Origin of the sequence: Paenibacillus sp. 1182 (genome assembly GCF_017833915.1) — a bacterium.
Classification (GTDB): domain Bacteria; phylum Bacillota; class Bacilli; order Paenibacillales; family Paenibacillaceae; genus Paenibacillus; species Paenibacillus polymyxa_D.
On record NZ_JAFICR010000012.1, the window covers coordinates 1 to 115,343 of the forward strand.

Annotated in this window: 91 protein-coding genes, 9 tRNA genes, 1 rRNA gene and 1 other RNA gene (1 of these 102 running past the window's edge); 74 read left to right on the forward strand and 28 right to left on the reverse strand. The window is 46.0% G+C overall.

Features of this window, described 5'->3' with window-relative positions; translation table 11 throughout:
• The 34 genes from JOD82_RS21700 to JOD82_RS21865 all read left to right on the forward strand — a co-directional run.
• Positions 1-94, forward strand: a 23S ribosomal RNA gene (locus tag JOD82_RS21700); the annotation flags it as partial.
• Positions 95-223: 129 nt separating this feature from the next.
• Positions 224-315: transfer RNA gene (locus JOD82_RS21705), tRNA-Ser, on the forward strand.
• 31 nt (positions 316-346) lie between these two features.
• A tRNA-Met gene (locus JOD82_RS21710) sits at positions 347-423 on the forward strand.
• A 10-nt stretch (positions 424-433) separates the two neighbouring features.
• Positions 434-509: transfer RNA gene (locus JOD82_RS21715), tRNA-Val, on the forward strand.
• A 4-nt stretch (positions 510-513) separates the two neighbouring features.
• Positions 514-589 (forward strand) — tRNA-Thr (locus JOD82_RS21720).
• 23 nt (positions 590-612) lie between these two features.
• Positions 613-689: transfer RNA gene (locus JOD82_RS21725), tRNA-Asp, on the forward strand.
• Between the two features lie 78 nt (positions 690-767).
• Positions 768-840 (forward strand) — tRNA-Phe (locus JOD82_RS21730).
• A 9-nt stretch (positions 841-849) separates the two neighbouring features.
• Positions 850-935 (forward strand) — tRNA-Tyr (locus JOD82_RS21735).
• Positions 936-942: 7 nt separating this feature from the next.
• A tRNA-Lys gene (locus tag JOD82_RS21740) sits at positions 943-1,015 on the forward strand.
• 160 nt (positions 1,016-1,175) lie between these two features.
• Positions 1,176-2,318: a PucR family transcriptional regulator gene (locus JOD82_RS21745; RefSeq protein WP_029519023.1), complete on the forward strand. Its 1,143-nt coding sequence runs from the start codon at positions 1,176-1,178 to the stop codon at positions 2,316-2,318.
• 103 nt (positions 2,319-2,421) lie between these two features.
• Positions 2,422-3,546 carry an ABC transporter ATP-binding protein gene (locus JOD82_RS21750; protein WP_029519022.1) on the forward strand — a complete coding sequence of 375 codons (1,125 nt, stop codon included), beginning with the start codon at positions 2,422-2,424 and terminating at the stop codon, positions 3,544-3,546.
• Positions 3,547-3,883: 337 nt separating this feature from the next.
• Complete coding sequence (gene hprK, locus JOD82_RS21755; protein WP_029519020.1) at positions 3,884-4,822, forward strand: HPr(Ser) kinase/phosphatase; 939 nt, start codon at positions 3,884-3,886, stop codon at positions 4,820-4,822.
• A gap of 47 nt (positions 4,823-4,869) precedes the next feature.
• Complete coding sequence (lgt, locus tag JOD82_RS21760) at positions 4,870-5,925, forward strand: prolipoprotein diacylglyceryl transferase (RefSeq protein ID WP_209949910.1); 1,056 nt, start codon at positions 4,870-4,872, stop codon at positions 5,923-5,925.
• The gene (ppaX, locus tag JOD82_RS21765; protein WP_061830201.1) at positions 5,922-6,575 is read left to right on the forward strand and encodes a pyrophosphatase PpaX; all 654 of its coding nucleotides are present in this window, start codon (positions 5,922-5,924) and stop codon (positions 6,573-6,575) included. Before lgt ends, ppaX begins: the two co-directional genes overlap by 4 nt.
• Positions 6,572-7,066, forward strand: coding sequence for an acyltransferase (locus JOD82_RS21770; protein WP_081330710.1), 495 nt, complete (start codon positions 6,572-6,574; stop codon positions 7,064-7,066). Before ppaX ends, JOD82_RS21770 begins: the two co-directional genes overlap by 4 nt.
• Positions 7,067-7,212: 146 nt before the next feature.
• Positions 7,213-8,364 carry an acyltransferase gene (locus JOD82_RS21775; RefSeq protein ID WP_069012131.1) on the forward strand — a complete coding sequence of 384 codons (1,152 nt, stop codon included), beginning with the start codon at positions 7,213-7,215 and terminating at the stop codon, positions 8,362-8,364.
• Between the two features lie 231 nt (positions 8,365-8,595).
• Entirely contained in the window at positions 8,596-9,843 is a 1,248-nt protein-coding gene (locus tag JOD82_RS21780) for an ATP phosphoribosyltransferase regulatory subunit (protein WP_069012130.1), read from the forward strand.
• Positions 9,797-10,441, forward strand: coding sequence for an ATP phosphoribosyltransferase (gene hisG, locus JOD82_RS21785; RefSeq protein WP_029519011.1), 645 nt, complete (start codon positions 9,797-9,799; stop codon positions 10,439-10,441). The genes JOD82_RS21780 and hisG overlap by 47 nt, the downstream gene beginning before the upstream one ends.
• 69 nt (positions 10,442-10,510) lie before the next feature.
• Positions 10,511-11,824 (forward strand): histidinol dehydrogenase, encoded by a 1,314-nt coding sequence (hisD, locus tag JOD82_RS21790; protein ID WP_069012128.1) that lies wholly within the window; start codon positions 10,511-10,513, stop codon positions 11,822-11,824.
• Positions 11,808-12,416: an imidazoleglycerol-phosphate dehydratase HisB gene (gene hisB / locus JOD82_RS21795; protein ID WP_029519009.1), complete on the forward strand. Its 609-nt coding sequence runs from the start codon at positions 11,808-11,810 to the stop codon at positions 12,414-12,416. Before hisD ends, hisB begins: the two co-directional genes overlap by 17 nt.
• 3 nt (positions 12,417-12,419) lie before the next feature.
• Positions 12,420-13,049, forward strand: a complete 630-nt coding sequence (gene hisH / locus JOD82_RS21800) for an imidazole glycerol phosphate synthase subunit HisH (RefSeq protein WP_029519007.1) — start codon at positions 12,420-12,422, stop codon at positions 13,047-13,049.
• Positions 13,050-13,144: 95 nt separating this feature from the next.
• Positions 13,145-13,876 (forward strand): 1-(5-phosphoribosyl)-5-[(5-phosphoribosylamino)methylideneamino]imidazole-4-carboxamide isomerase, encoded by a 732-nt coding sequence (hisA, locus tag JOD82_RS21805; protein WP_029519006.1) that lies wholly within the window; start codon positions 13,145-13,147, stop codon positions 13,874-13,876.
• 11 nt (positions 13,877-13,887) lie between these two features.
• The gene (hisF, locus tag JOD82_RS21810; RefSeq protein WP_039274196.1) at positions 13,888-14,646 is read left to right on the forward strand and encodes an imidazole glycerol phosphate synthase subunit HisF; all 759 of its coding nucleotides are present in this window, start codon (positions 13,888-13,890) and stop codon (positions 14,644-14,646) included.
• A complete protein-coding gene (hisIE, locus tag JOD82_RS21815) occupies positions 14,643-15,383 on the forward strand; it encodes a bifunctional phosphoribosyl-AMP cyclohydrolase/phosphoribosyl-ATP diphosphatase HisIE (RefSeq protein WP_069012126.1) in 741 nt (246 codons plus the stop codon). The genes hisF and hisIE overlap by 4 nt, the downstream gene beginning before the upstream one ends.
• Positions 15,384-15,419: 36 nt before the next feature.
• Positions 15,420-16,244, forward strand: coding sequence for a histidinol-phosphatase HisJ (hisJ, locus tag JOD82_RS21820; protein WP_069012124.1), 825 nt, complete (start codon positions 15,420-15,422; stop codon positions 16,242-16,244).
• 235 nt (positions 16,245-16,479) lie between these two features.
• Positions 16,480-18,249 carry a tetratricopeptide repeat protein gene (locus JOD82_RS21825; RefSeq protein ID WP_029518999.1) on the forward strand — a complete coding sequence of 590 codons (1,770 nt, stop codon included), beginning with the start codon at positions 16,480-16,482 and terminating at the stop codon, positions 18,247-18,249.
• Positions 18,250-18,288: 39 nt separating this feature from the next.
• Entirely contained in the window at positions 18,289-19,242 is a 954-nt protein-coding gene (trxB, locus tag JOD82_RS21830) for a thioredoxin-disulfide reductase (protein WP_029518998.1), read from the forward strand.
• Positions 19,243-19,534: 292 nt separating this feature from the next.
• Positions 19,535-20,485, forward strand: coding sequence for an ROK family glucokinase (locus tag JOD82_RS21835; RefSeq protein ID WP_069012123.1), 951 nt, complete (start codon positions 19,535-19,537; stop codon positions 20,483-20,485).
• Positions 20,486-20,550: 65 nt separating this feature from the next.
• On the forward strand, positions 20,551-21,450 hold the full coding sequence (gene rapZ, locus JOD82_RS21840; protein WP_013308254.1) for an RNase adapter RapZ: 900 nt from the start codon (positions 20,551-20,553) through the stop codon (positions 21,448-21,450).
• A 12-nt stretch (positions 21,451-21,462) separates the two neighbouring features.
• A complete protein-coding gene (locus JOD82_RS21845) occupies positions 21,463-22,449 on the forward strand; it encodes a gluconeogenesis factor YvcK family protein (protein ID WP_023986485.1) in 987 nt (328 codons plus the stop codon).
• 5 nt (positions 22,450-22,454) lie between these two features.
• Positions 22,455-23,399, forward strand: a complete 945-nt coding sequence (gene whiA / locus JOD82_RS21850) for a DNA-binding protein WhiA (RefSeq protein ID WP_029518996.1) — start codon at positions 22,455-22,457, stop codon at positions 23,397-23,399.
• A 136-nt stretch (positions 23,400-23,535) separates the two neighbouring features.
• On the forward strand, positions 23,536-23,805 hold the full coding sequence (locus JOD82_RS21855; RefSeq protein WP_013308257.1) for an HPr family phosphocarrier protein: 270 nt from the start codon (positions 23,536-23,538) through the stop codon (positions 23,803-23,805).
• Positions 23,806-24,076: 271 nt separating this feature from the next.
• A complete protein-coding gene (locus JOD82_RS21860) occupies positions 24,077-24,838 on the forward strand; it encodes an SIMPL domain-containing protein (RefSeq protein ID WP_069012121.1) in 762 nt (253 codons plus the stop codon).
• Between the two features lie 242 nt (positions 24,839-25,080).
• Positions 25,081-26,187 (forward strand): PdaC/SigV domain-containing protein, encoded by a 1,107-nt coding sequence (locus tag JOD82_RS21865; protein WP_069012119.1) that lies wholly within the window; start codon positions 25,081-25,083, stop codon positions 26,185-26,187.
• Between the two features lie 127 nt (positions 26,188-26,314).
• Here the strand turns inward: JOD82_RS21865 and clpP are convergent, their stop codons facing one another.
• Together clpP and JOD82_RS21875 are read right to left on the reverse strand one after the other, a co-directional pair.
• Complete coding sequence (clpP, locus tag JOD82_RS21870) at positions 26,315-26,911, reverse strand: ATP-dependent Clp endopeptidase proteolytic subunit ClpP (protein ID WP_013368815.1); 597 nt, start codon at positions 26,909-26,911, stop codon at positions 26,315-26,317.
• Positions 26,912-27,121: 210 nt separating this feature from the next.
• Positions 27,122-27,196, reverse strand: a tRNA-Arg gene (locus JOD82_RS21875).
• 255 nt (positions 27,197-27,451) lie between these two features.
• On the opposite strand from JOD82_RS21875, the gene JOD82_RS21880 reads away from it, so the two are divergent.
• From JOD82_RS21880 to JOD82_RS21940, 13 genes are all read left to right on the forward strand, one after another.
• Positions 27,452-28,489 (forward strand): sugar-binding transcriptional regulator, encoded by a 1,038-nt coding sequence (locus JOD82_RS21880; RefSeq protein ID WP_029518990.1) that lies wholly within the window; start codon positions 27,452-27,454, stop codon positions 28,487-28,489.
• Between the two features lie 94 nt (positions 28,490-28,583).
• Entirely contained in the window at positions 28,584-29,594 is a 1,011-nt protein-coding gene (gene gap / locus JOD82_RS21885) for a type I glyceraldehyde-3-phosphate dehydrogenase (protein ID WP_023986488.1), read from the forward strand.
• 123 nt (positions 29,595-29,717) lie between these two features.
• Complete coding sequence (locus JOD82_RS21890; RefSeq protein WP_029518988.1) at positions 29,718-30,899, forward strand: phosphoglycerate kinase; 1,182 nt, start codon at positions 29,718-29,720, stop codon at positions 30,897-30,899.
• Positions 30,900-30,958: 59 nt separating this feature from the next.
• A complete protein-coding gene (gene tpiA / locus JOD82_RS21895) occupies positions 30,959-31,711 on the forward strand; it encodes a triose-phosphate isomerase (protein WP_023986490.1) in 753 nt (250 codons plus the stop codon).
• 1 nt (position 31,712) lies between these two features.
• Positions 31,713-33,257 (forward strand): 2,3-bisphosphoglycerate-independent phosphoglycerate mutase, encoded by a 1,545-nt coding sequence (gene gpmI / locus JOD82_RS21900; protein WP_013308265.1) that lies wholly within the window; start codon positions 31,713-31,715, stop codon positions 33,255-33,257.
• 63 nt (positions 33,258-33,320) lie between these two features.
• Positions 33,321-34,607, forward strand: coding sequence for a phosphopyruvate hydratase (eno, locus tag JOD82_RS21905; RefSeq protein WP_013308266.1), 1,287 nt, complete (start codon positions 33,321-33,323; stop codon positions 34,605-34,607).
• A 341-nt stretch (positions 34,608-34,948) separates the two neighbouring features.
• Complete coding sequence (secG, locus tag JOD82_RS21910; RefSeq protein ID WP_013308268.1) at positions 34,949-35,182, forward strand: preprotein translocase subunit SecG; 234 nt, start codon at positions 34,949-34,951, stop codon at positions 35,180-35,182.
• A 196-nt stretch (positions 35,183-35,378) separates the two neighbouring features.
• On the forward strand, positions 35,379-37,994 hold the full coding sequence (rnr, locus tag JOD82_RS21915; protein ID WP_029518986.1) for a ribonuclease R: 2,616 nt from the start codon (positions 35,379-35,381) through the stop codon (positions 37,992-37,994).
• A gap of 283 nt (positions 37,995-38,277) precedes the next feature.
• Positions 38,278-38,757, forward strand: coding sequence for an SsrA-binding protein SmpB (gene smpB, locus JOD82_RS21920; RefSeq protein WP_013308270.1), 480 nt, complete (start codon positions 38,278-38,280; stop codon positions 38,755-38,757).
• Between the two features lie 250 nt (positions 38,758-39,007).
• Positions 39,008-39,372, forward strand: a transfer-messenger RNA (tmRNA) gene (gene ssrA / locus JOD82_RS21925).
• 236 nt (positions 39,373-39,608) lie between these two features.
• On the forward strand, positions 39,609-39,836 hold the full coding sequence (locus tag JOD82_RS21930; protein WP_069010180.1) for a DUF896 domain-containing protein: 228 nt from the start codon (positions 39,609-39,611) through the stop codon (positions 39,834-39,836).
• Positions 39,837-39,902: 66 nt separating this feature from the next.
• Positions 39,903-40,301, forward strand: coding sequence for a DoxX family protein (locus JOD82_RS21935; RefSeq protein WP_069010179.1), 399 nt, complete (start codon positions 39,903-39,905; stop codon positions 40,299-40,301).
• A gap of 74 nt (positions 40,302-40,375) precedes the next feature.
• Positions 40,376-41,326, forward strand: a complete 951-nt coding sequence (locus JOD82_RS21940) for a ring-cleaving dioxygenase (RefSeq protein WP_069010178.1) — start codon at positions 40,376-40,378, stop codon at positions 41,324-41,326.
• 118 nt (positions 41,327-41,444) lie between these two features.
• On the opposite strand, the gene JOD82_RS21945 is transcribed toward JOD82_RS21940, so the two are convergent.
• Complete coding sequence (locus JOD82_RS21945) at positions 41,445-42,596, reverse strand: glycosyltransferase (RefSeq protein ID WP_209949911.1); 1,152 nt, start codon at positions 42,594-42,596, stop codon at positions 41,445-41,447.
• A 352-nt stretch (positions 42,597-42,948) separates the two neighbouring features.
• Here JOD82_RS21945 and JOD82_RS21950 point away from each other — a divergent pair, with 352 nt between their 5' ends.
• The 8 genes from JOD82_RS21950 (at position 42,949) to JOD82_RS21985 (ending at position 55,213) form a co-directional block, all read left to right on the forward strand.
• The gene (locus JOD82_RS21950; protein WP_023986502.1) at positions 42,949-43,671 is read left to right on the forward strand and encodes a GntR family transcriptional regulator; all 723 of its coding nucleotides are present in this window, start codon (positions 42,949-42,951) and stop codon (positions 43,669-43,671) included.
• Between the two features lie 294 nt (positions 43,672-43,965).
• The gene (locus JOD82_RS21955) at positions 43,966-46,356 is read left to right on the forward strand and encodes a phosphoketolase family protein (protein WP_185156370.1); all 2,391 of its coding nucleotides are present in this window, start codon (positions 43,966-43,968) and stop codon (positions 46,354-46,356) included.
• 273 nt (positions 46,357-46,629) lie between these two features.
• On the forward strand, positions 46,630-47,472 hold the full coding sequence (locus tag JOD82_RS21960) for an aldo/keto reductase (protein WP_209949912.1): 843 nt from the start codon (positions 46,630-46,632) through the stop codon (positions 47,470-47,472).
• A 183-nt stretch (positions 47,473-47,655) separates the two neighbouring features.
• Positions 47,656-48,315 (forward strand): PspA/IM30 family protein, encoded by a 660-nt coding sequence (locus JOD82_RS21965; protein ID WP_209949913.1) that lies wholly within the window; start codon positions 47,656-47,658, stop codon positions 48,313-48,315.
• 26 nt (positions 48,316-48,341) lie between these two features.
• Positions 48,342-49,376 (forward strand): TFIIB-type zinc ribbon-containing protein, encoded by a 1,035-nt coding sequence (locus JOD82_RS21970; RefSeq protein ID WP_209949914.1) that lies wholly within the window; start codon positions 48,342-48,344, stop codon positions 49,374-49,376.
• A complete protein-coding gene (locus JOD82_RS21975) occupies positions 49,373-50,167 on the forward strand; it encodes a TPM domain-containing protein (RefSeq protein WP_209949915.1) in 795 nt (264 codons plus the stop codon). Before JOD82_RS21970 ends, JOD82_RS21975 begins: the two co-directional genes overlap by 4 nt.
• A 44-nt stretch (positions 50,168-50,211) precedes the next feature.
• Positions 50,212-51,204 carry an SPFH domain-containing protein gene (locus JOD82_RS21980; protein WP_209949916.1) on the forward strand — a complete coding sequence of 331 codons (993 nt, stop codon included), beginning with the start codon at positions 50,212-50,214 and terminating at the stop codon, positions 51,202-51,204.
• A 259-nt stretch (positions 51,205-51,463) separates the two neighbouring features.
• The gene (locus JOD82_RS21985; protein WP_209949917.1) at positions 51,464-55,213 is read left to right on the forward strand and encodes an alpha-L-arabinofuranosidase C-terminal domain-containing protein; all 3,750 of its coding nucleotides are present in this window, start codon (positions 51,464-51,466) and stop codon (positions 55,211-55,213) included.
• A gap of 102 nt (positions 55,214-55,315) precedes the next feature.
• Here the strand turns inward: JOD82_RS21985 and JOD82_RS21990 are convergent, their stop codons facing one another.
• Both JOD82_RS21990 and JOD82_RS21995 read right to left on the reverse strand, forming a co-directional pair.
• Positions 55,316-56,713 (reverse strand): phytase, encoded by a 1,398-nt coding sequence (locus JOD82_RS21990; protein WP_209949918.1) that lies wholly within the window; start codon positions 56,711-56,713, stop codon positions 55,316-55,318.
• A gap of 110 nt (positions 56,714-56,823) precedes the next feature.
• Complete coding sequence (locus JOD82_RS21995; protein ID WP_209949919.1) at positions 56,824-57,699, reverse strand: helix-turn-helix transcriptional regulator; 876 nt, start codon at positions 57,697-57,699, stop codon at positions 56,824-56,826.
• Positions 57,700-57,892: 193 nt separating this feature from the next.
• On the opposite strand from JOD82_RS21995, the gene JOD82_RS22000 reads away from it, so the two are divergent.
• The 3 genes from JOD82_RS22000 (at position 57,893) to JOD82_RS22010 (ending at position 62,901) form a co-directional block, all read left to right on the forward strand.
• A complete protein-coding gene (locus JOD82_RS22000; RefSeq protein WP_069010167.1) occupies positions 57,893-59,836 on the forward strand; it encodes a glycoside hydrolase family 127 protein in 1,944 nt (647 codons plus the stop codon).
• Between the two features lie 27 nt (positions 59,837-59,863).
• The gene (locus JOD82_RS22005; RefSeq protein WP_029516920.1) at positions 59,864-61,234 is read left to right on the forward strand and encodes a glycoside-pentoside-hexuronide (GPH):cation symporter; all 1,371 of its coding nucleotides are present in this window, start codon (positions 59,864-59,866) and stop codon (positions 61,232-61,234) included.
• 275 nt (positions 61,235-61,509) lie between these two features.
• The gene (locus JOD82_RS22010; RefSeq protein ID WP_069010166.1) at positions 61,510-62,901 is read left to right on the forward strand and encodes an MATE family efflux transporter; all 1,392 of its coding nucleotides are present in this window, start codon (positions 61,510-61,512) and stop codon (positions 62,899-62,901) included.
• An 88-nt stretch (positions 62,902-62,989) separates the two neighbouring features.
• On the opposite strand, the gene JOD82_RS22015 is transcribed toward JOD82_RS22010, so the two are convergent.
• Positions 62,990-63,979 (reverse strand): zinc-binding dehydrogenase, encoded by a 990-nt coding sequence (locus tag JOD82_RS22015; RefSeq protein ID WP_209949920.1) that lies wholly within the window; start codon positions 63,977-63,979, stop codon positions 62,990-62,992.
• 135 nt (positions 63,980-64,114) lie between these two features.
• On the opposite strand from JOD82_RS22015, the gene JOD82_RS22020 reads away from it, so the two are divergent.
• Entirely contained in the window at positions 64,115-64,981 is an 867-nt protein-coding gene (locus JOD82_RS22020) for a LysR family transcriptional regulator (RefSeq protein WP_049816966.1), read from the forward strand.
• Positions 64,965-66,113, forward strand: a complete 1,149-nt coding sequence (locus JOD82_RS22025; protein ID WP_049816965.1) for an RDD family protein — start codon at positions 64,965-64,967, stop codon at positions 66,111-66,113. The genes JOD82_RS22020 and JOD82_RS22025 overlap by 17 nt, the downstream gene beginning before the upstream one ends.
• A gap of 160 nt (positions 66,114-66,273) precedes the next feature.
• On the opposite strand, the gene JOD82_RS22030 is transcribed toward JOD82_RS22025, so the two are convergent.
• Positions 66,274-68,532, reverse strand: coding sequence for a glycoside hydrolase family 127 protein (locus JOD82_RS22030; RefSeq protein WP_029516916.1), 2,259 nt, complete (start codon positions 68,530-68,532; stop codon positions 66,274-66,276).
• A gap of 130 nt (positions 68,533-68,662) precedes the next feature.
• Between JOD82_RS22030 and JOD82_RS22035 the strand changes: the two genes are divergently transcribed.
• The 3 genes from JOD82_RS22035 (at position 68,663) to JOD82_RS22045 (ending at position 71,696) form a co-directional block, all read left to right on the forward strand.
• Positions 68,663-69,556, forward strand: a complete 894-nt coding sequence (locus JOD82_RS22035; RefSeq protein ID WP_029516915.1) for an AraC family transcriptional regulator — start codon at positions 68,663-68,665, stop codon at positions 69,554-69,556.
• Positions 69,557-69,709: 153 nt separating this feature from the next.
• Positions 69,710-70,648: a YwqG family protein gene (locus tag JOD82_RS22040; protein ID WP_209949921.1), complete on the forward strand. Its 939-nt coding sequence runs from the start codon at positions 69,710-69,712 to the stop codon at positions 70,646-70,648.
• 229 nt (positions 70,649-70,877) lie between these two features.
• Positions 70,878-71,696 (forward strand): alpha/beta fold hydrolase, encoded by an 819-nt coding sequence (locus tag JOD82_RS22045; RefSeq protein WP_209949922.1) that lies wholly within the window; start codon positions 70,878-70,880, stop codon positions 71,694-71,696.
• A gap of 188 nt (positions 71,697-71,884) precedes the next feature.
• Here JOD82_RS22045 and lacZ read toward each other — a convergent pair whose 3' ends face one another.
• The 8 genes from lacZ to JOD82_RS22085 form a co-directional block, all read right to left on the reverse strand.
• Positions 71,885-74,929: a beta-galactosidase, LacZ type gene (gene lacZ, locus JOD82_RS22050; protein ID WP_209949923.1), complete on the reverse strand. Its 3,045-nt coding sequence runs from the start codon at positions 74,927-74,929 to the stop codon at positions 71,885-71,887.
• Between the two features lie 53 nt (positions 74,930-74,982).
• Positions 74,983-75,807 (reverse strand): carbohydrate ABC transporter permease, encoded by an 825-nt coding sequence (locus JOD82_RS22055; RefSeq protein ID WP_013308300.1) that lies wholly within the window; start codon positions 75,805-75,807, stop codon positions 74,983-74,985.
• Complete coding sequence (locus tag JOD82_RS22060) at positions 75,804-76,700, reverse strand: carbohydrate ABC transporter permease (RefSeq protein WP_013308301.1); 897 nt, start codon at positions 76,698-76,700, stop codon at positions 75,804-75,806. The genes JOD82_RS22055 and JOD82_RS22060 overlap by 4 nt, the downstream gene beginning before the upstream one ends.
• A gap of 101 nt (positions 76,701-76,801) precedes the next feature.
• Positions 76,802-78,091 carry an ABC transporter substrate-binding protein gene (locus JOD82_RS22065; protein ID WP_029516911.1) on the reverse strand — a complete coding sequence of 430 codons (1,290 nt, stop codon included), beginning with the start codon at positions 78,089-78,091 and terminating at the stop codon, positions 76,802-76,804.
• Positions 78,092-78,431: 340 nt separating this feature from the next.
• A complete protein-coding gene (locus JOD82_RS22070; protein ID WP_209949924.1) occupies positions 78,432-80,246 on the reverse strand; it encodes a cache domain-containing sensor histidine kinase in 1,815 nt (604 codons plus the stop codon).
• Positions 80,247-80,284: 38 nt separating this feature from the next.
• Positions 80,285-81,844: a response regulator transcription factor gene (locus JOD82_RS22075; protein WP_209949925.1), complete on the reverse strand. Its 1,560-nt coding sequence runs from the start codon at positions 81,842-81,844 to the stop codon at positions 80,285-80,287.
• 259 nt (positions 81,845-82,103) lie between these two features.
• Positions 82,104-82,739 (reverse strand): uridine kinase, encoded by a 636-nt coding sequence (udk, locus tag JOD82_RS22080; protein WP_013308305.1) that lies wholly within the window; start codon positions 82,737-82,739, stop codon positions 82,104-82,106.
• A gap of 75 nt (positions 82,740-82,814) precedes the next feature.
• On the reverse strand, positions 82,815-83,336 hold the full coding sequence (locus tag JOD82_RS22085) for a ClbS/DfsB family four-helix bundle protein (protein ID WP_029516908.1): 522 nt from the start codon (positions 83,334-83,336) through the stop codon (positions 82,815-82,817).
• Between the two features lie 375 nt (positions 83,337-83,711).
• Between JOD82_RS22085 and JOD82_RS22090 the strand changes: the two genes are divergently transcribed.
• Complete coding sequence (locus JOD82_RS22090) at positions 83,712-85,805, forward strand: pectate lyase family protein (RefSeq protein ID WP_209949926.1); 2,094 nt, start codon at positions 83,712-83,714, stop codon at positions 85,803-85,805.
• A 90-nt stretch (positions 85,806-85,895) separates the two neighbouring features.
• Here the strand turns inward: JOD82_RS22090 and JOD82_RS22095 are convergent, their stop codons facing one another.
• From JOD82_RS22095 to JOD82_RS22135, 9 genes are all read right to left on the reverse strand, one after another.
• Complete coding sequence (locus JOD82_RS22095) at positions 85,896-86,240, reverse strand: hypothetical protein (protein WP_016820169.1); 345 nt, start codon at positions 86,238-86,240, stop codon at positions 85,896-85,898.
• Positions 86,241-86,353: 113 nt separating this feature from the next.
• A complete protein-coding gene (locus JOD82_RS22100) occupies positions 86,354-89,317 on the reverse strand; it encodes a DEAD/DEAH box helicase (RefSeq protein WP_209949927.1) in 2,964 nt (987 codons plus the stop codon).
• The gene (locus JOD82_RS22105) at positions 89,314-90,969 is read right to left on the reverse strand and encodes an SWIM zinc finger family protein (protein ID WP_069010153.1); all 1,656 of its coding nucleotides are present in this window, start codon (positions 90,967-90,969) and stop codon (positions 89,314-89,316) included. Before JOD82_RS22105 ends, JOD82_RS22100 begins: the two co-directional genes overlap by 4 nt.
• A 196-nt stretch (positions 90,970-91,165) precedes the next feature.
• A complete protein-coding gene (locus JOD82_RS22110) occupies positions 91,166-92,284 on the reverse strand; it encodes a GerAB/ArcD/ProY family transporter (RefSeq protein WP_069010152.1) in 1,119 nt (372 codons plus the stop codon).
• Positions 92,284-93,441 (reverse strand): Ger(x)C family spore germination protein, encoded by a 1,158-nt coding sequence (locus JOD82_RS22115; protein WP_069010151.1) that lies wholly within the window; start codon positions 93,439-93,441, stop codon positions 92,284-92,286. Before JOD82_RS22115 ends, JOD82_RS22110 begins: the two co-directional genes overlap by 1 nt.
• A gap of 4 nt (positions 93,442-93,445) precedes the next feature.
• Positions 93,446-94,924: a spore germination protein gene (locus tag JOD82_RS22120; RefSeq protein ID WP_029516902.1), complete on the reverse strand. Its 1,479-nt coding sequence runs from the start codon at positions 94,922-94,924 to the stop codon at positions 93,446-93,448.
• Positions 94,925-95,160: 236 nt separating this feature from the next.
• The gene (gene pgmB / locus JOD82_RS22125) at positions 95,161-95,826 is read right to left on the reverse strand and encodes a beta-phosphoglucomutase (protein WP_029516901.1); all 666 of its coding nucleotides are present in this window, start codon (positions 95,824-95,826) and stop codon (positions 95,161-95,163) included.
• Between the two features lie 25 nt (positions 95,827-95,851).
• Positions 95,852-98,134: a glycoside hydrolase family 65 protein gene (locus tag JOD82_RS22130; RefSeq protein ID WP_029516900.1), complete on the reverse strand. Its 2,283-nt coding sequence runs from the start codon at positions 98,132-98,134 to the stop codon at positions 95,852-95,854.
• Positions 98,135-98,288: 154 nt separating this feature from the next.
• Positions 98,289-99,296, reverse strand: coding sequence for a LacI family DNA-binding transcriptional regulator (locus tag JOD82_RS22135; protein ID WP_069010150.1), 1,008 nt, complete (start codon positions 99,294-99,296; stop codon positions 98,289-98,291).
• A gap of 242 nt (positions 99,297-99,538) precedes the next feature.
• On the opposite strand from JOD82_RS22135, the gene JOD82_RS22140 reads away from it, so the two are divergent.
• Together JOD82_RS22140 and JOD82_RS22145 are read left to right on the forward strand one after the other, a co-directional pair.
• Positions 99,539-101,203: a PTS transporter subunit IIBC gene (locus JOD82_RS22140; RefSeq protein WP_069010149.1), complete on the forward strand. Its 1,665-nt coding sequence runs from the start codon at positions 99,539-99,541 to the stop codon at positions 101,201-101,203.
• Between the two features lie 5 nt (positions 101,204-101,208).
• Positions 101,209-102,030, forward strand: coding sequence for an endonuclease/exonuclease/phosphatase family protein (locus JOD82_RS22145; protein WP_069010148.1), 822 nt, complete (start codon positions 101,209-101,211; stop codon positions 102,028-102,030).
• A 20-nt stretch (positions 102,031-102,050) separates the two neighbouring features.
• On the opposite strand, the gene JOD82_RS22150 is transcribed toward JOD82_RS22145, so the two are convergent.
• On the reverse strand, positions 102,051-103,250 hold the full coding sequence (locus JOD82_RS22150; protein WP_069010147.1) for an MFS transporter: 1,200 nt from the start codon (positions 103,248-103,250) through the stop codon (positions 102,051-102,053).
• Between the two features lie 205 nt (positions 103,251-103,455).
• Entirely contained in the window at positions 103,456-103,953 is a 498-nt protein-coding gene (locus JOD82_RS22155) for a DinB family protein (protein WP_039274097.1), read from the reverse strand.
• A 306-nt stretch (positions 103,954-104,259) separates the two neighbouring features.
• On the opposite strand from JOD82_RS22155, the gene JOD82_RS22160 reads away from it, so the two are divergent.
• Both JOD82_RS22160 and JOD82_RS22165 read left to right on the forward strand, forming a co-directional pair.
• Positions 104,260-105,759 carry a monooxygenase gene (locus JOD82_RS22160; protein WP_069010146.1) on the forward strand — a complete coding sequence of 500 codons (1,500 nt, stop codon included), beginning with the start codon at positions 104,260-104,262 and terminating at the stop codon, positions 105,757-105,759.
• A 103-nt stretch (positions 105,760-105,862) separates the two neighbouring features.
• Positions 105,863-106,366: a MarR family transcriptional regulator gene (locus tag JOD82_RS22165; RefSeq protein WP_049816963.1), complete on the forward strand. Its 504-nt coding sequence runs from the start codon at positions 105,863-105,865 to the stop codon at positions 106,364-106,366.
• 81 nt (positions 106,367-106,447) lie between these two features.
• Here the strand turns inward: JOD82_RS22165 and JOD82_RS22170 are convergent, their stop codons facing one another.
• Together JOD82_RS22170 and JOD82_RS22175 are read right to left on the reverse strand one after the other, a co-directional pair.
• Complete coding sequence (locus JOD82_RS22170; RefSeq protein WP_013308322.1) at positions 106,448-107,377, reverse strand: response regulator; 930 nt, start codon at positions 107,375-107,377, stop codon at positions 106,448-106,450.
• Positions 107,378-107,382: 5 nt separating this feature from the next.
• Complete coding sequence (locus JOD82_RS22175; RefSeq protein WP_029516894.1) at positions 107,383-108,687, reverse strand: sensor histidine kinase; 1,305 nt, start codon at positions 108,685-108,687, stop codon at positions 107,383-107,385.
• 212 nt (positions 108,688-108,899) lie between these two features.
• On the opposite strand from JOD82_RS22175, the gene JOD82_RS22180 reads away from it, so the two are divergent.
• The 6 genes from JOD82_RS22180 to JOD82_RS22205 all read left to right on the forward strand — a co-directional run.
• A complete protein-coding gene (locus JOD82_RS22180) occupies positions 108,900-110,153 on the forward strand; it encodes a cation:dicarboxylate symporter family transporter (protein WP_069010145.1) in 1,254 nt (417 codons plus the stop codon).
• 258 nt (positions 110,154-110,411) lie between these two features.
• Positions 110,412-111,923: a methyl-accepting chemotaxis protein gene (locus JOD82_RS29560; RefSeq protein ID WP_069010144.1), complete on the forward strand. Its 1,512-nt coding sequence runs from the start codon at positions 110,412-110,414 to the stop codon at positions 111,921-111,923.
• A 131-nt stretch (positions 111,924-112,054) separates the two neighbouring features.
• The gene (locus tag JOD82_RS22190) at positions 112,055-112,417 is read left to right on the forward strand and encodes a DUF1304 domain-containing protein (protein ID WP_029516891.1); all 363 of its coding nucleotides are present in this window, start codon (positions 112,055-112,057) and stop codon (positions 112,415-112,417) included.
• 157 nt (positions 112,418-112,574) lie between these two features.
• Positions 112,575-114,194 carry an ABC transporter substrate-binding protein gene (locus JOD82_RS22195; RefSeq protein WP_069010143.1) on the forward strand — a complete coding sequence of 540 codons (1,620 nt, stop codon included), beginning with the start codon at positions 112,575-112,577 and terminating at the stop codon, positions 114,192-114,194.
• 72 nt (positions 114,195-114,266) lie between these two features.
• Positions 114,267-115,217 (forward strand): ABC transporter permease, encoded by a 951-nt coding sequence (locus JOD82_RS22200; protein WP_029516889.1) that lies wholly within the window; start codon positions 114,267-114,269, stop codon positions 115,215-115,217.
• A gap of 4 nt (positions 115,218-115,221) precedes the next feature.
• A protein-coding gene (locus JOD82_RS22205; RefSeq protein ID WP_013308329.1) for an ABC transporter permease crosses the window boundary here: on the forward strand, positions 115,222-115,343 show its 5' end (the start). 724 nt of this gene lie beyond the right edge of the window; 122 of the gene's 846 nt are visible here — the first part of the coding sequence; it begins with the start codon at positions 115,222-115,224; the stop codon falls past the right edge of the window.

Consider the following 115,343-nt stretch of genomic DNA (forward strand, 5'->3'; position numbering starts at 1 on the left):
AGACCCCTTGAAGACGACGAGGTAGATAGGTTGGGGGTGGAAGTGCAGTAATGCATGGAGCTGACCAATACTAATCGGTCGAGGGCTTATCCTAAGATAAGACGCAAATGAGTTTCGGATCCAGTTTTCAGGGTGTAACCTTGAAATTGCGCTTGATATTCCAAATCACTTTGTTGAGATACAGAATAACTTGCGGAGTTTTGCTAAGTGAGTCCATTTATATGGAGAGATACCCAAGTGGCTATAAGGGGACCCTCTGCTAAGGGGTTAGACTGCGAAAGTGGTGCGAGGGTTCGAATCCCTCTCTCTCCGCCATTTAGGACAAGCTAGCGAAATATTATGTTATGGCGGTGTAGCTCAGCTGGCTAGAGCGTACGGTTCATACCCGTGAGGTCGGGGGTTCGATCCCCTCCGCCGCTACCATACATACCCAGGAGGCTTAGCTCAGCTGGGAGAGCATCTGCCTTACAAGCAGAGGGTCGGGGGTTCGATCCCCTCAGCCTCCACCATTGTGCCGGTGTAGCTCAACTGGTAGAGCAACTGACTTGTAATCAGTAGGTTGGGGGTTCAAGTCCTCTCGCCGGCACCATTTTTGAATTTTGAAAAATCCAGGGAACTGTGGTGTAGAGGCCTAACATGCCTGCCTGTCACGCAGGAGATCGCGGGTTCGAATCCCGTCAGTTCCGCCATTTTTCAATTCAATAGTTTTACCGTACTAAAGTGGGAAGGGGTATCCCTCCGCACTTTATTTTTTTGTTAATGGATATGGCTCGGTAGCTCAGTCGGTAGAGCAGAGGACTGAAAATCCTCGTGTCGGCGGTTCGATTCCGTCCCGAGCCACCTTTATATGGAGGATTAGCGAAGTGGCCAAACGCATCAGACTGTAAATCTGCTCCCTTACGGGTTCGGTGGTTCGAATCCATCATCCTCCACCAGTTTTACGAGCCATTAGCTCAGTTGGTAGAGCACCTGACTTTTAATCAGGGTGTCGAAGGTTCGAGTCCTTCATGGCTCATCAGAAGTCATCAACTATAGGTTGATGGCTTTTTTTGTATTGTTTTAAGTTATGTTTTTATATAGCTTTTTTATTTTACGGTATCGACAGGTTATAATGAGTTCATTATGTTCGCTTAGTGCTTATTCTATATTCTAAAAAAAAGTGAAGTGGTGATCGCGTGACTCTGGATACAGAATGGATTCAGCAACAGCTTCAGAATATTATTCAAGCGCCTTTTACCATAGTGCCTTGGTGCCCGGAAATGATGGCAGAGGGAGGGACAGCCGATTCAGTTATTCCGGATAGATCGTTTGTCCGTGACAACAAGTTATATTTTCCATTTCGTGCGTCGGCAGGTGAACTGGCTGCATTTGTGGTAGAGGCCAGATATTTGACGGATCGAGAACGGAAACTGGTAGAAGCGCTATTGGGGAACATGGAGCAGGTCTGGCAGAACGGTCCACAATTGTCGGATAACCCGGTTTATAGCGAGGAAGAGCGCATGAATCGTTATGGACAATGGCTTATACAGCAGGCTGCCAATCTAAACAAGGAAGAAGAGGTTCCAGATGAATTGCAGCTTCGTGATTCGCTATCAGCGTGTATGGTTCCGATTTTACTGAATGGCGAGGGAACACAGGAGGGGGCTATTACTTATACCCAGCTCCATCGATTGTTCGCGAGCTATTTTGGAGGGGATGTGCTGCTTACTCCATTGGACAAACAGTCTTGGCTGATTATGGCTAAAAAGGAGCTTTTATTAGGAGCGGACGATGAACGGGATAAAGACACTGAGTCCAGGGATGCAGATTTTACGGAATCGTTGGAGGAGGTTCTCACGGCTTTTAGCTTGGGTCTATATGAGCTTATTGCGAATGAGTGGGTGGGTGTATTCCATTTGGCGGTTTCTAAGCCTTCAATCCCTTTGCAAAGTCTTCCCCAAGAGCTGAATTTGTTATGGGAGACCATACATTTGGGCAAGATTTTTCATGTAACAGAGCACATCCACTTTTCATGGGAGCTTCATTTGGAAAGGCTGTTAAACCGCATTTCCAAGGAACAACGCGTATTATTTTTAGAGCAGGTAATGAAGTCATCTGTCATACTAGAAGACTCAGAAACGATGGCCACATTAGACATCTTTTTTCAACTGGATTGTAATGTGAGTGAGACAGCTAAGCGTCTATATGTGCATCGAAATACGTTGATTTACCGTTTGGACAAGATCAAACAGGAGACTGGATTGGACGTGCGGACGTTTAATGATGCGGTTTTAGTCAAGCTCTATCTTCTATTGTACAAAGTGACAAAAAGGAAATAGCATTTTTGTGCAGTTTGCGAATAGCCATGCTACGGGGACTAGGGTAAGATACAAGTAAGAAATGTATTCGATTTCATAACTTGATCTTAGGGAGGCAAAAGCTATGGCTGGTGTACGTTTAGAGCATATTTTCAAAAAATATCCGGGTGCAGATAAAGCTACGGTTGTTGATGTCAATTTGGACATTCAAGATAAAGAGTTTCTCGTGTTGGTTGGTCCTTCCGGTTGTGGTAAATCTACTACGCTCCGTATGATCGCTGGTCTAGAGGAAATTTCAGACGGTAAATTGTACATTGGAGATCGTGTTGTGAACGACGTGGCTCCAAAGGACCGCGATATCGCGATGGTATTCCAATCCTATGCCTTGTATCCGCATATGAATGTATATCAAAACATGGCTTTTGGTCTGAAACTCCGTAAGGTGAAGAAAGAAGAAATTGACAAACGTGTACGTGAAGCGGCTAAAATCCTTGATATTGAGCATCTGCTGGACCGCAAGCCGAAAGCGTTATCAGGTGGTCAACGCCAGCGTGTTGCCTTGGGACGTGCGATTGTGCGTGACCCGCAAGTGTTCTTGATGGATGAGCCACTGTCCAACTTGGATGCCAAGCTGCGTGGTCAGATGCGTGCGGAAATCACGAAGCTGGCTAAGCGTCTGGAAACGACTGTTATCTACGTAACCCATGACCAGGTCGAAGCCATGACGATGGGTGACCGGATTGTAGTTATGAAGGATGGTATTATCCAACAAGCTGCATCCCCAGATGAACTGTACAACCGTCCAGTGAATCTGTTCGTAGCTGGTTTTATCGGCTCTCCTACGATGAACTTTATCACAGGTAAGCTGGTTGAAAAAGAAGGTGCATTGCATTTTGCTGCGCCGGGTCTGGATCTGTTTGTACCAGAAGGTAAAGGACAGATTTTAAAAGCGAAGGGCTATATCGGGAAAGAAGTGATCTTGGGTATCCGTCCTGAGGATATTCATGAAGAGCCTGTATTCTTGGAGGCTTCTCCGAATACGATCTTTACATCCACTGTGGATGTAACGGAAAACCTCGGTCATGAAATGCTGTTGTACCTGAGCGGTGCTGGAAATGATACGATTATTGCCCGTGTAGACGGACGCTCCAATACTCGTGATGGTGTCAAAGCGAAGTTGGCTGTTGATATGAACAAGGTTCATATTTTTGATAAGGAATCGGAATTGAGTGTTCTGGTTGGCGAATAAAATTTGCCTCTGGAAGAGAGTCGCAGTTTTCCCCGAGCGGAGAACTGCGACTCTTTTTATATATCGCATACGGCTACTAGCTTCGGCATTGCATTCATTGGAAAATTCCGATACGATGGGTACAATGGACAGGTCTAGATGTAGGTTCGTTGGCAGGAGTCCTAGATGGGATCAACCCAGCTGGCGGAATGGAGCTAGCCTGGAACCATATGTTAAATCAAGTGGAGTGTGCATTGGCGCAGGATAGACTGGCGTTGGGGTGTATGGTTAATAGGGTAAAGCTACATAAATCAAGTGACGTATAGAATCTGGTTTTGCAGATGAAGGGGAGAATAAAATGGCTAAACAGGTAAAGGTATCCGAGCTTGTACAGCAGTTTCAAATGGAAGTTATTTCCGGTGAAAAAGGTCTGCGAAGACTGATCACAGTGGACGATTTAAATCGCCCAGGTCTGGAGATGGCCGGGTATTTTGAATATCATACACAAGAGCGGGTACAGCTTCTGGGAAGGTCTGAGTTGGCTTTTCTGGGAATGCTTCCTCCTGAGGAACGCCGGGATCGGATGGAGCGTCTGTGTACAGAGCTGACTCCATGCATTATCGTCACACGTGGTCTAGAGGTACCGGCTGAGTTAGTGGAGGCGAGCGCAGAGCGAGATATTCCTGTACTGCGCACTAATATGGCGACGACGATTTTATCAAGCCGCATCACAGGCTTTCTCGAAAGAAAGCTGGCTCCTACAGCAACTATTCATGGTGTACTGTGTGACGTGTATGGCGTGGGAATGCTTATCACAGGAAGTAGTGGAATTGGTAAAAGTGAAACAGCACTGGAACTGGTTAAACGTGGACATCGCTTGGTAGCAGATGATGCGGTAGAAATTCGGCAAACGTCCGATTTTCAGCTGCATGGTACAGCACCTGAGCTGATCCGTCACCTGTTGGAAATTCGTGGCGTGGGCATTATTAATGTGATGACGCTGTTTGGTGCTGGTGCAGTTCGTAACAACAAACGGATTACATTGGTTGTCCGTCTGGAGGCATGGCAGCAGGACAAGCAGTATGACCGTCTTGGTCTTGATGAGGAAACGACACGCATTATTGATACAGATGTTCCACTGGTTACGATCCCAGTTCGTCCGGGCCGAAACTTGGCTGTTATTATCGAGGTGGCGGCGATGAACTATCGTTTGAAACAAATGGGCGTTAATGCTGCCCTGCAATTTACAAACAAGCTGACTGCTACGATTTCTGAAGATATGGAAGAGATGGATTAAGGTTGATTTGTTCGTTTGCAAGGAAGAACGAGGAGTGAGAGAAACATATGTCAACGGCAACATTACTGCTGAATCCGATCGCTTTTTCAATCGGGGCAATCAAGGTCCACTGGTATGGACTTATTTTGGGGCTGGCGGCGCTTGTGGGTCTATATCTTGCCATCCGTGAAGGAAAAAGATTCGGTATTCCGCAGGACTTTTTTATGGATATGCTGCTTCTGGGTGTTCCATCAGCAATTATTGGAGCGCGTATTTATTATGTAGCCTTCAAATGGGAAGACTACCGAGATAATCTATGGGATGTTTTCAAAATTTGGAATGGCGGTATTGCGATATACGGTGCCTTGATCGGGGCCATTATATGTGCGGTCATTTATTTCCGGTATAAAGGGTATAATTTCTGGCGTATCGCTGATATTTGCGCACCAGGTCTACTAATCGGTCAAGCGATTGGACGCTGGGGTAATTTTGTCAATCAGGAAGCCTACGGTGGACCGACGGAAGAGACTTTTTTGCGAAATCAACTGCATCTGCCGGACTTCATTGTGAATCAGATGAACGTTAACGGGGTGTTCCATCACCCTACATTTTTATATGAATCACTGTGGAGTATTGTAGGTGTGATTTTGCTGCTCGTCATTCGTCGTATGAAATTTGTACGTGCAGGCGAAATGTTTGCTTTTTACTTCATTTGGTACTCGATTGGTCGTTTTTTCATCGAGCGTGTACGGACGGACAGTTTGGCTTTTCAGGGACCGGATTGGCTGGCTTCCTTTGTGAATGCATTGTGGTCTCCTATGGTGTGGTTAGGGTTTGAACCAGGGCATCTGGACCCGAGTTACGGTAATGTACGGATCTCGCAATTGCTGCCTATTTTCATTGTGGTAGCTGCCGTGATTTTCATTTTGGTTCGTCGCCGGAAGGGCACATCTGTTGCTCGGTATAGCGATCCGATTATCTCCAGTAAAGCGGGGATTGATCAGGTACCTGACGTGACGCCAGAACAGGTATCCCGTCCAGGACAGGACGTGGTTCCTCCAACAGCTACGGCGGATAAGCTACCTAAGGAAGACACGGACGAGGACAAGAAGGAGCATCTATGATAAATACGATTTTGTTTGATTTAGACGGCACCATCATGGATACGAATGAGTTGATTATCAGCACATTTCTACACATTTTGAATCATCCGGATGCTGATCCGCTGACGCGGGAGCATATTATTCCTCATATGGGTGGAACGCTGGACGATCAACTCCGTACTTTTTCGGGATTAACGGATGTATCTGGGTTAGTTAAGGACTACCGTGCTTATAATCAGATTCATCATGATCAAATGGTGAAGCCATTTCCATATGTCATTGAGGTTATTCAGGAGTTGCGTGCGAGAGGAATTAAGCTAGGGGTTGTGACCACTAAAATACGACCATCCACGATACGTGTACTTAATCTGTTCAATCTGACTTCCTCTATGGACTATATTGTGACGGTGGACGATGTAGAGCATCCTAAGCCACACGCTGAGCCAGTCCTTAAGGCCTTAGCAGGCTTGAATGCTGAAGCAAAGCATACATTGATGGTCGGAGACAGTTCTTTTGATATTTTGTCAGCTCAGGCAGCAGGTGTGAAATCGGCTGGTGTAGCTTGGTCGCTCAAGGGCGAGGAAACTCTACGCGGATATGGGCCTGACTACATGTTGCATGATATGCGGGATTTGCTGAAGCTGGAGCTTCAAGGTGTCAATGTATCGTGAGAAAGGTGAACCGCTATCCTGTAGAAGGTCCCAATGCGTTGTGGCAGATTTATCGGACGGTGAGCCGCTGGAAAGGCATTAAGAACTTTATTTTTATACAGATTGCCCGGTATTGTCCTGTGCTTTCTCTGAAAAACGTCATTTACCGCAGAATGCTGGGGATGAAGGTGGGGCAACATGCGGCCTTTGGCCTGATGGTGATGGTGGATGTTTTTTTTCCAGAGTATATTACGATAGGGAACAATTCGGTCATTGGATATAACACGACGATACTGGCTCACGAATACCTCATTGAGGAGTATCGTATCGGTAAAGTGGTGATTGGTGATCATGTGCTGATCGGCGCCAACACAACCATTCTGCCGGGTGTCACCATTGGTGACGGAGCTATCGTAGCGGCTGGAGCGGTCGTGCATAAAGACGTGCCCGCAGGTGCATTTGTGGGTGGCAATCCGTTGCGTGATTTAAGACGCTCTGGTGTGGATGAGTAGTAAATAGCACAATAAGGAAGGCCCCTTATGTATTAAGGGGTCTTTCTTGTGTTGTTTTTCTGTATAATAAGTGGGGTAATGCATGTTGATTATGTTTAAAAATTGATAAAAGACATATTTGCAAGGCGATATGGGAGCGTGTTGATTTGGTCAAAAAAGAACGTATACCAGAGCTTGATGTTTACCGGGGAATATTAATTGCAGCCGTTGTTACCATTCATGCGACTTCAATGGCTTTAATTGATGCGCGCCATTCTCTATTGTTTTACCCTTTTCTATTTTTAAATATGTTTAGTAGCTTTGCGGTGCCAGTATTTATTTTTGTGAGCGGGTTTGTTTTATTTTACAATTATGTCGATAGGCCGCTTCGTGGTAAGAATATGCTTATATTCTTCCGAAAAAGACTGATGTTTATTGTGTTGCCGTACGTTTTGTTTTCTCTTGTGTATTATTTGACCTTGGTAACACGCGGGTTGATGCCGCTCAGTGATCTTCCGCTCGTGCTGTTAACGGGAAAGGCGTACACGCATTTGTATTATGTCATCATCATCATCCAATTTTATTTGGTCTTCCCACTGTTGTTGTGGGGAGTGCAGCGCTTATGTCATTGGATATCGAGTCCACGGAGAGCAGCCTGTATCATTTTGGCAGTAGGGTTAGTCATTCAATGGGGGTTTGTATTGCTGAACAAATATGTTTGGCAAGAGGAAAGAGGAAGTCTCGCGATTACGTATATCAGTTATTTTGCCTTGGGCGCAGCTGTAGCGATTGGATATGAAGGGTTTAAAAAGTGGCTTTTTCCGGTGTCAGGTACAGTAATTAGACGCGGACAGTTGATCAGTTGGTGGGGCTTGTGGGTGGCTTGGCTACTCCTGGGTATAGCATATGTACAAATATGGTTTGTAGCATATCGCGAAGCCATCTATGCAGACTCGCTGATCTATGAACTGCTCCATAATGCATATGCCCTCGTCTCAGCGCTGGTGCTGTTTCAGTTCTCGGTTTTATTATATCGTCATGCTAACGATAGGCTGCGAATGTTAATCAGCTGGCTGGGCTCATGCTCATTCGGCATTTATTTACTTCACCCGGCGTTATTGAGAGTATATCGCAAGCTGGATTTGCACGGAACGCCAGTAGAATATATCTTCTCTGTTACGGGTGGATGGTTGTTGGCGTTGTTTGGCTCATGGTTGATTGTGACGTTGTGTTTTCGATATGTACCATTTGCATGGATCGGTTTGGGCACGGTTCCGAAGTTTCCTTCCCGGAGTAAAGATGAACAAATGAATAGCTAAATATTTTGATTGATTGGACTGTTGGCTTAGGGCTGGCAGTCTTTTTTTTAGGATTCGTGTATTTTGCATTGGATAAAATATAGAAAGGGGCAGCGGCTTGGCGAATCTGTAAAAAAGGGCTGCTCCGTTCGGTTGACGTTCACAAGTAGAGCATGATAATATATCGAATATACTTTAGTTTGTTAGCACTTTACCATGATAAAGATATTGTGAAATCATGAGGTGATAGAGATGTCTAAGCCAAAAGGATTCGAAATCCCTGTAGGGGTTCGAGATTATCTTCCACGTGCAGTGTCGAAGCTGCGGGCCATTGAACTGAATGTACTCGAATGCATGGAGCGCTGGGGTTACCGCCAGATTATGACGCCTACGATGGAATACTACGATACGGTGGGAGTGGCTAGTTCTACTTCCGATCGAAAGCTGTTTAAATTACTCAATAACCGGGGAACCACGTTGGTGCTGCGATCGGATATGACCGCTCCCATTGCGCGGGTGGTATCTTCGCTGCTAAAGGAAGAGGAAGTACCACTCCGACTTTCCTACCACGCAAATGTATTTCGGGCGATTGAGGAAGAGGCAGGAAGAGAAGCGGAGTTTTTTCAGACAGGTGTGGAGCTGGTAGGTGATGATTCGCCTGAGGCTGATGCAGAAGTTGTAGCATTGGCTATTGCATCATTACAGGCGGCAGGAGTGGCCTCTTTTAAAATTGCCATGGGACATGTGGGATTTCTGAACGGCTTATTTGAGGAAATCATTCCAGGCCGTCAGGCTGAACAACAAGCGCTAAAGGAACTGTTGCTCAGTCGTGATGTAGTGGGCTACCGAACAGCGATTGAAGCTTTGGGCTTGGCTCCCGAACATCGGGATAAGCTGGAAGCTATTCTTCGGTTGCGCGGTGGAAAAGAAATTTGTGACCAGGCTACCCGTCTTAGTGTGGAGCAGCAGACGATTCGATCCATTGCACATTTGTGCGAGGTGTGGGAAGTACTGGAGGCATACGGCGTATCTGAGCATGTGTTAATCGACCTTACCATGATCGGGGATTTTTCATATTATACAGGAATGACTTTTGAGGGCTATGCGGCGGAGATTGGGTTCCCGGTATGCAACGGGGGTCGCTATGACAATCTGCTTCAGCAGTTTGGTCGATCCGTACCTGCAACGGGATTTGCATTGAAGACAAACCGGATCGTCGATGGTGTGGATGGTATCCAAATGGAGACGAAGCTTCCTGTACTTATCCGTTATGACGAACAGGGACGCCAAGAGGCGTTATCTGCAGCGGCACAGCTACGCGCAACAGGTCTTACTGTAGTAACAGGGCTCACGGGCGGACCGGAAGATCGACGTCGTGAGCAGCAGGGGCTGTACGCAGAGGTATACAGCTATACAGCCGAAGGAAGAGAGCCAGTACAAGGGGGGAACTGCCATGACAGAAACATTGAAAGTAGCCATGCCCAAGGGAAGGATTTATAAGCAGGCTTCCGAGCTGTTTCGCCAGGCGGGGGTTCCAATTCCACTGGATGTGGACGAAACGCGCAAGCTGGTCATTCCACTGCCTGAGCTAGGCATGGAATTTATTATGGCGAAGCCCGTCGATGTTCCTACGTATGTGGAGTACGGGGCGGCGGACATCGGCATTGTGGGCAAGGATGTTTTGCTGGAAGAAAACAAGGATGTGTATGAACTGCTGGATCTGGGGATTGCCCGTTGTCGGATGTCAGTGATTGCTTTACCAGATTGGCAGCCAGGTATTCGTCAGCGGGTCGCTACAAAGTATCCGAATGTGGCTTCCCAGTATTTTCGGGAGCAAGGCCAACAGGTGGAGGTTATTAAGCTGAATGGCTCCATTGAGCTGGCGCCGTTAATTGGCCTGGCAGACCGCATTGTTGATATGGTAGAGACGGGGCAGACCTTGCGGGAGAATGGATTGGTCGAGCAGATCAGCATACTGGATATTACCAGTCGTCTGATTGCGAATCGGGTCAGCTACCGGATGAAAAACAGCTCGATTCAGGCTTTGTGTGATCGATTGCATCAGGTGATTCCCAATGCGGTGGCACCCCGGGAGTAAATCAACTAAAGGAATAAGCCAAGGGTTAAAGGAGCATTCTGCAAGCTGCAAGTAAGGGGGAATGGACAAATGAAGATTGTATCAGCCCGTGATTTCAGTCTCCAACGGGAGGTGGATTACGGCACACCTGAGCAAAATGAGGCTGTGCGTACCATTATTCAGTCGGTACGCCAAGAGGGGGATGAGGCTGTCCTGCGGTATACGCAATCGTTTGATGGTGTATCACTGATCGCAGAGCAACTTCGTGTGACGGAGGAAGAATTGAAGGCGGCATATGACAAGGTAGAGCCTTCTTTTTTACAGGCGATTCGAGAAGCGGCGGATAATATCCGTGCTTTTCACATGAAGCAAAAACGTAATTCGTGGATGGATTTACAGCCAGACGGTAGCTTGCTCGGCCAAATTATCCGACCGTTGAAACGTGTAGGCGTGTATGTTCCGGGCGGTAAAGCGGCCTATCCATCCTCTGTGCTGATGAATGTCATTCCCGCTCAGGTGGCTGGTGTACCTGAGATTGTCATGGTGACACCCCCGGCGACAGGCGGCAAGGCAGGGATAGATCCATATACACTGGTAGCTGCGGCAGAGGCTGGTGTAACGGAAATATATAGGGTTGGCGGAGCGCAAGCGATTGCTTCCCTCGCTTACGGAACACATAGCATTGAACCAGTCGATAAAATTTGCGGTCCCGGTAACATTTATGTAGCGCTGGCGAAGCGCGAGGTGTACGGCGCGGTGGATATCGACAGTATAGCTGGACCAAGTGAAATTGTCGTGTTGGCTGACGACACGGCGAATGCCTCATATGTAGCGGCTGACCTGCTTTCACAGGCGGAACATGACGAGATGGCCTCAGCCATACTGGTTACGCCCTCGCAACGCTTGGCCGAAGAAGTATCAGCTGAAGTACAGCGCCAATTGGCAGAGCTACCGCGCAGAGATATTGCTGCTGCATCGGTGGAGGCATACGGGGCTATCATTGTCGTCGACACTTTGGAAGAGGGCATCCATATTGTAAACCGACTGGCACCAGAACATTTGGAAATTATGACAGAGCAGCCGATGGAGCATGTAGGTCTGATCGAAAACGCGGGAGCTATTTTCCTGGGAGCGTACAGCTCGGAGCCAGTAGGCGATTATTTTGCCGGACCTAACCACATTATTCCGACGAATGGAACGGCACGTTTTTCCTCGCCAGTGGATGTTGATGATTTTATCAAGAAGTCGAGTATGATCTATTACAGCAAAGAAGCGCTACTGCGCAATGGTGAGACGATTATGCAGCTTGCCCGCCATGAAGGACTGGAAGGTCACGCACGGGCGATACAAGTTCGATTGGACAATGAAAAGAAGGCGGTGGATGGCGATGGGGAACGAAAATAACGTAGCAGGACGTACAGGCAGCGTCAGCCGAAAGACGAACGAAACGGACATTCAGCTATCTTTTGCAGTAGACGGCACAGGGCAAGCTGAGATTGAAACGGATGTTCCTTTTCTGAATCACATGCTGGACTTGTTCACCAAGCACGGACACTTTGATCTGAATGTGCAGGCCAGAGGGGATGTGGATATCGACGATCATCATACCGTAGAGGATATTGGTATTTGTCTGGGACAGACCTTGCTGGAAGCATTGGGTGATAAAAAAGGAATTAAGCGCTATGCCAGCGTCTTTGTACCAATGGATGAGGCGCTCGCACAGGTTGTCATTGATCTGAGTAACCGACCTCATTTTGAGTATCGTGCGGAGTATCCATCACAGCAGGTAGGGAGCTTTTCGACAGAGCTGGTGCATGAATTTCTGTGGAAATTTGCGTTGGAGGCTCGCATGACGCTACACGTCATCGTTCACTACGGGCAAAATACCCACCATATGATTGAGGCGGTGTTCAAAGCGCTGGGACGTGCACTGGATGAAGCGACATCCATTGATCCACGGGTGACGGGAGTGCCTTCAACGAAGGGAGTGCTGTAGCCCATGTCCATTGCCATTGTGGATTACGGCAGAGGCAATCTGCATAGTGTGAGCAAGGCAGTTGAGCGTCTTGGCTATGAGGCTGTAGTAACGGGAGATGCCCAAGTGATTCGTTCCTCCAGCGGTGTGATTTTGCCGGGTGTAGGGGCATTCGGGGATGCTATGGAGCATTTACGTTCCAGCGGATTGGATCGGGTGATTCAGGAGGTTGCAAGCGCTGGACAACCACTGCTCGGTGTTTGTCTAGGAATGCAACTGTTGTTCACTCGTGGTGAAGAATACGGCAGTCACGAAGGGCTTAATATCTTACCAGGTGAGGTCGTTCGGTTTGCTCCTGATCTGGGGGTTAAAGTGCCGCATATGGGCTGGAATCGTCTGCGTATGACTCAGCCGAACCACCCGTTGTTACAGGGCTTGGAGGAAGGACATGTGTATTTCGTACATTCCTATCATGCGAAGCCGGAGGCCGAAAGTGACCTACTGGCGGTGACTGACTACGGTGGGCCCGTAACGGCTATCGTGGGCAGAGGCCATGTATATGGCATGCAGTTCCACCCGGAGAAAAGCGGGGAAATGGGGATGCGGTTGCTTCGACAGTTTTTGGAACTGGCGGAAGCGGAAAAGCGAGCGTAACGATTCATGTGTCTATAGTTGAGGGTACGCCAACTTTGGTCGTTGATGGATGTAAAGGCATATAGATGTTGAATAGCTCACAAGGGGGTCATACTTTGTTCACGATATACCCAGCGATTGATATTCGCGATGGCAAATGTGTACGACTGGTACAAGGAGATTATAGCCAGGAGACGATATACAACGAAAACCCAGTGGAGGTTGCCCAAGAATGGGAGCGTATGGGCGGCTCCTACATTCACTTGGTTGATTTGGACGGTGCTAAAGCAGGCCAACCGGTGAACGATGAGCTCATTGGGCGCATCGCTTCTGCGGTGCAAGTGCCTGTACAAGTGGGTGGCGGCTTGCGTACGCGTGAACATGTGGAGCGGCTGTTGTCGTTGGGAGTGAGCCGTGTGATCTTGGGTACGGCAGCGATTGAGGACCGTGCTTTTACGGAAGCGGTATTGGGTACCTACGGTGATCGGATCGCCATTGGTCTGGATGCACGGAATGGCTATGTGGCCACGCGCGGATGGCTTGAAACCTCGGAGGTTCGAGCGGACGAATTGGCTGCTGAGTTGGCCTCCAAGGGAGCGGAAACGTTCATTTTCACAGACATTTCCCGCGACGGAATGATGCAAGGCCCGAATGTCGAGGCGGTCGTAGCGCTTGCGAAAAGCAGTGGACGAACCGTGATCGCTTCCGGCGGTGTCAGTAAGATGGAAGATCTAATCACGCTGAGCACCTATGCGAAGGAGGGTGTAGGTGGTGCTATTGTGGGTAAAGCATTGTATACAGGGAGCATTGATTTGCAGGTTGCCATACAAGCTGTAGCAAAGGCATAGGGGGAGTAGGCATGCTGGCTAAACGTATTATTCCCTGCTTGGATGTAAAGGATGGCAGGGTGGTTAAGGGCGTTAATTTTGTGAACCTACGCGATGCAGGTGATCCGGTGGAATTGGCGGCGCTTTATGACCGGGAAGGGGCAGATGAAATCGTATTTCTGGATATTTCTGCTTCAGTTGAAGGGCGTGCCACCATGGAAGAAGTAGTTCGTCAGACAGCCGGGGAAATTGCCATTCCTTTCACCGTAGGTGGCGGGATATCTCATGTCGATGATATGAAACGCATTTTGCGTGCAGGGGCTGATAAAATCGGCGTAAATACGGCGGCTGTCCGTAATCCTCAGCTGATTGCGGAGGGGGCGCGCAGCTTTGGCTCACAATGTATCGTTGTTGCCATTGATGCCAAGTATAACGAGGCGTGGGGCGAGTGGGAAGTATATACCCACGGAGGCCGCACGCCATCTGGTATTCGCGCCTTGGCCTGGGCCAAGGAAGCTGAACAGTTGGGAGCCGGTGAGATTCTGCTGACCAGCATGAATGCGGACGGAACCAAGGACGGCTTTGACCTGCCGCTGACTTCTGCGGTATCGGATACCGTCGGAATTCCAGTTATTGCTTCTGGCGGAGCAGGCAAACAGGAGCATTTCTATGACGTGTTTACGGCGGGCAGAGCGGATGCTGGATTAGCAGCAACGATTTTTCACTATAAAGAAATAGGAATCCCTGACCTAAAACGGGATTTGAAGCGCAGAGGAGTGGAGATACGATGAGCAACGAATTGAACCAACAGCTATCTCTGGAGCAGATACTGGATAATGTCCGCTGGAATGAGGTGGGTCTTGTCTCGGCGATTGTGCAGGATGATGCCACCCTTCAGGTGCTTACGCTGGCCTACATGAACCGCGAGTCGCTGAAACTGTCTTTGGAGTCGGGAGAGACCTGGTTCTGGTCTCGTTCCAGACAGGAGCTGTGGCACAAGGGGGCTACTTCAGGGAATACGCAAAAAATCACTTCCATCCAGTTGGATTGTGACGGTGATGCTCTGTTGATACGTGTCATTCCGAACGGTCCTGCCTGTCATACAGGAGCAACGAGCTGCTTTTTCCGTGATATTTCCGCGCCAGGGACGGCTGTAGCACCTGTTGCAGGAAATGCAGGAGACCACACGCTGGTAAATCAAACCGATGATATTTCCAATGCTTCAGCAGACCGCTTTGAGGTACTTGCCCAGCTGGAGGCGATTATTAAGGAGCGCGAAGAGACACGTCCTGAAGGGGCCTATACGACCTATCTTTTTGATAAAGGTGTAGACAAAATCTTGAAAAAGGTTGGCGAAGAAGCATCCGAGACGATCATTGCCGCCAAAAATAAAGATAATGATGAACTGCGCCTGGAGGTTAGCGACCTGATTTATCACCTGCTGGTGCTGTTGCAGGAGCGCAAGCTACCGCTAGATCACGTGCTGGCTGAGCTGAATCGCCGTCATGAACGACCTCGTCGTGATTAGTACGATTTGTTGTAGTGTTGAAAGAGGGAGGATCGCATGAAAATTGACTATCATACGCATCACGCCCGCTGTGGGCATGCCATAGGGAGTCTGGAAGAGTATGTACAGCAGGGAATTCGGCTGGGGCTGGATCAGCTCGGCTTGTCCGATCACATGCCACTACTGCATGTAAAACCGGCTGACTATTACCCGGAAATGGCGATGCCTATGGAGGAGCTGCCCCGATACGTGGAAGAATGTTTGGAACTGAAGGAACGTTTTAAAGAGCAAATTGATATTCGTGTTGGCTTGGAAGGCGACTACATTGAGGGCTGGGAACGAGAAATCGAAGATATCATCACCGCGTATCCCTGGGATTATGTGATTGGTTCCGTCCATTTTCTAGGTGAATGGGATATCACGGACTTCCGTCAGGTACACCATTGGGAAGGCAAAAATGTGCTTGAGGTGTACCGCACGTATTATAATGCAGTTTCTAAGGCGGCAGCTACCGGTTTGTATGACATCATGGGGCATTTGGATGTCATTAAGCGCTTCGGCTATCATCCGAAGCCGGAGGAAATGGAGGAGCTGCGTGAACTGGAGCGCTCCGCACTCTCAGCCGTTGCCCGCAGCGGTCGGGCGATGGAACTGAATGCATCAGGGCTTTCGAAGCCCTGTGCTGAGATGTTCCCGAGCCGCCGCATGCTGGACGAAGCTTTTTCGCTAGGCATCCCGCTGACCGTAGGATCGGATGCCCATGATCCGGCGAAGCTGTCCGAGCACTTGGAGAAGGCACGCGCGCTTCTATATGAAGTCGGCTATCGCGAGCTTGCCGTATTTCAGCATCGCGAGCGCTCGCCGGTGCCGCTGACGCTTTAATTATTACGTTTATTGGGTCTAAGTATCATATCCAGTGGCTAGCCGAACGCTCCCTATGTATACAGGGAAAAGCGCTCGGCTATTTAGCGTATTCTTGTATATATATCTATTGTATACGAGCATATATCCGTTTTTTGGAATGAGGTAGGATCGACTGTCAAGTCGTTTTGAAGTTGTGGTATACTGAAGGGTATGAACATGTCAGTTACTTTTAAAGGAGGTGCCTTGGTTATTTATGAAAGGGAAACATCTGCGAGTATCGGAACCTAGCCCTAAGATTATTGCTTTGCGTTTCGACGCATCTTTCTTTTTTGAGAAAGCTGTGCGCTCGCTTGATCGCAATCATTATGACAAGGCATTGAAATATTTTCGCAAAGCCGTTGAATATGAACCGGATAATCCGGTGAATCATTGCAATATGGCGGGTATATTATCAGAGATGGGGGATTATGCAGGTTCGAATGAGATCCTGTCCTCTGTTCTGAGTGACGTAGACTCGTCGATGACAGAGTGTTATTTCTATATGGCGAATAATTACGCTAATATGGAGCAGTTTGAAGAAGCGGAGAAAGCATTGGTCACGTACCTGGAGGAGGACGAAGAAGGCCAGTTTCTTGATGAAGCGGAGGAAATGATGGAGCTGCTCTATTATGAGCTGGACCGTCCAACGAAGCTGAACCGCATTAAGGCCCGGCAGGGAGTAGTAGAGCATGATCAGGCTCGTGTCCTGCTGGAGGAGGGGAAATTTGCTCAGGCAGCCCAGTTGCTCAAGCAAATTTCAGAGGAACAACCGGATATGTTCGCTGCGCGAAATAATCTGGCGTTAGCGTATTACTACATGGGATTGTTCCAAAATGCTAAGGCTACCATTATTCAAGTGTTGGAGGATGAGCCGGGGAATTTACACGCATTGTGCAACTTGGCGATCTTTTATCAGCACGAGGGCGGCGGCCCGGAATTGGATCGTCTGGTGCAGACTTTGGCGGTCACTATACCGTTTCAGGAGGAGCAGGTATTCAAGCTGGCGACCACTATGGGCATTCTCGGACGCCATGAGGAGGCCTACAGACATTTCCGCAGGTTGCTTCATGGCGATGGAGAGAACAATGCGGACGCTTCTTTGTACCATTACACGGCGGTAGCTGCCAGCAATACGGGAAGATATGCGGAAGCACGGCGGTTGTGGAGTCATTTGCAAAAGCAGGATGCTTCCTCGGAAGTTCCGCGGTTTTTCCTGTCCCGACTGGAGGAACTCCAGCAGGAGGGTACACCGCTGCAAGTGCTCAGCTATCATTATCATCTCCCGTTTGAGGAGCAATTCCGCATGTGGGAGAAGTTTGGTGCTGACCAGGTGCCTGACAGCATGAAGAAGGACCCGCTAATCCGGTCATCCTTCTTCTGGGCCTTGCGCCACGGGGACCGGGCGACTCAGCTTCAGGTCATTCAGGCGTTAAGCTTGATCGGTGATGATGAGGTGCGTCAGGCACTGGAGTCCTTCGTAGAAGACCCGGACCAGGAGGATGAGCTGAAACGCCGTGCCTTGCAAGTATTGCAAGAGCTGACGGAGCAGGGTGAGCAGAAAATGTACCCGGAAACGGAACGTTCTGATCAGTTGGAGGTTGAGAACGATCCTCATACAATTGAAGGTGATGTATCTGCCTCCCCGGTTGATCCACAATGGCAGGCAGTGCTGGATAAGGTACTGACCGTTATGAGCAAGCCATCCGATCCGGTCATGCAGCACGACTTGAGATCGCTGTGGCTGGAGTATTTGGATCGGCTTGCCCCGGAAGTTCCGATGGTTCAGCATACTGAGGGATGGGCAGCGGCGCTGGAATATTTGACTGCCAAAATGCATCATCATTCAGTCACCTATCAGGAAGTAGCCGATCGCTATGGTATTTCCGTATCGACCGTAAGCCGCTATGCACGCCAGATTGACAGCGTGTGTGGTATCAAACAGAAGCTGAAGCAGCCGCTCTCCACGTTTAAAAAGCAGGTCTGAGACCTGCTCCAAACATCACTTAAAGGAGGCAACAAACGTATGTATAAATCCATAATTATTGGTACAGGTCCTGCAGGCTACACAGCGGCTATTTATTTGGCACGTGCTAACATGAATCCGCTGATCATTGAAGGGATGCAGCCCGGTGGGCAGCTTACTACAACGACCGAAATTGAAAATTTTCCGGGTTTTGAGCAAGGTATCCTCGGGCCTGAACTGATGGATAATATGCGCAAGCAGGCTGAACGTTTTGGCGCTGAATTTACTTCCGGTTGGGTAGAGGAAGTGGATTTTAGCAAACGTCCTTTTAAAGTGAAGGTAGAGGGTAAAGGCATCATTGAGGCGGAGTCGGTCATTATTGCTACAGGTGCGTCCGCCAAATATCTTGGTATTCCGGGTGAGCAGGACAATGTAGGTCGCGGAGTCAGCACTTGCGCAACTTGCGATGGCTTCTTTTTCCGCGGGAAAAAGATTGTCGTGGTTGGCGGTGGCGATTCAGCCATGGAGGAAGCGAGCTTCTTGACCCGTTTTGCTTCCAGTGTAACCTTGGTCCATCGTCGCGATGAGTTGCGGGCATCCAAAATTATGCAAGATCGCGCGCGTGAGAACGAAAAAGTACATTGGGCATTAAACCGGACTCCTCTGGAAGTTGTGACGGGAGAATCTGGTTTAAAGGGTTTGAAGGTACACAATAATGAGACCAATCAGGATGAGCTGATTGAGGTAGATGGCGTGTTCGTAGCCATCGGGCATACACCGAATACAGGTTTCCTGAACGGACAAATCCATACGGATGAACACGGCTATATTGTAGTGAAGCCAGGCACAACGGAAACGAACATCCCCGGAGTTTTTGCCTGTGGGGACGTACAGGATAATCGTTACCGTCAAGCGATTACGGCTGCGGGAACGGGCTGTATGGCGGCTATGGACTGCGAGAAATATCTCGAAGGCAGTGCTGTTCACGACTGGAGCGAAACACTGGATCAATAAAAGCGTGTCTATAGTACACAAAAAGGCTAACGGGAGAGCGAAGGAAACCTCTGTTATGCCACATCTTTTGTTCAGGAAGAGAAAGCCTGCTGCGTTTGCACGGGCTTTCTCCTTTTTATGGGTGCATAAGGTTAAAAGTTCCTCTAATCGTACACTTTTCAACAAGGAAGTGTCCTTGACCGTAACGAGGGCTTCAATTATAGTTGGAACGTAGGATTACTATTATGAAGTAGGAATTATAAGCATATATTTCATACCAGGTTTTTAAGTAAACATAAAGGTGGCTTGGAACATGTCTGAAAGTATCTATGTGGGTGTCGATTTGGGCGGTACAGCGATTAAAGTAGGCATTTGTAATGAGAACGGACAGCTTTTGCACACATACGAGGGACCAACCGAAACCGATAAAGGTGTAGATGTTGTCATTGGTAATATCGAAAAATATGTGCGGCACATTGTTGAGGAATCTCCTTATGAGTGGGATCAACTCAAGGGTGTCGGTGCAGGCGTTGCAGGTTTTACGAATGTTCGTGATGGTATTATTGTCCTCGCTCCTAATATTGGCTTTCGTGACGTACCGATCCGTGCGCTCCTAGAGAACCGGATTGGCAAGCCTGTGAAAATAGACAATGATGCGAATGTTGCTGCGCTAGGTGAGGCTTGGGCTGGTGCAGGCAAAGGCATCGAAAACTGCGTATGCTATACCCTGGGAACAGGAGTAGGTGGCGGTATTATTATAAACGGTAGAATATACCAAGGTTCTTCAGGCATGGCCGGGGAAATTGGTCATATCAGCGTCGTACCTGATCTGGAGGCAATTCAGTGTGGATGCGGCAAAATGGGTTGCTTGGAAACTGTATCTTCTGCAACAGGCATCATTCGTATGGCCAAGGATGCTGTGGAACGTGGCGACCGGACCTCTCTGGCGCTGGAGGATCAAATTGCCGCCAAGGAAGTATTTGATGCTGCTAAAGCCGGGGATGAAGTCGCACTGCGTATCGTGAACCGGGCTGCCTTTTATTTGGGGAAATCCATGGCAGCGGTTGCCGCTGTGCTTAATCCAGAGTTGTTTATTATAGGCGGCGGTGTTTCTAAAGCAGGCGACTTTTTGTTTGAAGAGATGCGTCGCGTATACTCCAAGCTGGCACCTGAACCGCTTCAAAAAGGTGTATATATCGTACCAGCGGTGTTAGGCAATGACGCGGGTGTTGTAGGGGCTGCAGGGTTGCTGCTACGCTCCTGACCACAGGTTACTGATAATACGGGTACTGGCATAGAGCGAAGAAGCAAAAGGAGAGGGAAGTCCATATGACAGATAACCTAAAAAATGCTGCGCCGTGGGCAACGCTCATTATTATTACGGGGATGTCAGGCGCAGGGAAGACCATTGCGGTTCAGAGCCTGGAAGACTTGGGCTTCTTCTGTGTTGATAATTTGCCCCCTGTACTGATTCCCAAATTTGCAGAGTTGATTGAGCAGTCTAATGGTAAAATAGGCAAGGTTGCACTCGTCATTGATTTACGCGGACGAGAATTTTTCACTGCCTTGTCGGAATCGTTGAATTATATTAAAGATCATTTTACGATTCATTGTGAAATTTTATTCTTAAATGCGAATGATGGCGTTCTCGTACAGCGGTATAAGGAAAGTCGTAGACGTCATCCGCTGGCTCCAGACGGTATGCCTTTGGATGGGATTCGGTTGGAGCGCAAGATGTTGGAAGAACTAAAAAGCTCGGCTACACAGGTTATTGACACAAGTGTGATGAAGCCTGCAACTTTAAAGGCAAGGATTATTTCACGATTTTCTCATCTGGAGAGCAGTATGCTTTCCGTGAACATTACTTCTTTTGGCTTCAAGTATGGTATTCCCATTGATGCCGATCTTATATTCGATGTGCGCTTCCTGCCTAATCCCCACTATGTGGATCAACTACGTCCCCACACTGGACAGGATAGCGATGTATATGATTATGTCATGAAATGGCCCGAGACTCAGGCATTCTTGACCAAGTTGCTGGATATGTTACACTTTTTGATTCCGCAATATCGCAAAGAAGGCAAAAGCCAGGTCATTATCGGCATTGGCTGTACTGGCGGTAAGCATCGTTCTGTTGCAATATCGGAGTATTTAGGAAAAATGCTGGGTGCCAGCGAGACAGAATCTGTTTCTGTTTCGCATCGGGATGCTGATCGGGACCGGCATTAATGAGGTGAAATCATGAAAGAGACCGGATCACAACGGGAGCGCCCACGTATAGTTGTTATGGGCGGCGGAACCGGCTTGTCCGTCATGCTGCGGGGCTTAAAGCAAAAGCCGCTAGATATTACGGCTATTGTTACAGTCGCTGACGATGGCGGAAGTTCCGGGATTTTGCGCAGTGAGCTGCAGATGCCCCCCCCAGGGGATATTCGCAATGTGCTGACTGCCTTGGCTGACGTGGAACCAGTGATGTCAGATATGCTGAAATACCGTTTCGGTGCGGGATCAGGATTGTCAGGCCATAGTCTGGGCAATCTGATTTTAGCAGCGATGACCGATATATCGGGAGATTTTGTAACGGCGGTGCGTGAGCTTAGCCGTGTATTTGCTGTCCGGGGACGTGTGCTGCCAGCAGCCGAGGAAGGCGTTGTGCTAAGCGCCGAAATGGAGGATGGCACGGTGATTACCGGAGAGTCCAAGATCCCAGAAGCGGGCGGACGAATCAAACGCGTCTTTCTTGAACCGACTCACGTGGAGCCGTTGCCTGAGGCTGTAGAGGCCATTAATGAAGCTGATGCGATTTTGATTGGCCCCGGCAGTCTATATACCAGCATATTACCGAATTTGCTTGTACCTAAACTCGCTGAAGCTGTAGTGAAATCAGACGCTATCAAAATATTTGTCTGTAACGTTATGACCCAGCCTGGTGAAACCGATGGCTATACAGTAGGAGACCATCTGCAAGCTATTTTTGAGCATGTAGGGCATCATCTCTTCGACTATGTCATTGTAAATAACGGAGAAATTCCACCCCAAGTACAGGAAATGTATGCCGAGCAGGGAGCCAAGCCAGTTCAAGTAGACATGGGCGAGCTGACCGACCGGGGATATAAAGTGGTGGCAGATACATTAGTTCTGTTCCGCACGTATTTACGGCATGATGCAGACAAATTGAGCCAGCATATTTACCAATTGGTACAAAACTGGATATTAAGAAGGAGGTGAGTCCCTTGTCCTTTGCGGCACAAACGAAAAAAGAGCTTACGATGATTGAAAGCCAGTCCTGCTGTGAGAAAGCGGAACTATCTGCGCTCATACGTATGCTCGGATCCGTACAACTGTCGAATAAAAGGGTGATATTGGACGTGTCCACAGAAAATGCCGCGATTGCAAGGCGGATTTACTCCTTGATCAAGAAGCATTTTCAACTTCATATCGAACTGCTTGTACGGAAAAAAATGCGCTTGAAAAAAAATAATGTGTACATTGTCCGTATTCCTAATGATGTGCAACAACTGCTAAAGGATCTTTATATCGTCTCAGAAGGTTTCTTGTTCACTGACGGGATTAATCGGGATATTGTTCGGAAAAACTGTTGTAAGAGAGCTTATTTACGGGGCGCCTTTATGGCAGGTGGCTCTGTCAACAATCCTGAAGGATCATCTTACCACCTTGAAATTTCTTCGATGTATGAGGAGCATTGTCAGGCACTCGTTGATCTTGCGAATGAGTTTCATCTAAATGCTCGCTGTATTGAGCGAAAAAAGGGTTTTATTCTCTACATCAAGGAAGGCGAGAAGATCATTGAGCTGCTTAGCATCATTGGGGCGCATCAAGCCTTGTTCAAATTTGAAGATGTACGCATTATGCGCGATATGCGCAATTCCGTGAATCGTATTGTCAATTGTGAAACGGCTAATTTGAACAAGACAATTGGAGCTGCTGTCCGGCAAATTGAGAATATTAAGTTGCTGGAGAGAGAAGTTGGCTTGGAGACCTTGCCGGATAAACTGCGTGAAGTGGCAGAAGTTCGGCTCGCTCATCCCGATTTGAATTTGAAAGAAGTCGGGGAAATGCTCAAAGGGGTCGTGAGTAAATCGGGTGTAAATCATCGGCTTCGCAAAATTGATGAGATGGCTGACAAAATCAGGGGCGAAAATGGCCTGATTCCGTAAAAAGAATGTTGGTGGGGCTTTTAGCCCCAGTTTTTTTAGTTTTTTTTCTAGTGTCTGTCCCGGGTTAATGTTATAATGTGATAAATAAAATGGAGTAAGTAGTGTCCAGATTTATTTGATGAGGGGGTAAGCTGACATGTCAAAACATCCGGTAGTCGTACGTTTGAAAACAGGACTGCACGCCAGACCTGCTGCGTTGTTCGTACAGGAAGCGAATAAATATTCATCTGAGATTTTTGTGGAAAAAGATGACAAAAAGGTTAATGCCAAGAGCATCATGGGTATTATGAGTCTTGCCATCAGCACAGGTACTGAAATCAATATTAGTGCTGAAGGTGCGGATGCCGAACAGGCTGTAAACGCTTTAGTAAGTCTGGTTAGTAAGGTAGAGCTGGAAAATCAATAAACAAAGAATTGCTTGTAATATAGTGTATGATCTTAGTGAAAAGCCCCTTTGGGGCTTTTTTTATATCCAGAAAAAAATCCTTCGAACACTCCTCAGCTAACTGTTTTATTGTGGATTTATTGGATATAGAGGCCGTATTAAGTTCAAACTATAAATAATGAAAATCCTCGTGGTCATGCTCTGTTTCGGAAATTTGTACGCTTGGCTGCAACCTTTTTCCGTCTTTTCCGTCTGGAAGGTACAAACATTTACTAGAAAGAGGCTGAATTCAATGAGACTTTGGACAAAAACAGTAGCCACAGCAGTTCTCACAGGTGCATTAATAGCAGGGGGAGTAGCAGGAGGATTATGGACAGGGGCAGAGCGTGCTTATGCTGCGTCAACAGCTTCGACGGTAAACGGTGTAATTAATGTGATTGGAAGCGGGGAAGTATTGGCAAAGCCCAATATTGCTTATCTCTCTATCGGTGTACAATCGGAAGGGAATACGGCAGCCGCTGCTCAAAAAGCTAATGCTACAAAATTGAACAAGGTTACACAACTGCTGAAAGAAAAGTGGAGCATCAGCGGAGATGACATTCAGACCAGCCAGTTTTATGTACAGCCTAACTACACCTATAACGAAAAAGAAGGGCAGAAGCTCAAAGGCTACACTGCCAACCATACACTTTCCGTTAAATACCGCGATTTGGATAAAATAGGTCAGTTGTTGGATGAGGCGACCAAGTCCGGAGCCAATAACGTAGATAATGTTCGTTTTTCGGTGGAAGATCCTTCGACTTATGAGGAAGAAGCCATTACTAAAGCATTGGGAAGCGCACAATCTAAAGCCAGTGCTGTAGCTAAAGCGGCCAAACGCGGATTAGGTGCTCTTGTGAATGTGACGGTAGATGGCGGAGAAGCACAAGTCTTTACACAACGTGAAAATGCCATGTCAAAATCGCTCATGGATTTAGCAGGTAGCGGGACAGACATACAATCGGGGCAAGTAACAGTGAAAGTTCAGGTGTCGGCTCAATACGAAATGAACTAATATTAGATCATCAAACGAAGCCACAAGCGGCCTGCATCATGCGCAGGCTGGCTTGCTGGCTTTTTTTGTATACCGAAACCTTTTTGTAATGAGTCTGTCATAGCTAAGGGTTATTAGGTGTACAGATTGAAATCGGGGAGTGTACAGATTGTAAACTACATACAATGGGGTATAGATATAATAAGTAAAGTGATTATTTACACATAGACAATACAGAAATAATAACAGGAGGAATACTTAATATGAATAAGCATACGAAAAAATGGGGTTCAGCACTGCTGGCAGCAGGGATTTTAGCAGGAGTTGCAGCTGTTCCCGTTTCATATATCCAGGCAGCATCGATTAAACAGCAGCAAGCGGCAACACAGCAACCAGGAATCACTATCCAATGGAATGGTAAAACGTTGCCCGCTAAAGGTGTTCAAGTGAACGGGAGTACAATGATTCCGGTGGCCGCACTGCGTGACAGCTTGGGGATTCCAGTAAGCTATGATGCGAAAGCAACGACCTATACCGTAGGTAGCGGGTACAATAAACTTTACATTATGGCTTCTTCCTCGGATGCCTACGTCAACGTCAATGGAATCAATACACGTAGTATGGATGCCAAACAGATCGCTGGGAAGCTATACATTCCTATGAGTCTGTTGAAAGACTATCTAGGCATAGATGCTCAATGGAACGCAGCTCAGAAGACAGTAACGCTAAGTAAAAGTCAGCTAAACCCGATCACAATTGCGTCTCAAACACTTCCAGCTTCGAGTAATGCGAAGGTATCTTACAAAGTTAAGTATCCGCAAATCAGCGGCAGCCAGCTGAATCCTGAGGCAGAGCAGGCCATTAACCATGTGCTTAAAAAGCATGCAGAGGGTATATTGGCAGCAGGCAAAAAGATGGTGGCTGAGGGAGAGGCTACAACAGAAAGACCATATGATTTCGAAAATGATTTTGCAATTGCCTATAACAAGGACGGTATTCTAAGTGTGATTATGCAGGATTACTCGTATATGGGTGGCGCACATGGAATGACGGTACGTAAAGGATATACGTTCTCGCTCGCTGATGGTAAACTGCTGCAGTTGTCTGACGTATTGAAGGCGAATCCAAATTACAAAAAGTTCCTCAATGCTGATTTGAAGAAAAAAATCGATGCGCTTCAGGCTGGTGAAGGATTCGGTAAATTTAAAGAGTTGGCGGCAGATCAGAATTTTTATGTGACGAACAGTGGAGTAACAATCGTGTTTGATTTGTATGATTATGCGCCATACGCGTATGGAATTCCGGAGTTTACCTACTCGTTCGGTCAACTGCTGCCTCAAGGCGGAAAGCCTTTTGCGGGACAGATTTAATAGTAGAAATGAGTAAGTTGGACTGTCTATACTCTAAAAAACAATAAAGCAAAAAAGCTGCCTACCGGATAATAACATCCGGAGCAGCTTTTTCATTTACCAGCTATCGAGAGGCAAATTTTTTCTCTTATACACCTTCTGGAGAGGAGCTAGTTAGCACTTTATCAATAATACCGTATTCTTTGGCATCATCAGCAGACATGAAGTAGTCACGGTCTGTATCTTTTTCAATACGTTCCAGTGGTTGGCCTGTGCGATCTGCGAGAATGCGGTTCAGTTTATCACGCATTTTCAGAATGCGGCGTGCGCGGATTTCGATATCCGTTGCCTGGCCTTGTGCACCACCCAGAGGTTGGTGAATCATAATTTCACTGTTTGGCAAAGCGAAACGTTTACCTTTGGCGCCTGCATTCAGCAAGAACGCGCCCATGGAAGCCGCCATACCTACACAAATCGTAGATACATCAGGTTTAATGTATTGCATCGTATCGAAAATGGCCATACCAGCTGTAATGGAACCGCCAGGACTGTTAATATACAAGTGAATATCTTTTTCAGGATCTTCGGCAGCCAAAAACAGCATTTGCGCAATTATAGAGTTGGCTACAACGTCATTGACGTCCGAGCCTAACAAAATAATGCGATCCTTTAACAGTCTGGAATAAATGTCATAGGCGCGTTCGCCGCGGTTACTTTGTTCTACTACCATAGGAACATAGCTCACGTCAAAAAACCTCCCTTAAATATCGTTAGTGGATTTGGTGGACATGCCGAGTACACGTCCCTTATTTATAAACTGTTACCGTATTAACCACATGATAAACAATTTCAAACAAAAAGTCAAAGAAAGTCAAACTAATGATTAAAAAAAAGAGCCCTCAGCGCTCTTATTGGTTAAAACATTATATAGAAGCATTTAAGCGTTCATTTAAAATGGCGCGCCCGCGAGGAATCGAACCTCGATCTCAGGCTCCGGAGGCCTACGTCATATCCGTTGGACCACGGGCGCATAGTTGATTCAATGCAAACAACTAACTAATTAAACAGCTAATTGGAAACAAAGATGATTATATGATATACAGCAGTGAATTGCAAGCTTTTATTAAATGCGCATATTCAGACAAATGGTTGAGAAATATAGGTTCAGATAGACTTGCATATGGAGCAAATATTGGTTAAGATATACGTGGGACTTAAAAAGTTATCCCGGGACGTTTTAAGACCAGTTAGAGACAGAACTTAGAAGTGTGCGGGAGTGGAAAGCATGCGAAAGATATTAGAAATACAGAAGCAGCTTCTGCCCGACCTCATGGATGTTTTGAAAAAAAGGTACACGATCCTGCATCAGATTATGCTGTCCGATGTTGTTGGACGCAGAACACTGGCAGCTTCACTGAACATGACCGAGCGCGTGTTGCGCGCCGAAACCGATCTTCTTAAAGCTCAGGGGCTAATTGAGATTGAGAGTGTAGGCATGAAGGTGAGCAAAGCAGGACTGGATCTGCTGGAACAGCTGGAGCCGATTGCGAATAACTTGTTCGGCCTGTCCCAATTGGAGGACCAGATTCGTCAAGCCTATGGTTTGAGGAAGGTGGTTGTCGTTCCAGGGGATTCGGATGTTTCTCCGTTAACAAAGCAGGAGCTGGGGCGCGCTGGAGCAAAAGCGTTGCTAAGTGTTATGGACGACGAGGATGTGGTCGCTGTAACAGGTGGCACGACGATTGCAGACGTGGCGGAACAACTGGCATTGCCTTCTAATGGCCCCCTTAAGGGTGGGTGGTTTGTACCGGCACGCGGGGGTTTGGGAGAAAGCATGGAAATGCAGGCCAACACAATTGCTTCCACAATGGCTCGCAAGGTCGGCGCTCAATACCGTCTGCTCCATGTACCGGATTTGCTCAGCAATCATGCTTACAACTCCTTGCTTGAAGATACGAACATTCAGGATATATTGAGCCTGATTCGCGAGAGTCGTATCATCATTCACGGGATAGGCAACGCCATAGCGATGGCACATAGACGTAAACTTGATCCCGAAACCTTTGCCCAGATCAGCAGTGAAGGGGCGGTAGCCGAATCGTTTGGTTATTATTTTAACGAAGATGGCGTCGTTGTTCACAGAATGCTGACGCTTGGACTCCGATTGGAGGACATTAGGCGTACCGATACGGTTCTAGGTGTAGCTGGAGGCAAGAACAAGGCGGCCGCTATTCATGCGGTACTGCGTTTCGGGCAAGAAGACATTCTGGTCACCGACGAAGGCGCTGCTGTTGAGATTGTAAGTCGTTATTTAAATGATTAATATAGGATTTATGAATCGTGTTGTCTTGACAGGCTTTCGGGTCTGTCTTGAATATATAAAACTAAACTAAACGAACTTTGGGAGGAACTCACTCATGACAGTTAAAGTTGGTATTAATGGTTTCGGACGTATTGGACGCCTTGCTTTCCGTCGGATTCAAAACGTGGAAGGTATTGAAGTAGTAGCAATCAATGACTTGACAGATTCCAAAATGTTGGCACATTTGTTGAAATATGATACAACACAAGGTAATTTCCAAGGACAAGTAGAAGTACATGATGGCTTCTTCAAAGTAAACGGTAAAGAAGTTAAAGTTTTGGCTAACCGCAACCCTGAAGAACTGCCTTGGGGAGACCTGGGTGTAGACATCGTTCTGGAATGCACAGGTTTCTTCACAACTAAAGAAGCTGCTGAGAAACATTTGAAAGGCGGCGCTAAAAAAGTTGTTATCTCCGCTCCAGCTACTGGCGACATGAAAACTGTCGTTTACAACGTAAACCATGAAATTCTGGATGGAACTGAAACTGTAATCTCTGGTGCTTCTTGCACAACGAACTGCCTGGCTCCTATGGCTAAAACACTGCAAGATAAATTTGGTATCGTTGAAGGTTTGATGACTACAATTCATGCTTACACTGGCGACCAAAACACTTTGGATGCTCCACATGCTAAAGGTGACTTCCGTCGTGCTCGTGCAGCAGCTGAAAACATCATTCCTAACACAACTGGTGCTGCTAAAGCAATCGGTTTGGTTATCCCTGAGTTGAAAGGTAAATTGGATGGCGCGGCTCAACGTGTTCCAGTACCTACAGGTTCCCTGACTGAGTTGGTAACAGTTCTGGAGAAAAACGTAACTGCTGAAGAAATCAACGCAGCGATGAAAGAAGCTTCCGATCCTGAAACTTATGGATACACTGAAGATCAAATCGTTTCTTCCGACATCAAAGGCCTCACTTTCGGTTCTTTGTTCGATGCAACTCAAACTAAAGTTCTGACTGTCGGCGACAAACAACTGGTGAAAACTGTAGCTTGGTATGACAACGAAATGTCCTACACTGCACAATTGATCCGCACGTTGGAATACTTCGCTAAACTGGCTAAATAATAAGAACTTTCTTATTAGCAACATCATAGAGCGGAAACAGGTTATTGTTTCCGCTCTTTATATATCAAAATGTGCCTTAAATTCCTGTTTCGTAAAATTATAAGGGTGCGGAGGAATATGGAGATGAACAAAAAGAGCGTACGTGATATAGAACTGAATGGAAAACGGGTGTTTGTTCGTGTAGATTTTAACGTTCCGGTTGAAGACGGTAAAATTACAGATGACAAGCGTATTCGTGAAACCTTGCCAACCATTAACTACCTGATTGAAAAAGGTGCAAAAGTTATTTTGGCGAGTCACTTTGGACGTCCAAAAGGTCAGGTTGTTGAATCCATGCGTCTGACTCCTGTTGGCGTACGTTTGTCTGAACTGCTGAAAAAGCCAGTAGTTAAAGTGGACGAAGCGGTAGGCGAAGCTGTTAAAGCGAAAGTGGCTGAACTGCAAAACGGCGACGTGCTGTTGCTTGAAAATGTACGTTTCTATGCAGGAGAAGAAAAGAATGATCCTGAGTTGGCGAAGCAATTTGCTGAATTGGCTGACGTTTTCGTGAATGACGCATTCGGCGCAGCACACCGTGCTCATGCTTCCACTGAAGGTATCGCTCATATTCTTCCGGCTGTTTCCGGCCTGCTGATGGAAAAAGAATTGTCTGTTATTGGTAAAGCTCTGTCGAATCCAGATCGTCCTTTTACAGCCATTATCGGCGGTTCCAAAGTAAAAGACAAAATCGACGTGATCGACAACCTGCTGAACATTGCAGATAACGTAATCATTGGTGGCGGTTTGACTTATACATTCTTCAAAGCTCAAGGTTATGAAGTGGGTCAATCTTTGCTGGATGAATCCAAACTGGACGTAGCTCTTGGATTTATCGAAAAAGCGAAGAAACTCGGCAAAAACTTCTATCTTCCGGTAGATATTGTTGTGTCTGACGATTTCAGCGCTACGGCGAACACAGACATTGTGGATATCGACGGCATTCCTGCAGCTTGGGAAGGCGTGGACATTGGACCGAAAACACGTAAAATCTATGCAGATGTAATCAAAAACTCCAAACTGGTTGTATGGAACGGACCAATGGGCGTATTTGAAATCGAGCCTTTCGCTGGTGGTACTCGTGAAGTAGCGGAAGCTTGCGCAACAACTGAAGCATACACCATCATTGGTGGCGGTGATTCTGCGGCTGCGGCTGAAAAATTCCACTTGGCTGACAAGATGGATCATATTTCCACTGGCGGCGGCGCATCTCTGGAATTTATGGAAGGCAAAGCACTTCCGGGTGTTGTTGCACTGAACGATAAATAATCAAACGCACTATGCGTGAATAAAGCTTTAGGGCACCTAATAGTTAGGAGTTGAAACCATTGAGAACACCGATTATCGCGGGTAACTGGAAGATGTTTAAAACCGTACCAGAAGCTAAAACTTTCATCGAAGAGATCAAAGGCAAAGCAGAGGTTGCAGGAGTGGAAAGCGTGATTTGCGCACCATTTACGAATCTTCCTGCTCTGGTTGAAGCAGTAAAAGGCACGTCTATTAAAATTGGCGCACAAAACCTGCACTTTGCAGAAGATGGTGCATTTACAGGTGAAATTAGCGGCGGAATGCTGAAAGATCTGGGCGTAGACTACGTTGTGATCGGACACTCCGAACGTCGTGAATATTTTAATGAAACAGACGAAACGGTGAACAAAAAGGTTCATGCGGCATTCCGTCATGACCTGACTCCAATCGTATGTGTAGGCGAAAAGCTGGAAGATCGTGAAGCTGGACAAACCAAAGAAGTTGTAAAAGTGCAAACTGTAGCAGCTTTTGCTGGTTTGGCTAAGGATCAGGCTGCACAAGTAGTTGTTGCTTATGAGCCAATCTGGGCCATCGGAACAGGCAAATCCTCCACTTCGCAGGATGCGAATGAAGTGATTTCCTATATCCGCAGTCTGATTAAAGAGCTGTATGATGAAAATACAGCAAATGCTGTACGTATTCAGTATGGTGGTAGTGTAAAACCTGAAAATGTTACTGAGTACCTGGGTCAAAGCGATATCGACGGCGCGCTCGTGGGCGGTGCCAGTCTTCAACCGGCGTCGTACATCGCGCTTGTTGAGGGGGCGAAGTAAGATGACAGCACCAAAACCGGTAGCTTTAATTATTATGGACGGGTTCGGACTGCGTGACACCGTGGAAGGCAATGCGGTTGCACAGGCCAACAAACCGAATTACGACCGGTATTTACAACAGTATCCTCATACGACGCTGACGGCTTCTGGCGAAGCAGTAGGTTTGCCGGAAGGACAAATGGGTAACTCTGAAGTGGGTCACTTGAACATCGGCGCAGGCCGTATCGTATATCAAGACTTGACTCGTATTTCGAAGTCCATCCGTGAAGGTGAATTCTACGACAATGAAACACTGGTTAAAGCAGTGCAACATGCCAAGAAGAACAACACGAAACTTCACCTGTACGGACTTCTGTCCGACGGCGGCGTGCATAGCCATATCAGCCATCTGTTCGCTATGCTGGACTTGGCGAAAAAAGAAGGCCTAACAGAAGTGTACATTCATGCTTTCATGGATGGACGCGACGTTATGCCAGACAGCGGCGTAGGCTTCATGCAGCAGCTGATCGCTAAAATTCAAGAAGTGGGCGTAGGTAAAATTGCGACTGTACAAGGACGCTATTATGCTATGGACCGCGACAAACGTTGGGAACGTGTAGAGAAATCTTACCGTGCAATCGTATACGGAGAAGGACCTCAATACACAGATCCAATGGAAGCATTGAAAGAATCGTATGAAAAATCAGTGTTCGACGAATTTGTGGAGCCAACTGTTATTGTGAAGGCTGACGGAAGTCCTGTAGGGCTGGTCGAAAGCAATGACTCTGTTATCTTCCTCAACTTCCGTCCTGACCGTGCGATTCAACTGTCTCAGGTATTTACAAACGCGGACTTCCGTGGTTTTGACCGTGGCCCGAAATGGCCTAAAGATTTGCACTTTGTTTGCCTGACGTTGTTCAGCGAAACGGTTGAGGGCTTTGTAGCTTACGAACCGAAAAATCTGGATAACACGTTTGGTGAAGTGTTGGTTCAAAACAACAAGAAGCAATTGCGTATTGCTGAGACTGAAAAATATCCGCACGTTACTTTCTTTTTCAGTGGCGGACGTGATGTGGAGCTTCCTGGCGAAACTCGTATTTTGATCAACTCGCCTAAAGTGGCTACATATGACTTGCAGCCGGAAATGAGTGCGTATGAAGTAGCGGATGCTGCTGTTAAGGAAATCGAAGCCGACAAGCATGATGCGATTATCCTGAACTTTGCCAATCCGGATATGGTTGGACACTCCGGTATGCTGGAGCCAACGATTAAGGCGGTAGAGACGACGGATGAATGTGTTGGACGTGTTGTAGATGCGGTTAAAGCCAAAGGTGGCGTGGTTATTATCATTGCCGACCATGGTAACGCGGATATGGAAATTGATGAGCAGGGACGTCCGTTCACAGCTCACACAACGAATCCGGTTCCGTTCATTTTGACTGACGAAAATATCGTTTTGCGTGAGCATGGAATATTGGCTGACGTAGCTCCAACGCTTCTGGATTTGATGCAACTTCCGCAACCTGCGGAAATGACAGGAAAATCTATGATTGCATCCCGCAAGTAAGCTTGATTTAATAAGTATAGGCTTGACCAATAAATCATGATTCACAAAGGAGATTAAGTACAAATGACTATTATTTCTGACGTGTACGCTCGCGAAGTCCTCGACTCCCGTGGTAACCCTACGGTTGAAGTTGAAGTATATCTGGAATCCGGTGCTATCGGTAGTGCTATCGTTCCTTCCGGTGCCTCCACAGGCGCTCACGAAGCTGTAGAACTTCGTGATAACGACAAATCCCGTTACCTGGGTAAAGGCGTTCTGCAAGCTGTTAAAAACGTGAACGAAATTATTGCTCCTGAAGTAATCGGCTTGGATGCTGTGAACCAAGTAGAAATCGACACGCTGATGATCAAATTGGATGGTACACATAACAAAGGTAAATTGGGTGCAAACGCAATTCTGGCAGTATCCATGGCTGTAGCTCGCGCTGCTGCTGAAGCTCTGGGCTTGCCACTGTACACTTACCTAGGCGGATTCAATGCTAAACAATTGCCAGTACCAATGATGAACATCGTTAACGGTGGCGCTCATGCCGACAATAACGTTGACGTACAAGAGTTCATGGTTCTGCCTGTAGGCGCTCCTACATTTAAAGAAGCTCTGCGTGTAGGCGCAGAAATCTTCCACAACCTGAAATCCGTACTGAACTCCAAAGGTTTGAACACAGCTGTTGGTGATGAAGGTGGTTTTGCTCCTAACTTCAAATCTAACGAAGAAGCTCTGTCCACTATTATCGAAGCGATCGAAAAAGCTGGTTACAAACCAGGTGTTGACGTATTCCTCGGTATGGACGTTGCCTCCACTGAGTTCTTCAAAGATGGAAAATATACTTTGGAAGGCGAAGGCAAATCCTTCACTTCTGCTGAGTTCGTTGACCTGCTTGCTTCTTGGGTTGATAAATACCCAATCATCACTATTGAAGATGGTTGCTCCGAAGATGACTGGGAAGGTTGGAAATTGCTCACTGAAAAATTGGGCAACAAAATCCAATTGGTTGGTGACGACCTGTTCGTAACAAACACAGAGCGTCTGGCTAAAGGTATCGATGAAAACATCGGTAACTCCATCCTGATCAAAGTAAACCAAATCGGTACGCTGACTGAAACATTCGATGCTATCGAATTGGCTAAACGTGCAGGATACACAGCTGTTATCTCTCACCGTTCCGGTGAATCCGAAGACAGCACAATCGCTGATATCGCTGTTGCAACAAATGCAGGCCAAATTAAAACAGGTGCTCCTTCCCGTACTGACCGTATTGCGAAGTACAACCAATTGCTCCGCATTGAGGATCAACTGGGTGAACTGGCTCAATACCACGGCCTGAAATCTTTCTACAACCTGAAAAAATAATATTGCGCAAAAATGCTGATGGCGTCTCTTGACTCATGGTTTATGATCACGAAGTCTGAACGCTCAAAGCTTTTACGCATGAATAAAACAGGCCTACTCGCCACCGCGAGCAGGTCTGTTTTTTGTTATTATGGATGTGTATGAGAATTTATAACTTTGCAAAGGCTTAATGGCTGAGTGACTTGCTATAGCTGTTGTTATCTACTGGAAGCTGTGGTAGAATAAAAATAGTGTTTTGCGTTAATTTCCGGCTATTTATAACATGATATGTACATGTTTTCATAAAAGAGGCTGTGTTGTTTTGCAAAACAGATGTATAAGCTCAGGAGGTGGGATTTTTCATGGAAATCTTTTTGAAAGTGCTGCTCGTTGTGTTCTCGATTGCTGTTATTGCGGTTGTTTTACTGCAAAAGGGGAAAAGCGCAGGTTTGTCCGGTGCCATCTCTGGCGGTGCTGAGCATCTGTTCGGCAAGACAAAAGCTCGCGGTATGGATTTGATTTTACAACGCGCAACTGCTGTTTTGGGTGCGGGTTTCATGATCGTTTCTGTTTTAGTTGCATTTTTTGCAAAATAAGATAAATATGTACCTTAAGCCTTCGTTTCGCGGGAAACGGGGGCTTTTTTTAGATTTTGGACAGGCAGGGATGCCGTCGATTAAATTCGTGTATACTAGGGTATGAGTATATTAAGAGCCTTGTATCAGGAGCAAGGAACAAGGACATGCGGATTTTATTACTGAAAATTAAAGGTCACCCGAGGTGGACAATATTATGATAACAGAGCAACAACTACTCGATTTTATGCGCGAGACCGCATACAAACCCATGACTTACCAGGAGCTGGAGCAGCACTTTGATATTAAGGATGCCGAAGATTTCCGTGAATTTCTTAAGCTTTTGAATGCCTTGGAGGAAGAGGGGGAAATTCTGCTGACCCGCACAAACCGTTATGGCGTGCCGGAACGGATGGATTTGCAGCGTGGGCGTTTGCAGGCTCATGCCAAGGGATTTGCTTTTTTGATTCCAGAGGACCGGGAGCACCCGGATGTATATATTCATGCTAACGACTTAAAGAGTGCGATGAATGGAGATACGGTACTGGTAAGAGTGACGTCGAAGGGACCTGCGGGTGGCCGATTAGAAGGCGAAGTTGTGCGGATCGTGAAGCGCGCAGTACTTCAAGTAGTAGGCGTGTTTCAGAGCCACGAAGCATACGGTTTTGTTTTGCCGGATGATAAGCGCATTAACCGGGATATTTTCATTCCAAAGGATAGCTTCAACGGAGCTGTGAACGGGCAAAAGGTCGTTGTGCGCATTGTGAGCTATCCAGAAGGACGAGCTGCGGCAGAAGGCGAAGTGTTGGAGGTTTTGGGTCATAAGGATGATCCAGGCGTTGACATTTTGTCCGTTATTCGCAAGCATCAGCTTCCGGAAGCTTTTCCAGATGAAGTGACAGAGGAAGCCGAGAATGCTCCCGACGCGATTACGGAAGAAGAGATTGTACGTCAGGGGCGGCGCGATCTGCGTGATAAGATCATTGTTACCATTGATGGTGAGGATGCCAAAGACCTGGATGATGCTGTAAATGTAGAGCGCTTGCCGAACGGAAATTACCGTCTGGGCGTTCATATTGCCGACGTAGGGTATTATGTGCGTGAGAACTCCAAGCTGGATCAGGAGGCATATAACCGCGGTTGTAGCGTGTATTTGGTTGACCGTGTCATTCCTATGCTTCCACATCGACTTTCAAACGGAATATGTTCTTTGAATCCACAGGTGGATCGACTGACTTTATCCTGTGAGATGGAATTCAATGAGCATATGAAGGTTGTAAAGCATGATATTTTCACCAGTGTAATTAAAACGAAGGAACGGATGACGTACACTAACGTTCGCAAAATCCTCGAAGAGGAAGATGCTGAACTGATGGAACGGTACAAGGATCTGGTTGATGTATTCGGCACGATGAAGGAATTGGCATTGAAGCTGCGTGCTAATCGAATGCGCCGAGGTGCAGTTGATTTTGATTTTGATGAAGCCAAAGTGATTGTTGATGATGAAGGTAAAGCTGTCGATATTGTGAAGAGGGATCGTACGATAGCTGAACAAATTATTGAAGAGTTTATGTTGGCGGCCAATGAAACGGTAGCTGAACATTTCCATTGGCTCAAAGTACCTTTCTTGTACCGGATTCATGAGGACCCAGATCCAGAGAAGCTGCAAAACTTTATGGCTTTCGCAGCTAATTTTGGGCATCAGATCAAAGGTAGAGGGAATTCCATTCATCCGCGTGCACTGCAAACGTTGCTGGAAGACATTCAGGGTACGAAGGAGCAAACCGTGCTTAGCACCATGATGCTGCGTTCGATGAAGCAGGCAAAGTATGATGCGGAGTCGACAGGTCATTTTGGACTAGCAGCGGAATATTACTCTCATTTTACATCGCCGATTCGTCGTTACCCTGACTTGGTGATTCACCGTGTCATTCGTGAGGTATTGGAGAATGGCGGGGCTTTAACAGCCGAACGTCAGGAATATTTGACTGCACGTATGCCTGATATTGCGCAGCAATCTTCCGAGCGTGAGCGTGTAGCTGTGGATGCAGAGCGTGATACAGAGCAGATGAAAAAGGCTGAGTACATGCTGGATAAGGTCGGCGAGGAATTCGAGGGAATCATCAGCAGTGTAACCAGCTTCGGAATGTTCATTGAGCTCGACAATACAGTGGAGGGTCTGACGCGTCTGAGTGCGCTTACGGACGACTATTATCATTTTGACGAGCAGCATATGGCGTTGATCGGCGAACGCACCTCCAAGGTGTTCCGCATTGGAGATGAGGTTAAGGTTCGGGTCGCGCGTGTAAATATGGAAGATTACACAATTGACTTTGAACTTGTCGATATGAAGCAACGGCAACGCCGTGAACGGACTGGCGGTACAGGACAGGGCGGAGGCTTTGCGCGTGGCGAGAGCCGTGGTAAAGGCAAAGGCCGAGAAGGGCGTGACCGCAAGGGCGGCAAGGATAAGACTGGCAAAGAGGGTAAAGGCAGTCGTGATGTTACCGGGAAGCCAAAAGAGGCTGGCGCAGGTAACGGAGGCATTAGCACCGCAGGCCGTTCAGGGCGCGGCGGTGGGAACGGGGCAGGAGCTGGTTCAGCTAGCAGCTTCGGCTTTGGCAGTGGCAAGGGCGGGTATAACTCGCCAGCATCCGGGGCAAGCAAGCGACGGAAGAAGACGTCTGCCAGCGGTATTTTCATCGGCGGAGCAGCTACACCAGGAAGTGATGCCAGACCAAACGGTGAAGGCGCAGCACGACGCAAACGGAAGAATAAGGGCGGAAGTGGCGGCAATAGCACCGCTGGCTTTGTGCGGAAAAAGAAGAAGTAGGTGGCTATACTTGCTTGCTAGAAGGCAGGAGTCTTCTTTCGTGGCAGGGTATGAAACTAATCATGCGACTTAGGTATAAAGGCGGTTTCTGTCTGCAGTAACGGATAGAAGCCGCCTTGTTTTAAGTGTGATGTTAGTGTTAGTTAGAAATGTAGAAGGCTTGCCCCTTCTTGCTTTTACCATCTGAAATTTGTTACAATATATTTCTAGGTGGCTCTATGTAGCCAGATTTTGATGCCTGGATTTCAAGAGTGAATTACGTTATTCATAAGGAGTGGTATTCATGGGTAAGAAGGCAGACGGGAAAGTGCTCGCCCAGAACAAAAAAGCTTCCCATGACTATTTTATTGAGGACACCTACGAGGCGGGCATGGTATTAACGGGAACGGAAATTAAGTCTCTGCGAAATGGTCGTTCCAATATAAGTGATGCATTTGCTACGATCCGTAATGGCGAAATTCATATTCACAATATGCACATCAGTCCCTTTGAGCAAGGTAATCGTAATAATCCTACCGATCCGACGCGTACGCGTAAGCTGCTGTTGCATAAAGAGCAGATTCGCAAGCTTATCGGTCTGTCCAAACAGGAAGGTTACACGATTGTTCCGTTAAAGATTTATGTTCGCAATGGTTATGCCAAGCTTTTGCTCGGACTGGGTAGAGGTAAAAAGCAGTATGATAAACGTGATGCTGCCGCTAAACGCGATGCACAACGTGATATCCAACGTGCTTTACGTGAGAAGCAGAAAATTGCGAGATAAGTTATTGTATTATTAGTTATGGTACAAATTACGTGGAGAAGTTACTTGTTCCTCTAATGGTGCTATTTTATAAGGCTTAAATGGCTTCATTTCGTTTCGTAATGACCTGTAATATGGTATACTAACGAAGTAGTCAGTTTTAAAGCTTTTAACTTTGTTCGAGTGTTGAATCTTAGAATTCAGCTTTTGGTATTATGCATGCTTATGCTCCGGTATTTCCGGATTTATCCGTGGAGCCCTTTTATAATAAGGGGGCGTTTATGGATTCGACGGGGATAGTTCGAGCATGGGTAGCGGGTAGTGGGGACGCGTCCGCTTCATCAACGCTAAAGCCTATTAAACGGCAAACAACAAAACAACTACGCTTTCGCAGCCTAAGAAACTGTGTGCGTGCTTCTACTCTGCATCGCCCATGTGACAGGGATAGGGGCTAACAAATAGTGGGATACGCTGTCTCATCTCCGCCTGCGGTGAGCTGAAGAAGATAATCAGGCTGACCCAACGTATAGCCGGTTACGGGGCGATACTCGGGTGACATCAAAACTGTGACTACACCCGTAGAAGCTTATGTGTCGTTATCTTCGGACAGGGGTTCGACTCCCCTCGCCTCCATTTGAGTAAGACAAGAAAGCCATCAGCCCGTGATTCTGGTTGGTGGCTTTTTATTATGGCTCTAGTAATTGAGTTGAAAGGTTTTACACAACTTGTAGCTTAAAGGTGTCTCTAAGTGTTCTGGCTGCTTTTCTTTTCGAAAAAGTATTGACACGGATAGAAAAGTATTATATCTTTATATCGAGATAAATAAATTAAAGATAAAAGTGATCATAAATTTTGAATAGGGAGGTATATACATGATTACCATTTTAGAAAGAATTAATCAGCTTGCAAAAAAAGCGAAAGAAGTTGGGTTGACTGAAATTGAAAAAATGGAACAAACGGATCTTCGTAAAGAATACCTTCAAATCTTTCGGGGCTCTGTACAAAGCATTCTCTTGAATGCTACGATTTATGATCCGAATGGAGACGATGTTACGCCTGAAAAACTGAAAAAGGAACAGGCTCAAATCGCTAAACAATAAGTTTAATTTCGTCTAATATCTCTAAATTAAATATCTTAGAATAATATAATGTGGAGAGTGATTTTTATGTTGGCAAGTGGATTGTTATTGATACGTTTGGTGGTTGGATTGTTATTGGTGGGGCATGGAGCGCAGAAGCTTTTTGGGTGGTTTGGCGGCTATGGTCCAAAGGGTACGGGCGGTTGGATGGAATCGATTGGCATTAAGCCCGGGGTGTTCATGGCAGTGGCTGCTGGGTTGATGGAATTGTTGGGAGGAGCTCTATTTGCTGTAGGACTGCTCACTCCACTGGCTGCATTTTTGATTACGGCGACTATGCTCGGAGCAATTTTCAAGGTACATGGCCAAAACGGGATCTGGGCAACGGCTAATGGCTATGAATATCCGCTAGTTCTTATTGCAGTTGTAATCGGTATTGCGTTGACAGGAGCAGGTTCATATTCCATTGATGCAATACTTAGATAAAACATGATGGTTAGGTCATTAAAAGTCATCATCAACAAAAAATAAAGGTTTCTACGATTAAAGGAGGGTTTCATATGTCGCTTCAAACTACAGGTATCCATCATATTACGGCTTTTGCTGGTAATCCGCAGGCAAATGTCGATTTCTATGCAAGTATTCTTGGACTTCGGTTAGTGAAGAAAACAATCAACTTCGATGCTCCTGAGGTTTACCACTTGTACTTTGGCAACGATGCAGGGAGTCCTGGAACGATCATTACTTTTTTTCCTGCACCAGGAACTCCCAAAGGGCGAATCGGAGGTGGTCAGGTGGGCATAACCTCGTATGTGGTACCCCCAGGTTCACTTGATTTTTGGCAGCATCGTTTGCAAAGCTTTGATATTCAAGTTACGAAAACGAGCCGTTTTTCTGAACAATATCTTCAATTTGAGGATAATGAGGGCTTACGTCTTGAGCTTGTTGAACGTGAAGAGGGAGCGAATAGTACTTGGTCTTACGGTGGCATTTCAGCCGATAAAGCAATTAAGGGGTTTGGAGGTGCCGTGCTATTTAGTGTCAATCCACAGAGAACGATGGATGCATTGGAGAGCATACTCGGATTTACGAAAATCGCTGAAAACGCCGAATATGCGCGTTATCAGTCCGTAGGAGAAATCGGCAACATCGTGGATGTCCCACTCGCCAAAATAGGTCTAGGCTTTGGTGGAGCAGGCACGGTACATCACATTGCATGGCGTGCAAAAGACTTCGAACAACATGAAGAATGGAGAAGCGCAGTCCAGCATTATGGCTATCAGCCGACCACAATCATAGACCGCCAATATTTTAATGCTATATATTTCAGAGAAGCGGGTGGCATATTATTTGAAATTGCTACAGATCCACCGGGATTTGCTAACGATGAACCTGCTGAATCTATGGGGCAGAAATTAATGCTGCCAGAGTGGTATGAACCGCAGCGGGCTCAAATTGAGGCGAATCTGCATCCTATTAAAGTGAGAACATTAACGGAAAAACAAAAGTAAGTAAAAGTTGCATACGACTCTTCCATAAGATAGCTTGCCGAGTTTGGCCTGCGCTCAGATGGAGGAGTCTTTTTATTACGGGAAAAATTCATGTGTCTCGTGCTCTTCCGGCCTCTTGCTATTCCACCAGCTTTTCAGACTTCACCAGCATTTCTCGTAATACGTGAGCGACTCGACTTTTCCGGTTCGCTGCTTTCCTTTTTATCAAGTGTAATGATTTTTTGTATGCATGAGTATTGCTTTGATCGTAGAACTGCTTGGCTGCAATGCGTAGTGTTCTTCTTAATAACAGTGCTGATGAGCGTGTTAACCTAGAGCGGAATCCCCTGCGCAATACCCGCAATGTATTTTTGTAGGTCTCGAAATCCTCGGATGGAGGGATAAGGGCAAATAAATTCAACGAGGAGTCATTGAAACCGTAGGTTTCATACATGATCCTCAGATTTTCCGTATTTAAGACGTTTCCTCTGAGATAGGTTGGATGTTCCTGATGATACCCGACCACCTCTTTGATGCAATAAAAAGGGATCTTCAAGCGATGCAGTCTATAGCCAAGGTCCCAGTCCTCGAGTCCATAGAGCACAAACCGTTCATTGAAACCTCCAATACGAATCAAGTGACTGCGTCTGATGGCTACACAACGAGTAACCAGCAGCATCCAGGGGGCTACGTCCGTTGAGGCAAATTGTTTCTGCGTATTCGGAGGAACCCTTGTGGGACTAACTACTTTAGACAGTGCACCCGTTTGGTGAAGGATATCTTCTGGGGTTATGATCGGAGTAATTTCGTTTGCTGCTTCATAGTCAGCATTCCATAAGTTGGACTGCGTAAGTATGTTGCGACATTGTTCTTTTTCTTCAGGAGAAAAGTCAGGGTAATAATGGGTAAAAGCATCGTCCCACGAGTGAGGAATGCCTGAAAGCACGGACTTGGGATATTTACGGTGATAACGGCTCACGATCCTAATAAATTCCGGTAATACTACAAAGTCAGCGTCGCAGAAGATGATGTATAGCCCTCTTGCACGGCGCAGTCCCAAATTTCGAACGGCAGATCGACCGCGTTGTTCCTGATGTGACACATAGATAAGAGGATAGGATGCTTTGAAGTCTTCGACCATTTCTCTCGTTCCGTCTGTAGAACCGTCATCAGCTACAATGACTTCGAATAGTTGCTTTGGATAGGTTTGTGTCTCAAATGAAGCGAGTGTAAGCAACAATTGCTGGACTCGATTATAGGTTGGAATGATGACGCTGTAGCGGATAGCCAATATGATCTCCCCCCCACCATTTTTATTAGTGAACGTATGAACAAGATAAATAATAACAATGTATTCAAGGATTTTAGCCTGGTCTAGTCAAACATCCCTCAAGGTTCGAAACAGGCTTGGTCTTATCGCGGAAGTTAAGGTGGGAGTTCTGTATTTTCTGCTAATTTGCAGGTACGTTCAGTGGTGTTATGTATGTATAATCATGGTATTATGCATAGAGATGTAAAGTAAAAGCGCGGGCGTTTCCTATCCGCTGAAAGCCCACTCAGCATACAGAAACAAACATGAGATGAAATGGGCAAGTTATGGTAAACTATATGGAGTTATAGAAGACCTGAAAGAGGAGTACTATATGACACAATTTGTCTATAAGCAAATTATTGACGATCTCAAGATGAAAATCTTTGCTGGAAAGTTTGCAGATATGAGATTGCCAGATGAACGTAGTCTTAGTGAGACTTACCAGGTTAGTCGTAGTTCAATTAAACGTGCTCTGACTAAAATGGAGAATGTCGGAATTATTTTTAAAAAACAAGGTTCCGGGACATTTATTAATCCATTATACATAAGAAATGAATCTATCTTTAACTACGAAGGCTCTAATCTAGGAGTCACTGATAATTTTCAAATGCATGGTAAAAAGCCAAAAATCAAAGTACTGAGTTTTGAGGTCATTCCGCCAACAGAAGAATTACAGCGCGATTTGTTCTTGGAGACTCATGATTTTGTATACAAAATTGTCCGCTTACGTTTGTTTGATGATGATCCTTTTATGATTGAAACAGGCTATATCCCTATTAAAATTGTTCAGAATTTAAATCAGACTATTATCGAGGGGTCCATTTTTAATTATTTGGAAGACTCGCGGAACTTGGCCGTCACCAAATCTTTTTTATCCATTTTTGCAGAACCGTCCCAAGAGAATGATCAAAAGCTGCTACATTTAAATGAAAATGAGCCTGTAGGTATTATGGAAGGTGTGTTCTTTTTAGATAACGGTACGCCATTTGAGTTTTCTCATATGCGATTTCATTACAAATATTTAAAATTTAATACCTTTGTATCGGTTCACTAATGATAAGACTGGAGAATTCTCCGGTCTTTTTTTTATAATTTTGAGAAAAGGATTGGAGCCTGCGATTGCAACGTTTATTACAAATTTTATTGGTTTATACTTCTATATATTTTAATGTAAGAGCTTTTTTACTGTCTTTTTAATTTATATTTCATAGTATGTTCAAAATTTCACAAAATTGGACCGTATCACTTGTGAAAAAGGTTGAATTTAATCGACGCGGCGTTATGATGTACATGTAGATGAAATTTCCGGAAATAAATTACAAACAATACTACTTAGGGAGTGGACACCATGTCATTATCACCCGTGTTAGCAGATTATTCATCTAAAACATATTTAGAAAAACTTGATGCATATTGGCGTGCAACGAACTACATTTCGGTAGGTCAGCTTTATTTAAAAGATAATCCTTTGTTGAGAGAGCCTTTAAAAGATTCAGATGTGAAGGTTAAGCCTATTGGACACTGGGGCACAATTCCAGGACAAAACTTTATTTATGCACATCTAAATCGTGTTATTAATAAATATGATTTGAACATGCTTTACATTGAGGGCCCTGGTCACGGCGGTCAGGTTATGGTTTCAAATTCATATCTGGATGGAAGTTACACCGAAATCTATCCGCAAATTACGCAAGATATCCCAGGTATGAAGAAATTGTTCAAACAATTCTCTTTCCCTGGCGGTATTGCTTCACATGCTGCTCCTGAAACACCTGGATCTATCCATGAAGGTGGAGAATTAGGCTACTCCCTTTCTCATGGTGTAGGTGCCATTCTGGATAATCCTGATCTGATTTCGGCTGTTGTTATTGGTGATGGCGAAGCTGAAACGGGTCCACTAGCCGCTTCGTGGTTCTCTAACAGATTTATCAACCCGATCACGGATGGTGCAGTGCTGCCAATCTTGCACTTGAATGGCTTTAAGATTAGTAACCCAACGATTATGTCTCGTCAATCGAAAGAAGAATTGACCTCATACTTTAAAGGTTTGGGCTGGGAGCCATTCTTTGTTGAAGGTGAAAATCCGGATCACATGCATCCAGAAATGGCGAAAGTATTGGATACGGCCATCGAGAAAATTGAAGCTATTCAAAAGAATGCGCGTGAAAATAATGATCTTACTCGTCCAGCGTGGCCGATGATTGTATTCCGTTCACCTAAAGGCTGGACGGGTCCAAAGGAATGGGACAACGTGCCGAATACAAATTCATTCCGTGCCCATCAGGTTCCAATTCCGGTTGATCAAAAAAATATGCAGCACGCACCTGCTTTGTTAGAATGGTTGAATAGCTACAGACCAGAGGAATTGTTCGACGAAAACGGTCGTTTAAACTCTGAGCTTGCTGAAATTCTGCCCACAGGCGATAAACGTATGGGAATGAACCCTGTTGCGAATGCGGGGAACCTCATTAAAGACTTGAAATTGCCGGATTTCCGTAACTATGCGCTGGATAATTCCGTACCTGGTAAAGTGATTGCGCAAGATATGTCGGTTTTAGGGAAATACGTTAAAGATGTGGTTGTCTTAAATGAACAAAATCGTAATTTCAGAATCTTCGGACCGGATGAAACAATGTCTAATCGCTTGGCTCCTGTTTTTGAAGTAACCAAACGCCAATGGATGGACCAAATTATTGAACCTAATGATGAATTCTTATCATCCTATGGTCGTGTAATTGATTCTCAATTATCCGAACACCAAGCTGAAGGACTGCTGGAAGGTTATGTGTTAACAGGTCGTCATGGTTTCTTTGCAAGTTACGAAGCCTTCCTGCGCGTGGTTGACTCGATGATCACCCAGCACTTTAAGTGGCTGCGTAAAGCAACGGATCAAGGATGGCGTGCAGATATCCCATCATTGAATGTCGTAGCAACTTCAACAGTGTTCCAACAGGATCATAATGGGTATACACACCAAGATCCAGGTTTGTTGGGTCATTTGGCTGATAAAAAACCGGAATTTATTCGGGAGTATCTGCCAGCGGATGCCAATTCCTTGTTGGCTGTTTTCGACACCATTTTAAACGACCGTCAAAAGATCAATTTGATTGTTTCGTCCAAACACCCACGTCCACAATGGTTTACTGCTGATGAAGCGAAGGAATTGGTGGATAAAGGGTTGAAGATCATTGACTGGGCAAGTACAGATCAAGGTGGAGAACCTGATCTTGTCATTGCTTCTGCTGGTACAGAGCCAACGATTGAAAGTTTAGCTGCGATTTCCATTTTGCATGAAAAACTGCCTGAATTGAAGATTCGGTACATCAACGTGGTAGATTTGCTGAAACTGAGAAGTCAAAAACTAGACCCGCGTGGATTATCTGACGCCGAGTTTGATCACTTTTTCACAAAGGATAAACCAGTAGTTTTCGCTTTCCATGGTTACGAAGGTCTGATCAAAGATCTGTTCTTTGATCGTCACAATCATAACTTGCATGTACATGGTTACCGTGAGAACGGCGATATTACGACACCATTTGATATGCGTGTATTGAATCAAATGGATCGTTTTGACTTAGTGAAGGAAGCTGTTCTCAACTTACCTGACGCTGGGAAGTACACCAACATTGTGGATGAAATGGATGCTACGGTTAAGAAACATCATCAATTCATTCGCGAAGAGGGCATTGACTTGCCAGAGGTAGAGAACTGGGTATGGAAAGGCTTGACCTTGAAATAAAAATTAAGACGCTTCAACTTTGTGTTGGACAACCAAGCAATTCAGCATGAAGTGGAATATATGATTTGGTAGCGGTATACGAGTGCCTGACTCCTTGACTTCAAGTATGATTTCAACGGGGATCAGGCACTTTTTGATGTGGCATACAGAGAATTTAATAGGAAAGTCACGAACTGGTGGGTAATAAGTATAGGAGGAACCGAGTCATTCGCTGTATTTTTCTGAGCATTAAAGGTGTTGCGGTATAAGAGAATAGTAAAGGAGGCTGTTAATATGAACGATCCAATTCCGGAGAAGGTATTGAATGATGGCACTAAGGTGCCCGTCATTGGATTTGGGACTGCTGGATTGAAGGGTGCAGATGGAGTCAAGGCAATTACCAGCGCGATTGATGCAGGTTACCGTCTGATCGACACAGCGTTCAACTATGAAAATGAGGGGGCTGTTGGGAAAGCGGTCCAGCAGAGCTCTGTGCCCAGAGAAGAATTGTTGGTTTGCTCCAAACTACCAGGTCGCCGACATGCTTACCAAGAAGCCATTGTAACGATCGAAGAGTCATTATATAGAGGAGGTCTGGACTATTATGATCTGTACCTAATCCATTGGCCGAATCCCCAAATTGATCGATATGTTGAAGCATGGCAGGCGTTAATTGAGGCGAAGAAAAGGGGCTATATCCGTTCCATTGGGGTGTGCAATTTCTTGCCCGAGCATAATGAACGTTTAATTCGGGAAACAGGTGTCACGCCGAGCTTAAATCAAGTTGAATTGCACCCATTATTTAATCAGGAACATCAGCGTGCAAAAGATGCTGAACAGGGCATCGTGACGGAATCGTGGAGCCCCTTGGGTCGTGGTCACAGTATGCTGGAGAATGAAGAGATTGGGAAAATTGCTGCTGCTCATGGTAAAACGACTACACAAGCGATTTTACGTTGGCATATCCAACTTGGAGCAATCCCGATCCCGAAGGCCTCTTCTTTAAATCACCAAACGGAGAATTTGGATATTTTTGATTTTGAGTTGTCTCCAGAGGAAATGAACATGATTTCGGCATTTAGCAGTGAGGATGGACGGATATGGGGGCAGGACCCCAAGTCCTATGAAGAACTATAATCAAGACAATAAAATAAAAGGGTTCAAAAATCTGTAGCGGGTTTTTGGACCCTTTGCTTTTATCATAAAACGAACACACATCCGAAAGTGATCAGTGGGTCAGTATATAGAGCTATAATGAACATTTTTTACTGGATTTGATGTATGATATGGTGGAATGTAGTCCTTTCGAAGGAGGTCATCATGGGAATTTTGTCGAGGTTTAGGGATATTATGAAAATGAATGTTAACGCCTTAATGGATAAGGTGGGAGATCCGGAGAAAACCATTGACGATTATATGCGGAATTTGAACAGTGATCTAGGCAAGGTGAAAGCGGAGACGGTATCAGTATTGGCTGATGAGAGAAGGGCGAAAAGAGCACTGGATGAATGCAAAGCCGGGATCAAAAAGCTCCAGCATTATGCCAGTAAGTCTGTGGAAGCTGGTAATGAAGAGGAAGCTCGAAAGTTTCTGGAGAGAAAAGGTTTGCAAGCGGAGAAATTGGAACAATTACAAACGTCCTATGATGTAGCTTCGACAAACGCCGTAAATATGAAGATAATGCAGGAGAAGTTGGTGTCCGATATGGGGCAACTAGAAGCGCGGCACGCTGAACTTAAAGGGAAGATGGCGGTTGCCAAAGCACAGCAAACCTTGAATTCTATCGGCAACGGGAATTCTGCTTTTGAGGTTATGGAAGAGCAGGTGAACAGAGCGTATGATGAAGCGATGGCTATAGCCGAGCTTCGGGCAGGAACGAAGGACGACCTGGATGCCTTATTTGCACAATACGAGAAGAGTACGAATACAGAAGATGAATTGGCTGCAATCAAAGAAAAAATCAACCCTAAGGAATCATAACAGTATCTACATGAAGAGGTGAGCAGATGCCGGTTATCGAATACAAATGCCCCAACTGCGGCAGCGGCATGGTCTTTGACGGTGAGACAGGGATGTTATCCTGTCATAGTTGCGGAAGAGAGGACAATATCGAATCTATTCCTGATCCTCTGATAAATCGTATTTTTTCAGAAGATGAGGCCCATGAGTATCATTGTAATAACTGCGGAGCAGTGATTATGACCGAAGTGGAGACGAGTGCAACGGTGTGCAGCTTTTGTGGTTCTGCCGTGGTTCTTGGAGACCAACTGACCGGGAAGCTGGCTCCGGCGCAGGTTATTCCTTTTTCAATCAGTAAGGAAGAAGCCATAGTTGCTTTCAAAAAATGGTGCAAGAACGGCCGTCTGACGCCGAACCGGTTCATGATAGCAGACCGAATCAAGGGAATAACCGGGATGTATGTGCCCTTCTGGTTATATGAATTACATAATAAAATTGAGGTTCAAGGTGAAGGTACCCAAGTGAGAACCTATACGAGCGGAGACTACGAATATACGGAAACGAAGCATTTTGATGTATATCGCAAAATCCGTTTGAATTATGTAAAGGTTCCGATTGATGCTGCGGAGAAAATGAACGACGAGCTGATGGATAAATTGGAGCCTTTTCCATACGATCAGCTAAAACCCTTTAAAACGCCATATCTAGCGGGTTATATTGCGGAGAAGTACAGTTATAACGAAGAAGAGCTTTTCCCGCGAGTTAAAGAAAAAGTGAAGGAATATATTGATGCTTATATTCATTCTACGGTGTCAGAGTATACGTCCGTGAGTTATACGGAAAAGCAAATTGATACTACATTAAAACAAGCGGATTATGTTCTACTCCCGGTATGGGTCATACACTATGACTACAATCAATTGGAGCATACGTTTGCTATGAACGGACAGACGGGCAAGGTAGTCGGTAAGCCTCCGATTAGCAAGTTCAAAGTGACGGCTTGGTTTGCAGGCATTTTCGGCATTACTCTCTTCTCATTAAGGTTAATCACTTGGCTGATGATGGGAGGGGAATTCTATTGAAAAAGCATAGAGCCATTATAGCTGTCTTGTTATTCTTTGCTGTTTTTCTGGCAGTTCCTATGGAAATGAAGGGCGAACCAGCAACGACAGAAATGAAGCCATTGATTTATGATGAAGCGGGTCTGCTCAATCAAGAAGAGTATGATGTGTTGAACGCTATGGCTAATCAATACGGAGCGGAAAGAGAAACGGACATTATTATTTATACTACTCTCAATACCGACAATATGGATGTTATGAAAATGACGCAGGACTTTTATGATGACCATGGCCCTGGGTATGACAGATCTCATGGGAACGCGGTCATTTTAACGATGGATATGAGAAATAGAGAGGTATACTTGGCCGGATTTTATAAGGCAGAACGGTATCTGGATGATGACAGGCTTACTAAAATACGCCATGAGATTAGCCCGGATCTGACGAACGGCAACTATGGGCTGGCATTTCAAAAGTATATTCTAAGCGCGCACAAATATTTGGCCATCCGTCCAGGGGTGAATCCAGACAGTATATTTTTTAAAGGATGGCTTCATTTGGCGGTGGCGCTGGGATTGGCAGCGTTGATCGTGGGTAAGATGGTTTCCAATTCTGGCGGTCGGGTTACGATAAATCGGCAGACCTACGAGGATGCGAACGCCTCTGGAGTTCTGGAGCATCGAGATCAGTATCTTCACACAACGACAACGAAACGGAAGATTGAAAAGAGCAGCAGTAGCAGCAGCTCAGGCGGTGGTGGCGGAACTACCAGCGGCGGTCATTCGCATAGCGGCAGCAGAGGATCATTTTAACTGAGGATTTTGCAAAAATCCTGAACGGAAAGGATGGATACAGTATGGGATTCTTCAGAAATCAATTTGCAAATGTAGTAGAGTGGGAAGAATTTAGAGATGATATGATTTTCTGGAAGTGGAGTAATCGTGAAATTAAAAAAGGAAGTAAGTTAATTATCCGCTCCGGTCAAGACGCGATTTTTGTAAATAACGGCAAAATAGAGGGTATTTTTGAGAATGAAGGGTCATATAACATGGACTCTGACATTATTCCATTTCTATCCACCTTAAAAGGGTTTAAATTTGGTTTTAACAGTGGCATGAGGGTAGAGGTCTTATTCGTTAATACGAAGGAGTTTACGGTCAAATGGGGGACGCAGAATCCAGTGCTGATCCCGACCCCCCAGCTGCCAGGCGGTATGCCGATCCGTGCCAATGGCACATTTAATTTTAAAGTGAACGATTATGTTACGCTCATCGATAAAATTGCCGGAGTGAAGGACAGTTATCTCGTTGAGGATGTGAAAATACGCATTACTTCAGTATTGGATCAGTTATTGATGAAGTGGATCAGCAGAGAAGGAAAGGACATGTTTAATCTGCAGGCGAATGCTTCTGACATCTCAAAAGGTATTCAAGAAGATCTGGATATGCAAGTGATGGACAATGGTATGACGATTACTGGCTTTCATGTGATGAGCTTCAATTATCCTCAAGAAATCCAAGATATGATCACGAAGACAGCTTCTCATGAAATGATCGGTAATCTGCAAAAGTACCAGCAAGTGACGATGACGGACGGGATTGCATCGGGTAATGTAAAAGGCGGTGGTGCTGCCTCAGATATGGCGAGTATGATGATGGGGATGAATATAGCAAATGAAATGATGAGAAATTTGAACCCGAACCCAAAGCCTTCGGCTGAGACTCAGCCTACACCTGCTGCCCCCTCTCCATCTGGAGACGGTAATAAGCCCAATTTTTGTCCGAATTGCGGTACAAAAAACGAAGGAGTTAATTTCTGTCCGAATTGTGGACAAAAATTGAACGGATAACATAGCTACGACCAAGCTTCTTTATTTCGGAAAAGGTTCTGACTGGGTCAAGCAATCCTGCAAGCCAAAAGGCAGTTATCGCAGAGTATCTTCTGTGATGGCTGCTTTTTTATGTAGTTCGTTCAAGTATTTTCTTCATAAATCCGATTTATTGGATTGAAAAAGGTACTCAGGATAAGGTACTATAGCTATATAGTATGTATTTATATTAACTAATTAGTCATTACGTTAATAAACTATAGGTATAGGAGCAACGAATATGACCAAATTCCAAGATCAAATCATTGCGCGTTACAAGTTTGATGATGCAGAGAACGTCGGCAAAGATAGCTCAGGGCAAGGTAACGATGGGGTTGCTTCAGGCACAGTAACACCCACAATTTCCCATGCTACCGGTAGAGCGGCATTGACGCTTGAGGGAGGCCCCAACGGTACCTCGTATATCCAGCTTCCTTCCGATCTATTCAAAGATGTAAGCGATAACACCGGTGTGACGGTTACTGCTTGGGTCAACTTCGGCAGATTCACAGATATGTGGGAACGTGTTTTTGATTTTGGTAAAGCCCATACAGGGCCATATATGTTCATGACACGGAATCTGCGCGGAACCCTTTTCACCGAGGCGGATTTGTCCGTAGACCCGGGAAGAGGTTTTGTCAGGGATGAGTGGATGCACATAGCCTTGTCCGTAATCGGTACAGAAGGCGGCACATTAAGCAGTGCGGGTCCGGTGGTATATGTCAATGGTGAGGTGGTAGCGGACGGTTCCATCAGTCAAACTTCCAGCGGTAACTATGCCAAGCTGCGTAAATGGTTCGAAACGTTTACAGACTCGTCCAACTACAGCAACAATTTTATTGGTCGCTCTCAGCATGCGGCGGATGTAGACTTTGCCGGCTCCGTTTCAGACTTTCGAATTTATAAAGCAGGCTTGTCGGCAGATGAAGTCATTGAGGTCATGTGCGATTCGTTGACAGATGAAGAGATCGTGAAGCTTGCCAGAGATAAATATTTGTCCTTTCCGACGACGATTGTGACCAAGGACTTATCTCTGCCAACCGTTCTGATGGGTGGAAGAGTAGAAGTGACCTGGAAATCCAGCCAACCTGGTATACTCTCTGACAATGGTCAGGTGCAGGCGATTACCTCCGCACAAGGGGTTACCGTCACAGCTTTATTGACGAAGGGCCTAAGCCAGATTGAAGAAAGCTTTGAAGTATCCGTTCTTCCTGAACAGCTGCCTCCGTACACGCTGACCATTCATGGAAATAAGGAAGTGCTGGATGTCAGCGAAGTGATGTACGGCTTGTTCTATGAAGATATCAATAACGCAGCAGATGGCGGGATATATGCGGAACTCGTTCAGAATCGCTCTTTTGAATCTTTCGAGTTTGATACGTATTCCCATGCTTCCGGTGAATGCGGCTGCTCTACAGGACGGAACCGCAACCCGTTGTTCGCCTGGTCTGGTGATACGGACAAGATGACTCCACAACATAGCGGTGGATTAAATGAGTTCTTAGGTGCAAAAGACAAAGAAGTGAACTCCTATTATGTGACGGTAGCGGATGGTGCAACGATTCGGAACAAGGGCTTTTCGGATTCTAATCAGAATTGTGCCATGTCCATCCAAGAGGGTGATAAATATGAGTTTACCATCTGGGCGAAGGCCGATTCAGCGGGCACAATCACATTGCAACTGCAAGACTCGAATGAAAAGGCTATTAGTGATTCGGTTACGATACAGGTGGAAGGCGGTAACACGTGGAAGAAGTACGGCATCGATTCCAAGCTTGTGCTGACAGGCTCAGCTACGGTTCTCGGGCAGCTGGCGCTTACATTTGAAGGGGACATTTCGGTTGATATGGTTTCTTTATTCCCACAAGATGTATGGGGCGCAGGAGAGGAAGAGCAATCCCCATCGGCACATGCTAACTTCCAGGGAAATCCTAACTACCGATTGAGAAAAGATTTGGTGAACGCACTGGTCGGCATGCATCCGAAGTTTCTGCGTTTTCCAGGTGGTTGTATTTCCGAGGGTTCGTTTATATGGGAAAACGTATACGATTGGAAGGAATCGATTGGGGATATCGAGCTACGCAAGGAAAACTTTAATGTATGGGGCTATATGATGACCATGGGACTTGGTTATATGGAATATTTCCAGTTGGCAGAAGACCTGAATGCAGCTCCGCTTCCGGTTATGGCCTGCGGCGTGCTCTGCCAAGCCCGCTCGGATTATGCTCATCCCGCTGGAGGCGCATTAAGAGAATACTATATTAAGAACTTTACGGATCTGATCGACTTTGCGATCAGTGTGGATTTTGAACATAATGAATGGGCTGCTATGCGTAAAAAAATGGGCCATGAAGCACCGTTCGATCTGCGTTATTTGGGTGTGGGTAACGAGAACTGGGGCACAGAGTTCTTTGCCAACTTTGAAGTGTTCAAGACATCGATTGATGAGTACATGGAGAAAAACTATCCGGGTTATGAGCTGCATATCATCTCTACGGTTGGCGCTCAAGCGGACGACGATGCCTATCAGCAGGGCTGGAAGTTCCTGAGCGGTAATATGAAGGGCTCGGCTAAGGTTGCTTTTGCTGATGGTAACCAGGTGACGGAAGAGACTGTTACCTGGTATGAGAAGCAAAAGGACTATATGGACACCATTGCAGACGAGCACTACTATCGTTCTAACGAGTACCTGCTGAATAACGTGGACCGCTATAACTACTACTACAGAGCTTATAACGCGGACGGTAGTATCAATTGGAAAGCGACATCAAAGGTTTTTGTCGGGGAGTACGCCTCAACCGATAAAAATACATTGGCAGGCGCTGTAGCAGAGGCAGCGGTGATGACGGGCTTCGAAAATAATGCCGATGTCGTTCGGTTGGCTGCCTATGCACCGCTGTTTAACAAGGTGCTGACAGATGGAACCTACAGATGGACTCCAGACTGCATCTGGTTCGATGACGAAACGGTGTGGTTTACGCCGAACTACTATGTACAGCAAATGTATGCTAAATATTTGGGAAATAAAGTATTGCGCACTTCTTTCTCTACTTACAAAAATGGCAAGCCAACGGATCTCATTCCTCAGGGTGGCATTGAAATCGCGACAGGCAACGCCGAAGTTATGATTAAGCGTGTGACCGTTACTTCCAATCAGGATGGCAGTGTGCTGCTGGATCAAGATTTTACCCAGGAATTGAATTCAGCATGGCAAGTCATTCCCGGTTCCGTGGGCTCAACAGTAGAGGAAGGCGAGGGGCTTGTCCTCAAAGCTCAGGATAGCGGTTTGAATGGTCTGTATATCTTGAACGACTGCTGGAGCAATTACAAGGTAGAGGTAGTCGCTTCCCACATTTCCGGCACGGACGGTTTTTATGTGGGTGCGGGTCTCACGGATATTTCTGCGGAGAAAAAGAACGTCGTCGAATACGCGATCGGTTATGGCGGCAAGGCTACCGGCGTGAAGGTTTACAAGCAAGGCATAGAAGGCTACACATTGGGTGACTACTCTTCCAGTACAGCCGCAGGTAACTTGAGAGCGGCCAGCTATGAAGAGTTGGCCGACAACACGGACTACACCATAACAGTGAACTATGGCGGTGAAACAGGCAGCAACCTGATTTGCTCATATACCGACGGCGTGACAAACAGTAAAGTGCTGGATTATAAGCTGGAGGCTTACAACAGAGACGTGTTCAACTCGGTAACCCAAGATGCTGAGCATGTATATGTGAAGCTGGTGAATGCCGACAGTGTGGATAAGGTAACACAGCTGAATCTACAAGATTTGAGTGTTGAGTCCAACGCTAAGCTGATTACACTAACCGGCGATTCCTCGCTTGTTCATGTACCTAACGTGAACAAGAAGAATGATGAGAAGATAGTGCCTACCGAACAGCAGATCACGCTTCATACGGATTCTGTCCTCTTAGACTTACCAGCCAACTCGGTAAATGTGCTGGTGCTGGATCTTAAACCTTTTTCCGCTTAAAAACAAAAAGGGGTGTCCCAAGCAGCCGTTTTATGGCTTTTAGGACACCCCTTTTTTCTATGAATAGAGTCGGAATGTTGAGTCAATTTCCCCTGGCAGGCATTACTGCGTGCTTCTGTTTACCAATTCACGCGGGTTGATGCCATCGTCTATCGTTAGCGGGGTAGGGGCTCCCGTAGCGATTCGCTCCCAAGGCACCATTTTAAAGTTCTGATTTAACTTTTTGCCGTTTTGAAGATTTTCGTCATCTTGTGCAACGAAGATACCATGAGGAAAATTCTTGCCTAATCCGTAGCCAAGAACATCAATACCGTCTGTGACAGACGTACCGTCAACGGTAGGGCTCGCGCTGATCGTAAAGTTGCTTATATATGCATTGTCGCCTTGTCGTTCATAGATCGCATAGCTACTGTTTCCTTGACTGGAGGCCATGAGATATCCCTTGCCATCTTTACCGTAATACAATGTAAGTCCCTCTATGTCATCGTGAAGTCTGCGCCCATCTGCAATATCCACACGTCGCAGTGGCTCGGAAGAACCGTCTGGCTCGGCACTATACTTCCAAATGGCGTGATCCTCTTCAGCGATGTAGATCGTACCATATTCATCATCAGCAACCATGCCTTCGGATTGCGTAGCCAGCTTGAACTGGCGGACAAGCTTACCTGCAATTTTGCCGCTTCCGTCATCAGTCAGCTCATATTGTTCAAATTCACCCTCTTTGCCCAATACGAGCGCGTAAAATTTATCTGTCTTGAGGCTATGGTATAGGCTGAATCCGTATACTTCTTTCATAGATGCTTTAATGGGTTTGCCAACCACGTTGGTCAGCTTTCCTGAAGCACCATCAATGGCAAAGATATCGATCGTGTTGTTGGTTCGATTGGTCGCCCCTGCGATATCTATTTTTTTTCCGCCCAAGGTGAAACCGTAACGAAGATCCACGTTGTTCATTTTTCCGACCTTCATGTTTTGCAGTTGCTTGCCTTCCAGATCATAGACTAAAATCCCGCCGCCTTTATTAGTTGCTAAAATTCTACTTTTTTCTGGATCGACCGGGTTGAGCCAGATTGCAGGGTCGTCGGCTGCGTCTTCTCCATCCTCCACAGCTTCTGTTTCGGCAGAGGGAATCACTTTATAGGTGGGAACTGCGTCCTTAGGATCTGCATATTTGTTGTTCTCTGCTTCAAGCGCTGTAAGAAGTTTTGTAGGAAGATATACATTTCCATTCATCATCTTAATTTCCTGGTCCGCTTTTCCGGTTAGTCCAGCTAGACGATATTCCTTCTCACCAACTGTAAAGGTTCCGACAATGCCATTTTTCAGTTTGACCAAAACAGACTGGTCATCACTGTCCCATGTAATAGTCGCCCCCATTTTATCTGCCTGTGTTCGTAGTGATGCATACCCGGATGGCTGAATGTCTGCCGCATGGGTCAGTTCTGGTGATACCAGAACCCCTGTTAACATGGCTAATAATGCGAGTTTAGTTGACTTCATATGTATGCCCCTTTGCTGAAGTGAAAATGATATAACCGACTCAGTATAAAGCGAGAATATCAAAAGGATACAATGAAAATGTAAAGAGAGTGTAAAGGAGGTGTAAGCATTCAATGAACTGGTTTCCAGTATTGTTGTCTATAATTCTTTGGAGACATTCCGAATTTTTCTTTAAAGCATTTGGAGAAATAGCTTGCTTGGGAGAATCCCGTTTCCTCCGTAATTTGTTGAACGGACCAGTCAGTTTGCAGCAAAAGACTACGCCCTTGATCCAGTCGATAATCCATTAAATATTCAAGCGGTGTGCGCTGGAAGGCGACTTTCATACATCTAGCAAGATAATTCTGATGTACGTGAAAATGGGCTTCCAAATCCTTATTGGTGATCGTATTCTTGTAATTCTGTTTTAGGTAGATTTCGATCTGTTCCGCCAACTTAGAGGAGCTGTCTTTATTATTCTGATCATACTCCAAACTCTGAAAAACATTCACAAACGTCTGTTGGGCCTCCCAGAGTGCCAGTTTTCTAGGTTTTAAAGTAGAGGCTAGTAAATAGTCTAATTTCGAAAATAGCTCATGTGGATTCACCACTTTTTGAATTTTAGGCAAATGAATGGTCGTATGTTCTGAATGAAAATGCAGCTCGGGAATGGGAGTGCTGGGTATAATAGGATTGGACGAGGATTGTGCGCACCACATGCTATTGGTTTGAAAATGGAACCAGTAAAAGGAGGTTTGTTCTGTACATGCCTCAATGGGAAAATGATGTTTATCCGGTTCAAGAATGAGAGCGTAATTTTCAGTTACCTTCCACACTTCGTCCTCTTCACCAATGTGCAGCAATCCTTCTTTAATGATTATTACGTCAAAATAACCCAGATTATACCTATTCGGGTGCCAATCCCCTTTTTGATATGTAGTAAAATTCCCCTCAATGAAATAAGGCAGTGGAGGAACAAGGAATGATAGAAAGTCTGTTTTGCTCATGGAAGCCAGCTCCTTTGTGTGTGAAATCGTATAAGTTTTAGTTAAAGATCGCGATTTTTTTTATAAATTCAGGTTGATAAAATAAGGACTGTAGCAAGGGGAACTCAGGTTAGCTTGTACGATATTATCAATACTTTATCCTTATTTTTCAAAAAATGAAAGCGTTCTATTTACAGGAAGGGATGTTTATCCAATGAAAACGGCAAAGCCAGTTAAGCATGTCATCGTTGACGATTTATTTTGGAAAAAGTATAAGCAGGTTGTGGCGGAAGAGGTTATTCCTTATCAGTGGAAAGCATTAAATGATGAATTACCAGATACAGAACCCAGTCATGCGATTGAAAACTTTAGGATTGCAGCCGGGGAATCCAGTGGGGAGTATTATGGGACCGTTTTCCAGGATAGTGATATTGCCAAATGGCTGGAGACGGTTGCCTTTAGCTTAAGGGATCATCCGAATTCTGCGCTTGAAGAGCGGGCTGATGAAGTGATTGAATTGTTGGGAAGAGCTCAAGCTGAGGATGGGTATCTGAATACGTACTATCTGCTTAAGGAACCCAATAATCGCTGGACGAACCTAAGAGATAATCATGAGCTGTATTGTGCAGGGCATTTTATAGAAGCGGCTGTTGCTTATTACGAAACGACGGGCAAAACGAAGTTTCTTCACATTATGGAGAAATACGTAGACCTGATTCAGCAGATTTTTGGTACGGAAGAAGGGAAACGGAAAGGCTACCCTGGGCATGAAGAAATTGAGTTGGCCTTGATCAAATTATACGACGTAACTGCAAAGGATCAATATCTCAAATTAGCGCAATATTTTATTGAACAGCGGGGACAGCATCCTATTTACTTTGCAGAGGAACAAGAAAAGAGAAAACATATTCAAACAGAGCCCACCTGGAATGATGATAACAACATTAATTTTGGCTTAGGCTTCGAATACCAGCAAGCTCACCAACCTGTGAGGGAACAAAAAGAGGCAGTCGGCCATGCGGTAAGAGCGGTATATCTGTATATTGCGATGGCGGACTTGGCCGCGAAAACAGGGGATACTTCCCTGTTACAAGCCTGTGAAACACTGTGGGATGATGTAACGAATCACAAAATGTACATCACCGCAGGGATCGGTTCTACTGTAAACGCGGAAGCGTTCACTTGCCATCACGATCTTCCTAATGACAGCATGTACTGTGAGACTTGCGCCTCTGTAGGGCTGGCCTTTTGGGCCAATCGTATGTTGCGCTTAGCGCCGAACCGGAAATATGCCGATGTGCTGGAGCGTGCGCTATACAACGGGACGATTAGTGGGATGGACCTGGACGGGAAACGATTTTTCTACGTGAATCCGTTGGAGGTTAATCCCTTTCAAAAATCCAGAAAAGATCAAGAGCATGTAAAAACAGAACGGCAAAAATGGTTTTTCTGCGCCTGCTGTCCGCCCAATTTGGCACGAATGATTGCATCGGTTGAGGACAATATGTACACCCAAACGGACGATACGTTGTATACGCATCTGTACATTGCCAGCAAGGTGAACATGACTTTATCTGGTCATGAGGTTGAAATTACACAAACTCATCATTATCCATGGGACGCGGATCTAACCTTTTCGATCCATGTAACAGAGCCAACTCCCTTTAAATGGGCACTGCGAATTCCAGGGTGGTGCAAGCAGGCAGAGGTAAAGGTGAATGGGGAAACCATATCATTAGATCGTCTGGAAAAAGGCTATATCGAGATTCAGCGTACTTGGAAGGACGGAGATGTGGTAACTCTGCATTTGGCTATGCCAGTTGAGCGCATTCGGAGCAATCCGCTGGTCTCCATGAACCAGCAGCAAATTGCTCTCCAACGCGGACCAGTCGTGTTTTGCCTGGAAGAAGTGGATAATGGAGCGAATTTGGCAGGATTAAGATTGACGAAGGATAGTCTTATTACGGAAGAGTTCAGCGGAAACCTGCTGGGTGGCATTGTAAAGCTGACCATAGAGGGACACCGGGTAAAAAATTCGAATGCATTATACAGCTCGGAGCCCCCTGAATTTGTTCCTCAACAAATTACCGCCATTCCTTACTACGCCTGGTGCAATCGGGCTAAAGGGGAAATGCGTGTATGGGTTTATGAATCATAATTCATTCGCATGGGGAGAGGAAAGATCATGAGTACGAGAATTGTGAGTACAGAACCACCGGAAAAGGCAACCAGTACCGTTCCTTTTCATCGTAAAATCAGCTATTCATTAACGGATACGGCCGGCAATCTGTTGTACTGTGTCATTTCCAGTTATCTATTATATTTTTATACAGATGTATTCGGTCTTTCTATCGGGATTGCCGGGACATTACTATTTATCACCCGTTTTATTGATGCTATTGATGCCCCGATTTGGGGCATCCTGATTGATCGAACGAAGTCAAAATACGGCCAGAGCAGACCCTATTTTCTATGGTTAGCAATCCCGTTCGCTGTGTTCATGGTCCTTACGTTTACGACGCCCAATTGGAGTGAGTCGGGCAAAATTGCATATGCCGCCATTACGTATATCATAGCCGGCATCCTGTACACAGGAATTAGTACGCCGATTACGTCTATTCTGCCTAACCTGAGCACCAATTCTAATGAACGCGTCGTCTTGAACTCCTTCCGCATGGTAGGGGGGAATGTGGGCTTCTTCATCGCCACGACGTTTACGTTACCTTTGGTTGCTTTCTTTGGACAGGGGAATGATCAAAAAGGATTTTCCTTAACGCTTGTTTTATTTGGAATCATGGCGATTATTATGTTTTTCATAGCGTTTGCCGATTTGCGAGAAAATGCAGCAGTGAAAACGAAGTCCGTTCCCATTGCTAAAAGCTTCACAGCGATCAAACGAAACTGGCCCTGGATGCTCGTTGTAGCTGCCAACTTGTGTTACTGGATCGGTTTGAATATTCGTTCAGCAACGCTCATCTTTTATCTGCAATACAATCTGGACAGTAAGGACTTAGTACCTTTAATCAATGGACTGACCTCCTTACAGTTGATCTCGATGGTTCTGATTCCGTTTTTTGCCAGAAAATTAAGTAAAAATGCGATTATGATTATCGGATTGATATTAGCTGCGCTGGGTCAAGTCGTGATTTTAATGGGAAGTACAGACTTAACTCTCATTATTATCGGCTGGATTATTGGTGCGTTAGGATCAGGCTTTGCATGTTCTATGCCGTTTGCGATGTTGTCAGATACAGTCGATTATGGGGAATGGAAAAATGGTATTCGGGCAAGTGGCTTCCTGACCTCTATTGGAAGCGCATTCTGTATTAAAGCGGGTAGCGGAATTGGCGGATTATTGCCAGCATGGATTATGGGCAGCACCGGTTACATCGCTGGGCAAGTTCAAACCCCTACGGCGTTGTCTGGCATTCAGTTCAGCTTTATCTGGCTGCCATTTATCATCTTCTTGATCGGGATCATTCCTATGTTTTTTTATAAAAAATTCGAAAAGAATGAAGCTTCTATTCAACAAGATTTGATTGCGAGAAGATCATAGACATTCTTTTAACAAGGTTTTAATGACATATTAAGGCATTATAATACTGCTGCAAAACCTGTTCACTGAGCTGAGCAGGTTTTTCTGTTATTTTCTATTCAAATGTGAGCAAGACCATTGACAGGATTTTCTTTTGGAGCAATACTTCTATGTAGAGAAAAGTGTACAGAATCAAGAACTAGACACATCTAGCCTTGCAACTTTATACATTTTTTTGCCATGAAGGCTCTTCTGTTGAAGGGTTTTTTTCAATTTGAGAAAAAGAATGTGATGATATGAGTCAACTGAGTGTAAGGATGAGAACACATGGCTTTCTGAATAAGCATTTTTCAGGAGAGTCTATTGATTATCGACAGATGATTGCGCTGTTTATCCCGCTGCTGATTGATCAGGCTTTTATCGTGGGTCTTAATTTGGTGAACACGGCCATGATTAGCTCGTCGGGGATGGCGGCAGTCAGTGCCGTAAATATGATTGATTCTTTGAATATTTTTCTGATTAATGTGTTTGTCGCAGTGTCTACCGGGGGAACGGTTGTCGTGGCACAGTATAAGGGGAGCGGTAACGACCTCATGGTTTCTAAAGCCGCATCCGGTACCATTTCCTCCGTTTCCTTGCTGGCCTTATGTATCAGTTTGTTTATGATCGTGTTGTACAATCCGATTTTGAGTGTTCTGTTTGGTTCCGCCTCGCCTGATGTATTAGCTAACGGTAAGGTATATCTACTGGGAAGTTGTATGTCTTTTGTGGGGATTGCAATCGTTGAGGCGGTGTGTGGAGCGCTGAGGGGGATCGGGAAGACGAGGGCATCGCTGGCTCTTTCTCTCATCATGAACCTCTCGTACGTGCTCCTCAATGTGGTATTCATTAATGTATTGGATATGGGTGTGCTGGGCATGACGATTGCCGTCAATGTGTCCAGATATGCAGGAGCAGTGTGCGCGCTGATCTATTTGGTCAGGGTAGATGATGACTTGCGTGTTCAGCTTAGAGATATGCTTTACTTTAATCTGGCCATGCTTAAAAAGATTTTGTTTATCGGGCTTCCCTTTGCAGCGGAGCAGATGTTTTTTAATGGGGGGAAAATTTTAACCCAAATTTTCATTGTGAGTCTGGGAACCAATGCGTTGGCGACGAATGCCATTTGCTCATCCCTAGCTAACGTGTTCCAAATCCCTGCGAATGCTTTGGCTCTTACGATTGTAACCGTGGTCGGTCAATGCATGGGACGTCGAAATGTCGAGGATGCCCGCAAGTTTACCAAATCGTTTATTTGGCTGTCGTCTTGTTCGTTTATTGTAATGGGATTAATCCTGATGCCTTTGTTTGAGCCGATGGTGGGGCTGTTTCATCCGCCTGCCGAAATCGTAGATGACATATTTGTTGTCATACTGATTAATACGTTGGCCCAGATTCCGCTCTGGTCCATTGCCTTTATCACACCCTCTGCACTAAGGGCAGCAGGTGATTCAAAATTTACGTCCCTCACCTCAATGCTGTCCATGTGGTTGTGTCGGGTGGTGCTCGGGTATATTTTGGGCATTGTGTTCAACTTGGGGATTGTTGGTGTCTGGTTGGCTATGGATATTGAATGGGGCGTGCGGGGACTCGTTTTCCTTTGGCGCTTCCGGGGCAACAAATGGGTCCAGCATCGTTTGATCGACTAAATAGGTCCACTACCATAAAATTGACTTCTGGATGAAGGCATTTTACGGTAGTGGATTTTTTTCCATTCCTATACTTCGTTCAGACTCCTTACTCTATCCTGATTCCTATATTGCCTAACTGCGCTCCCTGCTGCATACGGTGGAAGGCTTTTGCTGTGTCTTGTAGAGGAAATACGCTATCTATAATCGGATGGAGTGCATGGCGCTCCATGAACTGAAGCATAGCTGCGAATTCCTCGCCACTGCCCATAGAGGTGCCGATGATACTGATTTGAGGAAAAAATATAGACCGCAGTGGAATCTCTACTTGATCTCCTGAGCTTGCGCCAAATGTAACAATCCGACCGTTTGGCTTGAGGACATCCAAATATTTATCGAACGTAGCAGGACCGATACTGTCAAGGACCAGATCTACGGTGTCTCCGTTCATATTTTCTTTCCATCCGCTATGGCTGTCGAATGCATGATTAGCGCCATGGGCGAGGGCAGCCTGCCTCTTTGCTTCGCTGCGTGATGTGACGCTGACCCGTGCACCTGCCGCTAAAGCCATAAGCATGGCATACGTGGCTACACCACCGCCAATACCGGGAATGAGGACGTGCTCACCCTCCTGCAATTGGCCTCTTGTGAAGAGCGCGCGGTAAGCGGTCAAAGCAGACAAAGGCAGTACCCCTGCTTCTTCCCATGAAAGGTATGCTGGCTTGCTGACGGCATTTTGGACGGGGATGATAACCGATTCAGCGAATGTCCCGTCCGAAGGTCCGCCCAGAATGGCTGGAACTAAGGGAACATGATGCGTATTCTCCCATCCGATACATGGATTGATCATTACATCGGTGCCTACCAGCGAGGTTGGGACGCCAGCACCCACAGCCTCGATCACACCTGCTCCATCGGATCCGAGAATGAGTGGAGCATCGTTGGCAGCTCGATCTGCCATGAGGAATAAGTCCCGATGGTTCAAGCCTGCGGCTTTGAGTTTTACCCTCACCTCATCGTTCCCTGGCTGTCTGTCCGTAACGTCTGTATACATCAGACCCTCAGGGCCGTTTTTGCTGGCATGTATCACGGCTTTCATTTTAAAACCTCCCGTGGTGCGAATTTAGATGCAATTGCATATATATTGAATTGTACAGAGCGGCAAGCATCCGGTAAAATGAACAAAATCGAACGTGAGTATCACAAATGATCATACCAAGCAGGTGACGTATACATGGAAAGCAGTGATTTGAAAATTTTTCGGGCCGTCGCTCGCGAGGGCAGTATCACGAAGGCTGCGCAAGTTTTGAATTATGTACAGTCCAATGTGACTTCGCGGATTCAGCAGCTTGAGGCACAATTGAACGTACCGCTATTTCGCCGATCTAACCGGGGAATGACGTTAACGCCAGCAGGAGAGAATCTGCTGAAATATGCGGATACCATACTGACCTTGCTGGACGAGGCTGTAAAGTCCACTCAATATTCAGACCAGCCCGCGGGACCTTTGCGACTGGGCTCGATTGAGACGGCGGCGGTTACGCATCTGACCTCTTTATTGATGGAATATCACGCTCAATATCCTGATGTCCATCTATCGCTTATGACAGGCAGCACCCATGATCTCGTACAAAAGGTATTAAATTACGAATTAGATGGAGCGTTCGTCTATGGCCCCGTCGATGATCCGCATATAGAGCATGTTGCGGCGTTTGAAGAGGAGTTGGTGCTTATTTCGGAACCGGGAGAAAGTGATATGAGCAAGTTGCTTGCCAAGCCTATGCTGTTCTTCGATGTAGGCTGCACACATCGGGCAAGAGCGGAAAGTTTTCTGAGCGATGCAGGTGTGGATGCGTATCAGATTATGGAATTCGGAACCTTGGAAGTCATTTTGGGTGGAGTAGCCTCTGGTTTGGGAGTGTCCATGTTGCCACAATCGTCGATTGCAAAGGCAGAGGAGGCGGGAAGTATTGCTTCTCATCGTTTACCTGAGGAATATCGTAAATTAGAGGTGTGGTTTGTTCATCGGCGGGATTCGGTTTACTCCAGTGCACTGTCAGGCTTGCTCCATTGGATGAAAAAGGATGCTATACTTAACTAGGATTAAATTGACATCAGGGGTGTATCATTTGGAAGAACCTAATTTATTGAAAAATCCATCTACAGTAGCTCCGGGAGAATTTGTGAGGAATGGCGGTTATCAGCGACGAGAACCGGATAAGATGGCAGTATTATCAGAAACATACGGTGCCTCTATTTTTTTCAGAAGATGGGCGGCTTGGATGATTGACTTCATTCTTATCGTCTTTGGGTACGGAGGGCTGGTATATTTTACAGCGGAAAAAGTAGCTGAAGCGGAAACCCCAAATATGGGTATGGTAGTGATGCTCTTCCTGATCGGCTCCTTCTGCTATTATCTGTTACTGGAAGGACTTACAGGCTATACGCTGGGCAAGTTTGTACTTCGTATTCAGGTTGTGAATGGAGAAGGAAGGCCGCCAGGCATGGTTAAATCCTTGATCCGCACTCTCATACATCTGGTGGATACGAATCCGCTGCTTTTCATGGGACTGCCCGCCGGTATATGTGTGCTGGTGACACCTCGGAAACAACGGATTGGAGATATGGCTGCGAATACATATGTGGTTAAGGTAAGGGATTTGGGAAAGGTGGGCAGAAAGAAAACCGGGATTATTGCAGGAGCAATCATCCTGACGACGATCATTTCAATGGTTTTTGCTGTATCTTTAATTTCTATGCTCATTACGCAAATCATGAAGCCTGAGGTATTTACCAGTAAGGATAGCCAGTTTGCGGTTACGGCTCCCTGGAATTGGTCACGAGATAATAGGATTAATGAGGATGCGGACATCGCCATTAAAAATGAATTTACCGAAAGATATCTGATTGTATTGTCTGAACCGAAAAGCGATTTTGACAGCAGTATGACTCTTCAAGAATATAAAGGAATCATTGAGGATCATTTGGTGTCAGGAATTACGGACCCTGAATTGGGGACCGCTTCAGATATGGTGGTGAACGGATATCCTGCCATTGAGTTTACCCTAAAAGGAAAAATAGATGGGAATCTGGCCATGTATAACGTGACCACGATTGAAACACCTTCGCATTATCATCAAGTGCTTGCTTGGACCTACGCTTCCCGCTATGGTCGAGCACAGCAAGAGCTGCGCAAGATTAGAGACAGTTTCCGCGAAATGAACATGCTGTGAAGTGAACATGAAGCAATGACGATGAATCGAAGTTATAAGGAAGTAAGTGGAACAAGCAGACAGCTTATAGAAGCGTCTGCTTGTTGTTTTATAAACTTCCTTTAAAAAACGAACATCAAAACGCAGTAGGCGGAATAGTAGATTTATATAGATAATTTGATCATACAATAGAGTGTCTAATCACTCGTAATCCAGCTACTTTCGCCACTTTGCCTTGTGGATGGGCCTTGAATTGAATCGTAACTTCATTCTTGTGGTTCGTCACAGATAGAGGAAGCTCATAGACGAACGTTTCGAATTTATTCATTTCCTCAGACTCCAGCTTGCCTTCCCCTAAAATCAGGCCATCCGCAGTGATGTCAAAGTCACTATGGGGACGGCTCAAGTCCTTCAAATAAGTAACCGCCAATTGGACAGGCTCATCCGGAAGCACCTTCATGACAAAAGAGAACCAGCCCCCAGGCCAGGTATCGCGATATTTGCGGTTATAGATGGACCCTAGACCTACATGCTCTCCAGTAAAGGCATGATCCCGTTCAGGCTGCATTTCGGCAGGCTGCACAACGTCCACTGTAAGTCGTTCCAGCTCTAGCTGATACGCTAACGCGGTACGATATTCTGCCTCGGTTGCTGTCCATTCGTCCTTGGAAAAGAGATCCCAATAGACGGTATATGAACGATCATACATCTGATAAAACGGACGAAGCTGCAAGTCTCCGATATAGCCTAAGTCGGTCATATGGAATGTATTAGGCTCGTTCCCGTCAGCAATCAGCTTCGTTGTCAGGGAATCGGTCGATCCGATCAGAACAGACGCAAGCAGACGTTCCTCGTTGGACTCCTGTTCAACAGGGCCAAGGTCCCCAGCCAGTACAAGCGGGCCGTACATAAAAGCAATTCGGTGTGGATTATCCGGCATTTCCTCGACTCTCACGGTCATAGGAATATCGTACTCGATCGTATCCCCATTGCTCCATTCCCGTTCCATTACAACGTAGCTGGTAGGACAGGCCTCTGTGACGTGCTCTTCCCCGTTGATTTTAATCAGCATCCCTTGCTCCGCCCAGTGCGGGCATCTTAGCTTGATTGCGAAGGATTTGGGCTGCTTGCTGATAACGCGCAGCGTTCCCCGTCCATTTTGCGGAAAGAGAGTGTCTTGTTTGAGCTGTACGCCCATCTCGTCCCATGTCACAGTAGAAGGGACATATTGATTGACATAGATCGCTTCTGGCGTGTGAAAATAAATTGCAGTGCCGTACATGGAGTGACTTTCCATACCGGACCCGACACAGCATGTGAAATCCTCATATTGAGAATTAAAGGACTTGTGTCCTCCCATTTCCAGCGATACAAAATAGCACACACGTCCATCTACAGGCTGCTGTGAAGCTAGAATATGATTGAACATCGCTCGTTCATAGTAGTCGGCATAGGCTGCATAGGCGTCCCACTCGAACATATGTCTTGTTAATTTCAGCATATTGTAGGTGTTACAAGTTTCACAGGTACCTTCGCCCAAACGGTCATTCAGCTTGCCAGGTTCACCGAAATGTTCATTATAACTATTGCCGCCGATCACGTAGGAATGCTTGTGAACCACCCGATCCCAGAAAAAGCGAGATAGGTCCGCATATTGCGGTTTCCCCGTCATTTCAAATTGCCGTGCAGCGCCAATGATTTTGGGGATTTGCGTATTGGCATGTCGCCCTGCCAACGTATCTTGGCTATCTGCGAGATCATTTAACACCTCTCCGTGATAAAAGCGTTCCGCCAGACTCAAAAAGCGTTCTTCTCCCGAATGTTCCGCCAGATCGGTCAGCACCTCGTTCATACCGCCAAACTCGCAATGCAGCACCTGCTGCACCTGATCATCGTCCAGTCCTTGAAGTACATCCTCCAGCCAGTTGCCGAGTTTGATTTCTATAGACAGGGCCTTGGGATGATGCGCCAGCAGATGGGCATCACGCAAGCCCGCAAAAAGTTTGTGCATGGTATATAGCGGCACCCAGCCACCGTTCAGATCAAAGCCCTGGGAGCGGATATCTCCGGCTTTTACTTCCTCAAAAATCTCTTTCCCACGTGGAATGCCGGAAATGTATCCGTTTCCATGACTGTTTTGGCATATCTCCAGTTCGTCGACTACATAGTTCACGCGTTCCAACAGTCTTTCGTCGCCTGTGGAGGCAAACATCAGTGCACAGCCGGACAGGTAGTGACCGAGTGTATGTCCGCTGATGCCACGCGCTTCCCAGCCTTCATAGTGAGCCGCTTTGGGCTCCAGTCCCGCATATTCACGAAAGCGCGATAATAAACGGTCGGGTTCCAAGCTCAGCAGGTAGGCCGTATTCAGTTCCATCGCATGTAAAAGTGGGCCGGAATCAATTCTTACTTTATGCAAGTCAAAAGCTTTAGCTTTCAAAATCATCGCTCCTTAGCTAAGATGAAAGTGTATATTTCTCCACTACATTAGCATTGGAATCGCGGTATGTCAGTAGCTTAACCATACAATGGGTGGACAAATCCGAACATGAATCTAAAGAGGCGATAACATGACCTATCTAAAAGTAAATGTAGATGCTCCAATCCAACTGATCTCCGCAGGCGAGTTTGTTTCCGAGGTGCCTTGGAAGCATATGAGTCGCTCCATTGATAATTTTGAGCTGATCCTGGGTGTCCAAGAGACGGTATATATACGAGAGGAACGGGAGGATTTTGAAGTAGGCGAGGGAGATATTCTATTGCTTTACCCCGGTCGTACGCATAAAGGATACCGGGAATCGTTGCCGGGTGTAAAATTTTATTGGTTTCATTTCGATGTTCCCGCGACCCCGAATGTACTATCTAATGAGGAAATGAAGCAGGAAACAAGTGCTATGAATGGACTTTTGCAGCGTCATGGCAAGATGCGGGATATCTATTTACCGCAATGTGTACAGGCAGACAACGGGGATCGGATTCATATTATCGTTAATCAGATTTTACATGTAGCCAACTCACATTATCTTACGTATCACAGTGCCAATTATTTGTTCACCTCGCTGCTGATCGAGATATCAGAACTGGCGCTTAGCCGCTTGCTTTCCAATCCTGCTCATTCACAGGGGAATGTGAGTTTTAACAAAATTATTGAGTGGACCCGAATTCATGCCGAAGAGCCGCTGACCGTGACGGATTTAGCTCGAAAATTCAATTATAACAAGGATTATATCTCTCGTTTGTTCAAGCAAAACACAGGTATGCGCCCCTTGGAGTTCATTCACAGTATTCGTATCAACAAAGCCAAAGAGTTGATTTCCCGTACAGATATGAGCATTAAGCAGGTTGCCGAAGAGGCAGGCTATACCGATGAGAAGTATTTTATGCGTTTGTTCAAAAAGAGAGCCCACATGACTCCTTCCCAATACCGGAATGCCTATCACAAAACATTTATGAACAATGTCTAGTGCATTTCTACTAAAAGTTGGGTGCCACCGTCCATAGGAGGCAACCGGTGCAGTATTTGGTCAATTGACGGAGTCACTTAATATGGTAATCTGAGGGAAGGGTTTAAATGGTAGCAGGCTATGTTATTACTTGATGAAAAAGGGGCGAGCGAGATGCTACAACCACCATTAAAGGATGAACTGACTCGAATACTGGAAGGGTATTCACTGGATGAAGAGTTAAAAGAAGAGATTCATCAGGAAGCTCAAGCTGCTATACAATTTCATGTGGAGCATGAGGAAAACTACGAACACATTGGAAATAGTCGGATCGCCGGCTATCCAGATCTGCCACCCACGATAGAGTGGCCTTGTAATTCAGACGGGGAATATTATACGTTTATTGCTCAAATTAATTTGAGTGAGCTGCCTTTTTCACCATTTGAGGGATTGCCTCATCAGGGCATACTATACTTTTTTCTTGGGCTGGATGAGCCCGCCTATGATATTGACCATAAAATCTTTTACTATAACGGTGACAGCAGCGCTTTGCAGAAAACATTACCGCCCGCTGGGTGCGTAGAGGTTTCGGCAGAGCAACGAGATTTCACCGCCTATGCGATTTCCTTTCAGCCGATTATTATCCTTCGGTCGGAGGGTGAGCTAGGAGATATTCTTGTAGATCAGTACGAAGAGCTTTATGAGCTTCTATATGAACATAGCGACACGGTGTGGGGGCAGCATCAGTCTTTTGCAGGGAATACCCGGCGGGATGCTTATCTACGCCGAAACGGGCTGGAGGATCTTCTGTTTAACTGGCATAAGAGTGAGAGCCAGATTCATAAGGAAATCGAGCAAGCTATGCATAGGGGAAATACCGATTATGCGGAGCATTTACGATCCGAAGTGCTGCCTCAGCTGCAAGAATATCAGACGAATCGAGAGAAGCACGATCGAGCTTCGGAAAATTGGCATGTTCTGCTCTCGGTATCCTCTTTGGACGAGGTTGGTATGTGCTGGTGGGACGCGGGTTATTTGGAGTTTTTTATAGATCAAAGGGACTTGAAGAACCTTGATTTCACGCGAACGTATGTTAATTTGGCAACGAGCTAGCTAAAGCTCTAGACTGGGAAAATAAAGTATTAAAGCGACGTTGTTTTATTAAGCTAACGGGCAGGTTAGTTTAACTCCAGAAACAAGAATAGGGAACAAATGTTCTTTACATGTATTATATATGAGTATATAATCAAAACGAACCGGAGATCTGGTTTGCTTGATAAAACAATGTAGATTCTTCTTTAGTGTAAGAATATTATAAATAAATCAATTTTGGAGGGTCTGTATGCCATATTGTAAAGTCAAGAATGCCAATATATATTACGAGGAAATTGGTAAAGGCAAACCGATTATAATGATCCATGGTTTTACACCAGACCATCGGTTAATGAGTGGGTGCATGGAACCGATATTTGAAGATAATCCCGATAGGCGTCGTATCTATCTTGACCTGCCTGGAATGGGACAAACAAAGGACTACGATCAAATATGTAATTCAGATGATATGCTAGAAGCAGTTATAAATTTTATTGAAACTCTTGTCCCAAACCAAGATTATCTCATAGCAGGCGAATCGTACGGTGGATATATTACAAGGGGAATAATTAATAGACATAAAGATCGTATTGGTGGAGCTGCTCTGATTTGTCCATTAATTATTCCTGAACACAAAAGAAGAATACTGCCCGAGCATTTTGTTGTTCATTGTGATCGTGAGTTTATGGGCACCTTAAGTGAAGAGCAAATAAGTGATTTTAGCGCAAATCAAGTCGTTCTCAATGAATATAATTGGAAAAGGTATTCTGAAGAGATAGTGGCAGGTTGTAAGATCGCTGACTACGATTTTCTTAGCAAGATTCAAAGAAACTATGGATTTTCTACCAATATAGATAAATTAGTTTTTGATAAACCAACAGTATTTACCCTTGGGCGACAAGATGCAGTCGTTGGTTACATAGATGCTTTTAGAATTTTAGAAAATTATCCTAGAGCAACCTTCGCCGTTTTAGATCGAGCAGGGCATAATCTTCAGATTGAACAGGCTCTATTATTTGAGTCACTTATGCGTGAGTGGCTTGAAAGAGTAACAGAGTTTGGATTTTAGTTTTATATTAATCCATGGAACTAACGGGAAACGTTGATTCAATGAAACAATGACAACCTAGGGCTTTATTTTCTGCTGACAGTATGATTGGAATGATAAAATACAAAAGCCCTTCCAGCTTTAGCTTCTCATGAGGGAAGCAGCGGAAGGGCTTTTGTTATATATACTTGTCTATGCAGGGAGTATATTTATATCCGCTGCACGGTAAATTCGAATTCCAGCTTTTGATCGGCTGTAATTTGGTATTCTTCATGTACCGGAGCTCCCCAGCTATCGTCGCCGCCTACGCCCATTTGTTTACCGGCTATGGTGACAACGGTGTAATACACGTTGGGTAGCTCATACAGATGGTAGGCACTTTCCAGCTCAAACGCTGTATACGGCGAAATATTGCATTCCACCGGTGCGGTAGCTGGTGCAGTAATGCGAATACCGCGTTGAGAATCGTCGGTAATATTGACACGGCGCACGCCTGTACGGTTGCCGGATTCCTGCGGTACGACATACCCGGATACGTTATCCGCAGCTTCGTTGTGGAATACGCCTAGTCTCGCGCCAAAGGCACGGTCGATGTAATTCTCTTCCGGCCCCATCGCATACCAGTCCAGATGGCGATAGTCCGCCGGAACCTTGAATGAAAGGGCAAAGATCGGCAGGTTAGGCAATCCTGAGACGCCTTCATAAGTCGATTTTACGTTCAGGCTACCGTCGGCGAAGACGGTGTAGGCTACCGTTACCTGTACGTCTGCATGGATGCTCAGCGTGTAGCGGAATGTAACGGTTACACGGTCTGTCTGCTCTTCCGTGACCTCGATGCCCACACATTTACGTGTCAGACTTGCAGCGAACCAGCCACCGGCTTCAAAGCCTAGTGCGGTTCCCCGATCATTGTCTGTGGTCGCCCGCCAGAACAATGGGGCAGGAGGCATGGCGATCATCTCACGTCCGGCGTAGCGAAGTGAAGTCAGGCTGCCTGCTCCTTTGGAGAACATGATGGTGAAATCCGTACCGTGAACGCCAATATTTACATCGCCATGCACCACTCGTAGGGCTCCACCTATTGAAGCTTTCAGCGGCTTTGGATCTTCCACAATGAAAATATGTTGTCCGAAGGCCACTTCGTGTCCAGCCTCAGCCCAGAGCGTCGCTTCCTTCAAAACCAGAGCGGTGTGAATAACGTACTCACCAGGCTTTCCATCCGTATTAGGGAATGTCAGTGGAATATAGGCTTCGGTCTGAGCCGCTACATCTACATGAATGGCATTACGTGCGATTTCTTGGCCTTCATGCAGCAGGCTATATGCTAACTCATAGTCGCCTGTTCCCTCGAACAGGTTTTCATTGCGCAGGGTTACACCGCTGCGATCCGGGGTGAGCTTCAGATTTTGATACAGGAATTTGACCTCCTGCATCTTCGGCGAAACCTTCCGGTCTGCATAGACAATTCCGTCCGTACAGAAGCCATAGTCTGTAGCACGGTCGTCAAAGTCGCCGCCGATCGCGAGGTACTCGTGTCCGTAGCGATCTTTTTTCATAACAGCCTGATCAATATAATCCCAAATAAAACCGCCCTGATACAGCTCGTATTTGTTCTCCAGCTCTGTATACTTGTGCATGCCACCTACGGAATTACCCATCGCATGCATGTATTCGCAACTGATATACGGCTTTTGCGGATTGTCGTTTAGATATTGCTCGATATCTGCGGGTTTGGCGTACATCCGGCTCTCCATATCGCTGGTATCATCGTACGTACGGTTGTGAAACACGCCTTCGTAGTGCACCAAACGGCTCGGGTCGGTGGCTCGGAAATAGTTGGCGACATTGCGCAGCACTTCACCTGCATACGACTCATTGCCGCAGGACCAGATTAGAATGGACGCATGGTTTTTGTCCCGTTCCAGCATGGAAATGGCGCGATCCATGACGATATCTTGCCACTCAGGCAGATTGGCGGGAATATTCCACGATGGCTCGACGGCACCGAGTTTTTGCCAGGAACCGTGTGTTTCCAAGTTCATTTCATCAATTACATAGACCCCGTACTCATCGCATAGCTCATACCACAGAGTCTGATTTGGATAATGAGAGGTGCGAACAGCGTTCATATTGTTCTGCTTGAGCGTCCGGATATCCCACAGCATATCTTCACGGGAAATCGCACGTCCGGTGCGAGCGTTAAATTCATGGCGGTTCACACCTTTAAAGACGATGCGTTTGCCGTTTAAATGCATGACCTTGTTGATCAGCTCAAATTTACGGAAGCCAATTTTTTGTGGAATGACTTCCACGAGCGATCCACTGGCATCATAAATTTGAATGAACAACGTGTATAAATAGGGTTTCTCCGCGCTCCAGCGCTGCACTTGCTCCAAGGTTGCTGACAGCGAAGCGGTGCCATCCGTAAAGTCAGCTTTCAAAGAAGCTACAACATGACCGACAGCATTTTTCACATCGACAGTTGCATAGGCAGTTGCTGGTTTTTCCAAGGTCAATTTCAGCTCCAGAAGGCCCTGTGTGTAGGAAGCATCCAGATCTGCCTTGGCATGCAGGTCACGTACGTGAACCGTAGGGATGGTATAGAGATATACGTCTCTGAAAATACCGGAAAAACGCCAAAAGTCTTGATCCTCCAGCCATGCCCCTGTACTTCTTTGATATACCTCTACCGCCAGCTTGTTTTCGCCAGCTTGCAAGAACGGTGTCAGTTCAAAGTCAGACGGCGTGAAGCTGTCCTCGCTATAACCGACAAATTGTCCGTTCAACCATACATAGAAAGCCGACTCGACGCCTTGGAAAGAAATGAACACAGGCTGCGCGTCGGAAGCCATATTTTCCGGCAAAACGAAGCTTTTGATATAGCTCCCGACCGGGTTGTGATCCTCCGGAATATGGGGTGGACGAACGTCCGAATGTCCGTCCCACGGATACATCGTATTCACGTACTGCATTTGGCCAAAGCCTTGCGTCTGAATGTGACCCGGCACCTGAATATCACTCCAGCCACCGTACTCAAAGCCAGGAGTATAGAACTCTACCGGACGGCTGGCTGGATTTGTTGCATAGTTAAACTTCCAGCTCCCATTCAGGCTATGACGCCAAGCCATATCAGCTTGCTGCTCCGCTTCCTGAAGCGTAGCGTAATATTTGTGATCGGAATAGGCGGGCAGCCGATGTACAGCAAATTTGGTTACGTCGGTCAGCCAGTCCAGACTAGGGGGTTGGATGGTCAAGGCGAACACTCCTTATTTTTAAAATTGAAATGAAGAACGTACACAGAAATCTGTTATTTTACCGAACCCACCATGCCCGCTACAAAGTGTTTCTGCATCAGGAAAAATACCAGTGCAGTCGGAAGTGTGGACAGGACAATGGCGATCATGATGACACCGTAATCCGGTGCATAGCTGGAGCCGAGGTTCGAGATCAACAGCGGAATCGTTTGATTTTCCGGCGTTTGCAGCACAATCAGAGGCCAGAGGTAGTTGTTCCAACTGGACATGAATGTGATGATCGCGGCAGCGGCATAGGTTGTTTTCATTGTAGGCATGTATACCCGGAAGAACAGACCCAGCTCGGACAATCCATCCATACGACCTGCCTCCAGTAGATCTTTGGGAAACATCTTGGTGCTTTGACGGAAAAAGAAGATCAGGAACGCCGTAGTTACGGTCGGAATGACGACAGAAGAGAGCGTATCAATACCGATCCACGGTATGACATTAGAAATGCTGCCGAACATCCGGTAGAGCGGGATCATGATCGCCGCAAACGGAATCATCATAGACATCAGCAGGATATTGAAGACAACGTCTTTCGCTTTACTTCTGTAAATTTCAAAGCCATAACCAGCCAATGACGCGATTAGCATAGCCAGCAGCGTAGTTGAGATGGAGACTTTTGCAGAGTTACTGAGTGCGGTAACGATGTCCACTTTTTCAAGCAAATTGTGCATGTTATCCATCAGATGGGAGCCAGGCAGCAGCTTGCCCTTGGTCACATCGACCGACAGGTTCGTGGCGCTGGATAGCATCCACAGGAACGGGAAAATCGAAACGAACGACACAAGGATCAGAAAGGCGTACGTAAATGCTCTTTTTGTTTTCATCATTTTTTCTCACCTGCCACTTTGAACTGGATAATCGACAAGATAATGATCATAATGACGATGGAATAAGATACGGTCGCCGCATAACCAAAGTCGGATGAATACTTGAAGGACAGATTGTAAATATATTGCGAAATTGAAGATGTCGCGTTCCCTGGCCCACCTTTGGTAATATTCATAATTTCATCGAAGAGTTGGAGTGTACCAATCGTTGATGTAATCGAAGTGAACAGGATAATCGGCTTAAGCAGTGGAACCGTAATGCTGAAAAACTGTCGGATCGGGGAAGCTCCGTCAATACGGGCCGCTTCGTAGATGGAACTGTCAATGTTCTGAAGACCGGACAGGTAAAAGATCATATTATAACCAGTCCAGCGCCATGTGATCGCGATAATAATCGTAACCTTGGCCCAGAAAGGATCTGTAATCCATTGGATGGGCGTGCCAATCACGTGCAGATTCAGCAATAAGGAGTTTACCAGACCGTCGGACGAGAACAGGTACTTGAAGACAACGGAATAGGCTACAAGGGATGTGATACACGGCAAGAAGATAGCGGTGCGGAAAAAGCCCTTGAATTTCAGGTTTTTATCATTCAACAATACCGAAATGAACAGAGCCAGAATGACCATCAAAGGCACCTGGAAAATTAAATAGATAAACGTATTCTTCACGGCGGTTATAAACATTTTATCGGTGAAGAGTCGCTTGTAGTTATCAATGCCGTTAAAGCTCAGATTAGACCCTGTACCTGTCTTAAAGGACAAGATAAGCGCCTGAATCATCGGATAGAAATAAAAAGCGGCGATCATGATCACTGCGATGGATATGAACAACCATCCTGTCATACCTGCTTTGAGACGTGTTGTAGTTATTTTGGGCGCGGCTGTCTTCATACCATGTCAACTCCCTGTGCAGCAATAAAACCTTGAACTCGCAAGCCCAAGGTTTTAAGTGCTTTTCGTTTTATTATTTAGCCTTGGCTAGATGGACTGTCTTATTTAAGCTGTGCTTCCGCTTGTCCTTGAGCATCTTTCAGAACTGCGTCTACATCTTTTCCGTTCAGATAGTTTTGAATTTCAACGGTCATGATATCCTCAATGGCATACGTGTGCAGACCATAATTGACTTTTGGAACTTGTTTAGTCCATTCTGCAAATTTCTTATATACTTTGTCGCCTCCGAAGTACGGATCCTCCACGTCATAAGCTTTACCGCTGGAAGCTGCGTTCAATGAACCGACAATTCCAATTTTGCTCAGCATATCTTGATACAGCTCTGTATCTGTTCCGAATGTTTCTTTCAGGAAATCAGCAGCGGTATCTTGACCGTCCGAGTTAAGGACATACCAGGAGCTGCCGCCGAGGCTGGAAGCATTCACGGATTCAGGTATATTTTTCAGCTTAGGGAAAGGAACAACAGCCCATTTACCGGATTGCGAAGCTTCTGCTTTGATCGAAGGTGTAATCCAGTTACCTGTAGGTACGGAAGCAACTGCACCGCTGTTGAATGCGGCCAAGAACTGACTCCAGTCGGCATTCATTTTAACAATGTTAGCGTCGAACAAGGATTTGTACGTCAAGAGAGCTTCTTTCAGAGCTGGATTACCAGCCAGGTTTGGTGTTTTACCGTCTTCTTTCAGGTACCATGAACCTGCGGTTTGGATCATACCGCGGATCAGACCGAGGTCATTCGGATCTTGAGTCAGCATTTCTTTGCCTGTTTTTTGTTTTACGGCTTTACCAATTTCAATAAATTTGTCCCAATCAATATTGGTCAGGTCCGCTACTTTGTAGCCGGCTTGTTCCAGATAGTCCGTTCTTACATACAGTCCCATAACACCGGAGTCGAATGGAACACCGTACTGCTTGCCATTGTAGCTAGTCGGTCCAATTTTATAATCAGCGAAGTCGGATGCTTTGATCGTGCTGCTCATATCATGGAAAGAATCGGGATAGGCTTGCAGGAAGTTCTGTGCCCGATAATCCTCGATCAGAACCACGTTCGGCAATCCTTTAGTAGATCCGGAGTTAAGGCCGGCATTCATTTTTTGTACGATATCGTTTTGAGCATATTCAACAATGTTTACGGTTACATCTGGGTGTTTGGCAACGTAGCGATCTTTTGCCAGCTTCAGGGCTGCGATATTAAAGTTCGGGTCCCAAGCCCAGACGGTGATTTCTTTTTTGCCTGAATCTGTGGTTGTAGCTGCTTTCTCGGAATTGCTGGAGCATGCGGATAGCAAGATCAAGCTTGCAATCAGCAGAAGGAAAGTCATTTTTTTCATTTTGTTCAACCCCTATTCTTTTTTTATATGTTGCTTGCTAGTTCTAAACTTCTCGAATGAAAGCGGTTACCTCATTTATAAATCTAGTGTACCATCCATACTTTGTCGGTGTTAGGAATATCTTTATACGGATTGGTCTTATTATTATGATTTATGAAAAAAGGTACCGCTTACATTTGTATTTTATTTTGGTTTAGGTATTTTTTTTAGGTTGAACTAAAGTTGTTCACGAAGCGCCACTGCGCGGCCGGATGGTGCTTCCCACCGCTGTTGCTTGTACAACACCATTCCGCCCACTCCGTTCTTGTTCCACCTTCTTTGTTTAGTTCAGCCTATTTTTTTATGGGGTAGGAGGGGCTGGTTTTACGATCAGTGGTAGGGTCATTCTTACTTTGGTGCCCTCGCCTTTTTTACTGGAGATAGTCACTCCATATTCTTCTCCATATAAAAGGGTAATGCGGTTGTGCACATTCTGGATGCCGATGCCTGTGAACAGTTGGCGCTTGCTCTTGGGATTTGGTAGTCCGTCTTGCGCTGTATGCCCGTCCAAATCCATACCGTCTCCATCATCGACCACCTCACAGATCAATGTATCCTCCGTTTTGGACACCAATATATAGATGTGGCCTACATTTTTTTCATTAAACGCATGGAAAAAGGAGTTTTCGATAAAAGGCTGAATGATGAGCTTGGGCACATGGTACTCCAGACAATCGGGTGATACAAAATAATTCACTTGTACCCGTTGCCCGTAGCGAACATGGTTAATGAACACGTAATTTTGCATGTTGGCCATTTCCTGCTCAATGGTGATTGTTTCGCTCACATTACTGATTGTATTTTGCAGTAAAGAAATGAGTGCATTGATCGTCTCGGCGGCTGTTTCCTTGTTTCCTTTGAGCACCAGCATTTTGATCGAAGCCAGTGTATTGTACAGAAAATGCGGATTGATCTGCCGTTGTAGTGCAGCAAGCTCTGCGTTCCGTTGACCCTTTTGCGTCTCTAAAAGCTTACGGATATAGTCATTCAGTTCATCCAGCATGTAGTTGTAAGCATGACTTAATTGTCTAACCTCATAGCTGCCTGTTACCGGGATATAATTATCAAAATTTTTCTCACGTATGGTCGACATTTGCTTCACCAGTCGAGTCAGGGAACGAATCAGTCGACGGGATATCAGAAAAACGATCACCAAAGCAATCAGTACGATGGCAATGCAGATCCAGACAACGGATTTAACGTCAATAATTTGCCCAATCGCGGCTTGTCTGTCGATCATGTTCACCAGATAAAAATCAAATGAAGGGATATAGTTGGAAAGGAGGATACTCTCCTTATTCATCACATCGGTATTAATGTAGTTCAATCCCTGTTCATTGATTTTTGTGGCATAGCCTAGTAGCTCACTGGAGCGTTGTCCGATCAGGTCCTGGCGGTTGCTCGATACAATTAATCCCGACTTGTCCAAAATAAGCACATCATTGCCGTTGCTCGTGAAATTGTTGTAGAAACGGCGAAATTCAGGCTCTCGGATAGCGATGTAGATCATGCCGTACAGGGTGCCACTGGTCCGCTCCATAAATGGTTTGGAGGCGATAATATAGGGTGTTGGCTTTTGCGCGGTGGTATTCATTTGTTGCTGAAATAATTCAGTATCCAATTGATACATAAGCTGTGCCGGTCGTGCTACACTTTGGGCTGTAATCGCACTGCTTTTAAGCTCTTCCGCAGTTACAGGCCAATAGGAAGAGTCGGAGTAAAAGCTCCGACCGTTCAGACCTGTTACAGCGACACCGACATCATAGGCATCGACGTTCGATTTAATTTGCTTCATTTGCTGTGCCATTCCGAAGTAAATCCTCGCCGAGTTAATCGAGTCAGATTGGCCGCCAGTCAGATAGTTCTTGACCGTTCCATTTTCCGAAGCATGGGTTACGGCATTCACGATAGAATCATTGAAGGATTCAAAGCTGGATTGAATCTGGCTGAGTACCTTGGCATTTGTAATACTGAATGTCTCCGCAAAAAGTCGTTCAGACATCCGAATCGTCACCAAAGAGGTCAGCAAGGACACCGCAGTGATGCTGACCACCATAACAATAAAGATTTTGAAGAACAGACCTTGATATTTGATCTTATGCATATATCTTTTCATATTCAATCTCTTTTCTGCTGGCAGATGTGACTTACTCTCTAATAGAGATGTTCCCGGCGGTACTGACTGGGCGAGGAACCCTTCACCTTTTTGAACACTTTAGTAAAATAGCTGGGGTCCGAATAACCTACCGTGCTGCTAATATCCGAAATGGACATCGTCCCCGACCGTAGTAACTCTGCGGCTTTTTCAACCCGTATTTTGTTCAGATACTCGCTAAAACCTTCTGTATGGTGTGCCGTAAAATAACTGGACAAGTAGGAAGGGTTAAAGTGAAAATATTGCCCAAGTGTCGTCAAATTGAGCGTTTCAGCATGATGCTCCTCAATATACTCCAGCAGTTTTTTCATGCTTGCGCTACTTCCTTGCTGTGTTTTAGCCATGATCTGTCTGTTCGCTTCCTCCAAAAAAGTCTCCAGAAGGCGCACGGCCTCATGTACATGAGGGGCATCATTAATTGTTTTGAAATAGGAATATTTCGCCGCATCCAACTCCTTCATATCATACCCCTGATTCCCGAGCAAGATCGTAATGTTGAACACGATATTTCCGAGAAGCGATTTGAATTCAAAAGCGGTAGAGGTATAGTTGCCAGACATGGCGGCTACATAGGATCTCAAATCCTGAAAAGCTGTATCAAAATGCTCACGCTTCATCTCTTCTGTAAATTGTTTTAAGTTAAACGAGCTGTTCACTTGTACAGGCTGAGGGAGTTCGTCTTCTATTAACAGCGCTGTTCCTGGGAAATAAAAGCGGTAACTCAGCAGTTTTGGCAGTTCATCCTGATAGACGTCACTAATCTGATTGAACTCATCAAATAAATGGCTAACTGCCCAGCCTGTCTGTGGATCGACTCGCTTTGTCTCCTGAGCAACTTCCCTAACCGCAGCCATCCAGGCGTCTACTTCCCGTGGATCAAGATTGGCTAAAAACACAGCCGCATAGCCATCAGATGGCAGTTGTCGCAGTACGATGTACTCACAGGCAGAGGATACTCGATCTGTAAGCTTGGAAAATAGGTCCGAGGCAGAGATGGAGCGCCCTTTATCCTGCTGTGCCAGCTGTTCTATACCTATGAGCGCAAAACGGGCATAAGGAAATGCTTGCTTCAGCAGCTCGGCGTCATAGTCCATGCTATACCCGGAGATCAGCTTTTCGATCACATGATCTATCGTAATTTGACTATTCCCGGCATCTGCTTGATATTGAATGGATGGAATTTTGCGAGCGGTTCTCTGGAGCACTTGGAGCAACTCATCCGTGTCTAGCTTAGGCTTTAAAATATAGTCAGCAACCCCTTGCTGAAAGGTGGATCGCACGTAATTAAACTCGCCGTAACTGCTAAGTACAATGACTTCGATATCTGGATAGTTCTGTCTGACTATGCGCGTCAGCTCCTCGCCATCCATGATCGGCATTACGATATCTGTAATGACAATATGAGGGCGCAAGGTTTCAATCAGCTCCAATGCTTCTTTCCCGTTAGAAGCTTCACCTACAATTCGAAATCCATACTGTTCCCACGATAAATGGTGTTTAATTCCTTGCCGTACCAATATCTCATCATCCACAATCAAAATGTTGCATAGCTCATTCATGGCAGCACTCTCCGTAATTATACCTATTCGAGGATTTGTAAAAATCCTGATTCAAAAAAGACCTCCACCACGTGGACGTCATATCATCTGAGGCACATATTTGATAACGCTTCCAACTTAGCTTGAATCTAAAGCATTTAACCTTTACATGCTAACATAAACCACACGGGGATTCCAAAAAAAATTAGTCCAAATGGCATATAAAACACAAAAAAGGCAGCCGAGAAAACCTCGACAGCCTTAAACAACCGGGATTACCTTATACAGTACCCCAAGTCCGATCTCCTGCCAAATATTTTTCAGTCAAAATAGACAGCAGTTGAATGCCAACCTCATTGTGTCCTCCCTCAGGAAGGATCAGGTCAGCGTATTTCTTGGAAGGCTCAATAAATGCCTCATGCATCGGCTTAACCGTAGTCAGATAGTGATCGTGGATCGAATGGATGGTGCGGCCGCGTTCCTCAATATCGCGAAGAACCCGACGGAGAATACGCACATCAGGGTCCGTATCCACAAATACTTTGATGTCAAGCAGGCTGCGGAGCTTTTCGTCTGACAGTACGTGCAGACCCTCCAACATAACGATATGATTTGGCAGAAGCTCTACCGTCTCGTCCGTGGAGCGGGCATGAACCGTAAAATCATACACGGGCGCTTGTGTCGCTTGTCCTTTTTTCAGACATTGGAGATGCTCAATAAGCAATTCGTTGTCAAAGGCAAACGGATGATCATAATTGACCAAAGCACGTTCATCATAGCTCAGATGTGAATGGTCTTTATAATAGTTATCCTGAGATATGAAAGTCACTTTATTAGATCCCAGACGCTCAACGACGGCGCGTGCTACCGTCGATTTACCGGAACCTGTACCGCCGGCAATACCAATAATAAGCATGGCGTTTCACTTACCCTTCCCTAAATGTATCCCGATACAACTCAAGTATTGTAGCACAATGCACACTTTTTTTCATCACTGTTGAACTTTGTATTTCTTCCATTTCCGTATCTTGGCTCTGAATGTTTTAAACGGTGCCACCGAGTTGATGTGAATCCATCTTGCCATGGGCCAGTTTGGATTCGTACCCGTCCAATTGTGAACGCCTTGAGTGAAGAGCTCTTCGTGGCTAAGTGTGTCGATCCAATCCAGCCACTTTTGCTCAGTCAACTTGAACATATCGCGTAATTCGCGTAAAGATTGGTGGGAGTAAGTCTTGTAAAATGATTGATATAGTTCGCCTAGTCTGTTCCATTTATAATTGGGGGCGGGCATGATGACGGTTTTTCCTTCCCGTTCGTCTCTGTCCCATGTCATGACAAGATGAAGCCATCCGAGCTGGTAGGCAATCATCTCTGCGGGTGTTTTATCTACTTCAGGGATACGAATATCTTTTTGGCTCTCGTCGATCTCCTGAAACTCACCGTCAAATCGTAAATAGGAGGCATGAATGGCTTCCTTTAACTCCGATTTGGAAGCGTAGTCGTAGCTGGACATCTCATCGCTCCTTTAAATGATATGGATGATACTCACCCCTTTATATGTACCATTCCCAATATGACAACTGTATGTCTTATTCAAAAATAAAAAAATATCGTTTTTTGTGATTTTATGAAACAGAATTTGGCGTGTTCACGAAACAGGATGCAAAATTAATTGAAAAATTAAGACAAAAGATAAGTAATTAGACATATTTTAATATATATTTAAATGCCTATAATTATTGGAGTATAGCGTTTGAGGGCCCTCATTGGTGTTGGGATATTATTCTCTTCATCAGTACGTTATATACCGTTGGGGCAGGTCATGTCCGATGAACGGTGCAACCTTTGCTTTAGTATTCATGAATCTAACCAAGAAGGGGATTGTTATATGAAATCGAGTTTGCTAAGAAAATGTGCAAGTGTAATGTTAAGCAGTACGTTGGTACTGTCTTTATCATTACCGTTGCTAGGTCATGCACATGCGGATGGGAATTTACAGATAAGTGATGATTTCGAACAAGGAAAAGCTCAAGGCTGGACCGCGGATTCGGGGAACTGGTCTGTGGTCAAGGATGGGAATGGCTCTACATACCAGCAATCTAGTCGAAGCGAAAGCCATTCCGTTAAGGGTAATGCCTCATGGACGAACTATAGCGTGCAAGCAGATGTATATGTAAATGATTTTAATGGCTCCAATCGAGTCTACGTTGCAGGTAGATACACAGATTCCAACAACTTCTACGCAGCATCGTTGTACAACAAGAATGACGGAGCGCTTGAGATTCGAAAAAAAGTCAAAGGCTCTATGAAGACACTGGCTACCAATAAAAAATACAAACTGGACACGAATACATGGTACAGAGTTAAGCTGGAACTATCCGGTTCGGAAATCAAAATGTATGTCAATGATCAACTGGAGCTGTCCGCAACAGACACCAGCCTCACTGCTGGAGCCATTGGTTTGGTGACCTCCAAAGCAGCTGCCGAATTCGATAATGTGATTGTATCCGGTGCTTCTTCTGAGGTAGATCCAGGAACACCGCCTGTGAATCCAACACCAGGTACAGAAAAACCGACTCCTGGAGTGGACCCTGATGTAACCTCTAAAAGTAACTATAATTTGACTGGCTTTTCGTATGGTAATACAGGTGGTGGCAACATTGCGGATACAGATGCCAACTACAAAAAAGTTTACAACGCTGTAGATCTCAACGAAGCACTGAAGAAAGGCAGCAAAGTCAAAGTGATTGAGATTATGAACGATCTTGATCTCGGTTGGAATGAAATTCCTAGTGCTGCCAAAGTAATGCCTTTTAGTGCCAACAATCCTGTACAAACACATCCTGTTCTGAAAAAGACAGGTGTGAGCAAAGTCTATATCGAAAATATGAATGGGGTTACGATTTTCTCGGCCAATGGTGTGAAAATCAAACATGCCGGCTTTGTTATCAAAAGAAGCTCCAATTTGATTTTCCGTAACCTCGAATTTGATGAACTTTGGGAGTGGGATGAAGCAACCAAAGGGAACTATGACAAGAATGACTGGGACTATATTACTGTCGAAGGTGCAAGCTCCAAGGTATGGATCGACCATTGCACATTTAACAAAGCCTATGATGGTCTGGTAGATGTGAAAAAAGGGAGTAACGGAGTTACGATTTCCTGGTCCTTGTTCAAAGGAGATGACCGCAGCTCCAACAGCTGGGTAACCCAACAAGTCAACGCGATGGAAGCAGACAAGTCTTCCTATCCTATGTACGCTTATCTGAGAAGCAATGCAGTAGGCATGAGTAAAGAAGATATCATTGATATTGCAGCAGGACAAAAGAAGGCGCATCTGATCGGTGCTACGGAAATGGCTTCCGACAATCCAGATTTGGAAGTGACGCTGCATCATAATTACTATCTGGATATTCAGGACCGTATGCCACGTTTGCGTGGTGGTAATGCTCATGCATATAACATCGTTATGGACGATGCCGGATTGGCCAGAGCCAAAAAAAGAATTACTTCTGACATGGCTAAAGCAATTGCCGCCAAGGGATACCATTTTGATGTCGTGGGTAATGGTGCAATTTCAACAGAAAACGGCGCGGTATTGCTAGAAAAGTCTTATTTAATTGATGTGTTTTCTCCAGTGCGTAATAATCAAAAAGATCCTAACAAAGCAGATTATACAGGTAAAATCAAAGCCGAAGACGTTATCTTTTCCGACAATGGTACCGTATTCAGAGGAGGCAGTGAAGCTGCGAATAGCCCGTTAGCCCCTTATCCTGCGAAGGCCAAGGGCTTCTCTTGGAATGGGTTCACAACGTTGCCATACAGCTATACTGCCGAAGACCCTGCTAACCTGGTTGCTCAATTGCAGGCCAAGGATGGAGCGGGTGCAGGCAAGCTGAACTGGTCGAGTGAAAACTGGCTCAAAACGGTGTACAATACAGCCGCTACGAAAGATGCAATAGTGGAAGAAGATTCCGAATAGGTAGGCATATAAAAAAGCAGCCAGGACAGATATGCTCTGTTTCTGGTTGCTTTTTTGGTTACCCACGTTTAGGCTGCGTTCGGTATGAGCTTAACCAATAACGACAAATGAGGATACGCCAGCAGGTACGGATCTAACGCGGAATAATACTCCATCATCTCTAAAAGTACGCAGAATATAAGGCTGGTTCGTAGGTGTGCGGACTCTGTTGAATCGGGCAGTACCAAAGCGGTCGAAGCCTGCAGCTTGCACAAAGGTTCCATCTAAACGCCGGAGTGTTGCAAAAAATCCAGACGTGTTAAAAGGTACACCATCATTGTTAGCCCAGATAACTGTAAATCTACGAAGGGTTTGTGTTGGACTCACATTGCGATATCTCGTAACAGGAACCTTTCTGCCCGTAGATTTCAGCGTTTGTGGAGGACGAATGGCCACTTCAAATCAACTCCTTTGTTGTGATGAGATAGTAAATGCACACAAAGGAGTTTTGGACCGTGCTATAAACTACTGCTTCTTAAAAATAGGTATATATTGAACTTGGGACATCATTATGCCCACTCGCGCCGTAGCGTAAAGAGGTCTTTTAACGCGTCTGTAGACAGCTCAGTAATCCAGCCTTCGGTACTGGTTATGATTTGGTCGCTAAGCTGCTGCTTGCTCTCCAGCATTTCATCAATGCGTTCCTCCAGCGTGCCCAGCGAGATAAATTTGTGCACCTGTACATCCTTCGTTTGTCCCATCCGATAGGCTCGGTCTGTGGCCTGATTTTCAACAGCCGGATTCCACCAGCGATCAAAGTGAAAGACGTGGTTGGCTGCCGTCAGATTCAGGCCCACCCCCCCGGCTTTGAGCGACAAAATAAACACGGATGGCTGCTCGGCAGGGGGGAGCGTGTGAGATTGGAATTGATCAATCATTCGGTCACGCGCCGTTTTGGACGTGCTACCGTTCAGATAGAGCACAGGCTCTTGCAGCTCCTGAGCGAGTACCCGCTGGAGCATCTGCCCCATACCAATATACTGTGTAAAAATAAGGCAGCGCTCGCCCTCCTCCCGCAGTTCCTTGACCATAGCCAGAATGCGCTCTAGCTTGGATGAACGGCTAATGACCGTCTCAAGATCGGACTGACTATAACCGGAAGCCGCTGCATCCGGGAGTGCCTCCTTGGTTAAGAGGGCTGGGTGGTCGCAAAGCTGCTTCAACTGGGTAAGGGCGGATAAAATGGCTCCTTTCCGTTCAATCCCTTCCAGCTTCTGCATCCGTTCCATCAACTCTTTGACAATCTGGTCATAGAGCGCGCCCTGCTCAGAGGTCAGATGAATGTAGGTTTTCATCTCATTCTTGTCAGGCAAATCAAGCTGTATAGCAGGGTCCTTCTTCTTGCGCCGCAGCATGAAGGGCTGAACCAGCTTTTGCAAATCTAATGTGCGCTGCTCGTTATGTTCCTTCTCAATAGCATTCATAAAACGATTGCTAAAGGCGCGTGAGCTGCCCAGATAACCTGGATTGATAAAATCATAAATGGACCACAGCTCGGACAATCGATTTTCAATAGGTGTCCCGGTCAACGCAATCCGATGACGTGCAGGAAAGCTGCGCACGGCTGTGGATTGCTTGGTTTGCGCATTTTTAATGTTTTGCGCTTCATCCAGGCAGACCGAATCCCAGGTCATGCTTTGTAGCAGCTCTTGATCCAGGGTTGCCGTAGCAAAGGAGGTCAGGATGACATCAGCCTGCTCTACTTCTTCACGGAACAAGTCTCCCTGCTTCCGCCTGCTTCCATAGTGCAGCATCACCTTCAATGAAGGGGCGAAGCGGCTGAGTTCCTTCTGCCAGTTGCCCAGCACCGACGTCGGGCAAATCAGCAGCGAACTGGAGCGGACACCCGTCTCAGCGGCAATTTCCTGTAAGTGCAGTAAATAAGTAATAAATTGCACCGTTTTACCAAGTCCCATGTCATCGGCCAGACAGGCCCCCAGTCCAAAACGCCGTAAAAAGGCAAGCCATGCGTACCCGTCCCTCTGATACGTCCGCAGCTCGGCTTGCAGCCCGTCCGGCACGTCCAATGCAGGCCATTCTGACTGCCGTCCGAGCTGGCTGATCAGCTTCAGCAGATGGGCATTCAGCTCGACTTCCAGCCGGAAGCGTGCCGCATCCTCCGGCTGCTCACTCGAGGCGTCGCCTTCAGGATCGTCGGCGTTGCCGAGCAGGTGGAGCTGCAGGATGTCCTGAAAGGACAATCCCTGAGCGCTGTCGATCCCGGCCATAGCCCGGCGGATCTGCGCCAGCAGCGCAGGGTCGAGCGCGATCCATTGCCCGCGAAAGCGAACCAAGCGCTCGTTGCGAGCGACCAGCTCGGCGAATTCCGACTCGCTCAGATCGGCATCGCCAATGGCAACGCGCCAATCGAACTGGACAATCGAGTCCAGTCCGAACAGCGAGCTGCCCTTCGTGCGCTCTCCCGCCCCTTCGCCCGGGCGTACCTTGGCCCGCAGCTTCGGCTTCTTGCGGGTAGCTGCCTCCCACCAAGCCGGGAGCAGCACTTGCCAACCGCTTTCCAGCAGACGTTGGCTGTCGGTCGTCAGGAATTGCCACGCCGCTTCGTCGGAGAGCGGGCGATTCAGCACGTCATCACGGCTTCCGGCACGCTGCCCGGCAGGCAAAATCGAGGTCAAGCCTTCTAGCCACCCGGCTGAGCGCTCACGGACATGTGCTGTCCAGGCATCGGGCCATGAGCCGGATGCATACCCATCATCGGCGAGCTGTACAGACACCAGCAACGCCGGGTCTTGCTTGTCCTGCAACACAAGCTTGAGCTGCCAGGACGGCTCGTCGTCCTCCAGCTCTGGCTCCAGCAGTTGCAGAAGCGGCCGAAAGGGCGCGGTATCGGCTTTCCAGCCGATGGCGATGAGCCAGGCCCGCGCGTCTAGACCCGCCGCGGCTGGGCGGTTGGAGGCGAAGAGAATCGGATATTCTCTTCGCAAATCGGCGGCTTCCGCTTCGGTGCCGTACCAGCGTTGAAATACGGCAGCCGAGAACGCCGCTATCAGCCCATCTTGTTCGTCCTTCTCCAAGTTGCCTAGCAAAGCAAGCTCTGCCGGCTGGATGTTTTCCAGTGCTTCCGCATCCCATTCCCATTGCAGCTTCCCTGCCTGGAACGCCGTGAAGCTGGGCACATAGGCTTTCGCTTCAATACAGTGAGCAAGCGAAGGGATCAGCTGAAGCCATGGGGCATGGGCCTCGTCCCAGATCCATTCGATATGCTTTAGAAGCTCGCGCTCTGCCAGAAAAGGAATCACCTGCTCCGAAGGCAGCAGGATAATATCCGTGTCTTGAACATGTTGAATCTCCAGCTCGGTGCCATAAAACGAAGCCTCATGCCAAGCAAACAAACGCTGCTTCAGAATTTGGCCGGAAATGCTATAGTTCATGGAGGAATCGCCATAGATCAGCGCGTCTCCATAGGTAGTTAATTGGATATGCACGGTAATCGTTTCGGTATATTGACTCATGATAACAATTTCCCTTTCCGCAATTCCTCCTGTAGCGCCCGCAGGCGGCTATGACGGCTGGTGAAGGTCGTAAAGAACAGCTCCCAGCGTGATTCTTGCTTCATTTTCTTGTACAGCTTGAACAGCCGCTTTAATAGCTTGACTGCTGCTTTATAGCTGGATCTGTTTTTTTCTAGCACATAGCGTTCTACCGCTTGATGGTAAAAGGGGAGTAGTAACTCAGGCGCGTTCTTTTCAATGGGCTGTAACACGCTCACTCGAAAACTCAAAGGTTCACTGCGTATGCTTAGCTGATAGTCGATCCATGACCGCCATTTCTCGTGAGCAAGCAGTGCCTCTTCATACATTCCTCCGGCAAATGGAAGCATACCCACCAGCGTGTCCCACATGTCCTGCTCCGCTTCTGGAAGGTGCTGCAAAACCACATCCCAATCATGCATATAATCCTGTAAATGGTCATCCCGATGACTGTGAAGCAGGGGACCGATATGCCGCAGTCCGTCCTTGAGGCGTGCCCAATTCTCAGCTTTACGCAACGCCTGTAAGAACAAAAGCAATTGGTTGGAAGAGATTTTTAGTGGAAAAGCTCGTTCCGCTTCCTGAAGAAGTACCCAGGCTTCATTATCCTGCGATTGGAAAATATGCATCCAGCTGCGAGCCAACATCCACGGAAGCCTTGCTAAAGTAGTGCCGAGATCCTCCTCAGCCGCCTGCAAATGCTGTAATTCCTCCGTATATATGCTGGAGTCCTGTCTTACGGGATGCACCCAGTACAGCCAAAACTGATAATACGCGTCTGAAAAATAAGTACCGTTACGCGATTCTGTCAGCATTTTTCGGCGTAAATAGGCTAAGGTTTCTGCCATACGGGCTTCTTGCATCGGTTCATCGGTCAGCTCCAGTGGACTCTCAAAATCACGCTCGATCGCTTCTTTAAGCTCATCGGCAGCAATTTGCGTGTAATACCCCATATAGGTATGAGAGGGATAGCCTGGCATGGAAGACTGAGGTACCAGCTTTTCCAGCACACGCAGATGAGCATGCAGTCCGTATAGCTGTTGCATGCCGGGTGAAAGCGGCGGCTTCACAGCATAGATCGAGGCTAAAGCGCTTTGGACAAATTGGGAGTTTTGTGTGTTTACATGGTTAAGGGCGATACACTGATCGAACAGATCATGCCACTCTGAAATGGGCATGTCCGGTATTTTACTTGCAGTTTTACTGAGGGCGTTTCTTGTTGTTTCCTTGTGATCCGGTAAAAGATTCGACCGGGAAGGAGGTGTGTTACGCGTGTCAGCTTTTGTCGCCAATCGAGTGAATCCCGCCGAATGAGCGTTCACTAAAGCATGTACAGAACGTTCCTGTTCATTCGCGTAATTCAGTAGTACGGCGATCATATGCTTGCAGTTGGCGTGGACAGGGCATGTACATCTGCTGGCAGCAAAAGCGCTCAAGTGGAGATCCACCTCGTATAGCTCGCTTCCATCCACGACAGCTGCAATATGATCGGCATCAGGCATTGCGAATTCTTTTACCTTTCCTTGCTTAAAATATTGGAAACCTCGTTTGATCGTCACATCATTAAAATGGTCAGCCACGTTTTGAATAAGCTGTTGCCACTGTATATCATCCATAAGATAGGTTGGTTTCATATGCATTAGTCTCCTAAGAGAGAATAGTTGATCTGGTATAGCTTAACTCTTCCATTATATCAGTTCATGAATATAAATTGAGTGGAGGGAGCAGTTGGAAAATTTCGAAGTATAACCGCCAAGTGCAGTAAAAAGCCCTCTTACGCTGTGGCGTAAGAAGGCTTGAGTCTCATCAGCAAGAATGGGGAGGCATTCTCTATTGTTTCCCACCCGGATTCTCTGTTCGATGGAAGACCATAGAGATAACAAGAAGCACCAAGGGTACTACTGCGCATACAGCAATTCCAAAATAACCTATTATTTTATCGAAGTTGCCTATCTCAACAAAATTTTGGGGATACATGCTCAGGCAAAATAATATAATTAACGGGAGATAACAGATATACCCGTTCCACTTTTGGGTGAGCTGGCTGATCCCCGTTACAATATAGAAATAATAGTTTGAGGCGGTCATGAAAATTTTGATCGTCCACAAAATGATAAATAATATTTCAAATCGTTCCAGGAACGCGCCGGGGAATTCAATTTGCTGTGCAAAAGAAACGACTGGCCATTGCAGTCGGGAAACTTCCTCAACTGACATACAGCCGACGACCATCGTTACCATTAAAATATACAAACCCATTGCAATCGAGTAGCCGATTGACCCAGCCTTCCATGCTTTTTGGGGGTGGGTCATCACATTAGTTAATATAAGGATGGATTCAAAACCCAATGTAGAGAAAGGTATAACTTTAAGTGATTCAAAGATCGGTCGCCATCCTTTATGGAAAACAGGGCGCAAATTATCAAGATTGAAATGGTTGACATTAAGAACGACCAACAATAAAAAAACAATAAGGGTTAAAGGGAAAAAAAGTTCGATCAATCGAACCATTGCATGGAGACCGCCCCAGGTCAAATACCCAATAAGCAGAAGAAACGGTAAGAGAATCATACTTATTGGGGTTCTCTCCAGTGCAAGACCTTTGAGGAATTCCGCCATCATTCTACATACAAAAGAGCATATCATCGTGCAATGTACAATAAATGCAATATTGATGAGCAGGCCGATGAATTTACCCGCGATCACAGGATTGAGCTCATAGAACGTCTTCCCTGGAAATCTCCGGCACAGTTTAAAATGGATAAAAACGATGCCTACCCCAAGCAGACTTGCCAGCAAAAGTCCCTGCCACACGTCGGGCGTTTGTGTCTTTTCCGCGATGGTTCTTGGCAAACTGACAATTCCCACAGCGTACACGGTCGAAGTGACTGTAAGTAAGGCTTGAAGGGTAGAGATTTTTTCCTGTTTCATGGAAGGTATGTTGGACATTACTCTTCCTCTCCTTTTGTATAAGCACCTGTTCGTTCAATCTGTACTTCAGCCTGAACATCGATTGGTATTTGACTGAATGTATTTTGCCAATTTTCCTTTACCCGATCCCAGTAAGCGGGATAGTTCACTTTTACTTTTGTGCCAAAACCGACTACATCTGCTCTCATTTCTTTCTGAAGTGTGTTTAGCGATTGGGATATGGTCTGTTTGATTTCATCTTGCGCCGCTTCTTTGGCGGTTCGGATGAATGATTCCTTCAGGAAGTCTACAGAAGTAACCGAGTTTTCGTTTAGCTTGATATCTGTTTTGATACGAACTGTGAATGAGAGATCCTGTCCATTAAGGTGGGGAATAAGTTTACTATGGGCATCCTCAACTTCAAAGACCATGTGTTGCTTCGTCTTTGGGTCCTCAACTTTAATAATGGAACCCTTCGTTTTTCCCAGCATCCAGTTGATTCCGATAACATCCTCTTCGTCCAGCCAAAAAGCAAATTTCTTCGTTTTGCCGCTGACCAGAGCTGCTCCTGAGAAGTGATTGCCGTCATTGCTTTCTAGGCATTGAATGAGGAAGTCAGCTCCTTGTGAGATATGTGTAGACATTTCCCCTAATGTTATTCTATAAGGTATTTTTGAGTTGAAATCACTATTTTTGGCCAATGCTTCAAGGTCAATGGAAGGTATCTCTTTATGTTTGCCAATCTTATTGAGCGCTTCTTTCGCATTGCCTTTTACGATCATAACAAGTGATTTTCGACTCGGTTTATAGGAGCGAGTAAACGTATCTAACAATTGGTCGATTCTTGTTTTTTGTATAGCTTGGTCACTAATCAAAATCAAGCGAATAAAACTATATAAAGGAGCACGGGATACCTGCTTGGCCTGTTCCCTGGAAGCAGACTGGATTGAATCTTTGTTAAAGGTTGTTACGTTGCTATACATATTTTTTCTGGATTTCTGCGCTATTAAGTGCTGGTAGGTAAGTTCCAGCATATCCTGCTGATCCGTATCAATGGCGACGCCTTGAATAATACTCAAGTTATCGATCTCTCTGCTATCCCAACAACCGGTGAGGAGAGCAGCACATGCGATCCATGCAGCAAAGCATTTTTGCGCCCATAGGGTTCGACGAAACAGAAAGATGTAAGAGAGCATAGGTTTACTTCCTTTTTCTGTTAGATTGTATTTCGTCCTGTGTCTTTAGCATCATAGGGCGTTTTTTGAGATATTTAAAAGGAACCCGAACCAAAGTATCTTGTTGATCTCTTAGCCGAATTGGGGCTAGGGGTGACATGTAAGGAACTCCAAAGCTTTTGATCTGGACCATGTGTACGCCTAAACAAATAAAGGCTAAAATTACTCCATACAGCCCATAAATCCCTGCGATCATCATAATGGGGAAACGAAGAAGCCGGATTCCAATACTGCCGCTGTACTGCGGGCTTGCAAAGGACGCAATGGCAGTAAGACCAACGACAATAATCAGAAAAGCACTTACGATCGCCGCCTCGACAGCGGCTTGTCCAATCACAAGACCGCCTACAATCCCGATGACTTGTCCTATGCCTTTAGGTAGCCGTAGACTTGCCTCGCGCAGTATTTCCAATGCTAACTCCATAATTAGAGCTTCCACAAAAACGGGAAAAGGAATCCCTTCCCTTGAGGCAACGATAGACATCACTAGCTCAGGTGGGATTAATCCAGGATGAAAAGAAATAAGTGCAACGTACAGCGAAGGCAGGAATGTTGCAATGAACAGAGCCGTTAAACGAAGCATGCGGAAAAATGTTCCTAAAGGAAAACGCTCGTAATAATCCTCTGGGGATTGAGCCAGCATCCAGAAGGTCATGGGAGCAATCAGGACAAAAGGAGTGCCATCAAGCATAATGACAACTCTTCCGGACATTAAAGCATTTATAGCTTTATCCGAGCGTTCAGAGGCTTGGATCTGTGGGAACGGAGACCATGAATGTTCCTCAATCCATTGCTCAATAATCCCGGTATCGGAAGCATCGTCCACATCAATCGTTTCGACTCTCCGTTTAACTTCCTGAACTAGCTCCGGATTTGCGATATCTGATATGTACAGGATCGCTAACTTCCGTGAGGATCTCCTTCCTATGGTCATTTTATCTATTTTGAAACTTAGATCTTTGATATGCCGCCTTACCATTGCCAGGTTGCTTTGCAAATCTTCAATAAAACCTTCTCTCGGTCCTCTAACCAAAGTTTCAGTGCTTGGTTCATCGACACTTCGCGACGGAAACTGGCCCGTAGACGCAAAAAAGACTTCATCGGTTCCTTCGATCAGCAGACAGGTATTTCCCGATAACACTTCGTGTACACACGTCTCAAGGTCTGTCTCTTCTTCCATATCGATCGTAAATGCTGTCTGCTGTATCAGCTCCTCCTTTATTTTCTCGGGATTAACTTGGGAGTGACTTTCACGAATTCCAGTTAAAATGAGCGGCTTGACGATTTGTTCGTTAATGATGCTCGTATCCGCAATACCAGAGAGATAGATCATAATTACATGAATTCCCGTTTGACCCACATTCATTTTCTTGAAGACGACATCAGGAAGATGACCCAGGGTCTTTTGTAGATGGTCCAATTTCGCCTCGAGTGATCTTGCCATGACTCCTCCTCCTTCAAAAGTTATGCATGTAATATGTGTAAAATGGTAATAAATATTCATGGAATGGTAATCTAATGTGTTCAACGATAGAGGAGCTGAAGACGCGAGAGACAGAGGGAGTTTTTTGGGTATATGTAAACAAAAACGAACACCAGTGGTGTCCGTTTTTGGTCATACTTATGAGGCGAGGGTACTCTATCCTAGAGATAACGCCATATAAATTCCTCCGAGTGGAGTCACTTTTTGAACTCGTAAAAATGTGCCTCCAACATGCTCAGAGAAAGCTCGGCAGTCGTGGCTACCACGATATCTGCCCCTTGCATTTGTGAAGGTGTTCCTACACCGACCGCAAACATCCCGGCGCCCTTGATCGCCTGTATGCCAGCCTGTGCGTCCTCTATACCGATACAATCGGCAGGCTGAACGCCCAGATTTGCAGCTCCAGTAAGGAAAATTTCCGGGTCAGGCTTGCCATGCCGAATGGCGGTAACATCCACCACACTGTCAAAATAGTACGCTAGCTCCAGTCGCTCCAGGATAAACGCTGCATTTTTACTTGCAGAGGCCAGAGCGATGCCGATTCGGGCTTCACGAAGTTCTGTCAGAAGCGCTTTAATGCCTGGAAGAATGTCCGAGGGAGTTACAGCTGAGATGAGCCGCTGATACTCCGTATTTTTCCGTGTGGCCAGTTCTTGCTTGCCTTCTTCTGAAAACGTATTGGACAGGTTACCGCGCGCCAGTATTTTGTCGAGCGATTCCGTACGGCTGATTCCTTTTAACTGTTCATTAAATTCCCGATCAAAAGGGATGTTTAACGCTGCCGCCAAGCTGCCCCATGCCTGAAAATGATATTCGGCGGTATCTGTGATGACTCCGTCCAGATCAAAAATGACTGCCTTCATTTGCTTTCCCCCCTGTCTACCCGATTTATGAAACGCTGTTCGTCATTAACGGCCGCCCACTGGTAATGTGCGTTGGCTGTCCATACAGCTCCAGCGTCAGCGGTTCTCCATCCAACAGGGTAATGATCACTTCATTTTCCTGTACGAGAATACTTAGCAAGCGACCGCGATAGTTGATTTTAAACGTATATTTGGTCCAGTCTTGAGGCAAGAAGGGGGAGAAGCTTAATGTTTCATTATAGGTTCTCATCCCGGCAAATCCCTGTACAATCGCCAGCCAGCTTCCCGTCATGGAAGTGATATGAAGGCCGTCTTCGGTATCGTTATTATAGTTATCCAGATCCAGACGGGCCGTCCGCTTATACATCTCGACTGCTTTTTCCTCCATTTTGAGTTCGGCGGCCAGCACGGCGTGTATAGAAGGAGACAGACTGGATTCATGAACAGTCATGGGCTCGTAAAATGCAAAATTGCGCGCTTTTTCCTCCAGTGTGAACTGGTCTCCAAAGAAATACAGCCCTTGCAGCACATCTGCCTGCTTAATGAAGCATGAACGCAGGATTTTATCCCATGACCATTTCTGGTTTAGTGGAAGGTTGCTGGGATCAAGGGCGGATACAGGCTGCAAATCCTTATCCATAAAGGTATCGTGTTGTACGAAGACTTCCCGCTCCTCATCATAGGGATAATACATGTGAGTGACGATATCCTGCCAATGTGCAAGCTCATCAGCCGTAACTGCCAGGCGCTGCGCTTTCTCAGTCGAAATTTGAGGCAAGACCGATAATGTATATTTCAAAACCCATGCAGCCAGCGTGTTGGTATACCAGTTGTTATTGACGTTATTTTCGTATTCGTTTGGCCCGGTAACCCCGTGGATCATATACTGCTGCTGACTTTTGGAAAAATGAACCCGGTCGGCCCAGAAGCGGCTAATTTCGACCAGTACATCTACGCCGTAGTCATGCAGATAGGTCAAGTCACCCGTATAGTTGGTGTAATTGTAAATGGCATAGGCAATGGCACCGTTACGATGAATTTCCTCGAAGGTAATTTCCCATTCGTTATGGCATTCCACACCCGTAAAAGTGACCATAGGGTACAGTGCACCCCGAAGTCCTTGCTGGGTCGCGTTATGCTTGGCACCCTCAAGTTGTTGGTAGCGATACAGCAGCAGATTTCGGGTTACATCCGGGTCTGCGAGCGCCAGGTACATAGGTACGGCATATGCTTCTGTGTCCCAATAGGTGGCACCGCCATATTTTTCACCTGTAAAACCCTTGGGACCAATGTTCAGACGGGCATCTTCACCGTAGTACGTAGAGAACAGCTGGAAAATGTTAAAGCGTATTCCCTGTTGGGCCTCCGTATCGCCCTCTATTTCTACATCTGCTTTGTCCCAACGTCGGGCCCAAGCTGCGACATGCTCCTGTTTAAGAGAAGTGTAGCCTTTGTTCACAGCTTCTACGGCGATGCGTTCAGCTTGTGGAATCAGTGCGTCCTTTTCCATATCCCGTGAAGTTGTAACAGCCACAAATTTTTGCAGCTGGATACTGTCGCCCGGAGCGACGCTGTATTGATAGTGGCGAGCAGCATACAAAAAGCCCTCTTCCGTCGTCTGCTGATCCTGTCCCTCGGTCACAATACCCATGGTAGCGTTTACGGTAAAGCGCGGAATACCGAAGGGATTATCTATAGTTGTTGTGGACAGGCTAATGAATTGTTCCTGAACCTCTCGGGCCTCCTCCAGCCAAAAAACCTCATCATAGTTCGTGTCTTCATTCTTCGTATTGCCGTCCAAATAGGGGACAAGCTCTATAGTTAGAGGTTGCTCACTTATATTCGTTGCTTGGTAATCAATCAGGCATAGCTCACGAGTGGTGATGCTCAGAAAACGCTCCGTAGTGATACGAACCTGATCGTTCACGGTGCAGGTGCGTCGCAGGATCCCCTGTTTCATGTCCAACTCCTGCACAAAATCGCTGATGTGTGCCGTAAATAAGTCTACTTCCTCTTGGTTTACGATCAGATTGATGCCGATGAAGTTCATGGCATTGATGACCTTACCAAAATACTCAGGATAGCCGTTTTTCCACCAGCCGACCTTTGTTTTGTCGGGGAACCATACACCGGAGATATAAGTTCCCTGATGATGATCCCCTGAATACGTTTCTTCGAAATTGCCGCGCATGCCCATATAACCGTTGCCTATGGACGTTAAGCTTTCCTGTAATCGCATGTGTGTGCTATGTAGAGCGTGTGTTGTCAGCTTCCAACTATCTACGTCAAATAATCGGTTGTAAACCATGAGTGCGTACCCCTCTCGGAAAATGAGATCGTTGTTTTAACGAGACCAATATATGAGCGAGTTCAGTATATAGTGCAACCGTTTGCCCTGTCAACGCAAAAAAACTGATTTTATGGATATCCACAAAATCAGTTCTTGTCCATTTCTTAGAGATTCATAGTACCTGGCTGGATTTGCGCTCCACGATTCGGTGGGGCACAATGATGTGTTTGGTCAGTTCCTTGGGATCCTCAATTTTTTCAATCAGGCTTTTGGCAGCCTGATAACCCAGAGTAAAGATATCAATATCCACGGATGTAAGAGGAGGATTCATCAGCTCAGCCAGCATTAGATTATTGAAGCTCACCATGGATAACTGCTCTGGCATGGACACGCCTAACTGGGCAAGCATTTTCTGTACGGCCATGGCTACAAGGTCGTCGCTAACGATCATCGCAGTAGGCGGCGGGGTAGCCTGCAATAACGCGCGCATGTCCTCCAGATTAAAGGGTTCTCTGACCACGTATTCCTTCGGTAGAGGCAAGCCAACCTCTCGTAGCGCATCTTGGTAGCCTCGGAGTCTTTCAAGATTCACGATGTGTTCCTGATCACCGCCAACATAAGCAATGCGCTGATGATTCAGCCCAGTCAAATAAGTGACCACATCCTTGGCAGCCTGGTAGTTGTCGTTGTCTACATGGGTGGTTTCGCTGACAAACTGTTGAGGCTTGCCTATTACGGTATAGGGAATTTTTTCTTTGTGAAGATACTCCACGATGCTATCCTTTTGCTTGGAGTACAGGACAATGTAGCCGTCAACGCGTCCGGTCCGGGTCATCAGCTTTACGCGGGATAGCAATTCATCATTCGTTTTGCCTGTGACAATCGACAGTGTATAGTTGTGCTCGTTCACCCATTCGCTGATCCCGCGAAGACTTTCCGGAAAGAAAGGATTTTGAAAGATCGCCACATCCGATTCAGGCATAATAATGCCTATCGACTGTGTGACTCGGTTAGCCAGACTCTGAGCTGAATAGTTGGGTTCATAGCCAAGCGCCTTCATTTCTTTACGGACACGTACCTTGGTAGCTTCGCTGATTTTGGGGCTATCTTGAATGACGCGGGATACGGTGGAAGTAGCAACATTAGCACGTTTTGCGACATCTTTGATGGTTACTGCCATCGTCTTCGTCTCCTTTTGCTATCTCAAGCAGGAAATATTATGTTCTATCATACGATATTGCTCGAAAATCAACAAATTCGCGGTTTTTTCGAGTGTTTCTATCATTATTAACCAAGATATTTACAATTAGGGTATTGCTAATAGAAAGCGATATCATTATAATAATTGTGCAACCGATTGCATAATATTTTTTGAGTACTACCCATGCTATACATACTATAAGGGATGGAGACTGAACGAGCATGAAAAAACTTCTATCATTTGATTTTTGGCAAAAGCTTGGGAAGGCACTGCTTGTGGTTGTTGCTGTTATGCCGGCGGCCGGGATTATGATTTCGCTTGGTAAAGTAGTGGCGATGTTGGCTGGCGATATTCATTTCTGGTTGACCGTCGGCGGGGTCATGGAGAATTTGGGTTGGGGTATTATCAATAACTTACACATTCTATTTGCGGTAGCGATAGGTGGTTCCTGGGCTAAGGAACGGGCGGGCGGGGCTTTTGCGGCTTTAATTGCCTTTGTTCTCATCAATATTTCAACAGGGACGATTTTGGGCGTATCATCGAAGATGTTAACCCAGGAGGGAGCAACCACCCATACACTCTTCGGTGCATCGATTCCGGTCAGTGGTTATTTCACCTCTGTCTTAGGAGCACCCGCACTCAACATGGGCGTGTTTGTCGGTATCATCTCCGGATTCGTCGGGGCGGTGGTATTTAACAAGTACTATAATTACCGCAAGCTGCCGGACGCTTTAGCCTTTTTTAACGGTAAACGTTTTGTTCCTTTTGTCGTGATTTTATGGTCTGTCATCGTAAGTTTGATCATGTCTGCCGTCTGGCCATTTGTCCAGGGGGGGATTAATCAGTTCGGCATTTGGTTGGCGACTTCGGGAGAATCGGCTCCTTTTGTAGCACCATTTGTCTATGGTACACTGGAAAGACTGCTGATTCCTTTTGGACTTCATCATATGCTGACCGTTCCTATTAACTATACTCAACTTGGAGGCGTTTACACAACGCTTACAGGTTCCGGGGCAGGAAGTGTCGTTGCCGGGCAAGACCCGCTGTGGCTGGCTTGGGCAAGTGACCTGAGTGCGCTTCGTGGTACCGATCCGACAGCCTACAATAGCTTGTTGGAAGGCGTGACGCCTGCCCGCTTCAAGGTAGGACAAATGATTGGTGGAGCAGGTATCCTTATGGGACTAGCGGTGGCTATGTATCGCCGTGTAGACAAAGACAAACGCGGCAAGTACAAGTCGATGATCTTTTCGGCAGCCGCAGCTGTCTTTTTAACAGGGGTAACGGAGCCACTGGAATTCATGTTTATGTTCGTGGCGCCTGTGCTGTATGTGGTTTATGCTATTCTTACCGGTATTGCGTTCGGAATGGCCGACATCATACATTTGCGTTTACATTCATTTGGTATGATTGAACTGCTGACCCGAATGCCGTTGTCTATAAATGCGGGGTTGGTGCAGGATATTATTAACTTCGTGCTGACTTGCGTGGTGTTTGCGGTAGCAACCTACTTTATCGCTTATTTTATGATCGGTAAATTCCAAATGGCTACGCCAGGAAGACTGGGGAACTATACGGATGAGGAGCCTCAAGGGACTTCCGAGGCAGGGAGTACGAAGACAGAGGGTGTGGCAGCTACTTCCACTCAAAACCAACTGGCTACGGATATCATCAAGACACTTGGGGGTGAGCAGAATATTGTCGAGGTGGACGCTTGCATGACCCGTCTGCGTGTGACGGTGAAGGATACAGATGCCGTTGGGGACGAAAAGACGTGGAAAGCGCTGGGTGCCTTGGGCTTGATAAAAGTAGATAATGGGGTGCAGGCGGTTTACGGACCGAAGGCTGATGTGCTTAAATCAGATATACAAGACATACTCAACAGGTGATTACTTTGAAGTTGTTAACCTTAAATGCACATGCTTGGATGGAAGAAAACCAGCACGATAAGCTAAAGCAACTGGCTGCTTTTATTGATGAACAGCAGTTTGATGTCATTGCTTTACAGGAAGTGAACCAGTCTATGGAAGAGGCTCCTTTGTCAGCGGACGATTTGGGCACTTACCATAGCGCAGATCCTGAAGTTGTCATTAAGCGTGATAACTATGCTTATGTGCTGAACGGGCTATTGTCTGATAGCTATCATTGGACGTGGGCTCCCGCGCATGTTGGTTTTGCCAAATACGACGAGGGGTTGGCGATTCTGTCGAAAACACCGATAACAGCTACGGTGAACGAATATATTTCCTCGCTACAGGATTATGACAACTACCGCTCACGTAAAATTGTCGGTATTCAAACTGAGGTGGACGGAGTGCAGGCTTGGTTTGTAAGTGGACATTTTAACTGGTGGAATGATGAAGAATCCTTCCGTGGACTCTGGGATCGTACAACAAAAGTGCTACATTCTTTTGCTCCGACTCCTGTGTTCATGATGGGTGATTTCAACAACGCGGCTGAAGTACGCGGAGAAGGATATGACTATGTACTGCAATCCGGCTGGTCGGACACCTATCCGAATGCAGCAGTACGTGATGAAGGCCACACGGTGATTAAAGCTATTGCTGGTTGGGAAAGTAATGCGGAGCCGCTCCGCATTGACTTTATCTTCTCCAATAAGGCTGCACAGGTACAATCCTCGACCGTTGTACTGAACGGAAAAACAGGACCAGTTGTATCGGATCATTTTGGGGTTGCAGTTGAGTTGGAGCTGTGATGAAAAAGGGGGCCAGTTGCTTATGCAATTGGCCTTTTTCTTATAGATTTCGACTTAAATCGAATGACATATTGGATAACTATGGCGATCAACACCAAAATCAAATTGTAGTAAAAGGGAGTGTTGATGCTAAAGCGTTCCATGAGTACACCTGCGATGATCGGAGACACAATAGCCCCCAATTCGGACAAAGATACGACGTTGCCGATAAATGTGCTTCTGTTCTCCTCAGGAATAACATCCCCTAGTTGCGAGTAAAAGGAATCCAGATAGCTGGCCCCTCCGATACCTCCGATGAACATTCCTAAGTATACGATCCACGGTTCAGTGAACCAAAGAAATAAAATGATTTCCACCATGATCAACAATAGACCGAGGATACAAAGCATCAAGCGATCCTTAAGTAGATCAGATATTTTGCCAATAAAGGGCGCTGAGATGAAGGTCGATATGCCGATAATTGTAAAAGCTAAGCTAATTTCTGCGGGGCTCCAATGGAGCTTGTAGGTTGCATATATGGAGAAGTACGTTAAAAATATAGCGAATGCACTCATTTCAAGAAAATGAACGGTGGAATAGAGCAGTAGCTGTTTCGTTAGCATGGTTTTTCTTTTCGACTCATGAAGGGGTACGTGCTGTTGCTGAGGTTTGGAGGAGAGACTGGGGAAGGTCATTCTGGAGACGGCAACGAAGGATATACATGAGAAAATAGCAACGAAATAAAACGGAATGGATAAAGAAAAATAAGAAACAATAGCTCCACTCATAAGAGGCCCTAAAATCATACCGGCACCTTCACTGCTGCTGATATATCCATTGAGCGTGCCTCGATTCTCTGCGGTGCTCATATGGTTGATCGTGACTCTTACAAAGACGGTTAGCCCTATAGCTACCAAGCCCTGAAGGAGTCTCAGTATGGATAAAATGATGAAGCTTGTTGCAATCGGAAACAGGAGCATACAAGCGATTTCGGCAATGAGTAAGCTCAACCCCAAGCGTTTTGCGCCAATCTTTTCATAAATTCGTCCTGCCAAGCCTCCACCAAGAAATCTCCCCACATAAAACAGAGAAAATAAAATGCTCATGCCGAGTACGGATATCCCGAATTGCTCTACATAAATAGCAAAGAGTGGAAGGATCATACTTCCACTCATGTTAGCAATAAGGCTGATCACGATCATACAGGCGATATTACGATTTAAATATAAGTGTCTCACCATAACCTCGAAACCTCTCTTTGATCTTGCATCATGGGAACCGTTATTCGGATTGCACTTGATTACGGATGAACGGCTTCAAGTCGAGTTAGCGGGTTCCCATATAGGCTACGCGAGCGAGTTCCTCGCGGTGCCTAAATCCCAATGCAATGATGGAGGTATGAAGCGGCGGATGGAAGGAATCTTGATTAGAGCGGTGGTGTTGCCTTTAAGCTGGAAAGCCACCTCCTGGTGGTGGCCAAGCTCCATAGATCCGGCGTAGCAGTACGATTTCACCCAAATGATATGAATTGTGGGAAGCGATATTCCGCAGCAGTCCTGCTTTCGTTTCACCTGGGAAATGAGCTAGTGAATCATCCAGTTGCGCGGTTTCGGCAATCTGCACAGCTTGATCTACGCCCTGTAAAAATTCGTTAATGAGAGCCTGCCATGCCTCTTCGCTTTGCGGTCCAGTCTCTTCGGGCCAGCTTTCCATGACATTGCCCGGAAGCTGGGGCTTCCGTCCTTCCAAATGCTCCAGCATAAATTGCTGCCAGTAGATCATATGCTTCAGCAGTTGATAAATGCTGTAAGGCATTTCTGCATTTTTCTTCCCTGCCAGCTCGACGTCAATGTCTGGTAAAGCCCGAGCTACTCGAATATGTCCACGTTCCCCGACCAGTGATTTAACCAGCGCTTGACCGAATAATTGATTGGCATCTGACATGTATGATCATCCCTTCTATGGAGAGTTTGTTCTAGCTTAGTCTCATTTAACGATTATACAATTATATTTTATGAAATGTAAATGAATGCATGATTTAAAGTAAAGGGTAGAAATGTTTTTAATAAAGTGGTTGATAATTGTTCTCAATTAAATTACAATAATATTGTTTCAGTAGAAACAATAAAAAAGGCTTTATATGTTGTTTGGTACATGCGGAAATGTTAAGGGGAGCTTTCTGTATGTATATATTGTTTCGTGAGAAACGATTAGGTGGTGGAAATAAAGATTTTAGATAGGGGTGTGAACATGGATTACGAAGTGATTGTAGTAGGCGGCGGACCTGTTGGAATGTGGTTAGCTGCTGAGTTGGCATTAGCAAACGTAAGCGTATGTGTAATTGAACGTTTAGAGGAGCCCAGTGGCCAGTCGCGTGCGCTTACGCTACATCCACGGACGCTTGAGATGTTTGATATGCGTGGATTGAAGGAGCGGTTTATGAAGCGCGGCAGACCTATACGTACGGGTCACTTTACAATGCTGAATACCCGCTTGGATTTTTCTGTGCTTGATAGTTCTTCTAATTATACGTTGTTTATTCCACAGGTGATTACAGAGCAAGTGATCGAGGAGCATGCGCTCAAGCTGGGAGTTGTCGTCCATCGTGGCATGGAAGTGGTATCTGTGCGAGAGCACGAGCAGGGCGTAGAGGTGGTGAGTGTATGCGCATCTGGACCACAAGCCAATGTATCGGTAATGAATGCTGCTTATGTCGTAGGAGCGGATGGGGCTGGGAGTATCGTGCGTAAACAAGCCGGGATTGCTTTTCCGGGCACGGATACGACTCTGACCGCTGTATTGGCGGATGTAGAGTTAGTCAATCCGCCTGAAAGTGGCGTACATTCCGAATATAGTGAACGAGGTGGAGTGATGATTGCCCCCGTGTATCCAGATATTTATCGGGTTATTTTGACTACACCACGAATGATGGAGATTCCGAAGGACGTGCCTGTGACGCTGGAAGAAGTGCAGACAGGACTGTATGATCTGCTCGGTACAGATCTTGGCGTATCCAATCCTCGCTGGTTATCTCGATTCGGGAATGCAACGCGGCAGGCGCAGACCTATCGTAAAGGGAGAATCCTGCTAGCAGGTGATGCTGCGCATATCCACTTCCCGGCAGGTGGACAGGGAATGAATGTTGGCTTGCAAGAGGCGGCAAATCTGGGATGGAAGCTGGCCGGAGTGATTCGTGGCTGGGCTCCAGACACGCTGCTGAGTAGCTATCATGACGAACGTTATCCGGTTAATACGCAGTTCTTACGGAATACCGAGGTTCAGACCCGCTTATTGGACTTTACGCCTGCTGTATTGGCACACCGCCAATTGCATGAGGAATGGTTCCGCCATCCGGAAATTAATCAATCTATGGCAGAGCAGATTAGTGCACTGGATGTATGCTATCCAGCGGCTAGCAATATACCGCAGCATCCACTGAACGGGAAACGGTTTGCTGATTTTGAATTGCATTTGCCTGACGGAATGACAACGTATGCTTACGATCTTCTTCATGAAGGCCGCTTTGTACTTCTCCATCTTGCACAGGATAATGAGGTATCGAATGAGTTTCACCATAGCTCACTTTCACATATTTCATATGTGGAGGCCGTAGCCGAGGAAGTGCCCGTGGGATGGAGAGATGTGCATACGGTTCTCATCCGTCCGGATGGGTATATCGCTTGGGCCATTTCTATGAAACAAACGGATATATTGAGTGTGATTAAGGAAGGCATTGCCACATTGGTATAAAGGGGAAAGGGTATGTTCATAACATGACCATATTGTTTCTTGTGAAACAAATGTGGGCTATAATGAAAGGAGGAGTATGCCAAAGGAGTGACTACTTGTTCGTATGGAAAAGGCGACATCGGTTCAGCATGTCTATGATTTGCTTATTAAGATGAATCATCAGTGGGAGCAGCATCAGCAAAGAGAGAGCATGACCTTTCTCGAAGAAATCCGCGAGCACTTTGATGGAATGACTTCGCTCAATATGACGGATGTACACGTTATGGATTGTATCGGGCAGCATGAGCCGATCAATGTTACAACCTTAGCGCAACGAATGGAGCTGAGCAAAGGTACCGTTTCGAAAGTCAGCACCAAGCTGCTCAAGGAAGGCTGGATTCGCAGAACCCAGCTGAACGACAACAAAAAAGAAATTTATTTTCGGCTAACCCCGTTGGGAAAAAAACTCTTTCTTGTACATGAGCGACTGCATGCTGAGGTACAGCAACAGTTATTTCAATTTTTAAATCGTTACAGCTCAGAAGAACTGAATGTCTTGAAACGTCTGCTGTCCGATGGTGTAGATCTCTTGGAAGCTATGGAGTGGCAGGGAAAGAGTCTGGATTAAAGAGATATCTAATCATCAACGATGGGCACCTGTTTTATCTCCGAGTAATAGATACATGAGGAGATGCAGGTGCGTTTTCTCTTAATGCAATAGTCGTTTTGCTTCCATATAGAGCACCTGTACGAACTTTTTCGTATTAATGCGGGCTTGGGACAGTGAAGGCTCCACATTGTTTTGTAGCTCCAGCATTTTTTTGCGGATTTCTGTAAAGTCAAAAAATTTGGATGCGTAATTTTCAAATTTAGGATGGGTATAGTCAGTCAACCCGAGCGATACTATATGGCTTAGCGTCTGGAAAATAGCGCGGCGGACACGCTGCTCCGATGCTTTAATTTCCTTACTCAGCTCTACTGCTGAGGCTGAAGCCCCTAACCGTTTGGATGCTACATTAGCAAATATATCCTTCAACGGCGGGAACAGATAGGGAGACAGATTGCCTGTTTCCTCCTCATACTGGTCCAGAAATTCCAGCATGTCCAACAAATCCATACTCCCAGCTTCGCCGATCATTCCCATCTCGGAGAGCAGAAACTGCCCGGAAGTTACGATGTTTCGGGTCGGTTCAATCGTTGCCGTTGGGTTATTCGATGTGAACATCGACAACCCTTGAAGCGTCCGCTGGATATCCGTAATCGACTGCTGCATGCGCAGACGCTCAGCCACCTTATGAATAACTGCAATAATCTCCAGTCGATTCAAAGGCTTGGCCACATAATATTCAATACCGAGCGAGTACGCCTCGCCGATCATGTTTTTGGATTCGATGCGAGAAATCATAATGATTTTGCCGCTGAATTGATCGCCGAGTGCACGCACGGTCTGAATGCCGTCACGAAGCGGCATCAGCAAGTCAATTAGCAATACATCAATCCGGTTCAGCTCCAGCAGGCCGCTATTCACATAGGAACCATCCTCCGCTTCCCCGATGACTTCCCCTAGACCTTCGTCTTCAATAATGTCTGCCAGCATAGAACGAATCCCTTGATCGTCATCCACAATATAAAAACGCATCCGGGCTATCTTCCTTTCTCCGTCAGTTTCCGTAAAGGCAATGTAATTCTAAAAGTGGTCTGTAATCTATCTGTATTCTCTTCCTCAATCTGTTGTAGTTCAATCGTTCCTTCAAGGCTCTCCGCGACCTCACGTACATAAAACAATCCCATACCGGTCGACGGTTGTCCTTCCTCATCATACTTGGTCGTATACCCTGGTGTGAAGACCATTTCCCGTTTCCGCTGAGGAATACCCGGACCGTTGTCGGTAACACTAAATGAAGCTATATCCTCTTTTCCCGGAAGACAGCGAATAGAAACGTCAATCCTTCCGTCGTCCCTCATGGCTTCAACCGCATTGGCTGTCAGGTTATTAATAAGTGTCAGAACGGTATAAACATGTAGCTTGGGCAACAAAGGATCGACATCTAGGGTAAAACGAATAGACTTGTCCAGTGATTGGGCGTACTTGCTGTTCGTTCGGATGATGAGCTCCCCAAGCTCTTGAGAAGCCATGTAATGCACTCCGCTTTCGGCATCAATCAGCTTGGACAAACCAGCAAAAATCCGCTGGCTGTCTTTTTTAATCTCGTGAACCTGTCCGGAAATACGAAGTGCCTGTCTGGCGTAATGTTCTCTATCCTTTAGAGATTCATCCTGTTGCAGTTCACGGTACAGCTCGTAGCTTTCACGAGTGATTTGTTCTGCATGTGACAGCGTTTTGCCTAACTGGACCGACTCCTCATACAAGTCTGATACAAGAAGTAAAATTCGCTCCGTCTGCTGTCTTTGTGCCTCTTCATGCTGGACCGATTGATTTAACCGAATCATATTATAAAACCCAAGCACGAAGAAGCTGCGGATCATAGCCATAAAAGCTACTTTACTGATCTTAATGATGTCCCAGAAATCGCCGTCAATACTCCACCGGACGCTAAGTTCCGACACACTTGCGGCAACCTCAATCCCTACAGAGAGGATACCCACACGGAGTGCGCGGTAAGGCTCAGCATTAATGTTAAGGAGCTGGAAGAGCAGACCGTAGACCATGTAATAAAAAAAGGTAGGGCCATGCAAGATCAGCAACTCTTCGAAGAGAAGACTGGACTGAGTGTAATGATTGAGTAAGATGCGAAAGGCGACTACCGCTATCCCTGCAAGCACTCCCGATAATGCAGGCGGAATATGACGAATAGATAACAGAAAGAAAAAAAATACAGGCGTACCAAAGCTGAGACGGAATGTATTAGCGAACGGGTGAATATTCAGCTCACCTGCGAGCGGTACAAATACAAGCATGAGCAGGAAAAGGAGCGTGTTCAACTTCATTCATATTCACCTCCTGGGTATTCAGTCAGAAAGGCAATGTGAGCTAAATTCACAGGCTCGTCGTTAAAGTTTGTGAATTTATAGAAAAAAATAAATGCAGCTGTAGATAATTGTCGGTTTTTATAGATCAGATTGTAGTATAAATAACATCATTTGAATATTAAGAACAGCATACTGCAAAAATATACAAATCAGCCAGGGGGGGACACGAAGTGAAAAAGATTAATTTGACGATGCAAATCTTTATCGGTCTGGCTTTAGGTATTATTATTGGTGCCTTATTTTACGGCAATTCAGGGGTGGAAGTCTACTTAAAGCCAATCGGCGATATTTTCATCCGCTTGATCAAGATGATTGTCGTGCCTATTGTGATCTCAACGCTCATTATCGGCGTTGCCGGCGTGGGCGATATGAAAAAACTAGGTAAACTTGGCGGAAAGTCCATTCTGTACTTTGAGATTGTAACGACAGTCGCCATCCTGTTCGGACTGCTTGTTGCTAACCTGGTTCGACCTGGTGACGGCGTGGACATGTCCCACCTGGCGAAGAGTGATATCCATTCCTATGTGGAGACTGCAGAGAAGTCAGGCCATAGCTTTATAGATACGATTGTGCATATTGTTCCTACCAATGTTATTCAAGCTCTGGGCGAGGGAGATATGCTCGCTATTATATTCTTCTCCGTACTGTTTGGACTAGGGGTAGCGGCGATTGGTGACAAGGGCAAGCCTGTGCTGAATTTCTTTGAAGGCGTAGCCGACGCCATGTTCTGGGTAACCAATCAGGTCATGCGCCTGGCTCCGTTCGGAGTATTTGCACTGATTGGAACGACAGTGGCCAAGTTTGGGTTGGCTTCATTATGGCCGTTATTGAAGCTTGTTTTGTCGGTGTACGGCTCCATGGCGCTGTTCATTGTGATTGTTTTCGGAATTATCGCCAAGCTGTGCGGTACCCGTCTCTGGACCATGATTAAAATTTTGAAAAGTGAGCTGTTGCTTGCATATTCGACGGCCAGTTCGGAAAGTGTTTTGCCTAAGATCATGGAGAAGATGGAGAAGTTCGGATGTCCTAAAGGAATTACGTCCTTTGTCATTCCGATTGGGTATTCTTTTAATCTGGACGGTTCCACCCTGTATCAGGCACTGGCTGCGATTTTCATTGCCCAAATGTATGGTATTGATCTGCCAATCACGACACAGATCACGCTGGTACTAGTATTAATTATTTCTTCCAAAGGTATTGCAGGTGTGCCGGGTGCTTCCTTTGTCGTTTTGCTCGCTACGCTTGGAGCAGTGAACCTCCCGCTGGAGGGTTTGGCTTTTATCGCTGGTATTGATCGCATTCTGGATATGGCGCGTACGGTAGTTAATGTATTAGGTAACTCGCTTGCCGCTGTGGTCATGTCCAAATGGGAAGGCCAATATGATAAAGAAAAGGGCGAGGAATACGTTGCTTCAATTAAATAAGATATAACGAACTGAATAGTTGACAGAAAGAGCACTTTTGCGCAGTAATGCAAAGGTGCCCTTTCTGTTTCCAGACTTGTTAGAATTCTTCCTTTTTCGACATTTTTCGATGTTTCCTGTATGGAATTATAGGTATATGGACATGAAAAATAAGTCTTAATGCCTATGTAATTAACGATTTAATTATAATGATTCTTAATAAAATTCCGATATTAAATTATACCGTTTTATATATTGGCTTAGAAGGGAAGATCATATATGTTTCTCAAGAAAAATGAGTCTCAATCACTTGCTCCTTTAGTAGAAGAAAGCCGCAAACTTTCACAAAGAATACAGCAAAAAGATTATTCTGCTGTAATACAGGTTTCCTCAGCTTCTCCTGAGGTTCAAGAAATCGCAAACAATGTTAACCAAGCGATAGAGTCCATGAAAAATGATGCTCAACATGTTGATATCCGTTTGAAGCTTGTTACCAAGGCTATAGAGATTGGCTTATGGGACATGGAGGTCATTGCCGGTGATCCTGTCAATCCAAGTAATACGTTCACATGGTCAGAAGAATTCCGTTCTATGCTGGGGTATCAGAGCGAAAAGGACTTCCCTAATGTATTAGATAGCTGGTCATCTCGGCTGCATCCCGAAGATTATGACAGGTCTTTGGCAGAATTGTCTGATCATTTACTGGACTTTACGGGAAAGACCCCTTATGACGTACAGTATCGTTTGAGGCTGAAGCATGGAGAATATCGTTGGTTCCGGGCTACCGGAACGACGATCCGTGACCAGCAGGGAGTGCCGCTTCGGATTGCAGGCGCTCTGTTGGATGTGCACGATCAGAAGATTAAGTCTGAGGAGCTTCAGGCATTGGTTACAAGATACGATCTCATTAATCGTGTTTTGGTGGAGGCTCCTTACGATGTAAACATTATTGGAGGAGACATTGAGAATCCGGATAGTATATTTTGGTGGTCACCGCAATTCCGGGCTACGCTGGGCTTTAAGGATGAGCAAGATTTCCCAAGCAAGCTTAGCAGTTGGGCTTCAATTCTGTATCCTGAGGACGCCGAAATGGCGATTAAAGTTTTGAATGATCATTTAAATGATTATACAGGGCGCACACCTTATGAAATGGAATGTCGTTTGGTGCGTAAGAATGGTGAGCATCGCTGGTATTATTGCAGTGGAAAAACATTGCGCGATAGCAAGGGAGTGCCTATTCGGATTGCGGGTACCATTCGTGACATTACAATAGAAAAGGAAAAGCAGGCTATTGCGGATGAACTCACGCTCAAGATCCAGCATCTCTCCGATTCCATTACGGAAATGGTGAATGGTGTTAATTCGGTTAGTAACCAAGCGCAGGAGCTGGCTACGGCTCAGGAGCAATCGACAGACGCAGCGAATCAAGCCAAAGTCAGTGCAGAAGAGACACAAAACATTTCCAACTTCATTAAAGAGATTGCAAATCAAACGAATCTGCTGGGTCTGAATGCTGCCATTGAGGCATCGCGTGCGGGCGAGCAGGGGCGGGGTTTTGCGGTAGTCGCAGATGAAGTGAGAAAACTCGCTATTCACAGTGCTGATGCGACCGGAAATATCGAGACCAGTCTGGACGAAATGAAGACACTCATCGAGCGGATTTTGCACAATATCGGGAACATGTCTACGCTGACACAGACACAAGCCGCCCTAACTCAGCAAGTGAATGCATCTACGGACGAGATCAACAGCATGTCCAAAGCTTTGTTGGATTTCGCGAGAACGATGTAAGGCTTCATGTAGAAATGAGGCCGGGCCTAAGGTTCGGTCTCTTTACTGTTTTTGGAAGATGAACTATACTTTTTGAGGATCGATCTAAAAATCACCTCATAGTAACTTTATGTGGAAAAGAGGAACATACCTTGAGCTTACTTAGTTCAATATTGGTCGGAATTGTAGCTCTGGAACATGTGTACATTCTAATATTGGAAATGTTTCTGTGGACGACTCCGCGGGCGATGCGTACGTTCGGGACCTCGAAGGAGCTGGCGGAAGCAAGCAAATCCCTGGCAGCAAATCAGGGGCTGTATAACGGATTTCTGGCAGCCGGATTGGTGTGGGGCTTGTTCTATCCGGAACCTGTAATCGGGCGGCAAATCCAATTATTCTTTGTCATTTGTGTGGTAGTGGCTGCGGTATATGGTGCATTAACTGCCAACAAGTCTATTTTATTAAAGCAAGGTCTGCCTGCCATCCTGGCACTAATCAGTTTGTGGATATTCTGAAGACACTCTTAACGGGTGTCTTTTTTCTAGATTCGATCACATAATGTCTGGAATGCTAATGACAAGGGGAATAAACAGTTTTTGACCGATTGTAAATCCGACTATTCCGATTTATAATAAATTTATTACATACTAAGAGGACACGGGGGCTAGAGCGATGCGTCGTAATTTGACTGGTGTATTGGTATTCATTGTATTGATGTTGGTTGTAAGTGCATGCTCCGGCGGGAATTCTGGATCTACGTCTGAGACGAATGGGAATACACCCGGTACAGCTACCACAACAGCTGATAACGGACAGCCAAAAGACGGCGGCAGCCTGATCATTGGCGTACAAGCTGATCCGGTGGTGCTGAATCCGAACTATGCGGGTGATCGGGTAAGTCTGACGATAGACCAGGCGATATTCGCACCATTGTTTCAGGTGAACAATGGCAAAAAGACATTTTATTTAGCAGACAGTCTGACTCCTTCAGCAGACAAGCTGACTTATACACTAAAACTGAAAAAAGATCTGACTTGGCATGATGGCGAGAAGCTGACAGCTGACGATGTTGTTTTCACCATTAACAAAATTTTGGATGAGAAGCAGCACAGCTTTTTGAGAAGTAATTTTATGGTTAATGGCAAACCGGTTCAGGCGAGCAAGGTTGATGATACAACGGTGGATTTCAAACTTCCTCAGCCAGCTCCTGCTTTTGAGGCAGCACTGGTACAGGTATCCCCGATTCCGAAGCACATTTTCGAGAATGAAGCGGATATTGAGAAAAGTACAAAAAACAACTCTCCGGTTGGATCAGGTCCTTTCAAATTTAAAGAGTACAAAACCGGTGAGTACGTTACACTCGAACGGTTCGATAACTATGTTGGCGGAAAGCCGCATCTGGATTCAGTAACATACCGAATTGTTAAAGATTCAAATGCTGCGAATTTGGCCCTTCAAAATGGTGAGATTAATGTAAACTATCTCGATCCGCAAAATGTGGAGACCATTAAAGCAACAGATAAGTTTGACATTTTCCCTTACAGCGAAGGTCGCTTGGCTTATCTGATGTTTAATGAAAACAGTGATACGAAGCAGCTGAACAAAAAAGAAGTGCGTCAGGCGCTTTCTTATGCATTAAATCAGGATGAGTTGATTCAAGTTTCCTATGGCTCCAAGGATTATGCAGACACTGCAAAATCTGCTCTGACACAGGACGTACTGTATCACACGAACGACGTTGCATTTTTTAATAATGATGTGAACAAAGCAAAAGAGCTGCTGAAATCGGCTGGAGCTGAAGGACTGAAACTGCGCATTATCATTCCGGGCGGTAACAAGGTACAGGAAGCACAAGCACTCTATATCCAGCAGAAGTTAAAGGACATAGGCGTTCAGCTGGACGTGAACAGCATGGATTCATCGGCATGGTCGCAAAAGTTCGTCGATACGAATGCCAAGGACTTTGATCTGGCGATCAGCGGCTACATCATGGGGTATGACCCTGACGCATATCGTATTTTGTATAGCACCGGATCATCCTCCAACTATTCGCATTATTCGAATAAGGAAGTGGATAAACTGCTGGAAGAGGGCGCGGGTGAGTCGGATACGACTAAACGTGGAGAAATTTATAAAAAGGTACAAGAGCTGCTGGCTGAGGATGCTGTCATCTATCCGATTGCTTACACCAAGACTATTGTAGCCTTCGACAAGCAGTATGGCGGTATTGATCAGGCTGTGCTGAAGCCGGTCGTGATTTTCGAGGATTTGTCCAAAATTTATCACAAATAAGACAGGGTTTTCAAAAATAAGCTGGGCTAACCAGCTTATTTTTTTCGAAAACAGCAAGGGGAAGGGAAACGTATGAGACAACTCATCGCCAGAAGGTTGCTGCAAGTTATACCGATGCTATTTTTTGTGTCCATCGTCTGCTTCGGCTTGATCAAGCTGGCCCCAGGTGATCCGGTTCTCTCTTTTGTTACACCGAATATGCATCTGGAAGACATTGAACGAATGAGGCATAGCTTGGGGCTGGACCAGCCCGCTTACGTGCAGTACATATTATGGCTTAAAAAGAGTCTAACGGGTGATCTCGGCTACTCGCTAATTAATCACCAGCCCGTGCTGGATCAGATTCTCGACCGTCTCCCGGCTACAGCCGGGTTAATGGGCGCATCCATCATACTTGCTGTGCTGGTTGCCATCCCACTTGGTTTGACGGCTGCGGCGAATCGGAATCGCTGGATCGACAAGCTCATTAATCTGATGTCGTACATCGGGATTTCTGTTCCGCTGTTTTGGCTCGGTATTTTACTTATTTATTTGTTTGCGATTTATCTGCATTGGCTTCCGAGTACTGGGATGCGTACCATCGGTACGGACTCGGTGCTGGATGTGATCAAGCATGGGATTTTACCATGTTTTGTACTGGCCTTCGGTTTTCTGTCTGTGTATGTGAGGTACATCCGTTCCAGCACAATTACGCAGCTCAAGGAAGAGTACGTGCAGATTCAATACGCGTTCGGGTCTGGAAAAAGACTAGTTTTGTTTCGACATGTGCTCAAGCATGTGCTGCTGCCCATCATTACGCTGCTCGGAATGTCGGTTGCGGACTTGGTGGCTGGAGCCATTGTGACGGAGACGGTATTTTCCTGGCCGGGCATTGGCTCGCTGGGCATGACGGCGGTAAAAGGGATGGATTATCCTGTCATCATGGGGATTACTTTATTTTCCGCTCTGCTGCTGATCCTGGGTAATCTGCTTGCGGATATCTTGTACAGCATTGCGGACCCGAGAATTAAATCAACGAGGTGAATTCATGAATCGGAGCAAATGGCGCAACATCGGGATCGAGCTGATGACGAGCAAAATGGGCGCCGTCGCCCTCATACTATTGATTGTATTTTCGCTGGGGGCGATTTTCGCATTTTTATCGCCGCA

Bases quoted from the DNA above. Each gene is read 5' to 3' on its own strand.
- JOD82_RS22175 (WP_029516894.1), bottom strand. From the start codon at position 108,687: ATGAAGTTGAACACGCTCCTTTTCCTGCTCATGCTTGTATTTGTACCG.
- JOD82_RS21960 (WP_209949912.1), top strand. From the start codon at position 46,630: ATGAACGATCCAATTCCGGAGAAGGTATTGAATGATGGCACTAAGGTG.
- JOD82_RS21970 (WP_209949914.1), top strand. From the start codon at position 48,342: ATGCCGGTTATCGAATACAAATGCCCCAACTGCGGCAGCGGCATGGTC.
- rnr (WP_029518986.1), top strand. From the start codon at position 35,379: ATGATAACAGAGCAACAACTACTCGATTTTATGCGCGAGACCGCATAC.
- JOD82_RS21940 (WP_069010178.1), top strand. From the start codon at position 40,376: ATGTCGCTTCAAACTACAGGTATCCATCATATTACGGCTTTTGCTGGT.
- JOD82_RS21890 (WP_029518988.1), top strand. From the start codon at position 29,718: ATGAACAAAAAGAGCGTACGTGATATAGAACTGAATGGAAAACGGGTG.
- JOD82_RS21980 (WP_209949916.1), top strand. From the start codon at position 50,212: ATGGGATTCTTCAGAAATCAATTTGCAAATGTAGTAGAGTGGGAAGAA.
- JOD82_RS21835 (WP_069012123.1), top strand. From the start codon at position 19,535: ATGTCTGAAAGTATCTATGTGGGTGTCGATTTGGGCGGTACAGCGATT.
- JOD82_RS22165 (WP_049816963.1), top strand. From the start codon at position 105,863: ATGGAAAAGGCGACATCGGTTCAGCATGTCTATGATTTGCTTATTAAG.
- hisJ (WP_069012124.1), top strand. From the start codon at position 15,420: ATGAAAATTGACTATCATACGCATCACGCCCGCTGTGGGCATGCCATA.
- JOD82_RS21930 (WP_069010180.1), top strand. From the start codon at position 39,609: ATGATTACCATTTTAGAAAGAATTAATCAGCTTGCAAAAAAAGCGAAA.
- JOD82_RS22005 (WP_029516920.1), top strand. From the start codon at position 59,864: ATGAGTACGAGAATTGTGAGTACAGAACCACCGGAAAAGGCAACCAGT.
- JOD82_RS21880 (WP_029518990.1), top strand. From the start codon at position 27,452: ATGCGAAAGATATTAGAAATACAGAAGCAGCTTCTGCCCGACCTCATG.
- JOD82_RS22120 (WP_029516902.1), bottom strand. From the start codon at position 94,924: ATGGCAAGATCACTCGAGGCGAAATTGGACCATCTACAAAAGACCCTG.
- hisH (WP_029519007.1), top strand. From the start codon at position 12,420: ATGTCCATTGCCATTGTGGATTACGGCAGAGGCAATCTGCATAGTGTG.
- JOD82_RS22090 (WP_209949926.1), top strand. From the start codon at position 83,712: ATGAAATCGAGTTTGCTAAGAAAATGTGCAAGTGTAATGTTAAGCAGT.
- JOD82_RS21750 (WP_029519022.1), top strand. From the start codon at position 2,422: ATGGCTGGTGTACGTTTAGAGCATATTTTCAAAAAATATCCGGGTGCA.
- JOD82_RS22150 (WP_069010147.1), bottom strand. From the start codon at position 103,250: ATGGTGAGACACTTATATTTAAATCGTAATATCGCCTGTATGATCGTG.
- JOD82_RS21825 (WP_029518999.1), top strand. From the start codon at position 16,480: ATGAAAGGGAAACATCTGCGAGTATCGGAACCTAGCCCTAAGATTATT.
- JOD82_RS22010 (WP_069010166.1), top strand. From the start codon at position 61,510: ATGAGTCAACTGAGTGTAAGGATGAGAACACATGGCTTTCTGAATAAG.
- JOD82_RS21855 (WP_013308257.1), top strand. From the start codon at position 23,536: ATGTCAAAACATCCGGTAGTCGTACGTTTGAAAACAGGACTGCACGCC.
- hisD (WP_069012128.1), top strand. From the start codon at position 10,511: ATGAAGATTGTATCAGCCCGTGATTTCAGTCTCCAACGGGAGGTGGAT.
- JOD82_RS21995 (WP_209949919.1), bottom strand. From the start codon at position 57,699: ATGAGCAAAACAGACTTTCTATCATTCCTTGTTCCTCCACTGCCTTAT.
- JOD82_RS22195 (WP_069010143.1), top strand. From the start codon at position 112,575: ATGCGTCGTAATTTGACTGGTGTATTGGTATTCATTGTATTGATGTTG.
- JOD82_RS22110 (WP_069010152.1), bottom strand. From the start codon at position 92,284: ATGTCCAACATACCTTCCATGAAACAGGAAAAAATCTCTACCCTTCAA.
- pgmB (WP_029516901.1), bottom strand. From the start codon at position 95,826: ATGAAGGCAGTCATTTTTGATCTGGACGGAGTCATCACAGATACCGCC.
- JOD82_RS29560 (WP_069010144.1), top strand. From the start codon at position 110,412: ATGTTTCTCAAGAAAAATGAGTCTCAATCACTTGCTCCTTTAGTAGAA.
- gpmI (WP_013308265.1), top strand. From the start codon at position 31,713: ATGACAGCACCAAAACCGGTAGCTTTAATTATTATGGACGGGTTCGGA.
- JOD82_RS21985 (WP_209949917.1), top strand. From the start codon at position 51,464: ATGACCAAATTCCAAGATCAAATCATTGCGCGTTACAAGTTTGATGAT.
- JOD82_RS21990 (WP_209949918.1), bottom strand. From the start codon at position 56,713: ATGAAGTCAACTAAACTCGCATTATTAGCCATGTTAACAGGGGTTCTG.
- hprK (WP_029519020.1), top strand. From the start codon at position 3,884: ATGGCTAAACAGGTAAAGGTATCCGAGCTTGTACAGCAGTTTCAAATG.
- JOD82_RS21780 (WP_069012130.1), top strand. From the start codon at position 8,596: ATGTCTAAGCCAAAAGGATTCGAAATCCCTGTAGGGGTTCGAGATTAT.
- JOD82_RS22100 (WP_209949927.1), bottom strand. From the start codon at position 89,317: ATGAGTCAATATACCGAAACGATTACCGTGCATATCCAATTAACTACC.
- ppaX (WP_061830201.1), top strand. From the start codon at position 5,922: ATGATAAATACGATTTTGTTTGATTTAGACGGCACCATCATGGATACG.
- JOD82_RS22115 (WP_069010151.1), bottom strand. From the start codon at position 93,441: ATGCTCTCTTACATCTTTCTGTTTCGTCGAACCCTATGGGCGCAAAAA.
- JOD82_RS22035 (WP_029516915.1), top strand. From the start codon at position 68,663: ATGACCTATCTAAAAGTAAATGTAGATGCTCCAATCCAACTGATCTCC.
- JOD82_RS21965 (WP_209949913.1), top strand. From the start codon at position 47,656: ATGGGAATTTTGTCGAGGTTTAGGGATATTATGAAAATGAATGTTAAC.
- smpB (WP_013308270.1), top strand. From the start codon at position 38,278: ATGGGTAAGAAGGCAGACGGGAAAGTGCTCGCCCAGAACAAAAAAGCT.
- eno (WP_013308266.1), top strand. From the start codon at position 33,321: ATGACTATTATTTCTGACGTGTACGCTCGCGAAGTCCTCGACTCCCGT.
- JOD82_RS22140 (WP_069010149.1), top strand. From the start codon at position 99,539: ATGAAAAAACTTCTATCATTTGATTTTTGGCAAAAGCTTGGGAAGGCA.
- lgt (WP_209949910.1), top strand. From the start codon at position 4,870: ATGTCAACGGCAACATTACTGCTGAATCCGATCGCTTTTTCAATCGGG.
- hisIE (WP_069012126.1), top strand. From the start codon at position 14,643: ATGAGCAACGAATTGAACCAACAGCTATCTCTGGAGCAGATACTGGAT.
- JOD82_RS22155 (WP_039274097.1), bottom strand. From the start codon at position 103,953: ATGTCAGATGCCAATCAATTATTCGGTCAAGCGCTGGTTAAATCACTG.
- JOD82_RS22170 (WP_013308322.1), bottom strand. From the start codon at position 107,377: ATGCGTTTTTATATTGTGGATGACGATCAAGGGATTCGTTCTATGCTG.
- JOD82_RS22105 (WP_069010153.1), bottom strand. From the start codon at position 90,969: ATGAAACCAACCTATCTTATGGATGATATACAGTGGCAACAGCTTATT.
- JOD82_RS22160 (WP_069010146.1), top strand. From the start codon at position 104,260: ATGGATTACGAAGTGATTGTAGTAGGCGGCGGACCTGTTGGAATGTGG.
- JOD82_RS21845 (WP_023986485.1), top strand. From the start codon at position 21,463: ATGAAAGAGACCGGATCACAACGGGAGCGCCCACGTATAGTTGTTATG.
- JOD82_RS22000 (WP_069010167.1), top strand. From the start codon at position 57,893: ATGAAAACGGCAAAGCCAGTTAAGCATGTCATCGTTGACGATTTATTT.
- JOD82_RS22130 (WP_029516900.1), bottom strand. From the start codon at position 98,134: ATGGTTTACAACCGATTATTTGACGTAGATAGTTGGAAGCTGACAACA.
- hisG (WP_029519011.1), top strand. From the start codon at position 9,797: ATGACAGAAACATTGAAAGTAGCCATGCCCAAGGGAAGGATTTATAAG.
- JOD82_RS22075 (WP_209949925.1), bottom strand. From the start codon at position 81,844: ATGAATGAGCTATGCAACATTTTGATTGTGGATGATGAGATATTGGTA.
- JOD82_RS21860 (WP_069012121.1), top strand. From the start codon at position 24,077: ATGAGACTTTGGACAAAAACAGTAGCCACAGCAGTTCTCACAGGTGCA.
- JOD82_RS22065 (WP_029516911.1), bottom strand. From the start codon at position 78,091: ATGAAAAAAATGACTTTCCTTCTGCTGATTGCAAGCTTGATCTTGCTA.
- JOD82_RS21955 (WP_185156370.1), top strand. From the start codon at position 43,966: ATGTCATTATCACCCGTGTTAGCAGATTATTCATCTAAAACATATTTA.
- JOD82_RS21950 (WP_023986502.1), top strand. From the start codon at position 42,949: ATGACACAATTTGTCTATAAGCAAATTATTGACGATCTCAAGATGAAA.
- rapZ (WP_013308254.1), top strand. From the start codon at position 20,551: ATGACAGATAACCTAAAAAATGCTGCGCCGTGGGCAACGCTCATTATT.
- JOD82_RS22025 (WP_049816965.1), top strand. From the start codon at position 64,965: ATGCTATACTTAACTAGGATTAAATTGACATCAGGGGTGTATCATTTG.
- hisB (WP_029519009.1), top strand. From the start codon at position 11,808: ATGGGGAACGAAAATAACGTAGCAGGACGTACAGGCAGCGTCAGCCGA.
- JOD82_RS22045 (WP_209949922.1), top strand. From the start codon at position 70,878: ATGCCATATTGTAAAGTCAAGAATGCCAATATATATTACGAGGAAATT.
- JOD82_RS22020 (WP_049816966.1), top strand. From the start codon at position 64,115: ATGGAAAGCAGTGATTTGAAAATTTTTCGGGCCGTCGCTCGCGAGGGC.
- trxB (WP_029518998.1), top strand. From the start codon at position 18,289: ATGTATAAATCCATAATTATTGGTACAGGTCCTGCAGGCTACACAGCG.
- JOD82_RS21935 (WP_069010179.1), top strand. From the start codon at position 39,903: ATGTTGGCAAGTGGATTGTTATTGATACGTTTGGTGGTTGGATTGTTA.
- JOD82_RS22040 (WP_209949921.1), top strand. From the start codon at position 69,710: ATGCTACAACCACCATTAAAGGATGAACTGACTCGAATACTGGAAGGG.
- secG (WP_013308268.1), top strand. From the start codon at position 34,949: ATGGAAATCTTTTTGAAAGTGCTGCTCGTTGTGTTCTCGATTGCTGTT.
- hisF (WP_039274196.1), top strand. From the start codon at position 13,888: ATGCTGGCTAAACGTATTATTCCCTGCTTGGATGTAAAGGATGGCAGG.
- JOD82_RS22085 (WP_029516908.1), bottom strand. From the start codon at position 83,336: ATGTCCAGCTACGACTACGCTTCCAAATCGGAGTTAAAGGAAGCCATT.
- JOD82_RS22200 (WP_029516889.1), top strand. From the start codon at position 114,267: ATGAGACAACTCATCGCCAGAAGGTTGCTGCAAGTTATACCGATGCTA.
- JOD82_RS22135 (WP_069010150.1), bottom strand. From the start codon at position 99,296: ATGGCAGTAACCATCAAAGATGTCGCAAAACGTGCTAATGTTGCTACT.
- JOD82_RS22015 (WP_209949920.1), bottom strand. From the start codon at position 63,979: ATGAAAGCCGTGATACATGCCAGCAAAAACGGCCCTGAGGGTCTGATG.
- JOD82_RS22055 (WP_013308300.1), bottom strand. From the start codon at position 75,807: ATGATGAAAACAAAAAGAGCATTTACGTACGCCTTTCTGATCCTTGTG.
- JOD82_RS22070 (WP_209949924.1), bottom strand. From the start codon at position 80,246: ATGAAAAGATATATGCATAAGATCAAATATCAAGGTCTGTTCTTCAAA.
- gap (WP_023986488.1), top strand. From the start codon at position 28,584: ATGACAGTTAAAGTTGGTATTAATGGTTTCGGACGTATTGGACGCCTT.
- udk (WP_013308305.1), bottom strand. From the start codon at position 82,739: ATGCTTATTATTGGTATTGCCGGCGGTACAGGTTCCGGTAAATCGACG.
- JOD82_RS21865 (WP_069012119.1), top strand. From the start codon at position 25,081: ATGAATAAGCATACGAAAAAATGGGGTTCAGCACTGCTGGCAGCAGGG.
- JOD82_RS22060 (WP_013308301.1), bottom strand. From the start codon at position 76,700: ATGAAGACAGCCGCGCCCAAAATAACTACAACACGTCTCAAAGCAGGT.